This is a genomic window from Paraburkholderia sp., from assembly GCF_035501035.1.
Lineage (GTDB): Bacteria > Pseudomonadota > Gammaproteobacteria > Burkholderiales > Burkholderiaceae > Paraburkholderia.
Genome location: NZ_DATJWR010000069.1, coordinates 1 through 112,965, shown reverse-complemented (window position 1 = coordinate 112,965; position 112,965 = coordinate 1). Strand labels below are relative to the sequence as shown.

The 112,965-nt window shown below is 65.8% G+C and carries 102 protein-coding genes and 3 pseudogenes; 53 read left to right on the top strand and 52 right to left on the bottom strand.

Annotated features, from left to right (window positions below; all coding sequences use genetic code 11):
* Positions 1–294: 294 nt before the first annotated feature.
* From VMJ11_RS04780 to VMJ11_RS04770, 3 genes are all read left to right on the top strand, one after another.
* Complete coding sequence (locus VMJ11_RS04780; RefSeq protein WP_325617411.1) at positions 295–948, top strand: dienelactone hydrolase family protein; 654 nt, start codon at positions 295–297, stop codon at positions 946–948.
* 115 nt (positions 949–1,063) lie between these two features.
* On the top strand, positions 1,064–1,777 hold the full coding sequence (locus tag VMJ11_RS04775) for a phosphoribosyltransferase (RefSeq protein ID WP_325617409.1): 714 nt from the start codon (positions 1,064–1,066) through the stop codon (positions 1,775–1,777).
* 99 nt (positions 1,778–1,876) lie between these two features.
* Positions 1,877–3,199, top strand: a complete 1,323-nt coding sequence (locus VMJ11_RS04770) for an erythromycin esterase family protein (RefSeq protein ID WP_325617407.1) — start codon at positions 1,877–1,879, stop codon at positions 3,197–3,199.
* A 25-nt stretch (positions 3,200–3,224) separates the two neighbouring features.
* On the opposite strand, the gene VMJ11_RS04765 is transcribed toward VMJ11_RS04770, so the two are convergent.
* The 3 genes and pseudogenes from VMJ11_RS04765 to groEL all read right to left on the bottom strand — a co-directional run.
* Positions 3,225–3,806 (bottom strand): hypothetical protein, encoded by a 582-nt coding sequence (locus VMJ11_RS04765; protein ID WP_325617405.1) that lies wholly within the window; start codon positions 3,804–3,806, stop codon positions 3,225–3,227.
* A 96-nt stretch (positions 3,807–3,902) separates the two neighbouring features.
* Positions 3,903–4,040, bottom strand: a complete 138-nt coding sequence (locus VMJ11_RS04760) for a hypothetical protein (protein ID WP_325617491.1) — start codon at positions 4,038–4,040, stop codon at positions 3,903–3,905.
* A 38-nt stretch (positions 4,041–4,078) separates the two neighbouring features.
* Positions 4,079–4,264: pseudogene (gene groEL, locus VMJ11_RS04755) on the bottom strand (chaperonin GroEL); the annotation flags it as partial.
* Between the two features lie 202 nt (positions 4,265–4,466).
* Here groEL and VMJ11_RS04750 point away from each other — a divergent pair.
* The gene (locus VMJ11_RS04750) at positions 4,467–5,615 is read left to right on the top strand and encodes a CapA family protein (protein WP_325617404.1); all 1,149 of its coding nucleotides are present in this window, start codon (positions 4,467–4,469) and stop codon (positions 5,613–5,615) included.
* Between the two features lie 93 nt (positions 5,616–5,708).
* Here VMJ11_RS04750 and VMJ11_RS04745 read toward each other — a convergent pair whose 3' ends face one another.
* The 7 genes from VMJ11_RS04745 to VMJ11_RS04715 form a co-directional block, all read right to left on the bottom strand.
* Positions 5,709–6,428, bottom strand: coding sequence for a Bax inhibitor-1/YccA family protein (locus tag VMJ11_RS04745; protein ID WP_325617402.1), 720 nt, complete (start codon positions 6,426–6,428; stop codon positions 5,709–5,711).
* 34 nt (positions 6,429–6,462) lie between these two features.
* Entirely contained in the window at positions 6,463–7,020 is a 558-nt protein-coding gene (locus tag VMJ11_RS04740; protein ID WP_325617400.1) for a hypothetical protein, read from the bottom strand.
* Positions 7,021–7,155: 135 nt separating this feature from the next.
* Entirely contained in the window at positions 7,156–7,926 is a 771-nt protein-coding gene (locus tag VMJ11_RS04735) for a hypothetical protein (RefSeq protein ID WP_325617398.1), read from the bottom strand.
* 140 nt (positions 7,927–8,066) lie between these two features.
* A complete protein-coding gene (locus VMJ11_RS04730; RefSeq protein WP_325617396.1) occupies positions 8,067–8,906 on the bottom strand; it encodes a universal stress protein in 840 nt (279 codons plus the stop codon).
* A 108-nt stretch (positions 8,907–9,014) separates the two neighbouring features.
* Positions 9,015–11,261 (bottom strand): putrescine-ornithine antiporter, encoded by a 2,247-nt coding sequence (gene potE / locus VMJ11_RS04725; protein ID WP_325617394.1) that lies wholly within the window; start codon positions 11,259–11,261, stop codon positions 9,015–9,017.
* A gap of 90 nt (positions 11,262–11,351) precedes the next feature.
* Positions 11,352–13,079, bottom strand: coding sequence for a SulP family inorganic anion transporter (locus tag VMJ11_RS04720; RefSeq protein WP_325617392.1), 1,728 nt, complete (start codon positions 13,077–13,079; stop codon positions 11,352–11,354).
* Positions 13,076–14,062: an NAD(P)-binding protein gene (locus VMJ11_RS04715; protein WP_325617390.1), complete on the bottom strand. Its 987-nt coding sequence runs from the start codon at positions 14,060–14,062 to the stop codon at positions 13,076–13,078. The genes VMJ11_RS04720 and VMJ11_RS04715 overlap by 4 nt, the downstream gene beginning before the upstream one ends.
* Positions 14,063–14,532: 470 nt before the next feature.
* On the opposite strand from VMJ11_RS04715, the gene VMJ11_RS04710 reads away from it, so the two are divergent.
* The 4 genes from VMJ11_RS04710 to VMJ11_RS04695 all read left to right on the top strand — a co-directional run bounded on the left by VMJ11_RS04710 (position 14,533) and on the right by VMJ11_RS04695 (position 19,327).
* On the top strand, positions 14,533–15,813 hold the full coding sequence (locus VMJ11_RS04710; protein WP_325617388.1) for a PAS domain-containing sensor histidine kinase: 1,281 nt from the start codon (positions 14,533–14,535) through the stop codon (positions 15,811–15,813).
* Positions 15,814–15,889: 76 nt separating this feature from the next.
* Positions 15,890–17,311 carry a DUF2252 domain-containing protein gene (locus VMJ11_RS04705; protein ID WP_325617386.1) on the top strand — a complete coding sequence of 474 codons (1,422 nt, stop codon included), beginning with the start codon at positions 15,890–15,892 and terminating at the stop codon, positions 17,309–17,311.
* Positions 17,312–17,330: 19 nt separating this feature from the next.
* A complete protein-coding gene (locus tag VMJ11_RS04700; protein WP_325617384.1) occupies positions 17,331–18,362 on the top strand; it encodes a hypothetical protein in 1,032 nt (343 codons plus the stop codon).
* Between the two features lie 122 nt (positions 18,363–18,484).
* Positions 18,485–19,327 carry a potassium channel family protein gene (locus VMJ11_RS04695; protein ID WP_325617382.1) on the top strand — a complete coding sequence of 281 codons (843 nt, stop codon included), beginning with the start codon at positions 18,485–18,487 and terminating at the stop codon, positions 19,325–19,327.
* 81 nt (positions 19,328–19,408) lie between these two features.
* Here VMJ11_RS04695 and VMJ11_RS04690 read toward each other — a convergent pair whose 3' ends face one another.
* Both VMJ11_RS04690 and VMJ11_RS04685 read right to left on the bottom strand, forming a co-directional pair.
* Positions 19,409–20,200 carry a 3-hydroxybutyrate dehydrogenase gene (locus VMJ11_RS04690; RefSeq protein WP_325617380.1) on the bottom strand — a complete coding sequence of 264 codons (792 nt, stop codon included), beginning with the start codon at positions 20,198–20,200 and terminating at the stop codon, positions 19,409–19,411.
* Positions 20,201–20,227: 27 nt separating this feature from the next.
* Complete coding sequence (locus VMJ11_RS04685; protein WP_325617378.1) at positions 20,228–21,628, bottom strand: GntP family permease; 1,401 nt, start codon at positions 21,626–21,628, stop codon at positions 20,228–20,230.
* A 370-nt stretch (positions 21,629–21,998) separates the two neighbouring features.
* Between VMJ11_RS04685 and VMJ11_RS04680 the strand changes: the two genes are divergently transcribed.
* The 9 genes from VMJ11_RS04680 to VMJ11_RS04640 all read left to right on the top strand — a co-directional run bounded on the left by VMJ11_RS04680 (position 21,999) and on the right by VMJ11_RS04640 (position 32,542).
* On the top strand, positions 21,999–23,474 hold the full coding sequence (locus VMJ11_RS04680; protein WP_325617376.1) for a sigma-54 interaction domain-containing protein: 1,476 nt from the start codon (positions 21,999–22,001) through the stop codon (positions 23,472–23,474).
* Between the two features lie 259 nt (positions 23,475–23,733).
* Positions 23,734–25,551, top strand: a complete 1,818-nt coding sequence (locus VMJ11_RS04675) for a PHA/PHB synthase family protein (protein ID WP_325617374.1) — start codon at positions 23,734–23,736, stop codon at positions 25,549–25,551.
* A 100-nt stretch (positions 25,552–25,651) separates the two neighbouring features.
* Positions 25,652–27,394 (top strand): ABC transporter permease, encoded by a 1,743-nt coding sequence (locus VMJ11_RS04670; protein ID WP_325617372.1) that lies wholly within the window; start codon positions 25,652–25,654, stop codon positions 27,392–27,394.
* Positions 27,395–27,443: 49 nt separating this feature from the next.
* Positions 27,444–28,760, top strand: a complete 1,317-nt coding sequence (locus VMJ11_RS04665) for a nitrate/sulfonate/bicarbonate ABC transporter ATP-binding protein (RefSeq protein ID WP_325617490.1) — start codon at positions 27,444–27,446, stop codon at positions 28,758–28,760.
* A gap of 140 nt (positions 28,761–28,900) precedes the next feature.
* Entirely contained in the window at positions 28,901–29,938 is a 1,038-nt protein-coding gene (locus VMJ11_RS04660) for a zinc-dependent alcohol dehydrogenase family protein (RefSeq protein ID WP_325617370.1), read from the top strand.
* Positions 29,939–29,944: 6 nt separating this feature from the next.
* Positions 29,945–30,961: an LOG family protein gene (locus tag VMJ11_RS04655; protein ID WP_325617368.1), complete on the top strand. Its 1,017-nt coding sequence runs from the start codon at positions 29,945–29,947 to the stop codon at positions 30,959–30,961.
* Complete coding sequence (locus VMJ11_RS04650) at positions 30,945–31,418, top strand: hypothetical protein (RefSeq protein WP_325617366.1); 474 nt, start codon at positions 30,945–30,947, stop codon at positions 31,416–31,418. The genes VMJ11_RS04655 and VMJ11_RS04650 overlap by 17 nt, the downstream gene beginning before the upstream one ends.
* 35 nt (positions 31,419–31,453) lie before the next feature.
* Positions 31,454–31,762 carry a DUF1488 domain-containing protein gene (locus VMJ11_RS04645; RefSeq protein ID WP_325617364.1) on the top strand — a complete coding sequence of 103 codons (309 nt, stop codon included), beginning with the start codon at positions 31,454–31,456 and terminating at the stop codon, positions 31,760–31,762.
* A gap of 90 nt (positions 31,763–31,852) precedes the next feature.
* The gene (locus tag VMJ11_RS04640; protein WP_325617362.1) at positions 31,853–32,542 is read left to right on the top strand and encodes a CBS domain-containing protein; all 690 of its coding nucleotides are present in this window, start codon (positions 31,853–31,855) and stop codon (positions 32,540–32,542) included.
* Positions 32,543–32,782: 240 nt separating this feature from the next.
* Here the strand turns inward: VMJ11_RS04640 and VMJ11_RS04635 are convergent, their stop codons facing one another.
* Both VMJ11_RS04635 and VMJ11_RS04630 read right to left on the bottom strand, forming a co-directional pair.
* Positions 32,783–33,283, bottom strand: coding sequence for a universal stress protein (locus tag VMJ11_RS04635; RefSeq protein ID WP_325617360.1), 501 nt, complete (start codon positions 33,281–33,283; stop codon positions 32,783–32,785).
* 51 nt (positions 33,284–33,334) lie between these two features.
* On the bottom strand, positions 33,335–34,174 hold the full coding sequence (locus tag VMJ11_RS04630; RefSeq protein ID WP_325617358.1) for a universal stress protein: 840 nt from the start codon (positions 34,172–34,174) through the stop codon (positions 33,335–33,337).
* A 321-nt stretch (positions 34,175–34,495) separates the two neighbouring features.
* Here VMJ11_RS04630 and VMJ11_RS04625 point away from each other — a divergent pair, with 321 nt between their 5' ends.
* From VMJ11_RS04625 to VMJ11_RS04605, 5 genes are all read left to right on the top strand, one after another.
* On the top strand, positions 34,496–34,930 hold the full coding sequence (locus VMJ11_RS04625; protein WP_325617356.1) for an Hsp20/alpha crystallin family protein: 435 nt from the start codon (positions 34,496–34,498) through the stop codon (positions 34,928–34,930).
* Between the two features lie 175 nt (positions 34,931–35,105).
* Positions 35,106–35,939: a universal stress protein gene (locus VMJ11_RS04620; RefSeq protein ID WP_325617354.1), complete on the top strand. Its 834-nt coding sequence runs from the start codon at positions 35,106–35,108 to the stop codon at positions 35,937–35,939.
* A gap of 68 nt (positions 35,940–36,007) precedes the next feature.
* Positions 36,008–37,105: a universal stress protein gene (locus VMJ11_RS04615; RefSeq protein ID WP_325617352.1), complete on the top strand. Its 1,098-nt coding sequence runs from the start codon at positions 36,008–36,010 to the stop codon at positions 37,103–37,105.
* A 59-nt stretch (positions 37,106–37,164) separates the two neighbouring features.
* Positions 37,165–37,404: a UDP-glucose 4-epimerase gene (locus tag VMJ11_RS04610; protein WP_325617350.1), complete on the top strand. Its 240-nt coding sequence runs from the start codon at positions 37,165–37,167 to the stop codon at positions 37,402–37,404.
* 69 nt (positions 37,405–37,473) lie between these two features.
* Positions 37,474–37,824, top strand: a complete 351-nt coding sequence (locus tag VMJ11_RS04605) for a hypothetical protein (protein ID WP_325617489.1) — start codon at positions 37,474–37,476, stop codon at positions 37,822–37,824.
* Positions 37,825–37,874: 50 nt separating this feature from the next.
* Here VMJ11_RS04605 and VMJ11_RS04600 read toward each other — a convergent pair whose 3' ends face one another.
* The 7 genes from VMJ11_RS04600 to VMJ11_RS04570 all read right to left on the bottom strand — a co-directional run bounded on the left by VMJ11_RS04600 (position 37,875) and on the right by VMJ11_RS04570 (position 44,702).
* A complete protein-coding gene (locus tag VMJ11_RS04600; protein WP_325617348.1) occupies positions 37,875–38,243 on the bottom strand; it encodes a DUF3564 family protein in 369 nt (122 codons plus the stop codon).
* Positions 38,244–38,272: 29 nt separating this feature from the next.
* On the bottom strand, positions 38,273–38,632 hold the full coding sequence (locus VMJ11_RS04595; protein WP_325617488.1) for a c-type cytochrome: 360 nt from the start codon (positions 38,630–38,632) through the stop codon (positions 38,273–38,275).
* Between the two features lie 321 nt (positions 38,633–38,953).
* Positions 38,954–39,742, bottom strand: a complete 789-nt coding sequence (locus VMJ11_RS04590; RefSeq protein WP_325617346.1) for a helix-turn-helix domain-containing protein — start codon at positions 39,740–39,742, stop codon at positions 38,954–38,956.
* A 13-nt stretch (positions 39,743–39,755) separates the two neighbouring features.
* Entirely contained in the window at positions 39,756–40,163 is a 408-nt protein-coding gene (locus VMJ11_RS04585) for a response regulator (RefSeq protein WP_325617344.1), read from the bottom strand.
* Positions 40,164–40,294: 131 nt separating this feature from the next.
* Positions 40,295–40,948: a response regulator transcription factor gene (locus VMJ11_RS04580; protein ID WP_325617342.1), complete on the bottom strand. Its 654-nt coding sequence runs from the start codon at positions 40,946–40,948 to the stop codon at positions 40,295–40,297.
* Positions 40,945–43,032 carry a PAS domain S-box protein gene (locus VMJ11_RS04575; RefSeq protein WP_325617340.1) on the bottom strand — a complete coding sequence of 696 codons (2,088 nt, stop codon included), beginning with the start codon at positions 43,030–43,032 and terminating at the stop codon, positions 40,945–40,947. The genes VMJ11_RS04580 and VMJ11_RS04575 overlap by 4 nt, the downstream gene beginning before the upstream one ends.
* 245 nt (positions 43,033–43,277) lie before the next feature.
* Positions 43,278–44,702, bottom strand: coding sequence for an MBL fold metallo-hydrolase (locus VMJ11_RS04570; protein ID WP_325617338.1), 1,425 nt, complete (start codon positions 44,700–44,702; stop codon positions 43,278–43,280).
* A gap of 205 nt (positions 44,703–44,907) precedes the next feature.
* Between VMJ11_RS04570 and VMJ11_RS04565 the strand changes: the two genes are divergently transcribed.
* On the top strand, positions 44,908–45,369 hold the full coding sequence (locus VMJ11_RS04565; RefSeq protein WP_325617336.1) for a hypothetical protein: 462 nt from the start codon (positions 44,908–44,910) through the stop codon (positions 45,367–45,369).
* Between the two features lie 49 nt (positions 45,370–45,418).
* Here the strand turns inward: VMJ11_RS04565 and VMJ11_RS04560 are convergent, their stop codons facing one another.
* The 4 genes from VMJ11_RS04560 to VMJ11_RS04545 all read right to left on the bottom strand — a co-directional run bounded on the left by VMJ11_RS04560 (position 45,419) and on the right by VMJ11_RS04545 (position 49,508).
* Positions 45,419–46,543 carry a PAS domain S-box protein gene (locus VMJ11_RS04560; RefSeq protein WP_325617334.1) on the bottom strand — a complete coding sequence of 375 codons (1,125 nt, stop codon included), beginning with the start codon at positions 46,541–46,543 and terminating at the stop codon, positions 45,419–45,421.
* Between the two features lie 175 nt (positions 46,544–46,718).
* Complete coding sequence (locus VMJ11_RS04555) at positions 46,719–47,744, bottom strand: Acg family FMN-binding oxidoreductase (protein WP_325617332.1); 1,026 nt, start codon at positions 47,742–47,744, stop codon at positions 46,719–46,721.
* Between the two features lie 83 nt (positions 47,745–47,827).
* Entirely contained in the window at positions 47,828–48,634 is an 807-nt protein-coding gene (locus VMJ11_RS04550) for a universal stress protein (protein ID WP_325617330.1), read from the bottom strand.
* Positions 48,635–48,689: 55 nt separating this feature from the next.
* Positions 48,690–49,508, bottom strand: a complete 819-nt coding sequence (locus VMJ11_RS04545) for a universal stress protein (protein ID WP_325617328.1) — start codon at positions 49,506–49,508, stop codon at positions 48,690–48,692.
* A gap of 240 nt (positions 49,509–49,748) precedes the next feature.
* On the opposite strand from VMJ11_RS04545, the gene VMJ11_RS04540 reads away from it, so the two are divergent.
* Positions 49,749–50,495, top strand: coding sequence for a beta-ketoacyl-ACP reductase (locus VMJ11_RS04540; protein ID WP_325617326.1), 747 nt, complete (start codon positions 49,749–49,751; stop codon positions 50,493–50,495).
* A gap of 23 nt (positions 50,496–50,518) precedes the next feature.
* Here the strand turns inward: VMJ11_RS04540 and VMJ11_RS04535 are convergent, their stop codons facing one another.
* Positions 50,519–50,746: a hypothetical protein gene (locus tag VMJ11_RS04535; RefSeq protein WP_325617324.1), complete on the bottom strand. Its 228-nt coding sequence runs from the start codon at positions 50,744–50,746 to the stop codon at positions 50,519–50,521.
* Between the two features lie 142 nt (positions 50,747–50,888).
* Between VMJ11_RS04535 and VMJ11_RS04530 the strand changes: the two genes are divergently transcribed.
* On the top strand, positions 50,889–51,830 hold the full coding sequence (locus tag VMJ11_RS04530) for a 1-phosphofructokinase family hexose kinase (RefSeq protein ID WP_325617487.1): 942 nt from the start codon (positions 50,889–50,891) through the stop codon (positions 51,828–51,830).
* A 48-nt stretch (positions 51,831–51,878) separates the two neighbouring features.
* Here VMJ11_RS04530 and VMJ11_RS04525 read toward each other — a convergent pair whose 3' ends face one another.
* Positions 51,879–52,721, bottom strand: a complete 843-nt coding sequence (locus VMJ11_RS04525) for a universal stress protein (RefSeq protein ID WP_325617322.1) — start codon at positions 52,719–52,721, stop codon at positions 51,879–51,881.
* Between the two features lie 200 nt (positions 52,722–52,921).
* On the opposite strand from VMJ11_RS04525, the gene VMJ11_RS04520 reads away from it, so the two are divergent.
* The 6 genes from VMJ11_RS04520 (at position 52,922) to ftsH (ending at position 60,125) form a co-directional block, all read left to right on the top strand.
* Positions 52,922–54,058, top strand: coding sequence for an ABC transporter permease (locus VMJ11_RS04520; RefSeq protein WP_325617486.1), 1,137 nt, complete (start codon positions 52,922–52,924; stop codon positions 54,056–54,058).
* Positions 54,059–54,062: 4 nt separating this feature from the next.
* A complete protein-coding gene (locus VMJ11_RS04515) occupies positions 54,063–54,764 on the top strand; it encodes an ABC transporter ATP-binding protein (RefSeq protein ID WP_325617320.1) in 702 nt (233 codons plus the stop codon).
* A complete protein-coding gene (locus VMJ11_RS04510) occupies positions 54,761–55,846 on the top strand; it encodes an HlyD family secretion protein (RefSeq protein WP_325617318.1) in 1,086 nt (361 codons plus the stop codon). Before VMJ11_RS04515 ends, VMJ11_RS04510 begins: the two co-directional genes overlap by 4 nt.
* Positions 55,847–55,949: 103 nt before the next feature.
* Positions 55,950–57,389 (top strand): efflux transporter outer membrane subunit, encoded by a 1,440-nt coding sequence (locus VMJ11_RS04505; protein ID WP_325617316.1) that lies wholly within the window; start codon positions 55,950–55,952, stop codon positions 57,387–57,389.
* A 142-nt stretch (positions 57,390–57,531) separates the two neighbouring features.
* Positions 57,532–57,984: a universal stress protein gene (locus VMJ11_RS04500; RefSeq protein ID WP_325617314.1), complete on the top strand. Its 453-nt coding sequence runs from the start codon at positions 57,532–57,534 to the stop codon at positions 57,982–57,984.
* Between the two features lie 212 nt (positions 57,985–58,196).
* Entirely contained in the window at positions 58,197–60,125 is a 1,929-nt protein-coding gene (ftsH, locus tag VMJ11_RS04495; protein ID WP_325617312.1) for an ATP-dependent zinc metalloprotease FtsH, read from the top strand.
* A 5-nt stretch (positions 60,126–60,130) separates the two neighbouring features.
* Here ftsH and VMJ11_RS04490 read toward each other — a convergent pair whose 3' ends face one another.
* The 6 genes from VMJ11_RS04490 to acs form a co-directional block, all read right to left on the bottom strand.
* Entirely contained in the window at positions 60,131–61,351 is a 1,221-nt protein-coding gene (locus tag VMJ11_RS04490; protein ID WP_325617310.1) for a sigma-70 family RNA polymerase sigma factor, read from the bottom strand.
* A 155-nt stretch (positions 61,352–61,506) separates the two neighbouring features.
* Complete coding sequence (locus tag VMJ11_RS04485; protein WP_325617308.1) at positions 61,507–61,887, bottom strand: hypothetical protein; 381 nt, start codon at positions 61,885–61,887, stop codon at positions 61,507–61,509.
* A gap of 109 nt (positions 61,888–61,996) precedes the next feature.
* Entirely contained in the window at positions 61,997–62,437 is a 441-nt protein-coding gene (locus VMJ11_RS04480; protein WP_325617306.1) for a hypothetical protein, read from the bottom strand.
* Positions 62,438–62,574: 137 nt separating this feature from the next.
* Positions 62,575–63,225, bottom strand: a complete 651-nt coding sequence (locus VMJ11_RS04475; protein ID WP_325617304.1) for a nitroreductase family protein — start codon at positions 63,223–63,225, stop codon at positions 62,575–62,577.
* 140 nt (positions 63,226–63,365) lie between these two features.
* A complete protein-coding gene (locus VMJ11_RS04470) occupies positions 63,366–63,962 on the bottom strand; it encodes an acetate uptake transporter (protein WP_325617302.1) in 597 nt (198 codons plus the stop codon).
* 37 nt (positions 63,963–63,999) lie between these two features.
* Complete coding sequence (acs, locus tag VMJ11_RS04465; RefSeq protein ID WP_325617300.1) at positions 64,000–65,976, bottom strand: acetate--CoA ligase; 1,977 nt, start codon at positions 65,974–65,976, stop codon at positions 64,000–64,002.
* A gap of 260 nt (positions 65,977–66,236) precedes the next feature.
* Between acs and VMJ11_RS04460 the strand changes: the two genes are divergently transcribed.
* Entirely contained in the window at positions 66,237–66,773 is a 537-nt protein-coding gene (locus tag VMJ11_RS04460) for a universal stress protein (RefSeq protein WP_325617298.1), read from the top strand.
* Positions 66,774–66,807: 34 nt separating this feature from the next.
* Here VMJ11_RS04460 and VMJ11_RS04455 read toward each other — a convergent pair whose 3' ends face one another.
* The 3 genes from VMJ11_RS04455 to VMJ11_RS04445 form a co-directional block, all read right to left on the bottom strand.
* Positions 66,808–68,082, bottom strand: a complete 1,275-nt coding sequence (locus VMJ11_RS04455; RefSeq protein WP_325617296.1) for a cation:proton antiporter — start codon at positions 68,080–68,082, stop codon at positions 66,808–66,810.
* A 284-nt stretch (positions 68,083–68,366) separates the two neighbouring features.
* Positions 68,367–68,753, bottom strand: coding sequence for a DUF3175 domain-containing protein (locus VMJ11_RS04450; protein WP_325617294.1), 387 nt, complete (start codon positions 68,751–68,753; stop codon positions 68,367–68,369).
* A 161-nt stretch (positions 68,754–68,914) separates the two neighbouring features.
* Positions 68,915–69,757, bottom strand: a complete 843-nt coding sequence (locus VMJ11_RS04445; protein ID WP_325617292.1) for an alpha/beta hydrolase — start codon at positions 69,755–69,757, stop codon at positions 68,915–68,917.
* Positions 69,758–70,112: 355 nt separating this feature from the next.
* Between VMJ11_RS04445 and VMJ11_RS04440 the strand changes: the two genes are divergently transcribed.
* Positions 70,113–71,234, top strand: a complete 1,122-nt coding sequence (locus VMJ11_RS04440) for an FUSC family protein (RefSeq protein ID WP_325617290.1) — start codon at positions 70,113–70,115, stop codon at positions 71,232–71,234.
* Between the two features lie 68 nt (positions 71,235–71,302).
* Here the strand turns inward: VMJ11_RS04440 and prpR are convergent, their stop codons facing one another.
* Positions 71,303–73,270 (bottom strand): propionate catabolism operon regulatory protein PrpR, encoded by a 1,968-nt coding sequence (gene prpR / locus VMJ11_RS04435; protein ID WP_325617288.1) that lies wholly within the window; start codon positions 73,268–73,270, stop codon positions 71,303–71,305.
* Positions 73,271–73,468: 198 nt separating this feature from the next.
* On the opposite strand from prpR, the gene VMJ11_RS04430 reads away from it, so the two are divergent.
* Positions 73,469–74,353: an oxaloacetate decarboxylase gene (locus tag VMJ11_RS04430; protein ID WP_325617286.1), complete on the top strand. Its 885-nt coding sequence runs from the start codon at positions 73,469–73,471 to the stop codon at positions 74,351–74,353.
* A 42-nt stretch (positions 74,354–74,395) separates the two neighbouring features.
* On the opposite strand, the gene VMJ11_RS04425 is transcribed toward VMJ11_RS04430, so the two are convergent.
* Positions 74,396–75,382 (bottom strand): bifunctional helix-turn-helix transcriptional regulator/GNAT family N-acetyltransferase, encoded by a 987-nt coding sequence (locus tag VMJ11_RS04425; RefSeq protein WP_325617284.1) that lies wholly within the window; start codon positions 75,380–75,382, stop codon positions 74,396–74,398.
* Positions 75,383–75,499: 117 nt separating this feature from the next.
* Between VMJ11_RS04425 and VMJ11_RS04420 the strand changes: the two are divergent.
* Together VMJ11_RS04420 and VMJ11_RS04415 are read left to right on the top strand one after the other, a co-directional pair.
* A pseudogene (locus tag VMJ11_RS04420) lies at positions 75,500–76,252 on the top strand (KUP/HAK/KT family potassium transporter); the annotation flags it as partial.
* Between the two features lie 160 nt (positions 76,253–76,412).
* Positions 76,413–76,835, top strand: coding sequence for a KUP/HAK/KT family potassium transporter (locus tag VMJ11_RS04415; RefSeq protein WP_414694296.1), 423 nt, complete (start codon positions 76,413–76,415; stop codon positions 76,833–76,835).
* Between the two features lie 36 nt (positions 76,836–76,871).
* Here the strand turns inward: VMJ11_RS04415 and VMJ11_RS04410 are convergent, their stop codons facing one another.
* Positions 76,872–77,426, bottom strand: a complete 555-nt coding sequence (locus VMJ11_RS04410) for a type 1 glutamine amidotransferase domain-containing protein (protein WP_325617279.1) — start codon at positions 77,424–77,426, stop codon at positions 76,872–76,874.
* Between the two features lie 219 nt (positions 77,427–77,645).
* Between VMJ11_RS04410 and VMJ11_RS04405 the strand changes: the two genes are divergently transcribed.
* The gene (locus VMJ11_RS04405; RefSeq protein ID WP_325617277.1) at positions 77,646–77,999 is read left to right on the top strand and encodes a hypothetical protein; all 354 of its coding nucleotides are present in this window, start codon (positions 77,646–77,648) and stop codon (positions 77,997–77,999) included.
* A gap of 214 nt (positions 78,000–78,213) precedes the next feature.
* Here VMJ11_RS04405 and VMJ11_RS04400 read toward each other — a convergent pair whose 3' ends face one another.
* The 3 genes from VMJ11_RS04400 to VMJ11_RS04390 all read right to left on the bottom strand — a co-directional run bounded on the left by VMJ11_RS04400 (position 78,214) and on the right by VMJ11_RS04390 (position 81,929).
* Positions 78,214–79,428, bottom strand: a complete 1,215-nt coding sequence (locus VMJ11_RS04400; protein WP_325617275.1) for a mechanosensitive ion channel family protein — start codon at positions 79,426–79,428, stop codon at positions 78,214–78,216.
* Between the two features lie 448 nt (positions 79,429–79,876).
* Positions 79,877–81,070, bottom strand: a complete 1,194-nt coding sequence (locus VMJ11_RS04395; RefSeq protein ID WP_414694295.1) for a M20 aminoacylase family protein — start codon at positions 81,068–81,070, stop codon at positions 79,877–79,879.
* A gap of 139 nt (positions 81,071–81,209) precedes the next feature.
* Positions 81,210–81,929, bottom strand: coding sequence for a GntR family transcriptional regulator (locus VMJ11_RS04390; RefSeq protein ID WP_325617271.1), 720 nt, complete (start codon positions 81,927–81,929; stop codon positions 81,210–81,212).
* A 160-nt stretch (positions 81,930–82,089) separates the two neighbouring features.
* Here VMJ11_RS04390 and VMJ11_RS04385 point away from each other — a divergent pair, with 160 nt between their 5' ends.
* The 3 genes from VMJ11_RS04385 (at position 82,090) to VMJ11_RS04375 (ending at position 87,771) form a co-directional block, all read left to right on the top strand.
* Positions 82,090–83,307 (top strand): pyridoxal-phosphate-dependent aminotransferase family protein, encoded by a 1,218-nt coding sequence (locus VMJ11_RS04385; RefSeq protein ID WP_325617269.1) that lies wholly within the window; start codon positions 82,090–82,092, stop codon positions 83,305–83,307.
* 132 nt (positions 83,308–83,439) lie between these two features.
* Positions 83,440–84,726 carry an MFS transporter gene (locus VMJ11_RS04380; protein ID WP_325617267.1) on the top strand — a complete coding sequence of 429 codons (1,287 nt, stop codon included), beginning with the start codon at positions 83,440–83,442 and terminating at the stop codon, positions 84,724–84,726.
* Positions 84,727–84,732: 6 nt separating this feature from the next.
* Positions 84,733–87,771: an FAD-binding and (Fe-S)-binding domain-containing protein gene (locus VMJ11_RS04375; protein WP_325617265.1), complete on the top strand. Its 3,039-nt coding sequence runs from the start codon at positions 84,733–84,735 to the stop codon at positions 87,769–87,771.
* Positions 87,772–87,856: 85 nt separating this feature from the next.
* Here VMJ11_RS04375 and VMJ11_RS04370 read toward each other — a convergent pair whose 3' ends face one another.
* Genes VMJ11_RS04370 through VMJ11_RS04360 form a run of 3 tightly spaced genes read right to left on the bottom strand, consistent with a single transcriptional unit; the run spans position 87,857 to position 91,711 of the window.
* The gene (locus tag VMJ11_RS04370; RefSeq protein WP_325617263.1) at positions 87,857–88,927 is read right to left on the bottom strand and encodes a serine hydrolase domain-containing protein; all 1,071 of its coding nucleotides are present in this window, start codon (positions 88,925–88,927) and stop codon (positions 87,857–87,859) included.
* Positions 88,928–88,968: 41 nt separating this feature from the next.
* The gene (locus tag VMJ11_RS04365; protein ID WP_325617261.1) at positions 88,969–90,279 is read right to left on the bottom strand and encodes an MFS transporter; all 1,311 of its coding nucleotides are present in this window, start codon (positions 90,277–90,279) and stop codon (positions 88,969–88,971) included.
* Between the two features lie 10 nt (positions 90,280–90,289).
* A complete protein-coding gene (locus tag VMJ11_RS04360; RefSeq protein ID WP_325617259.1) occupies positions 90,290–91,711 on the bottom strand; it encodes a M20 family metallopeptidase in 1,422 nt (473 codons plus the stop codon).
* Between the two features lie 131 nt (positions 91,712–91,842).
* Between VMJ11_RS04360 and VMJ11_RS04355 the strand changes: the two genes are divergently transcribed.
* Positions 91,843–92,751: a LysR family transcriptional regulator gene (locus VMJ11_RS04355; RefSeq protein ID WP_325617257.1), complete on the top strand. Its 909-nt coding sequence runs from the start codon at positions 91,843–91,845 to the stop codon at positions 92,749–92,751.
* A gap of 32 nt (positions 92,752–92,783) precedes the next feature.
* On the opposite strand, the gene VMJ11_RS04350 is transcribed toward VMJ11_RS04355, so the two are convergent.
* The 3 genes from VMJ11_RS04350 to VMJ11_RS04340 form a co-directional block, all read right to left on the bottom strand.
* Positions 92,784–94,073 carry a type II toxin-antitoxin system HipA family toxin gene (locus VMJ11_RS04350; protein WP_325617484.1) on the bottom strand — a complete coding sequence of 430 codons (1,290 nt, stop codon included), beginning with the start codon at positions 94,071–94,073 and terminating at the stop codon, positions 92,784–92,786.
* A 38-nt stretch (positions 94,074–94,111) separates the two neighbouring features.
* Positions 94,112–94,510: a helix-turn-helix transcriptional regulator gene (locus VMJ11_RS04345; RefSeq protein WP_325617255.1), complete on the bottom strand. Its 399-nt coding sequence runs from the start codon at positions 94,508–94,510 to the stop codon at positions 94,112–94,114.
* Between the two features lie 315 nt (positions 94,511–94,825).
* The gene (locus VMJ11_RS04340) at positions 94,826–96,133 is read right to left on the bottom strand and encodes an MFS transporter (RefSeq protein WP_414694299.1); all 1,308 of its coding nucleotides are present in this window, start codon (positions 96,131–96,133) and stop codon (positions 94,826–94,828) included.
* 188 nt (positions 96,134–96,321) lie between these two features.
* On the opposite strand from VMJ11_RS04340, the gene VMJ11_RS04335 reads away from it, so the two are divergent.
* The 5 genes from VMJ11_RS04335 (at position 96,322) to VMJ11_RS04315 (ending at position 101,131) form a co-directional block, all read left to right on the top strand.
* A complete protein-coding gene (locus VMJ11_RS04335; protein WP_325617251.1) occupies positions 96,322–97,152 on the top strand; it encodes a FadR/GntR family transcriptional regulator in 831 nt (276 codons plus the stop codon).
* A gap of 120 nt (positions 97,153–97,272) precedes the next feature.
* A complete protein-coding gene (gene denD / locus VMJ11_RS04330; protein WP_325617249.1) occupies positions 97,273–98,250 on the top strand; it encodes a D-erythronate dehydrogenase in 978 nt (325 codons plus the stop codon).
* 63 nt (positions 98,251–98,313) lie between these two features.
* Positions 98,314–99,612: a 3-oxo-tetronate kinase gene (otnK, locus tag VMJ11_RS04325; RefSeq protein WP_325617247.1), complete on the top strand. Its 1,299-nt coding sequence runs from the start codon at positions 98,314–98,316 to the stop codon at positions 99,610–99,612.
* Positions 99,609–100,271: an aldolase gene (locus tag VMJ11_RS04320; protein ID WP_325617246.1), complete on the top strand. Its 663-nt coding sequence runs from the start codon at positions 99,609–99,611 to the stop codon at positions 100,269–100,271. The genes otnK and VMJ11_RS04320 overlap by 4 nt, the downstream gene beginning before the upstream one ends.
* Positions 100,272–100,339: 68 nt before the next feature.
* The gene (locus VMJ11_RS04315) at positions 100,340–101,131 is read left to right on the top strand and encodes a hydroxypyruvate isomerase family protein (RefSeq protein ID WP_325617244.1); all 792 of its coding nucleotides are present in this window, start codon (positions 100,340–100,342) and stop codon (positions 101,129–101,131) included.
* Positions 101,132–101,219: 88 nt separating this feature from the next.
* Here VMJ11_RS04315 and VMJ11_RS04310 read toward each other — a convergent pair whose 3' ends face one another.
* A complete protein-coding gene (locus tag VMJ11_RS04310; RefSeq protein ID WP_325617243.1) occupies positions 101,220–102,053 on the bottom strand; it encodes an NAD(P)-dependent oxidoreductase in 834 nt (277 codons plus the stop codon).
* Positions 102,054–102,209: 156 nt separating this feature from the next.
* Between VMJ11_RS04310 and VMJ11_RS04305 the strand changes: the two genes are divergently transcribed.
* Both VMJ11_RS04305 and VMJ11_RS04300 read left to right on the top strand, forming a co-directional pair.
* Positions 102,210–103,202, top strand: a complete 993-nt coding sequence (locus VMJ11_RS04305; protein WP_325617241.1) for a LacI family DNA-binding transcriptional regulator — start codon at positions 102,210–102,212, stop codon at positions 103,200–103,202.
* A gap of 329 nt (positions 103,203–103,531) precedes the next feature.
* Positions 103,532–104,524 (top strand): TRAP transporter substrate-binding protein, encoded by a 993-nt coding sequence (locus tag VMJ11_RS04300; RefSeq protein WP_325617239.1) that lies wholly within the window; start codon positions 103,532–103,534, stop codon positions 104,522–104,524.
* Positions 104,525–104,638: 114 nt separating this feature from the next.
* Here the strand turns inward: VMJ11_RS04300 and VMJ11_RS04295 are convergent.
* Positions 104,639–105,181 (bottom strand): annotated as a pseudogene (locus VMJ11_RS04295) (zinc-dependent alcohol dehydrogenase family protein); the annotation flags it as partial.
* On the opposite strand from VMJ11_RS04295, the gene VMJ11_RS04290 reads away from it, so the two are divergent.
* Positions 105,150–106,004 carry a LysR family transcriptional regulator gene (locus VMJ11_RS04290; protein WP_325617237.1) on the top strand — a complete coding sequence of 285 codons (855 nt, stop codon included), beginning with the start codon at positions 105,150–105,152 and terminating at the stop codon, positions 106,002–106,004. The pseudogene VMJ11_RS04295 and the gene VMJ11_RS04290 overlap by 32 nt on opposite strands.
* A 151-nt stretch (positions 106,005–106,155) precedes the next feature.
* Here VMJ11_RS04290 and VMJ11_RS04285 read toward each other — a convergent pair whose 3' ends face one another.
* A complete protein-coding gene (locus VMJ11_RS04285; protein WP_325617235.1) occupies positions 106,156–107,667 on the bottom strand; it encodes a CoA-acylating methylmalonate-semialdehyde dehydrogenase in 1,512 nt (503 codons plus the stop codon).
* Positions 107,668–107,852: 185 nt separating this feature from the next.
* Here VMJ11_RS04285 and VMJ11_RS04280 point away from each other — a divergent pair, with 185 nt between their 5' ends.
* Both VMJ11_RS04280 and VMJ11_RS04275 read left to right on the top strand, forming a co-directional pair.
* Positions 107,853–108,794, top strand: coding sequence for a LysR family transcriptional regulator (locus VMJ11_RS04280; protein WP_325617233.1), 942 nt, complete (start codon positions 107,853–107,855; stop codon positions 108,792–108,794).
* Positions 108,795–108,830: 36 nt separating this feature from the next.
* The gene (locus tag VMJ11_RS04275) at positions 108,831–110,030 is read left to right on the top strand and encodes a phytanoyl-CoA dioxygenase family protein (protein WP_325617231.1); all 1,200 of its coding nucleotides are present in this window, start codon (positions 108,831–108,833) and stop codon (positions 110,028–110,030) included.
* A gap of 107 nt (positions 110,031–110,137) precedes the next feature.
* On the opposite strand, the gene VMJ11_RS04270 is transcribed toward VMJ11_RS04275, so the two are convergent.
* A complete protein-coding gene (locus VMJ11_RS04270; RefSeq protein ID WP_325617229.1) occupies positions 110,138–111,559 on the bottom strand; it encodes a PLP-dependent aminotransferase family protein in 1,422 nt (473 codons plus the stop codon).
* 425 nt (positions 111,560–111,984) lie between these two features.
* On the opposite strand from VMJ11_RS04270, the gene VMJ11_RS04265 reads away from it, so the two are divergent.
* Positions 111,985–112,188: a DUF2970 domain-containing protein gene (locus tag VMJ11_RS04265; RefSeq protein ID WP_325617482.1), complete on the top strand. Its 204-nt coding sequence runs from the start codon at positions 111,985–111,987 to the stop codon at positions 112,186–112,188.
* A gap of 442 nt (positions 112,189–112,630) precedes the next feature.
* Positions 112,631–112,965 (top strand): aminotransferase class V-fold PLP-dependent enzyme (locus VMJ11_RS04260; RefSeq protein WP_325617227.1); only part of this gene is annotated, 335 nt, incomplete at its 3' end.

Genomic DNA, 112,965 nt, shown 5'->3' with positions numbered 1-112,965 from the left:
GACGAACAGCGGCGCATGATCTGCATCAAGCAGGGCCGCGCGGACAAGGTGCGGGAAGCGGGATGGTCTTGCGGTCCAGGCGCAGGCGTATCGAGGGCTTTCTGCTGCGGCGCATGGACCGTCACATGTGCAATTTGTCTGCGCTGGGCAGTTGATCGAAATCAATGGTCAGCGCGGCGCAGACACGATGATCCAGGCAAGGGACGTCGCGCCGTGCAGGACGCAATGGAACCAGCGGAAGGCTAGCGTGCGCGGCGCCCGCTGACGCGCGGTTGCCGCCCCCAGGAGAGACAGATGCATACATTGCAGGTGGATATTCCCGTCGATTACGTGAACCTTGGCGGGATTCTGGAGATGCCGGATGGCGCGCGCGCCGTGGTGGTGTTCGTGCACGGCAGCGGCAGCAGCCGCTTCAGCCCGCGAAACCGGCAGGTGGCGGCAGGCTTGCAGCGCGCGGGCTTTGCGACGCTGCTGTTCGACTTGCTGACGGCGGAAGAGCAGCGGCACGACAACGTCGACGCCACCTACCGCTTCAACATCGCGCTGCTGGCGCGCCGGCTCGGCGCGACGCTTGGGTGGCTGCGGGAAAGGGCCGATGTCGGAGCGCTGCCGGTGGGGCTCTTCGGCGCGAGCACAGGCGCCGCGGCCGCGCTCGTTGCGGCAGCGGAGATGGCCACCGTGGGCGCGATCGTCTCAAGAGGCGGGCGGCCGGACCTGGCCCGTGCAGATCTTGCTTTGGTGCACGTGCCAACGCTGCTGATCGTGGGCGAACTCGACACCGAGGTCATCCGCCTGAACGAGAAGGCCGCCGCGCAACTGAGCTGCGAGCATCGCATCGAAATCGTGCCTGGCGCGACGCATCTGTTCGAGGAGCCCGGTGCGCTCGAAGAAGTGACGCGCCTCGCCGCCGGCTGGTTCGGACGCTGGCTGGGCGCGGCCTCGTCCTGAACGCCGGCCACCTGCGGGGTGGGCCGCCGCTATGCCGCGTGCCGATCCGGGCACCGCGTTCGAGTTTCACGTGCATCGCCGCGACCGGCGATGCATCGCTTACAGGACATCGACCATGAGTGACGCATTTCGGAATCGCGCCGACGCGGGCAAGCAGCTCGCGGCGGCATTGGAGCGCTACGCCGGCCGCAAGGACCTCGTGGTGCTGGCGCTGCCGCGCGGCGGCGTGCCGGTTGGCTATGAAGTGGCGAGCGTTTTGCGCTGCCCGCTCGACTTGCTCCTCGTGCGCAAGCTCGGCGCGCCGCACAACGCCGAACTGGCGATGGGAGCCATTGCGACAGGCGACGCCCTGTATCTGAACGATTCGGTGCTGCGCGCGCTCCATGTGAGCGAGCAGCAGGTTGCGGATGCCATCGCGCGCGAACGCATCGAGCTGAATCGGCGCGAGTTGGCCTACCGGGGGCAGCAGCCGCCTGCGGTGGTCGAGGGAAAGACCGTCATCGTGGTGGACGACGGCATTGCGACAGGCTCGACGATGCACGCGGCGCTCAGCGCGCTGCGCAACCGTCGCCCGAAGCAGATCGTGGTCGCCGTGCCGGTGTGCCCGGCAGGGATCGAAGCGCGTTTCGAGTCGGTCGCGGACGACTTCGTCTACGTGATGCAGCCCGACTGGTTCATGGGCATCGGGCAGTTCTACGTGGACTTCGCACAAACGAGCGACGACGAGGTGCGAGCCTGCCTGGCCGCCGCACAGACTTTCCAGCAGACGACCCCACCCGGCGATGGCGGCGGCGCGCGCACCGCTTCGCCCGAGGGCGGGCCGGTTTGATCGGCAGGCCTGCTGGCGCGTTGCACTCGATCGCGAGACCGCGCGCCTCGCGGTCCTCTCGCCGTGCCACTTTCGTACAGAGCATGGAGGCGTTTCATCATGCAGCCGTCGAAAACCCCATTTTTGGCCGTTCGCACGCTTGGCCAGCGTCTGAGCGGGGATGATACGGACTACGATGCACTTCTGGAGAGGGTGCGTAACCGCGATCTGGTCCTGCTCGGCGAGGCCACGCACGGCACCGCCGAGTTTTACCGCATGCGCGCGCAAATCACGCTGCGCCTCATCACCGAGTGCGGCTTCGACACCGTCGCCATAGAAGGCGACTGGCCCGACGCGTGGCGCGTCAACCGCTTCGTTCAAGGCGAGGGCGCCGACGACGCCACCTCCGCGCTCGACGACTTCGAGCGCTTCCCCATGTGGATGTGGCGCAATCGCGAGATGCGCGACTTCATTGCGGCGCTGCGCGAGCTCAACGCGACGCGAACGAGCCAGCAGCGGGTTGGCGTCTATGGCCTCGATCTCTACAGCCTCTATCGCTCCGCGGACGCGGTGATCCGCTATCTCGACGCCGTGGACCCGCAAGAGGCCGCACTGGCGCGCGAGCGCTACGCGGCGCTGGACCATGTGCGCGAGCCGCAGGTTTATGGCTATGCGGCGGCGCTCGGCGCGCGGCCAGCCGCGCAGGCCGGCGCGGTGCGACAGCTTCTGCAACTGCGCGCCGACGAATTCGACTACCTCTCGCGTGACGGCACCGAAGCGCTCGACGCACAGTTTTTCGCTGAGCAGAACGCCCAGGTGGTGGTCAACGCCGAAGCCTACTATCGCGGCATGTTCAGCAGCCGGCTGAACACATGGAATTTGCGCGATGCCCACATGGCCAACACGCTATTCGCGCTGGCCCGCTACCGCGTGCGCCGTGGCGGCAGCGGCAAGGTGGTCGTCTGGGCGCATAACTCGCATCTTGGCGATGCCCGCGCAACCGAGTCGCGCCTGCGCGGCGAGTGGAACCTGGGGCAGATCGTGCGCGAGAGTGCGCAGCACCGCGCGTTGCTGGTCGGCTTCACGACTTACACCGGGCATGTGTCCGCGGCTTCGCACTGGGATGGCGAGGTCGAGCAGAAGTGGGTGCGCCCCGCGCTGCACGGGAGCTGGGAGCATCTGTTCCACACCACGGGCTACGACCGCTTCTTCTTGCCCATGCGGGATGACACCGCGCGCACGCTCGACGAACCCCTGCTCGAGCGGGCGATCGGCGTGCTGTATCTTCCGCAGACGGAGCGGCAGAGCCACTACTTCGAAGCCGAACTCGCCTTGCAGTTCGACGCGCTCTTTCATCTCGACGAAACCAGTGCGCTCGAGCCGCTGGAGCCGGCCGCAGGCTGGCACCGGCGCGAGGGCAGCGCCGAGGCGCCTCTCGTATGAGCCGGCCCAGTCGCGCCGCGCCTCTTCATTCAAACTCAGGAAGGTACTGCTCATTCTCGCGCCTGGCGCCGCGCGCCGGCGAGAGCCCTTCCACGCTCTCCGAAGTCCGGTCCATCTCGTCCTTGTCACGCTCGATGTCGCGAGCCGGCGCAGCGGCGGCCCCGGCGCCCGATACATCGGCGCTGGTTCGAGCGGGCTTGATTGCGCGGTCGTGCTTGCGTCGGCTCACACGCGGGCGGGCAGCCGGTTGCAGCCCGAACCAGGGGACCTCCGCGCGCAGGCCGGTGGCGTAGGCGTGCCAGCCGCGCAGATTCAGATTGAACAGCCCGTCGCGTACCGGCACGGCGAACGTGCCGTGGTCCAGCTTTTCGTCGAGCAGCGCTTCGGGCCAGCAGCAGAATGCCCGCAGCGCATGCGCGATGAAATCATCCACGCTCAAGGCCGGCGAAACATGCTCGAGCAGGATCTCGTCTTCGAGTATCGGATTCAGTTCGATGAGCTCGCCGATAGTCTCGGCCTTCGAGCGCGTTTCGAGAATGCGGGCAAGCAATTGCAGCGTGCGTCCCAGGTGAAGCAGCAACGCGCGTCGTTCGAATGCGTCTTTCATGATGGTTCCTTGGTCGCCAATCTGTTCCGGCAGCCTGTGCCCGCCGTTTGCATACATGCCTGCATGCCGCTATTGCGAACACGCATGCACGCGGAGTTACTCGATTTGTTCGTACCCCGTACTGTCTTGCCGCGCGATCATGCAGTCTGTCGTGAGCAGCAAGGAAGCAATGGACACCGCGTTCTGCAACGCCGTGCGCGTGACCTTCAACGGATCCACGATGCCGGCCGCCATCATGTCGCCGAACGTGCCGCTTGCCGCGTCATAGCCGGAACCGCCACGGAGCCGGCCACGACCACGCCCGAGTTCGCGATGAGCGGTGTGCCGCTGCGGCGTTCGACGATCACGTTGCGGCCACCCGGACCGAGCGTGACCTTCACGGCCTCGGCGAGCGCGTTGACGCCGTCGAGAAGGCGCTGGCGGGCTGCCTGATGGAATACGAGGGTCTTGCCGATCACAATGGGCCTCGCTGGTCGTGAGCGATGGGAGCATGCAGGCAGCCTTATGCGCGCCCTAGCCATGCGTTTCTTATTCCATAACACCGCGGCGGCGAGCGATTGACCTGTATCAACGGCGCGGCAAAGGGGGCATTCAGTATGAAATCTCCGCGCCGATCCATCTCCAGTGCGGGCGAGGCAAAGCTAACGGGAGAGGTAATCGATGGTGGGCGAAGAATCTGGGGGCGGCGCTGCGGCCCGCATGCAGCGCGTGTGCCTTTTCCTTTGCGGCGATGTCATGACAGGGCGCGGGATCGACCAGATCCTGGCCCATGCGGGTAGGGCGCAACTGTTCGAGCCCTACGTCCGCTCGGCAACGGACTATGTGAAGCTTGCGGAGCGCGCCACGGGAAAGCTGCCCTCACCAGCCGCTTTCGCGTACCCCTGGGGCGACGCGCTCGCGGTGCTCGCCCAGCGCCAGCCGCATGCGCGCATCGTCAATCTCGAGACGGCGGTGACAACCAGCGACGCGCACTGCCCCGACAAGTCCATCCACTATCGTATGCATCCGGCCAATCTGGCGTGCCTGACCGAAGCGGGCATCGACTGCTGCGTGCTGGCGAACAACCACGTCCTCGACTGGGGGCGCACAGGTCTGGACGAGACGCTGAGATCGCTGCACGACGCGGGAATTGGCACCGCCGGCGCCGGACGCAACGCCGCGCAAGCGGGCGCGCCCGCAATCGTCGATATCGCCGGGCAAGGCAGGGTGCTCGTGTATGCATACGGGAGCGAGACGGCCGGGGTGCCGCAAGCGTGGGCGGCCAGTGCGCGGCAAGCTGGCATCAACTTTCTGCCTGATATTTCGAGGCAGAGCGCCGACGGCATCGCAAGCGATGTCGCCCGAGGGCGGATCGCAGGCGACGTCGTCGTTATCTCGCTGCACTGGGGCGGCAACTGGGGCTTCGACGTCTCGCGCGCAGAGCGCGCGTTTGCACAGCGCCTCATCGATGCGGGCGCTGCAGACGTCGTTCACGGGCATTCGTCGCATCACATTCGCGGCATCGAGATCTATCGCGGCAAGCCGGTGCTCTACGGCTGCGGCGATTTTCTGAACGACTATGAGGGCATTCCGGGGCACGAAAACTATCGGCCCGATCTCACGCTCATGTATTTCCCGGTCGTGAATCCGGCAAGCGGCGCGCTCGTGGAATTCACGGCCGTGCCGATGCAGATCCGTCATTTTCGCGTGGTGCACGCGCCGGACGAGGGCGCAGCGTGGCTGCATGCAACGCTCTCGCGGGAAAGCGCGGGCTATGGCGTGGAGGTGGTACGTGACGAGCGCACGAACACGTTCACGCTGCGGTGGTAAAGGCCGGATCCTTGCGCGCGGCTGCCGTTTCAGGGAGAGGGAGTCCGCAAAAGGATCGTCGATTGCCGCCGCGATTTGCTCGAAACGCATCGGCTAGCGGCGGCGGTTGCCCAGCAGGCGCAGCAACAGGAGAAAGATGTTGAGAAAGTCGAGATAGAGGGCGAGGGCGCCCATGATCGCCTTCCTGCCGGCGATGACGTCATCCTCTCCTTCAACATAGATTTGCCTGATGCGCTGCGTATCGTATGCAGTCAGGCCCGTGAATACGAGCACGCCGATCACGGAAACGGTGAGTTGCAAGGCCGTCGAAGCGAGGAACAGGTTCACGAGCCCTGCGATCAGGATACCGACGAGCCCCATGAAGAGGAAAGAGCCGAAGCGCGAGAGGTCCGCTCGTGTCGTGTAGCCATAGAGGCTCGTTGCGCCATAGGTGGCCGCGCTGATGATGAATACACGTGCGATGCTCTCATCCGTATAGACGAGAAAGATCCCGGAAAGCGAAAGGCCGACCAGCGCGGCGTAGACCCAGAAAGCGGCTTGCGCCGCGGCTGGGCTCATGCGCTCGATGCGCCAGCTCAGCATCACGACCAGGGCGAGCGGTGCGAGCAGAACAACCCAGAAGATCGGCGTTGCCGCTATCGATGCATAGAATCCGCTCGTCGCCCCGGCATAGGCGATGAGGCCAGTCAGCACGAGCCCAGTGGCCATGTAGTTGTAGACGCGCAGCATGTAATGCCGCAGGCCCGAATCGCCTTCTTCGAGTCTGTGCTGCACTCCGCCCGCACCGGTGCGCCCGGCAAAATCGTTTTCCATGTTCAATCCTTTCGCGCGAAACAACCCGACGGATTCAGCGTAGCGGCTCACCGTCCCGGAGAATCTGCACGGCGGTCGCCTCGACGTAATCGACACGCACGCTGTCGCCTTCCTTGAGTCCGTCGAGCAATCTATCCGAAGACGCCTGCAACACCACCGTGCCCGTTGGGCCGCGCAACGTGAGCAGGCGGCTTTCGCGATCGACCTTGACGACGGTCGTCACCGCTTCGACGCGGTACATGGACAGTGAGGACCGCAATGACGCGCCTGTCGTGAAGCCTTTATCCACGCGTTCGCGCACGCCGCTCGAAGCGGATTTGTCGGCGCGCAGCAGGAGCGCCTGGCTGAACGTGACGGCGACGGTGTCGCCGAGCTGCAGTTTGCTGACGTCGCCAACGCTTCGATCGACCAGCACGTCGTACGATTCGTCGTTGTCGTCGAGCAGCGTGATGCTGTTGCGGCCAGTGTCGATGGCGATAACGAACGCTTTCGCGTGCTTGACACGCTTGCCCGAAAACTGGTCCACGGACGCCGCGTTCGCGCTCGTAGAGGCGTCGTCGGCGGGTGCAGCCTGGATCGATGCCGCGCCCATTGCGAGCCCTGCTACGCCAAGAAGAAGACCGCATCGCCATCCGCGTTTCATTGTTGCCCCCTCTGTCTTTTCTGGAAGCCGTTCGAGTGCCGTCGCGACGCCGGGCCGCTGGGAAAGCCTGCCGCGCACGCCTGATTAGCTGGCCCTGGCATGACGCTTCAGTCGGGCGCCGCGTCCCAGGCCGTGCAACGGGTAATGGACCCGCGCATGCGCAAGCGGCTGCGCGGGATTCGCTGCCATGACCGGCAGGAGGGCGGCACTTCGGGCTCCGAATGACGAAAGCGCGTGCCGGGCCGCGGATGGTTGCCACAGTCGCTGCGTACTCGTGCTTGCCGAGCCGGCGGCTACGGGCCGCCAGGGCAACTGCAGGTGTCCATCGAACACGAGCCTGCCCGGCTGTAGCCGCAAGTGGTCGCGCGAGGTAACCTGCTTCACGAGCCCGACCAGATCGACGGCGCGCAGCAGGCGCGCGGCGTTGAGGCGGCCGCATGCGAGGGGCGGGAGATCCGCGCCCGCCGGCAGCGCGTGGCAGACCTCGATATGGCAGACGCCGCCGGGTTCGTTCAGCGTCATCAGCACGTCGTAGAGCCTGTGGTGGCGTCGGCCGGCGCGATAGCGAAAGCAGAATTTCGTGGTTTCCTCATGGCCGGTGGTGGCTATGACCTTGGGTATGGCGGGGGCGTTTCGCACAATCGAGGCTCCGGTAAACGCAAAGGTGCCGAAGTTTTGGGCGCTTCGACGGCTGATGTCATTCGACCGCCGGGGGGAGTCGGAGCGCTTGACCTGCATCAATTCATCGGCCGCCGGCGCGTGAATTATCGGCTCGAGGGGACGGGAGTGGACCGGCGGCATCGCCAACGGCATGACGTTGCTCGGGCTGCGAGCCGCCATCCGGTTGATGGCCACGGCTGTTGTGCTGCTCGCCTCCCCATTCGCCGACGTGGTCGCGCGCCGTCGTGGACAGACAAGCCAGTGGGAATCATCGGGCCACGCCTTGGTACGCCAGGTTGCGGGCGTTCAAGGTGGGCTGCGCGCCCCTGGCCCATTCAATGCGACATCAACACTGGCAGTTGCATCGAAGAAAGAATCGAGCGCGAGACCCCGCCCCATACGAACTCGTGAAATCTCGCGTGGCCATAAGCGCCCGCGACGAGCAGGTCATATCCCCCTTCGGCCGCATATTTGAGCAGGGCTTCGCCTGTCGATACAGTCGCGGGGCGCTCGAAACGGCAGATGTTCACCGGGGTCGCAACGTGCCGGTTGAGCATCGCCGCAACATCGGCGCACGATGATTCGGCAGGCCCCGGCGTGGGCGCCGTGCAGATGGCCGCGACCGCGACTTGCTCCGCGCGCGCGATAAAGGGAATCGCGTCACGGATGGCACGGGCCGACTCGCGGCTGCCGTTCCAGCCGATCAGCACGCGCTCGCCGACCGTCTCGAACCGGCTGGTTTCCGGTACCAACAGAACGGGGCCGCCGGCGCCCAGCACGATGGTTTCCAGAAAATTGTCGGCCACATAGGACTCCGGGTCTTTCGGCCTGGCTGGCCCAAGGATCACGAGGTCGGCGGCTCGCGCGCGCTGCATGACCGCCGTAAGGGGATAGCCGTCCGGCGCAGCCCAAACGCCCTGCACCTGCGCGCGAGACAGTTCCGACTGAAACAGCCGTTCGACCACAGCGCGCTTTTCCGAGAGGAATTTACGGTGGGCCTCGTAATAGTCGGATGCGCCCGCCATGGCGTAGAACCCCACTGGATGCGGATCGAACATGGCAAACACGGCGTCCAGATGCGCGTCGAACTTGTGGGCGAGCTTCAGTGCGATCCCGAGCCGCGTATGGGCGCCTGCACTCGTGTCGAGGTGGACCATCACGGTCTTGTAGGTCATCGTGAATCTCCAGTCGCAGCTCAAGGTCGGCGACAATCAGTTGCCCAATGATGGGTGCCGTGCCGGTAACTATCGGCATCGAAAAAAATAATTCGGCATACGAAATAATCATTCAGGCAGCGCGGCCCAGCGAAAGAACGTGCTGGAATCCGCATCGAGTTTCCCGAACCACTTTTCGTACACGGCGGCGAATTCCGGCGAGCCATACAGACGGCTGAGCGTGCGGTCCACGAGCAGGCGCAGGTCGTCGTCGTCACGCGACATGCCTATCGCCACGGAAACCCGCGTAAAACGCCGGTCGAGAACGATCAGGTCGTTCGCCGCCGGACTGTCGTGCGCTGCGGCAGAGAGCAGGGCGCGATCCGCGAAGAAAACATTCGTGTGGCGGTCAATGACCTTCTCCACACCCGCCTGTAGCGAAGCGACTGGAACCACCGTCGCGGAAATCGAGAGGTCGTTGAGCTTGCCGGCAAGCCAGCGCTGCGCAGGCGAATCCGTCACGACCGAAACCGTCTGCCGCGTCAGCAGTTCCGCAGGCGACGCGCGCCACATGGGGTGAGAAGGGGGCTTCCCAGAGAGAATCTCACGCAGCCCCGCAGGCGCATCCGTGCGCAGAAGCGCGCCGATACCGCCCGGATAGACCGGGATGGAGAACGACATGCTCTGCCGGTTCGCGAGCGTATCGAGTGCGCCGCACACGAGGTCGACCCGCCGTTCGCCCAGTGCGCGCGCGTCTTCGCCGGGGGAGAGGGGGATCCACTGGACTTTGAGCGTGGCGAGCCCCGTCTCGCTCTTGATTTGTTGCGCGATCTTCTGGCACAACGCCACCGTATAGCCTGTCACTTGCCCGGCAGGGTCCTGAAAGGCGTACGGACGCGCATTGTTGAGGTAGCCCAAGCGGATATTGCCCGCTTGCTTGATTCGCAGGAGCGTTCCTCCCGGCGTCTGCACCTGCGCGTGCACCGGATGCGGCATGAGCGCCGAAAGCGCGATGATGCCGATGACCATCGCCGCGGCCGCCGAGTCCGCAGCGGTGCGCCGCGTGGAAGCCGGCGAGCCGGCGCGAGTGGCCGCGAAGCCATAGATTGCGTAGCCAATCGCCATGACCAGCATGCCGCCCATCACGGCATCCTTGCCCGACGCGTAGATCGCATAGACGGAGTACGCCAGCGCCACGACCGTCACGCCCGCATTGAGCCGGTACTTCGCCAGCGGCGTGCCCGCGTTGCGCATCATCACGAAAAGCGCCGAAAGCGAAATCACATACGGAATCACGTTGGTGACGACGGCAAGATTGACGAGCGCCGCGAACTGTTCGCTCAGATTCGGCGAGATCGTGGACAAGGCCATCAACGACTGGACGATTCCCATGATCACCATGCCCGCAACAGGCGCCCCCGAACGGTTCACCCTGCCGAAAACAGCGGGGAACATGTGGCTATCGGAAGCGTCCCTGGCCGTTTGCGCCAGCGTGAACTGCCAGCCGAGCAAGGAACCGACGCACGCCACGGCGGCGAGACCCATGACGATGGAACCGACGGCGGGACTGAACATCTGGGCAAAGGCGAGGCCGAACGGTCCGGTCGATCTGGCAAGCACCGCATTCGGCACGATGCCCTGAATTACGGCAGTGGAGAGAATGTAGACAATCGCCGCGCCCAGGGTGCCGAACATGCACGCCAACGGAACATCGCGCTTGGGGTTTTCGACGGCGGACGAGTTCTGCACCGCTGATTCCATGCCGAGAAACGCCCAAAGCGTGAGCGCGATGCTCGAGCCCATGCCCTCCGTGAGGCGCAGGCCCTTCGGGTTCCATGCGGCGGCGAAGGTTTCGCCGTGAAACCAGAACCAGCCTGCAACCGAGATGAAGCCCACGGGCAGGATGACGCCCCAAACCGTGATCGAACCGATGCGCCCTGTTATTTTGGGGCCGCCGAAGTTTGCCGCCGTGGTGATCCACAGAAGGCCGATCACGCCAAGACAGGTTGCGATTGGGGAAGCGATCAGCACCGGGAAGAATGCGGCGAGATAGCCAAGGGCGGAACTCGCGACCGCCACGTTGGCGATGGCGATGGAGAGGAAGTAGAGGAAGAAGACCTGAAAATAGCCGTCCTTGCCGTAAGCATCTTCGGCGTAGGCGGCCATGCCACCGGCGCGCTGATTGAGCAGCCCGGCCTCCGCGAAGCCATAGGCAATGGCGAGCGACCCGATAGCCGTGACGATCCACGACAACAACGAAATCGCGCCAACCTGCGCCATGTTGGCGGGCAGCATGATGATGCCCGATCCCATCATGTTAACGGTGACGATGAACGTCAGTTGTACTACGTTCATCTTCCTTGGTTGATCGGTCATGATGATCCTCCTGCTGGCGTCGCTGTGCTCCGGCGTACGCCTCGAACCTTCGATCGCGGTTCCTGCCCCGGCAATGCCCGCGTGACGGGTCTACGGCGTGGCGGCCACTTTCTCGCCTGGCGCTGGGCTCGCGTCGCGAAGCGCCTCGACGGCGGCGTCGACCGTCGGGAAGACGAGCTCGCGATCGCTCACGTGCCCGAGCGCGCGATACCGTTCTAAACTACCGACCACGCCCTCCGGAGTCGCGACGGAGGCGAAGCCAATGCCTCGTCGTATCAGTTCATCGCGCAGCTGAAGCAGTGTCATGCCCGCCGTATAGTCGATGTTGCTGATCTGCGAAGCGTCGACGACGATCCATCGCGGCGGCGGCTGCGTGTGTTCCGCGAGCTTCAGGATTTCGTCCATGAAGCGCCCGGCATTCGCGAAGAACAGATCCGCCTCGAAGCGATACACGATGATGCCAGGCGCTGCGAACAGATTGGGCGCCACGTCGTGCGGCGCCCAGTTCCCGGTTTCGCCGCGCGTGAGCACACGCGTGCGCAGCCGGTAGCTGTGACGCGTGTTGTCGATGATCGAGAGGAGCACCGCGGCGATGATGCCGTGCATCACGTCGACGAAGACCACCACGCCGGCGGTGATCAGGGCTACGAAGAATTCATCGCGCTGCACCTTGAGGAGTTCGCCCATGCCCTTCACGTCGATCAGCTTCACGCCGATCATGAACACGATGGCCGACAGCACGGCCGTGGGCAGATAACCGAGCGGCTTCGTCAGGAAGAGAAGCACCAGCAGCACGATAGCGGCCGTGGTCAGATGGGTTATCTGGGTGCGGCCGCCGGCGTCGTCCACCATTTCCGTCTTGGTCGGGCTGCCGTTGACGACGAACGTGCCGGTAAGCGCAGCGGCCACATTCGAGGCCGCAAGGCCGACCAGGTCCGTATTGTCGTCGCCGCGCTCGTTGTAGCGGTTGGCATAAGCCCGGGCTGTCGCGGCGCTCTGCGCGATGATCACGATGAAGCACGAGAGGGCCGTGGCCAGCACGCCGTCCATATCGGCAAAATGGATTGGCGGAAGCGAGAAGGAGGGCAGGCCGCCCGGCACTTCGCCAATCACGCTGATCCCCCGCTGGGCAAAATCGAGCATTGCGCTCGCAGCGATGGCGCCAATCACGGCGATGAGCGCGCCGGGCGCTCGCGGCGCGAAGCGCTTGCAGCCCATGATGATGGCAAGCACGATGGCGGAAAGCGCTGCCGTTGCGTAGCTTACGCCGCCAAGGCGCTGGAACACGGAAACCACCTGGAGAATGGGGCCATGCCCCTGTTTCGCGAGTCCCACCAGCCCGGCTAGCTCGCCTGCCGCGACCTGTACCCCGACGCCGGTCAGGAATCCTATCAAGGCGCTGCGCGAAAGGAAATCGGCGAGAAAGCCAAGCCGGAAGACTCGCGCGAGCACGAGCAGCACGGCAACGGCAAGCGCGACAGTGGACGTCAACCCGATATATTCCTTCGTGCCGAGGGCGGCGACCGTCACCAGGCTGCCCGCGAGAATCGCAGCCGTTGCGGAGTCCGCTGCGACGACCAGATGTCGTGAGGCGCCGAAGAGGGCGAATGCAATGAGCGGCAGCAGGATCGTATAGAGCCCGGTAACCGCAGGCGTGCCCGCAATCTTCGTATAACCCATGACCTCTGGAATGCCCAGCGCGGCCAGCGTGATGCCCGCGACGATGTCATGCGGCAACTGTGCGCGGGAGATGGGAAAGACGCCCTGCAGGAAAGGCAGGCGATGGCCGGTGCCTTCAGGCGGGATGGTTGTCTTCATGATGCGGCCTCCACGTGAGCGCAGAGTTTTTCGACTAGTGCGTTGGCGAGGATCTCGTCGCCGATGATGACCTCGGTGGCGCCGGCATTTTCCAGCAGCGTCTTTCTCAAGCTGTTCTCGCCGGGGACGATGACCGGCAGCGACCGGTTCAGCGACTTCGTCAACAGCGTGATGGCCAGATTGGCGTCGCCGTCAGGGGCCGTCGCAAGGAGTGCCTTTGCGCTGTCGAGACGCGCGCGCCGCAGTGCATCGTCGAATACGTCAGGGGAACTGAGGATGACCAGATGTCCGTTTTCCGCGGCCTTGTCGGCGAGCGCCGCGTCGGCTACGAGCACCAATACGGTTTCACCGGCGTCGCGAAGCTTTGCGCTGATGCGTTGCCCCAGCGACCGGTAGCCCACAACCACGATATGCCCGGCAAGCCGCTCGAATTGATGTTCCATGGCCCGGTTCTCCCTGTATGCCAACACGTCGTCGCCGGACAGGATCCCTGTCAACTTCGATATCGCAAACGCGGCAACGAACATCGTCACGAACATCGCGCCGAGCATGAAAATCTTCTGGCGCTCGTCGAAGTCGGAAAAGTCGCCTAGCGTCGTCGTCAGATTGGCGGCGTCCCATAGCGCGTTGAACAGTCGCGTATGAAACGCGGCATGGGACTGGTCCAGAAACATGAGCCCGGTGGTGGCAGCAGCGAGCAGCAACACGAGCAGCGCAACGGCGTGCCGCGCGCGGCGCCGCCATTCACGCACTCGAACCGCACCGAGCCGCGGTTCATTGACACGGTAGATCCACATGGAAGGCGCCCTTTCCAGAATCGATGGTTGATTTGGCGTGCTACGCGATATCGACGGAGATGCGCCCGTCACGGCGACGACAACGCCGACGTGGCTCCATGGGGGCGAACGCGTGCGCGCGGCGGCATGAATCCAGCGGGTCAATAAACGTTGACGTCCCACTTTCGTGCGCCGGCTGGTCGACATCCAGCGGGTCTGCGGGGCTGAAATCGTGAGGCCTCTGTGAAGGCTAGGGCCGCCGCCGCAGATCCGATTGACATAGGTCAAGCCACGCTGGACGGCAGGCGACCTTGAAACTAATCAGGACCCCTTTATTTATGGAGGCGGGTCGGACGGGGTTGGGGAAAACGCGATGGGCAATTCACCGTGTGCACGCGCGGGCAATCGTATACATCAGACCTCAGCGCCATTTCATGAAGCACGCATTGAAAATCGCTCGTGAGGGAACTGTGATCCAGGTCAATCAACCGGGATTTCTCTTCGTTACTGTCTACGCAGAGAGCGGATCGCGAGCGCCCGAAGCTTGGGGCCAGGTGCGCCCGGGCAGTCGATGCGGCTAGCCAGCGAAAGGTCGTGGCGCGTGCGCGGGATTGCTCATACGTTAAGCGAGAAGCCTCTGCCCATGCTGGAACAGGGCGGCCAATGCGGAGGCAACGGTGATCAAGGTACACGCGGGTAACGGCAAGCTCAATCTCGACCGCTCCATGGCAACGCAGGCAGTTGGCAGCACTATCTCGTGGTTCAACAGGATTGCGGCGCGTGGTTCGCGCTACACCGAGGCATTGACGAAGCCGCAACCCGTTGATGCGAAGTTGCGCGTCGCCGAAGGCGAGGTGCGAAGCCTTCACGGTGTTCTCGAAGTCATGCCGGCGGCTGCGCTCGTGCTCGACGACAGGGCAAGCATTGCGTGGGCAAACGGCAGAGCGACGCAAGTGCTGGGCTATGCGCTGGACGAACTCGTTGGCATGCCTGTCGAGCGCATGCTGCTGCCTTCGCGCGGGAACGATCGGCCGGTTTCCTTCGCTAACCTGATGAACGCCGAAGACATTTCGCGAAGTGTCACGGGCCATGCCGTCGCACGCACGAAAGGCGGTGCGGATATCGACGTTCGCGTGACGGCTTCGCCGTCGGTGGGGCCGGGACCGGTGGCGCGGTTCGTGATCGTCGTCGAACCGGATAAGGCAGGCCTGGCAGTCTCGGCGCCGCACGAGAACGAACAGCGGCGTTTGCATCGGCAAAGCGCATCGGAAGTGGGCGACATGGCTGCTGCGCTTGCGCATGAAATCGACCAGCCGCTCACGGCCATTCTCAGCAATGCCCAGGCGGCGCAGCGCTTTCTTGCCCAGAACCCTCCGGCTCTCGACGACCTGCAAGAGTTGCTCGCCGAAGTTGTCGCCGATAGCGCGCGAGCCCACGCGATCATTCGAACGATGCGTCAATCGGCGCGACGCGAACCGCCCGAGACCAGCACGATCGACACGAGCAGCCTCGTGCGCGGCGCGGTGCGTCTCGTGCGCCGCGAGACCCAGGCGGCCGGCGCGGCCATCACCGCAAGCATCGAGGACCCCCTGCCGCCACTGCGCGGGGATGCCGTTCACCTGCAGCAGGTCCTCGTCAATCTTCTGTTGAATGCCCTCGACGCCGTGCACGAGTGCGACGCCGAGGACCGCGAGGTTGGCGTCATCGTCACTGCCACGGCGGATCGGGGCAAGGTGTGCATCGCCATTCGCGACCGCGGGTGCGGCGTCGATGCCGATCAGTTCGCCACGTTGTTCAAGCCATTCGTGACCTCGAAGCCCGAAGGGCTCGGGCTGGGTCTTTCGATCAGCCGCACCATCGTCATGGCGCACGGCGGCCGGCTATGGGCCGAGCGCAATGCCGATCGAGGATTGACCTTCCATATCGAACTTCCGGCGCAGGGTGCGAGCGGACAATGAACGCGTGACGTTCTACAAGGTATGGTCTGGTGCGCACAAGCGCTTCCAGGGAGGAGACGGGAAAGGAGCAGACATCATGGACAAAGCTGTTTCACGCAAGACACCGCACGACAGGCACGACACGCCAGCGCCGTACCACACGCCGGACGAAAGGGCGGTGCAGGGGAGGCTCATTCGCGACTCGGTACCTCGTTCGTCGCAGGCGGGATGGAAGCCTCCCGTCTCGCGCCGCGACGTGATCGAGGTGCTCGAGGAGTCCAATGCCGGCCGTTTGCCGCGCTTGATACCGATACGCTTCGGCCGAATGTCGGCGTCGCCGTTTGCATTCTTTCGAGGCGCGGCCGCCGTGATGGCGGCGGATCTCGCCACCACGCCCACGAGCGGCTTGCGCGTGCAGGCGTGTGGCGACGCGCACCTGATGAACTTCGGCGGCTTTGCCACACCAGAGCGCAATGTGATCTTCGATATCAACGATCTGGATGAAACGCTGCCCGCCCCGTTCGAATGGGATCTGAAACGGCTTGCGGCGAGCGCCGTGATCGCGGCGCAGCATCTCGAGCTTCCCTACAGCGATACCTTGCGCCTCACCCGGGATCTCGTGCGGCAATACCGCGAGCGCATGCACGACTACGCCTATATGCGTGCACTGGACGTTTGGTACGATCGCATCGATCTGCAAAAGTATCAGGACAAGTCGGGCGATCCGGATGTCATGGAGAGCCTGCGCAAGCGTATCTCGCAGCGAATCGAAGCGGAGCGCCGCAAGACCGTGCCTGAATATCTTTATCCCAAGCTCGTCACCGAGCAGGGCAGACAGCCGCGAATCAAGGACGAGTTGCCGCTCATCTTCCACCCCGACGCGGATCTCGCTCCGGGCCTCGAGTCTGGCTATGCGAAGGCGATCCAATCGTATCGCGAGAGCCTCGCCGAGCATGTGCGGGTGCTGTTCGACCGGTTTCATCTGGTCGACCTCGCGCTCAAGGTCGTAGGGGTGGGCAGCGTCGGCACGATGTGCGGTGTGGGTCTCTTCATGGCCTCCGACAACGACCCGCTGTTCCTGCAGGTCAAGGAAGCAAGAGCTTCGGTGCTCGAACCGTATGCGGGGAAGAGTTTGTACGCGAACCACGGTCAACGCGTGATTGAGGGGCAGCGCATCATGCAGGCAGCGAGCGACGTGTTTCTCGGTTGGAGTCGCGGGGAGAACGAGCGCGACTTCTATGCCAGGCAGCTTCGCGACATGAAAATGTCTGTCATTCTCGAGGCGCTCGATGCGGGATTGCTACGGCAATACGTGCGCATGTGCGCACATGCGCTCGCGCGCGCGCATGCGCGTTCGGGCGACGCGGCGATGATCGCCGGATATCTGGGCTCGGGCGACACTTTCGACGACGCGATCACAGAGTTTGCGACGGAATACAGCTCACAGAACCGACAGGACTATCGCGAACTTATCAGGGCGATCCGCGAAGGCCGGATTGAAGCGATAACCGAGGACTGAGCCTGGTGGAGCCACGGTCATGGGCATACTGAGCTGGCTGAAACGCCGCAGGCAAGCGCCGGAGGCGGACGCCGCGATCGATAGCGCGCAGGTGCGCGAAGGGCTCGAGCGGGTCGTCAGGCTGAGCCCCCAGTTGCGCCTCGCGGCAGGGTACGAACGGCGCCTCTTGCACGGCGTGCGCGTTTCGCTGCGCTATCTGGACGAGTTGATCGGCGAGTTGCCGCCAGCGTGCGAAGCCAGCGGTAAGGCCTGGTCGACGGATGCCTGGATTCACGCATTCTTTGCCGCGCCGGACGAGGTGGCGCAGGCGTTGAGCCGCTCGGAAGATTTGCGTCGATTTTTCCACGAGCATCCCGGCGCGGACGAGGCCTTTGCGGTGCTGGGCATGGCGATGGAGGAGCGCCGCACGCTGGGCGCGCAGCAGCATGGCGAGATGGTGCGCACGGACGCAGTGCGCGCGACCCTCAGCTTCAGCGACTACCAGGTGCGCATGTGCGGGCTCACCGAAACGGAGCTGCGGCGCGAAATCGAGCTGCGCATGCTGGAGCAGCTCGCCCTGGAGGGCATATCGCGCATGGCGGGCTCTGCCGCGCGGCGCGACGCGCTCGAGCAGGAACGCGCGCTCCTGAAGACCCGGCTGCAACTGCTCGAACGGCAGGGTGTTGGCCTTGGCGAGGTGGTGGGCGGCGAGGCGACGGTCGACGCCGCGGGACGGGAGAGGCTGAAGGCGCAGATCGCGGAAAACGCACGGCATCTCGCGAAGCTGGGCATGCGCAGCGAAGCGCTGCAACAGGAACTCGAGCAGATCGGCGAGGTGCTGGACAATCCCGCTGCGCACATGGACGTGACGGTGCGGCATGTGCGGCTCGATGCGATGAACGTGATCGTCGATGACAGTTCGCCGACACCGGCGCATACGATCGATTTGCGCGTGGCGCGCATTCCGGCACTTTCCGGCCGCTTGCGGGCCTTCGCGCTCGTGCGGTTTGCGCGCCGCGATTTGCTGCCTGTGCCGAGCGTGCTGGATCAGGCGAGCCGCCCGCTCATCTGACGCTCGCACGAGACGGGTAACGCATGCGCGGCCCACGCGCTGCGTCGCTTCGATGGCGGCGGCCGCGCAGCCGGCATGGCATGGCGCGGTCGACGAGACTTGCATCACGACGGATACGGCAAATGAATCTCGGTTGGCACAAGGCTTGGCTTCGCGGCGTCGATTCGCATGACGGGGCCGCTGCACTGCACGCATGGGCGCACGCCCGTTGGGTTTTGCTTGCGGGCTGCCTCATCGCGATTCCTGCCTTCTATCTCGAGTTGCTCGCAACAACGAGCACGATGCTGCTCACCGCGAGAGCGCTATACGGCGGCATGGCCGTGGCCTGCGCGGGTGCCGTTGCGCACACCGCCTGGGCGAGCCGAAAACCCGCGCGCTACCTGGACCGCAATGCGTACGACGTGGCGATCGCTTGTGGCGCGCTGGTCAGCATGTTGGGCGGCGGGAATCCCTGGTCTTCGCTCGAATGGGTGCTCAGACTCGCGTTCATGGGGATGATCGCCCTGCGAATCGTCGTTGCGCTGCGTGCGTATTTCGAGCAAAACCGGCTCGTCGTGCTGCCGCTCGCGGGTGTGGTCATCCTGCTGCTCGGCGGCGCGGGGTTCTACGCACTGGAGCCGAGAGTGCACAGCTACGCCGATGGGCTCTGGCTCGCATTCGAAAGCAGCGCCACGGTCGGCTATGGCGACTTCGCGCCGACGACGCCCGCTTCGCGCATTTTCGCGGTGTTCGTCGTGCTGCTCGGCTACGGCATGCTTTCACTGGTGTTTGCCGGCCTCGCCGCATGGTTCATCGGCAAGGAAGAACGGCGGCTCAGCCGCGAGATGCATCGGGACATCAAGGCGCTGCACGCGGAAATCGCCTCGCTGCATCACGAGCTCGAGGGGCTGCGCGATGCGCTGGGGGCGAGGCACGGGGCTGCGCAGAGCGCCGGCGCCACGGCTCAGCCGATCAGGCCGCGTTGAGCGCGCGACGCGACGCGTGACGGGCGATGGCTACGCTCCCCGTTCGAACGGAGCGCGAAGCCATCGCCACGCAGGCGTGCTTTACTGGGCCACCCAGCCGCCGTCGACCTTGATCTCGGCGCCGCGCATTTCGCTTGCCGCCTGCGAGCACAGAAACACCGCCACGCCGCCAATCTGCTCGACGCTCGCGAACCGCGCGGACGGCTGCTTTTCGCCGAGCAGCCGCTCGGTCGCGGCTTCATTGGAGATCGATTCCCGCCGCGCCAGATCGTCGATCTGCGCCTGAACGAGCGGCGTCAGCACCCAGCCCGGGCAGATGGCGTTGACGGTCACGCCGCTGCGCGCGGTTTCCAGTGCGGCCACCTTCGTGAGTCCGATCACGCCGTGCTTCGCGGCCACGTAGGCGGACTTGCCGACCGAGCCGATCAGGCCGTGAACCGAAGCGATGTTGATCACGCGCCCCCAGCCCGCCTCGCGCATGATGGGCAGCGCGAAGCGCATGGCGTGAAACGTCGCGCTCAGATTGACCGCGATGATCTGGTCCCAGCGATCCGGCGGAAAGTGCTCGATGCTTTCCACGTGCTGGATTCCCGCGTTGTTCACGAGAATGTCGAGGCCGCCGAAGCGCTGGACCGCGCAGGCGGTCATGGCCTCGATCTCGTCCGGGCGGCTCATGTCCGCGCCGTGATGGACGGCTTGCACGCCGAGGGCTTCGATTTGCGCAAGTGCGGCCTGCGCGTCGCCGAAGCCGTTGAGCACGAGGTTCGCGCCGGCTTGCGCCAGCGCCGTCGCGATGCCGAGGCCGATGCCGCTGGTCGAGCCGGTGACCACGGCGGTTTTTCCCGCGAGCGGGAGCGTGGGTGACTGTTGCATGGGTGAGGTCGCCTTGACGTGTGCCGGTCAGACGAGACCGGTGAGATAGAACACGGCGATCACGAAGAAGACGGCGAGCGTCTTGATGATGGTCACCGCGAAGATGTCGCGATACGACTCGCGATGCGTGAGTCCCGTAACGGCGAGCAGCGTGATGACGGCGCCGTTGTGCGGGAGCGTATCCATGCCGCCGCTCGCCATGGCCACGACGCGATGCAGCACCTCCATCGGAATGTGCATGGCCTGCGCCGTCTTGATGAACGTATCGGACATCGCCGCGAGCGCGATGCTCATGCCGCCCGACGCGGAGCCCGTGATGCCCGCGAGCGTCGAGACAGAAACGGCGGCGTTCACGAGCGGGTTGGGGATGGCCTTGAGTGCGTTGCCGACCACGAGAAAGCCGGGCAACGCCGAGATCACGCCGCCGAAGCCATATTCGGACGCCGTGTTGAGCGTGGCGAGCAGCGCGCCGCCAACGGCGGCTTTGGTGCCCACGGCAAAGCGCTCTTTCACGCGGTTGAAGGCTGTCACGAGGACGAGCAGGATGCCGAGCAGCAGCGCGCCTTGCACGGCCCAGATTGCGACAACGCCCTTCACGGCCACGGTGACCGGGGCGTGGAGGCCGGGCAGCAAGTCGGGCGCGATGGTGAAGCTATCGCCGTACCACTGCGGAATCCACTTAGTCAGCATGAAGTTGGCGACGCCAACCAGCACGAGCGGGGCAATCGCCAGCGCCGGATGCGGCAGATTGCCGGTCTCCACGCGCTCCGGCTCATTCACGAGCGACGTGCCATAGCCTTCGCCCTTGGCCATCGCGCTGCGACGGCGCCATTCGAGGTACGTGAGGCCCACCACGACGATGAAGAGCGACCCGATCACGCCGAGCGTGGGCGCGGCCCAGGCGGTGGTCTTGAAGAACGTCGTGGGGATGATGTTCTGGATCTGCGGCGTGCCGGGCAGCGAGTCCATGGTGAACGTGAACGCGCCGAGCGCGATGGCGCCGGGCATCAGCCGCTTCGGAATGTTGCTCTGGCGGTAGAGTTCGGCGGCGAACGGATAGACCGCGAACACGACGACGAACAGCGACACGCCGCCATACGTGAGCAACGCGCAGACGGCCACGATCACGGCATTGGCGCGCGAGCGTCCGATGTAGCGGATGGCGGCCGCCACGATGGCCTCGGAAAAGCCGGACAGCTCGATCACCTTGCCGAAGACGGCGCCAAGCAGGAAGACTGGGAAGTAGAGCTTCACGAAGCCGACCATCTTGTCCATGAAGATGCCCGAGAAAACCGGGGCGACAGCGGCGGGATCGATGAGCAGAACGGCGCCTAGCGCGGCAACCGGTGCGAAGAGAATGACGCTGTAGCCGCGGTAGGCCACGAGCATCAGGAACGCCAGGGCGGCGATCACAATCACAAAGGACATCTTGTCTCCAGTTGGTCTGTGTGTGCACGCATGTTTTGAGTGTCGTAACGCGTGCGGCTCGCGCGAGATTTCACGCGATGGCGCGAATAAGCATGAAGCATGCCAATGTCGTCTTCGCCTTGCGTGAAGCGGTTTGTCCAGACTTTCGATGGGAGCGGTTCCAGCGCGGCGCGGGAGAAACGGCTAGACTCGCGCGGCCGCGTCCCGGAAATGAGACGGCGGCTGGGCTGGTCGGTTGCTATTGACCCTGTGGGTCCTGAAAGACGGGCGTCCCCGAAATGACGGACGCGTTCCCACTTTTGAGATAATGCGTCTCGCCAATGAGAATTCGCGCCACAAGGCGGCTCTTGCTCACACAAAGAACGGACGAATGGAACTTGAAAGCACCGCGCTATTGGCGGACTACGACTACGTGAAAAGACTGGCGATGCAAACGCTGTTCGCCACACTCGAAAACTTCAGCGAAGGGACGGTGATCGTCGACCGCAACGCGCGAGTCGTCTGGATCAATCAGCACTACGCCGCGCGCTTCGGCTACGACGATCCGCAGGCGGCCATCGGGCTCGACTGCGAAGCCGTGATTCCGAACAGCATGATGCGCGAGGTCGTGCAGGGCGGCGAGCCGATCCTGCTCGATATCCTCGAGACCGACCGCGATCCGATCGTCGTGACGCGTCTGCCGATCAAGGACGACGTTGGGCAAACGATAGGCGCCGTGGGTTTCGTTCTGTTCAACGAGATCAAGGGCCTCTCGCCGCTCTTCAGCCAGTACGCGCGCCTGCGCGCCGAGCTGATCAGCACGCGGCAGTCGCTCGCGCAGGTGCGCCGCGCGAAGTACAGCTTCGCGAGCCTCATAGGCACGAGCGCGGTGAGCCTCGAAGTCAAGCGCCAGGCGCGCCGCGCCGCGCGACTCGCTTCGCCGGTGCTGCTGCTCGGCGAAACCGGCACGGGCAAGGAACTGCTCGCGCATGCGATACATGGCGCATCCGGCCGGGCCGACGGCCCGCTCGTGACGGTCAACGTCGCCGCGATCCCCGACACCCTGCTCGAACTGGAGTTCTTCGGCGCCGAGGCAGGCGCCTACACGGGCGCCGACCGCAATGGCCGTATCGGCAAGTTCGAGCTGGCCAATGGCGGCACGCTATTCCTCGACGAAATCGGCGACATGCCGCTGGCGCTGCAGGGCAAGCTGCTGCGCGTACTGCAGGAGCAGGAGTTCGAACCGCTGGGCACGAACCGGATCGTGCGTGTGGACGTGCGCATCGTCGCCGCGACGTCGGCTGATCTGCCGGAGCTCGTGGCGCAGGGCAAATTCCGCGCCGATCTCTACTACCGGCTCAACGTGCTGACGATACGCGTGCCCCCGCTGCGGGAACGGCTCGCCGACATCGAGGCGATGGCGTACGCGATGCTCGACAAGCTTTCCGTCGAGAGCGGAGCGGGTCATCTCGAACTGGACCGCGAAGCGCTGGCGCTGTTGTGCTCGTACGCGTGGCCCGGCAATGTGCGCGAATTGCGCAACACGCTCGAGCGTGCGGTGCTGCTCTCGGAGGGTGAGCGCATCGATGCCAGCTCGCTGGCACGCTTCATCGGCGACGGCAAAGGCGAATGGCGCGCCGGCGGCAGCGGGCAAGCGCCGACGCGCGAGAGAGAGGCACACGCGCCTGCCCTTGCCGGCGCGGGCCAGGCCGCGAACTACGATGAGGCGATGCGCGACTTCGAACGACGCTTCCTGAGCGACGCCTTGCGCGCGGCCGACGGGCACGTCGCGCAAGCCGCCGAACGCATCGGCATGGCGCGTGCCACGCTTTACCGCAGAATCGCCGCGCTCGGCATCGAAATTTGACGCGGCATACGTGGCGAGTCCCGAGGCGTGGCACCCGGCAGAATCGCGAGGCTCGGGGATGAGGATCGCGCCGCACGCGCCGACGCCCTATCGCACCGCGGTGGGCGAGGCGCATCCGGCCCTCCCGACCGGGTAGGCACGGCCCCGCACGCTTGACGCAGATCAATGGTGCCCGCGCGCCGCCAACGCACAGTGATGCGGTTGCCGCCGCGCGCCATCTGGCGCACGAAAGGCGTATCGAACAAAGAGCGCGCCCATCATGACCGATTCTGCCGTCAGCGTAGCCGGGACTTTGCATGCGAGCCGGGCACCTCATGAAGCGCCTGTGCGCGTCGCGGCGCGCGGGCGGCCGGCCAGCACGCCCGCCGATCAGTGGAACCGGGCGGCCCATGCGGAGTTAGCCGCGATGACGTTCGGCTTGTCGCCGCTGTCGCTTGCGCTCTCCGCGTTCGACTGGGGCGCGCACCTCGCGGTCGCGCCCGGAAAATGCTTCGACCTGGCCACGCACGCGTGGCTGGCGGCGAGCGGGTTCCCCTCGGCGCCGCACCATTCCGGCGACGGAGCCGACGATGCCGACAAAGGCGGAACGGCCGTGTACGCCGGGCATGCCGACCCTCGATTCATGGCCGCCGCGTGGTCGAACTGGCCATTTCGCGCCTATCGCGACGCGTTTCTGGCGGTCGAGCGCTGGTGGCGCGAAGCGACGCGCGGCGTTCCCGGCGTCGAGCGGCACCACGAGGAACTGGTTGGCTTCGCGGCGCGCCAGTGGCTCGATGCGTGCTCGCCCGGCAACTTCGTCGCGACCAATCCGGTCGTGCTGCAGGCCACGCTGCGCAGCGGCGGCGCGAACCTCGTTGCGGGCCTGCGCAACTGGCTCGACGACGCGAACGCCATGGCCGGCACCATGCGCGGCGCCCACGCGCACGTGGCGCAGCCCTGGCTGCCCGGGCGCGACGTTGCCGTGACGCCGGGCCGCGTCGTCTGGCGCAACGCGCTGTGCGAATTGCTGCAGTACACGCCCACGACGCCCAACGTCGCGCGAGAGCCGATCCTGATCGTGCCGTCGTGGATCATGAAGTACTACATCCTGGACCTGCAGCCGCACGACTCGCTGATCCGCTTTCTGGTCGAATCGGGCTACACGGTGTTCGCTGTGTCCTGGCGCAACCCCGGCCCCGAGGCACGCGATCTCGGCCTCGACGACTACCTGCGCGAGGGCTTGTTCGCGGCGCTCGAAGCGGTGCGCTCGCGCTGCGGCGAGGCGGTCCACGCGGTTGGCTATTGCCTGGGCGGCACGCTCCTCGCAATCGGCGCGGCGGCGCTGGCGCGCGGCGGCCGGCAAGACAGGCTGCGCTCCGTCACGCTGCTCGCCGCCCTCACCGATTTCAGCGAGCCCGGCGAACTCGGGTTGTTCATCGACGCCAGCGAACTCGCCGCGCTCGATGCGCTGATGTGGCGACAGGGCTACCTGGACGGCGCGCAGATGTCGGCGGCGTTCCAGCTGCTCAATGCGCGCGACCTGATCTGGTCGCGCATGATGAGCGAGTATCTGCTTGGCCGGCGCACGAAGCCGAACGACCTGATGTCGTGGAACGCCGACACCACGCGCATGCCATACCGCATGCACACCGAGTACCTCACCCAACTCTTTCTCGACAACGATCTCGCCGCCGGCCGCTATTGCGTCGATGGCCGGCCCATTGCGCTGTCGGACATCGAAGCGCCGATGTTCGTCGTCGGGACCGAGCGCGATCACGTCTCGCCGTGGCGCTCGGTCTACAAGCTGCATCTGCTCACGCACAACGCGCTCACGTTCGTGCTCACGGCGGGGGGCCACAATGCGGGCATCGTGTCCGAGCCCGGTCATGAGGATCGCTACTTCCGGTGCGCGACGCGCGAGCCCGGCGCGCCCTACCGCAGCCGCGATGAATTCATGAGCGACACGCCCGTGACCGACGGCTCCTGGTGGATCTGCTGGCGCGACTGGCTGCGCGGGCGCTCGACGGGCGACGTGCCGGCGCGCACGCCGGAAAGCGGGCTCGGGCCGGCGCCCGGCGAATACGTGCTCGAAACCTGAAATCGTCGCGGCACTCGGGCATGCGCGGCATGCGGTAAGGAATCCGAAACCAGCGACTGGCCTATGCGAGGTGTCGCCGTCAGGGGAGCGGGGGAACGCAGTGGAACACCATGCCGAAGTATTGAGAGGACTGCGGTGGTACCCGCGAATGCCGGGCTGGCGCGACGTGGCGGCCGTGGTTCTGGTGTTCGGCGTGATCGTGTTGCTGGGCGAGGGCGCACGCCAGATGACGGGGCCGCTGGCGGGCGGCCACGGACCGGCCATCTCGCTCTCGCCCGCGGCGCTGCCCGGCTATACGCTGCGCACCGTGCTGCGCATGCTGATCGCGCTCGTCGCCTCGTTCGTCTTCACCTTCACGTATGCGACGCTCGCGGCGAAGAGCCGGCGCGCGGAGCGCATTCTGATTCCGCTGCTCGACGTGCTGCAGTCGGTGCCGATACTCGGCTACCTCTCGTTCACCGTGGTGTTCTTCATGTCGCTGTTTCCGGGCAACGTGCTCGGCGCCGAACTCGCCTCGATCTTCGCGATCTTCACGAGCCAGGCGTGGAACATGGCGTTCAGCTTCTATCAGGCGCTGCGCACCGTGCCCACCGATCTCGACGAGGCGAGCCGCAGCTTCCGCCTCTCGGGCTGGCAGCGTTTCTGGCGGCTCGAAGTGCCGTTCGCGATGCCGGGGCTCATCTGGAACGCGATGATGTCGATGTCGGGCGGCTGGTTCTTCGTGGTGGCTTCGGAAGCCATCTCGGTGGGCGACGTGCAGGTGGCGCTGCCCGGTGTGGGGTCGTGGGTGGCGCAAGCGATCAAGACGCGCGATCTGGCGGCGGTGGGCTGGGCGATAGTCGCCATGAGCGTGGCGATCGTGCTGTACGACCAGTTGCTGTTTCGCCCGCTGGTGGCCTGGGCCGACCGCTTTCGCTATGGCGACGTCGCCGCGCAGGCGTGCCCGCGCAGCTGGCTGCTCGATCTCTTTCATCGTTCGCCGTGGATGCAGCACGCGTGCCGCCCGGCTGGCGTGGCGCTCACGCGCGCCGCGCATCTGCGGCTGTCGCCCGGCGCGCATGGGCGCGGTTACGAATGGGCAAGCCGCCCATTCTCGCGGCGCGCGGGTGACGCGCTCTGGATCGCGTTATGCGCCGCGTGCCTGACCGGTGCGACCGTGGCCGTGTTGCGCTTCGCCGCGCCGGCGCTCGCCTGGGCCGACGTAGCGAACGCGGCAAGCAACGGCTTGCTCACGCTGCTGCGCGTCGCGGTGCTGATCGTGCTCGCCTCCGTGATCTGGGTGCCGGTGGGCGTGACGGTGGGGCTGCGCCCGCGGCTGGCCGCCTGGGTCCAGCCGGGCGCGCAATTTCTGGCTGCGTTCCCCGCCAATCTGCTGTTTCCCGTCGTGGCATTCTCTATCCTGCGCTTCAGGCTCGACCCGGACATCTGGCTATGCCCGCTGATGATCCTCGGCACGCAGTGGTACATCCTCTTCAACGTGATAGCGGGCGCCTCGGCGTTGCCGACCGATTTGCACGAGGCGGCCACGAGCCTGCGGCTGCGGTGGCGCGCGCGGTGGCTGCGGGTGCTGCTGCCGGGCATCTTCCCGTATTACGTGACCGGGGCGATCACGGCGAGCGGCGGCGCGTGGAACGCGAGCATCGTGGCCGAAACCGTCAGCTGGGGCACGACGAACCTGAGCGCAGGCGGCCTTGGCGCGTATATCGCGCAGATGACCGCGCGCGGAGACTACCCGCGCATCGCGCTCGGCATTGCCGTCATGTCGATCATGGTCGTCGGCGCCAACCGGCTGATATGGCGGCCCCTCTACGCGTTCGCCGAACGCCGCACGCGGCTCGCCTGAGTCCTTTGCCATGGAGCGCACCTCAATGCCAGGTCTCGCACAGCCCGCAATGACGCCCGATGGCACGAAGCAGCCTGGCCTCACCGCGCCGGCGCCGGTACTGGAACTCGACCAGGTGGGCATATCGTTCGCGCGGTCCTCCGGCGAGCCATTGCCCGTGCTCGACGATATCGATGTGGCGTTGCGCGAGGGCGAAATCCTCGGCCTGCTCGGGCGCTCGGGTTCGGGCAAGTCGACGCTGCTGCGCGTGGCGGCTGGCCTCGTGCGTCCCACGGCGGGCCGCGCGCTGTACCGCGGCGCGCCGCTCGAAGGCCCGGCCGAAGGCATCGCCGTGGTGTTCCAGACCTTTGCGCTCTACCCGTGGCTCACGGTGCTCGCCAACGTCGAGCTGGGGCTCGACGCATCGGGGCTCAAGCCCGACGCGGTGCGCGCTCGCGCGATGTCCGCCATCGAGATGATCGGGCTGGACGGCTTCGAATCTGCGTTTCCGCGCGAACTCTCCGGCGGCATGCGCCAGCGCGTGGGCTTCGCGCGCGCGCTCGTCAGCGGGCCGAAACTGCTGCTCATGGACGAGCCGTTTTCGGCGCTCGACGTGCTGACCGCCGAAACGCTGCGCAGCGACTTTCTCGACCTGTGGGCCCAGCGGCAGACGGCGATCGAGGCCGTGCTCATGGTCACGCACAACATCGAGGAGGCGGTCCTGATGTGCGATCGCATCCACGTGCTGGGCGGCCATCCGGGGCATGTCGTGGCGACGCTGAAGGTGCCGCTGGCGCGCCCGCGCAACCGGCTCGACCCGGCTTTTCGCGCCATCGTCGACACGCTTTATGGAATCCTCACCGCGCGCCTCGCCGAATCCGCCGGCGGCGCGGGCACGGCGCGCGGCGCATTCGGGCTGCGGCTGCCGGCGGTCTCCAGCCATCGTCTCGTGGGATTCATCGGCGCGCTCGCGGCGGCCGCGCACGAGGGCCACGCGGAACTGGCGGCGCTGGCCGCTACGCTGATGGTCAAGCCCGACGAGCTCTTTCCCGTGGCGGCGGCGCTGCACCTGCTCGCGTTCGCGGAGCTCGAGGAGCGCACGATCAAGCTCACGGCCGCCGGGCGCATGTTCGCGCTCGCCGACGACAGCGAGCGCAAGCGGCTCTTTCGCGAGCACGTGCTGCAGTTCGTGCCGCTCGTCGCCCATATCCGCGAGGTCCTGGACGAGCGGGAAGTGCACCGCGCGCCGCGTGCGCGTTTCGAGCTCGAACTGGAAGACCACCTGCATCGCGCCGATGCCGAAACGACCTTGCGCACCGCGATCGACTGGGGCAGGTACGCGGGCCTCTTCAGCTACGACGACCACTCGCGCACGTTCGGCGACTGAGCCGGCCGGCCGCGCATGGAATTGATCGATGTCAAATGCGCCGCGCCGCCGCCGCTCATCATGAGACCGGCACCGAGTGAGCCGCGCACGCGCAGAGCGGCGCGCGTGCCGGTCCCGCTCCGACATGGGATGGAGGAAACATGAAAGCACTGGTCTATAACGGCCCCGGCAGCCTCGCGGTGGAGACGCGGCCGATGCCCGAATTGCAGGGCCCCGGCGACGCGATCGTCAAGCTCTCGAAGACGACCATTTGCGGCACCGATCTGCATATCCTCAAGGGCGATGTGCCGAGCTGCACGCCAGGGCGCATCCTGGGGCACGAGGGCGTGGGCGTCGTCCATGAGGTCGGCGGCGGCGTGTCGGCGCTCAAGGCCGGCGATCACGTGCTCATCTCATGCATCTCCAGCTGCGGGCAGTGCGATTACTGCCGGCGCGGCATGTACTCGCACTGCAAGACGGGCGGCTGGATTCTCGGCAACCGCATCGACGGCACCCAGGCCGAATACGTGCGCATCCCGCACGCGCAGACGAGCCTTTATCGCATTCCCGCCGGCCTCGACGAGTCGGCGCTCGTGATGCTCTCGGACATCCTGCCCACGGGCTTCGAATGCGGCGTGCTCAACGGCAAGGTCGAGCCCGGCTGCACGGTCGCCATCGTCGGCTCGGGGCCGATCGGGCTCGCGGCGCTCCTGACCGCGCAGTTCTATTCGCCCGCGCAGATCATCATGATCGACCTGGACGCCAACCGTCTGGAATGCGCGAAGCGCTTCGGTGCCACGGCGTGCATCGACCCGCAAGCGGGCGACGCGGCGGATGCCGTGATGAAGCTCACCGAAGGCGTTGGCGTGGACTGCGCCATCGAGGCGGTCGGCGTGCCCGCGACGTTCGAACTGTGCGAGCAGATCGTGGCGCCGGGCGGCATCGTCGCGAATATCGGCGTGCATGGCGTGCCGGCGTCCATCTTTCTCGACAAGCTATGGGACCGTAACGTGGCGATCACGACGCGTCTCGTCGACACCGTCAGCACACCGATGCTGCTCAAGACCGTGTGCGCCGGGCGCATCGATCCGGGCCGTCTGATCACGCATCGCTTCGCGTTCGCCGACGTGCTGAAGGCCTACGAGACGTTCTCGCACGCGGCGAGCACCCAGGCGCTGAAAGTCATCATCGAGATGTGACGTGCCATGAGCAGCCGGGCGCTTTCCACCACGGAACTCCTCGAACGCATCGAGGCTCGCGTGACGCGGCCGCCGCGACGCAAACGGCAACCCAGGCGGCAACCCGGGCAGCAACCGTTGCGCAAGGCGGCGTTGCGGCTGGCGCCGCGCGTGCGCCGGCTGGTCGAAAGCCAGAGCTACGTTCAGGCCGACGAGGATGCGGCGTTTCTGCGGCGTCCGGAAATGTGCGGCGTGCGCCTTCAGCTCGACTACTGGAAAACCGAAGAGCGCCTGCAGCAACTCGGCATTGCGCATACGGTGGTCGTTTATGGCAGCACGCGAGTAACGAGCCCGGCTCGCGCGCGCAAGCGGCTTGCCGCCGCGCGCCGCGAGGCCCAGCTGGCTGGTGCCGGCGCCGAGCAGCAGCGCGAACTGCGCGTGGCCCAGGCGCTGCTACGGCGCAGCATCTATTACGACGTCGCGCGTCAGTTCGGCGCGCTGATCGGGCGTGCGTCGTGTACGAGCAAGCTCCCGCGGCTCACGGTCGTGACGGGCGGCGGTCCCGGCATCATGGAAGCGGCCAACCGTGGCGCGTTCGATGCCGGCGCGCCCACGGTGGGCATGAACATCGCCTTGCCGCGCGAACAGTTTCCCAATCCTTATTTGACGCCGGAGCTGTGTTTCCGCTTTCACTACTTCGCCATTCGCAAGCTGCATTTGCTGGAGCGCGCGAAGGCGGCCGTGTTCTTCCCCGGCGGATACGGAACCTGTGACGAGCTGTTCGAAGTCCTGACGCTTTTGCAGACGGGCAAGATCGCGGCGATTCCCGTCCTGCTCGTGGGGGAGGCCTGGTGGCGCAGTGTGATCGACTTCGACGCAATGGCCGAGGCAGGCATGATCGACCCGCACGATCTCGCGCTCTTTCGCTACTGCGAATCGGCCGAGGACATCTGGGCCGCCATTCGCAACTGGTATGGCGAAGAGGGCTGTGGCAATCCGTCAAGCAGTCTGACGCAAGGAGAGAGAGATGAAGTGGCTCGCTGATTATTTCGCGCAACGCACGCCTACGCTGTGCATTTCGCTCGCGGCATGGCCGCCGCTGCGCCTCGGGCCCGAAGGGCCGGTCGTGCGAGCGCCGCGCTGTTTGCCCTATCCTGGCGCGACGCTGGTCTTCCGGCCGGCTGCGCAACTCACCCATGGCGAGCAGAGTGTCGAGCTGCCGCCGTGCTACGAGATGCGTGCGCCAACGCCCGCGCAAGTGGCGGAATGGTCACGTAAGGACGTAGGCGCGGCCTTCTTTGAATCGGTGAAGATCTTCGCGCCGTCAAGGTTCAATCCCGACTTCCTGGTCACGATCAACGACTCGCTCTCGTTCGTGCCGGTTTTTTCGGCCGACGGCGCACCGGGTTTTGCCGGCAGTTGCATGGCGCGCGCGCCAGCTGGTTCGGATAACTCACCAATGGCGCTGCCGTGGTCGTTCCAGGGCTATATCACGATCTAGCGCATTTACCCGCGCACGCGCGAGGGGGCACAGGCATGGACATCACCTTTCCCGACCGACCGCCGCACTACGACGCCAACCGGCTCAGGTTGACGTTTTCTGCCACGGCCGGCGATCTGCACATCGAATGCGCGATCACGGCCGAGGCGCTCGAAGATCACTTCGGCGCGGCCTCGCTGCGCGAAGCGGATTTGTGCAGCGCATTTCTTGCGCATCGAGCGGCGATCGAAAAGGCGGCGGCCCGCATGATCGAAGCCACGAAGTCCGATGCGGTCACGCTTCACAGCGGCTACTTCCGCATGTACGGCGAAGCGGATGATGCGGGAAAAGACCGCTCCCGGTGAACCCCGTGTGGTTGATTCAAGTCAATGTACGCGCCCTGGCAAACTTTACATTCAGTCTCATCGGGGCGTTGGCCCATAACGGAGGAACTCATGCAAGCATCAGACATCATGACTACGAACGTCATTACCGTGCGCCCCAATGCGTCGGTTTTCGAGGCGGCGACGCTGCTCACCGATCATCACATCAGCGGTATCCCGGTCGTTGCCGACGACGGAGCCGTTATCGGCATCCTCAGCGAGAGCGATCTGCTGCATCGCGTGGAAACGGGAACCGGCAAGCCGCAACGTAGCTGGTTTGGTGAATTCCTCCATTCGACGCGCAAGCTCGCAAGCGAATACCTGAAGGAAAACGCCGTGAAGGTCGGCGACATCATGACGAGCAATGTCGTTTCGATTTCGCCTTCCGCGCAGCTCAGCGAGATCGCCGACCTGCTTGAACGCCTGCATATCAAGCGTGTGCCCGTGATCGATCAGGGCAAGCTCGTGGGCATCGTGAGCCGCGCGAACCTGATACGCGCGCTCGCGAGCACCGTGCAGCCCACCGAGTCGGGGCTCGCTTCGGACGAAGCCATTCAACGCGACGTGCTGCACGCGCTGGACGGTCATCGCTGGGCGATGTCGGCGGAGAATGTCATCGTCAAGGAAGGGGTCGTCCACTTCTGGGGCACGGTGAACTCCGAAGAGGAACGCAAGGCGATTCTCGTTACCGCGGAACGTGTTGCCGGAGTCAAGGGTGTCGAGGACCATCTCGGCTACCCGGTGGTGTTCACGCCGATGTAAAAGAAGGAAGAAGCTCGATATGTAGGCGGCGAAGGCTGGGTACCGGATTGTCCGGTACCCAGCCTTCGCCGATTTCGTTTTTGCCTTTTGCTTATGCGGTGTTTGTTTGCGGGGGAGCTTACGGATAGCGCCCGCCGTGCGCAGCCACATTGCGGGGGCACCTGGATCGCGCGCGGCTATTCACCTGGTCCGTTGTTCACCAGATGTTTGCCGCGCGGTCACATTCAATTCAAGTTCAATTCAAGCGGTAACTTGCGCGCCCTGCTGGGCCGGCTCTTTCTGCGCCGGCGACGCCGCACGCGACGGCACGAGCAGCACGGGGCGGCACGCGCACCGCAGCACGCGCTCGGCCACGCTGCCCAGCACGAGGCGGCGCACGCCGCGGCGCCCGTGCGTGCCCATGACGATCAGATCGGCGTTCCAGTCGTCGGCGGCGTGCTGGATGCATTGCGCCACGTCCTCCGCGGGGAGTTCCACCTCGACCGAGCGGGACGTCCCCTTTACGCCCTGTTGCGCCATGCGTGCCTCGGCGTCAGCACGAATCACGCGGCCTTCCTCGATATACGCATCCCGCACGATCGAGGGGTCGTAGCCAGGCACGTCGTACGCAATGATCGGCAGGTCGATCACGTAGAGAACCTGCAGTTCCGCGCCCGTATCGAGCGCGAGTCTGATCGCAGTGTCGAGGGCGTGCGAGGCAGTCTTGCTGCCGTCGAGGGGGACCAGAATGCGCGAGTACATGGCAGCGTTTCCGTGGAGTTCAGCAGGGTTGGAGAGGCAACGCGCGGTTCGTCAATGCGACATGAGCACCGGCACCGTCATGGAGGCGAGTATCGAACGCGTGACCCCGCCCAGCACGAGTTCCTGGAGTCGCGCGTGGCCATAGGCGCCCATCACGAGCAGATCGTATCCGCCGTCGGCCGCATAGCTGAGCAGCGCGTCGCCTGTGGATTCGGCCGCGTCGCGCTCGAACCGGGTGATGTCGACCGTCGTCGCGCCATGGCGCGCAAGCATGGCGGCCAGGTCGGCGCACGCCGCTTGCGACTCGGCCGGCGTAAAGGTCGTGGATGCCGCCGCGATGGTCACGCGCGCCGCCCGCACGATGAACGGAATGGCGTCGTGCACCGCGCGAGCGGCCTCGCGGCTGCCGTTCCACGCAATGAGCACGTGCTTGCCGACAGACTCGAAGTTGCCGGCGTACGGCATCAACAGCACCGGGCCGCCCGCGCCGAGAAGCACGGTCTCGGGGAACTGCTCCGCAATATAGGACTCCGGATCGTCCTGATCGGTTTGCCCGAGTATCACGAGGTCGGCGGTCCTGCTGCGCTGCATGACCGTAGCAACCGGATCGCCCTCCGGGGCAATCCAGGCGCCATCGACCTGTGCGCGCGCCAGTTCGGCGCGGAACAGCCGCTCGATCGCGCCGCGCTGTTCCATGCGCAGCTTGCGATGCGTGTCGTAATAGTCGGCCGTGCCGGCCATTACGTAAAACTCACGCGGGCGTGGTTCGAACATCGCGAACAGGCCATCCAGATGCGCGTCGAACGTGCGGGCCAGCCGCAGCGCGAGCGAGAGCCGCGCGTTCGCGCGCGCGCTCGTGTCCATGTGCACCATGACGGTCTTGTAGCTCATCGTGTTCTCCAGCGAACGGGGTGGGCGCGCCGCCTTTCGGGGAGCGGAAAGGGGGCGCAGAAAGTGATTCGAGTCTAGAAACGTGGGGCTTGTGGCGTTTGATTTGAGTCAATCATCTCTGCGGAGACGCATCCGGCCCGGACGGATTCCGGAAAAAAGGAGACATTGAGGCAGATCAATCGGAAACCGCCGTGCCTGCATAGATTGAATACGGCGCACGCTGCATGGCGCGGCGTGAACGATGTGTGGGTGACCACCGCTGGTGGCGGCACGATTCATCACAAGGTTCGTGCGCCACGAAGGCCTAAAGGAGGCAAGGCAATGAGCAATCTGACACGTTATGACCCGTTTTCGATGGAGCCGGTTTCGGACCTGTTCCAGGGGCTTTTCCGGCCCATGCGCGGCATGCTGTCCAACGAAGAGAGCGAGCTCTCCGCGATGAAAGTCGACGTCACTGAAAGCGACAAGTCCTACACGGTGAAGGCCGAAATGCCCGGCGTGGACAAGAAGGACATCGACGTGAAAATCGACGGAAACGTGGTTTCGATTCAGGCGAAGGTCGAGCGCAAGACCGAGCAGAAGGAAGGGGAGCGCGTGATCCGCAGGGAGCGTTATAGCGGCTCGTTCGGGCGCACGTTCTCGCTCGCGAGCGATATCGACGAGAGCGGCGCCACCGCGCAGTATCAGGACGGCGTGCTGTCGCTCACGCTGCCGAAGAAGGCACACGCCGAGCAAAAGCGACTTCAGATCCAGTGAGCGCTTGAACTCGTCGAGAGTTGGGGAGGGCGCGTCGAATCCGGGCACGAAAGCCCGGCGCGCGCCATGACGGCGCAGGGGCATGGGCTCCGCGCCTTTTTTTTCGATATATGCACGACTGAGCTTTCGCGCGGCGAAACACGTCGCAGGCACATGCATCAGGGGGAGACACATAATGAAACGACCGACTGCCGCAGCCGCCAGAATGCAGCACCTTGTGCACTATTCACGTCTTTTCGTGCTCTTCACCGGCATGGAGCACGTGGCCTCGCTGCTCGACTGCGTGGCGGGCTGGGCAGCATGCGGGGCGCACGTGCGGCTCGCTGGGCTGGCTCCTGCTGCTTCGGTGGCCGAGACGGACCAGCCGGCCGCCGAGCATTGCTCCAATCGGATCACCCTCGCGGCGACGCTCGACGCGTCCCGCGAAGTGCTGGCACTACGCGGAATCGAGGCGGACTGCGAGGTCCTTGGCACGGGGCCGGACAACGCGGCACGCGGCGCGGCGCTGGTTCGCGCGGTACGCGACTGGAAAGCCGACTTGGCGATTGGCGCGCCGGCAAATCCGGTCACCCTGGCGGGCGAAACCGAGTGTCCAGTGCTCTTGCTGCCCATGCCCACCGCGCGTCACTACCCGGTGCCCCCCCGGCGCATTTTCGTGGCTAGCGATGCAAGCGCGGCATCGGCTTGCGCCGTGCGGGAAGCCGCGAGACTGGCGGCGCCGGATACGGCGGTGCGCGTGGGCTATCTCGCTTGCGACCCGGCGGATGCACAGCATCCCGAGGACTTCGATGCGGCCGTGCTCGAAGCCCAGCACGATGGCGAGACAACGGCGCAAGCGATCATCGAGGCGGCGCTGCAGTGGCGCGCGGACCTGCTGGTGCTGGGCACGCGCGGCGGCCATGCAGGGGGCCGGTGGCGCTTTGCAAGCGTCGCTTCGGAAGTCGCGCAGCGCACGGTGTTGCCGCTGCTCCTCGTGCCGCAGGCCATAAAAGCGCCGACGCTGATGTGATGACACACTCAGGGCGCGGCCGTGCGCTGCGTCGCTGTGGCTTTCGTTCAGTCGAACCGGATACGCACATGGCACCCTCATCGAAACCATTCCAGCGCCTCATTGCTGCCGCCGAGGGCGGAAGCGGCCTCGCCACGCTCGCGGCGTTCGCCTCGCGGCTCGCAAGTCGCGAGGCGCCGATCAAGCTCGTCGAACTCATCGCGGACCCCGCCTCCGTGTTTCCTGCGCTCCACCTGGGGTTGCCGGACTGCGCCGACACGCACGCGGCGATGATGCGCCATGCGGAGTTCGACTTGCGCACCGCCGCGCAGACATTGGCGAGCGACCGGGCGCAACCGGAAGTGCAGCTGCTCGACCTCTCGGTTCTGAACGTCAAGGCGCCGGCCGCCGTCGCACGTGCTGCGCAATCATTCGATGCCGATCTCGTGGCGCTCGCCGCGCACCACCCGGGGCACCACTGGGCCTGCAGGCTCGACCCGGAGGAAGTCGCGTACGCCACGCGCCGCACGTTGCTGTACGTGCCTTCGCAGTTGCTCGCGCTGGATGAGCCTCCTCTGGCGCGCGCGCTGATTGCCGTCGATGGAAGCGCGAGCGCTTACGCCGCGCTCGAACTCGCGCTCGGCTGCCTGCCGCAGGACGTGGAGCTGAAGGTGATTCATGTCGTCGACCGTACGCTACCTGTGGGAGAGCCGCGTCTTTCCCACTTGTTCGAGGCCGACGGCACCCGCGCCCTGGCTCGCGCCGAAGCGCTCGCTGAGGCTCGTCGCTCGCGGCTGTCGCTGACGGCGATCGCGACGCACGACGAACTGGATGACGTTGCCAGCACGATCCTGCGCGAGGCGCGCGCCTGGGGCGCCGATCTTCTCGTCATCGGGTTACAGGGGCGCCGCGTGCGCACACACGCGTTGCCCGGCGCCGTAGCGTCGCACGCATTGCGCGACGCCCTGTGCCCCGTTCTCGTAGTCGCGCCCTCGAATCACGCGACGGACGAGGCCGCGGCGAAAGAGACCTCGCGCGAGGCCACGGCTGGCGGGAAAGCGTCGTCCCGCTTTCGCACCGCGGTGAGCAGGACCGATCAGGTTGACGTGCATCAATTGGCGCCGAAGGTCCGGTTTTATGCTGATTTCACTCGCAGGCCCGGTTGTTCGCCGCGTGGCATGCGGTGACGCGAGCTGGCCCAAGGCATTTGATGTGGACTCACGCCCTCGACAAGGAGACCCGAATCATGACACTCAATGGCCACATCGACTCCGGCGCCTGGAGCGTCCAAGCCGTCACTTCGCCTGGGCCACAAGGCGGGTTTCGCTGCGAGGTGAACGTCTCGCACGGCTCGCAAACGCAGCGCTTCACCCACGCGTTCGCGCACCATCGCGTCTTCGAAAGCGAGCGGGAGGCGGTGCTCGAAGGGCTGCGCGAGGGCATGGTGTGGATCGACCTGAAAATTCGTCACGCGTTCGAACTGTAATCCAGTGCGGTCCACGGCGATGACGAGCCTGTGGGCCGCAACGGCACCGATTTTCGAAGGGGTACCGTGATGGGACTCGGGATGCAAATTGTCTATCTGGGTTTCGCCGGATCCTCTGCCCTCGAGGCGGAAGCCGGGGTTCAGTTGCTGCGGCTCGAACGGTTCAGCAGCGTGCTGTCGAATTGTCATCTCGCCATCGAGCAACTGCACCCGGCCAACCGGCAGCCGGCGTACGACGTTCGTCTCGATCTCGTCTCGCCCTCGCGTGAGCTTTCGCCGCTCGGCCATTGCGAGGGCGAGGACCCCGTGGCAGCCCTGCGCGCGGCGTTCGACGCAGCCGAGCGCCAGCTCAGCGCCAGGGCGCCTTCGGGCGGACGCGACATACCGGGACGGGGCAACGCGCCGCCACCGTTGAGCTAAAGCCGGGCACGGCCGGACGGGGGCAAAGCCCGTCCGTTGGCCATCAGCGCTCAGGCTTCGTCGGCGAAAAGCCCGTCTTCGGGATCGGGCACACTCTCATCGACGCATTGCACATGCCAACGTCCTTCGAGCGGCTCGGCGTTCATGCGCGGGTTCCAGCGCGCGCGGCCGGATTCGCCTTCGAAGGGGCCGACGCTCGCCTGGAGGTCGAGGCCATCGACCGTGCAGACTTCGCGCTGGCCTTCCGACGCCAGCAGGCTCGTGCCTTCCGCCGTGCGGCGGCATTGCCCCCATTCGGGCAGGTTCACGCCGGCATGGCCTTCTCTGGACCACTTCTTCGCTTCGGTGTCGATCCAGATGATCGCGTAGGCAGCGGGGTCGAGGCGGTCGAAACTGTCGAGATGAACGGTGACGCGCATGGCGATGCTCTCCTGGAAGATGTGTGTGACTACTGGCTCAGGACCCACTGAACGAGCGTACGTGCGTCCTCGGCCGAAAGCGGGCCGCCGCGCTCCTCCGGCAGCGGCATGGCCATGTCGCCCCAGTGCGCCTTGCCGCCGCGCCTGAGCTTGTCTTCGAGCAGGATTTGCGCGTTCGGGTTGTCGCGGTAGCGCTCGGCGATCTGGTGGAACGAGGGCGCGAGAAAGGGCGCGTCGGAAGTGTGGCAGAACATGCAGTGCTGCTGATCGACGAGTTCCGTGGGTTCGGGAAGCTGTGCATGCGCAAGCCCTGCGTGCAATGCGAAAGCGCATGTCAGCACGGCATGAACCAGGACGAGGCTTGCACGATCTTGGAAAGACGGAACCATCGGGACGCAGACGACCGGCGTAAGGGGGCGTGGCATCGATCCTCTCCTTGAGTGCGTATTGCGAGCCAAAAGCGCTCAATGAGATTCATGCTGCCATTGGCGCGCCTGGTTCCGTTGATATGTGTCAAGCGGCACGGGATTGCACTCCGCTCGTGTACACGGCGATTGCACTGCGATTACATGGCGATTGCGCGGCGATGCAAAAAAGACGGCGCCGGGTATGGGGCGCCGTCAAACAGACGCGCCTCAGCTACGAGGCGCGCTGTGTCAAAAATATCAGAAACAACCGTGCCGCGCTGTGCGTGCGCCTCGCGTCACACGTCACACGCGCGCGAGGCCCTCCACATCGACGATGCGGATCTGCTTGCCGTTCGGCTCGACGAGCCCTTCGCGCTGAAAGCGCGAGAACATCCGGCTCACGGTTTCGAGCTTCATGCCGAGGAAGCAGCCAATTTCCTCGCGGCTCATCTTCAGGTTGAATTGCGCGCCGGAATAGCCGCGTGCGTGGAAGCGCGCCGCGAGATCGAGCAGGAATGTCGCGAGGCGCTGTTCGGCGGTCATCGTGCCGAGCAGCATCATCAGGCTCGACTCCCGCACGATTTCTCCGCTCATCAGTTGGTAGAGGTAGCGCTGCATGCGACGGCTCTCGCGGCAGAACGTCTCGAGCTGGGCGAAAGGAATGATGCAAACCGTGCTGTCTTCGAGCGCAATCGCGTCGCAGCTGTGCATGCCGGAGCAAACGCCGTCGAGTCCGAGCGGCTCGCCGGGAATCTGGAAGCCCGTGACCTGTTCGCGGCCGTCGCGATGCATGACGACGGTCTTGAACGAGCCGGTGCGCACGGAGTAGAGGCTCTGAAACGTGTCGTGCGCACGAAACAGCGCTTCGCCGCGGTGCACGTTGCGTGTGGTGAGGACCACGGCGTCGAGCTGCAGGAGTTCGGTATACGTGAGGTCCGGCGGCATGCAGACCGCGCGCAGCGAGCAGGTGGAGCAGCGCGTAGCCGGCTGGCGCGGCGCCGCCGCGCGCGCGGCCGGCTGCAGGGGCACGACAGGGCAGCGCGCGGACGGTGGCGTGGACAGTGAGGAATCGCAGGCAGGCTCGGCATACATAATCGTCTCCAAGTCAGCGCGCCGGGGCGGCGCGCTGTTTCACAAGCGCTTCGATGACTTCACAGGCGGCGTCGAATTCAGACGTCTTGTCGAAGAAAAAGTGGGCTCCGGCGCGTTGGCAGGCGGCTCGAAAGGGTGCGCCAGCGTGGTTCGTCAGCACGACCGTCACGACCGAGGGATGCTCGCGTGCAAGCAGGGTGAGCAGTTCGATGCCGCTGCCGCTTGCGAGCCTCAGGTCGACCACCGCGACGTCCGCACCGCTTTCGGCGATGCCGCTCAGGGCGCTGGCCGAATCTTCGGCTTCGCCAATCACGCTCACGTCGGGAATGGCCGAAAGGGCCTCGGCGATCTTCCTGCGCACCGCCGTCGCATCCTCGACGAGGAAGACTTGCAGCGGCTGGCGGACAGGACTGGCTTTCATGTAGCCAGTATTGGCGGCGCCGTCTCAAAAAAATATCGGCGTCGATGGAAAGTGACGTAAGCAGAACGGAAGTCTTGTAGGTGAATTCCTACAGACATGCGGCGATCGGCCGCGGCGTGCGCAAGGCCGGGTTAGGGTTCGTCCGGATCGTCGAGCAGCTTGTGCCGCATGGCGTAGCGCACGAGGGCGGCTTCGTGCGGCATCTGCATTTTTTCGAGGATGCGGACCTTGTAGGTGCTGATGGTCTTCGCGCTCACGCACAGCTCCTGCGCGATTTCGGTGATGGTCTGGCCGGACGCGATACGCCGGAATACCTCGAACTCGCGGTCGGACAGGCGCTGGTGGGGAAGCGTGTCGGCGGGTTCGTTCAGGCTCTGGGCGAAGCGCTCGGCCATCGTCATGCTGATGTAGACCCCGCCGGAGGCGATCTTCGTCACGGCGCTCACGAGCTCCTTGCTCGCGCATTCCTTGGTGAGATAGCCCGAAGCGCCGGCCTTGAAGGCGCGCACCGCATATTGCTGCTCGGCGTGCATGGTCAGCACGAGGATGCGCAGCGCGGGTTTTTCATCCTTGATCTGCTTGACGAGATCGACACCGCTGCGGCCCGGCATCGAGAGATCGAGCACCAGCACGTGGGCGTCGTGCTCGCGCACCAGCGCGAGCGTCGTGGCGCTGTCGCAGCCTTCGCCCACCACCTGGAACTCGATTTCGCGCGCGCTTTCCAGGATGCGGCGCAGACCGTCACGCATGAGCGCATGGTCGTCGGCGAGAATCACCTTGATCATGAAGCGGCCTCTTCGGGTAGCAGGGCATGGAGCGCGAACGTGATCGTCATGGTAAAGCCCTTTCCGGGCGCCGTATCGATCGAAACGTTTCCGTCCAGCATATGGGCGCGCTCGCGAATGCCGAGCAGGCCAAACGGCCTGTCCCGCAAGGCGTCGGGCGGCGTGTCGGTGGGGTCGCCGTCCGCGCCGTGGCCGTCGTCGGCGATGCGCAAGACGCAGCTTGGCCCGCTCACCTTGAGCGACAGCTCGACGAGGCTGGCTTCGGCATGACGGGCGACATTGTTCAGCGCTTCCTGAACGATGCGAAAGAGGATAGAGGCGGCGACGTTGGAGAACACCGTGGCTTCCGCGTCCAGATCGCGCTCCACGACAATGCCATAGCGGTTCGTGAAGTCGTTCGCGAGCCATTCGATGGCCGGCACGAGGCCGAGGTCGTCGAGCATGACCGGCCGCAGGTCCGCCGCGATGCGGCGCAACGACGCCACGGTCGAATCGATCAGGTTGCGCATGCCGGCGAGCCGCGCGGTGGTGTCGAAGCTGGCATCTTGCCCGAGCCGGTGCTCGAGGGCGGACAGGTCGATCTTGAGCGCGGTGAGCTGCTGGCCGAGATCGTCGTGAAGCTCGCGCGCGATGCGGGTCTTTTCGGCCTCGCGCACGTTCTGCAGATTGGCCGACAGTTCGCGCAGCTCTTCGCGGGAGCGCTTGAGCGCTTCCTCCGCGCGCACGCGCTCCGTGACGTCGCGCAGCATGACCGTGAAAAGCTTGCCGGAGCCGTCGCGGATCTGCGAAATCGATGCCTCGATGGGAAACTCCTCGCCATTGGCGCGCAGCCCAAGCAGCACGCGCTGTGGGCGGCCCATCTGGCGCTCGGTGACGCCCGTCACGCCGAACTGCTCGACATGCTGCGTGTGGGCGGCGCGGAACCGCTCGGGAATGAAGCGCGAGAGCGGCGAGCCGATCGCCTCCATGGCGGAAAGGCCGAACACCAGTTCGGCGGCGGGATTGAAGATCACCACGTGCTGGCTTTCGTCGACGGTGATGACCGCTTCCATCGACGAGCGGATGATCCCCATCATGCGGGCTTCGGTGAGTCGCGCGTCGCCGTGGGCCTTCGTGGGCGAGGCGCTCGCGCGCATGAGGCGATGCACGAGAAGCGCAAACGCGGCGGCGGCGAGGGTTCCCGCGAGCAGGACGGCAACGACGCAGGCGGCTGCGCCCATGAGCAGCGGGCTGCCGTCGGCGCTGACGAAGAGGGTGAGCGTCGCGCCGCCGAATTCCAGCGAATCGTTGTGCCGGAACCGGGTGCCGGGCAAAACCTCGTCCTCCTCGCCGCGTGCGCTCGAGTACACGTCCAGTGGCGGCGCTCCCACGCGCACGGCGAGGGTGAGTCCGGGATCAGCGGCGACGAGCGGCTCGAACAGCCGCCGCGCGTCCAGCAAGGCCATGGCGAAACCGACGACTTTGCGCGCATCCCCTTGTGCGTCGGGCGACGCCGCGTACACCGGCAGCCAGAGCTTGAGAAGCGGCGGCTCGGCGGCCAGTGCGGGCACGGCGGCCAGCGCGACATTGCCGGTTTCGGCGGCATAGCGGCGCGCGGCACGCGTCGCGACGGTTTCCACGAGCGCGTTCTCGGGGAGGGTGGTGGTCGGGCCGGCCCATTGCGCGATGGGCGCTGTGGGCGATCCGGCCGCGCCGGCCGCTGTGTAGCCGCGCGACATGTCATACCCGAGCGCAAAGACCGCCGAGTGTGCGCTATCCAGATCGATCGCCGAGACAAAGCGATTCCAGGCCGCGGGATCGGGAGTGGGCGTTTGCGTGAGCAAGGCGCGCGCGCCGCGCAACATGGCTTCGTTGGCGATGAGCGTCTGTTCGAGCGTTGCGCGCAGCGCCGCCGCGCGCCGGGTGAATCGCTGCTCCGCGGCCGCCTGCCACTGCCGTGAGACGAACGTCGCGATAGCGCCGGCGAGCGCGAAAGCGACAATGAACGCCAGCACGGCCGCGACGGCCGGATCGCGCAGCCGCGCGACGAGCGCCGGCCCCGCGCTTCGCCCGACGCGCATACGCGGGTTAGCGCCTGGTCCCATGGCGGAGATCCGGAATGAAACGCTTGCGCGAGGTCGATGCGTAGGCCATTCGCGTGTGAACTACCGATATCAATGTAGGGGGAGCCGACATCCTGCATTACGCGGGATGCAAGCCCATTTTATGAGCCCCATGGCAGCGTATCCCAAAAAGTTTGCGACCGTCCGGCGGGTTTGCGCGAGGCAACGATACGCCGATATGCCGATACACCCATGCGCCCATCCACGACGAGTGCATCGGCGGCCTTTCAGGAGGCCGTGCCGGGCGCCGACGCCGGTTCGCACGGCGGGCACGGATAAGGCCGCACCGTTTCCTGCGCCAGTTCGACCGATTCCCGATGCTCCGGCACGCTGCAATCCCAGTGCAGCGTCTCGGCGATGCGCCGGCGCAAGGCATCGGCCGCGGCGGGGTCGCCATGCGTGATGAACGTATGAATGGGCGGGCACGTCATCTCGGCCAGCCAGCGCAGCGTCTCCTGGTAATCGGCATGCGCGGAGAGCGAGGTGATCGAGGCGACCTCGGCGCGCACGTGCACGTACTCTCCATGCAGCTTGATTGCCGGGGAGTGGGCTTCGAGCGCCGCGCCGCGCGTGCCGGGAGCCTGGTAGCCCACGAGCGCGATGGTGTTGCGCGGGTCGGACGCGTACAGGTGCAGGTGGTGCAGTACGCGGCCTCCCGTGGCCATGCCGCTGCCGGCGATGATGACCATGGGCCCGTTGCGCGAGACGATGGCCTTCGACTCGTCGACGGTGCGCGTCATGACCGCCGCGTGATCGATGGCGTGTAATTGGGAAATCGTCAGCCGATGGTCGCTCATGTGGCGCCGGTAGAGGTCGGTCACGCTGATCGCCATCGGGCTGTCGAGATAGACCGGCACGTTGGCCATGCGGCCCGTTTCCTTCAAATGCGCGATGTAGTAGAGCACTTCCTGCGCGCGCCCTACCGCGAAGCAAGGCATGACCACGAGGCCGCCGCGAGCGAAGGTGCGCGCGAACATCTCGGCCAGTTCGTCCTCGGGGTTGCGGGTGTCGTGCAGGCGGTCGCCATAGGTCGATTCGACGACGAGGTAGTCGGCATGCGCAAGCGGCGCGGGCGCGCGTACGATGGGATCCTCGGGGCGGCCGAGATCGCCCGAAAACGCGATGACCGTGTGCCCGCAGCACAGCACGACGCTGGCTGCGCCAAGGATATGGCCCGCAGGCAGCAGCCGGAAGGTCAGTTGCTCGCCGAGCGCGAGGGGCGCGTCGAACTCCCGGGGTTGGAGGAGCCGCAGTGCGTTTTCCGCGTCCTCCATCGTGTAGAGCGGAAGGGCCGGATGGTGCTTCGAAAAGCCGTGGCGGTTCGCGAACGCCGCGTCCTCTTCCTGGAGCCGGGCGCTGTCGCGCAGCATGACGCCGCACAGATCCGCGGTGCCCGGCGTGCAATACACGGGGCCGTGATAACCGTTGCGCGCGAGGACGGGCAGGTAGCCGCAATGGTCGATGTGGGCATGCGTGAGGATCACCGCGTCGATCGAGTCGGCGGGAAAGGGCAGCGGGTCCCAGTTGCGCAGACGCAGGTTCTTGGTGCCCTGGAACAGCCCACAGTCGATCAGCACCCGCTTGCCTGCCGCTTCCAGCAGGTACCGCGACCCGGTGACAGTCTGCGCCGCGCCCAGAAACGTCAGCTTCATCACGCTCTCCTCGCTTCGCGCGCCACGTGCGCGCCTGATAGCGATTGAAGCGCGCACCGGCACTGTGCATTTGACTTGAATCAGATGAACGGGCATTGATCCCGCCCACTTCGGCTTGAGTTAGATCAATCGAAGCGCGCCCGCTGATTCTTACATTGAAGTCAGCGGCTCGCTTTCGAGAGCCGGTTTTCGGGCAGGGGCAAACATGTCGATCAGGTTGTCCTCTGGCAGGTCACTGGTGCCGATTCTGTCGATTGCATTGCTTGGCGCGTGCGTCACGCACGGCGACGAAAACGACGGTTTCCGCCGTTCGGAGACCGAGCTGGAGGCGTCGCGCGAGCAGAGCGCGATCAAATGCGCCACGCCCGATGCGTGCGTAGAGGCCTGGGGTCGCGCCCGGCTCTTCGTCGAACGGCACTCGCCCACGCCGATCGAGACTTCGACGGACGACACGATCGCGACGCGCATGCCACATGAATTTGGCATTGCGTACTTTTGGGCGGTGCGGCAGATGGCGGCGGACGGAACGACGACGATACGGCTCAAGGGCATGTGCCGCGGCATGTACAGCACCGACAACGGCCCTGGCTGGGCCTATGCGCGCTGCGCCGAGCAGTTGCTCGAGGGGCAGCTGGAATTCGTGCGGGAGGTCGGTGGCGTCAGATGAACTGCGCGCGTGAGCGCGCTTACCCGCGCTTATTCGCGCTTTTCCGCCGTTACCGTGTAACGGGAACGAAGGGGAGATGGATTTCCACCGGCAGGCGCAGCTCCGCCGAAATCGTGACGCCCGCGCCGGGACGGCTCTCGACCGTCAGCGAGCCGCCGAGCTGCAAAACGCGCTCGCGCATGCCGATGAGCCCGAACGCATCGGAACGCGACGCGGCTCGCGGGTCGAAGCCGACTCCGTCGTCGCTGACGCGCAGGCTGCAATGTTTGGCATCGTTCTCCAGCTCGATCGTCACATGGTGCGCGTGGGCGTGGCGCGCGACATTCGTGAGCGCCTCCTGGACGACCCGAAAGAGGGCCGTGGTGGCGAATTCGTCGAGGTCGGGCTCCGAAATGTCCAGTTCGCACTGCACGCTCACGCCGTAACGGCTTTGAAAGTCTTGCGCCAGCCATTCGAGCGCAGCCTGGAGCCCGAGATCGTCGAGCACGGCGGGCCGCAGATCGGCGGCGATGCGCCGTATGGCGACGGCAAGCGCGTCGATTTGCGCGCCGATCTGCGCGACCGCCTCCAGTGCGCCGCGCGTTGGCGCCGGCAACGCATTGGCGAGGTCGGTTTCGTGACTGCCGAGCGCCATTTTCAGCGCTGCGATCTGTTGCCCCAGATCGTCGTGCAGCTCGCGCGCGATGCGCTTCTGTTCGTTCTCGCGCGCCTGCTGCATGAGCGCCGACGCGGCATGAGCCCGCTCGAGCTCTTCGAGTCTGCGTCGCTCGCTCATGTCCCGGGTGATTTTCGCGAAGCCGACGAGCGCATCGTCGTCGTCGCGCACGGCGGTGATGACGACATTCGCCCAGAAGCGGCTGCCGTCCTTGCGCACGCGCCAGCCCTCGTCCTCGACGCGCCCCTGACGCGCCGCAGCCTCGAGCAGGCGCGCGGGCTTGCCCGAAGCGATATCGTCGGGCGTATAGAACACGGAGAAGTGCTGGCCGACGATTTCGTCTGGAGAATAGCCCTTGATCCGCTGCGCGCCGGGATTCCAGCTCGCGATGCGGCCGCCGGGTTCGAGCATGAAAATGGCGTAGTCGCGTACGGCGTCGATCAGAAGGCGATACCGGTGTGCGATGGCGATATCGCTGTCATTGCGTCCTAGCCAGGATTTGGGCCCTGCCGTTTGCATGCGGCACTCCGGATGATTTGCCAGGTTTCCAGGCTTCGGACATAGCCTGGGGAGCGAGGTGTGTCACGCCGATATGTCGCATGGTAGGGCATATTTCGTGCTGCGTTCAGAACTCTTGCAAGCTGGTTTTCTGACGTTTTGCTTATAAAGGAAGCGGGCGACGCGTGCTGGCGATTTACGATACGACCTCGCTTAGCGGGCGGCGCGGAGACTGCGTATCTGGGGTGCCATGCCCGATGCGCAGCAGAATCTGCGGGTAAGCCGATTCGGGCATGCCGAGAAGCGCGCCCAGTTGCGCGCGCAACTCACCCACTTCGATGGGCTGATTCAGATAAGAGGCGCAGAGTCCGTGCGAAGTCAGCACGAGCAGCACGCGCTCCAGCGCCTCGCCGGCCGCGAGCCAGGCCTGGGCGTCGTCGACGCTCGTCGCCAGACACAGCAGCAGGGGCGACCCCGCCGCAAGCTCGCGATGGGTCGCCGCTACGCCGCCGCCGACATCGAACGTGCGAATGGCGGAAGCCACGAGCGGCGTGGCGAAGTCGAGCAGGGAGGGGAGCCCGGCTGAATAGGCGGGCATGCCGTCGCCGGTGCGGCGCGGGTGAATCCACTTCGCCAGCTCGCGACGGAACCTGGGGTCGGCGAACTGGCCCTCATCGGCTTTGGCCACGAGGTCGGCGATCGCCTCGCGCTTGCTCGCCTCGCTTGCGCATGCAACTTCCACGCCCTCGCTGAGCGCCGCTTCGACCAGCTCGCGCTCGACGTCCGCGCCGACTTGCTGCGGGGAAAACGGGTGCCGCGTGGTGACTCTCTGGGAAATGGCGTTGACGAGCGGAGCCAGTTCGGCGCCGACGGGCTGCGCCCGAAGCAGGCGCACGTCGGCGAGCAGGTCGGGATCGAGGCTCGTTGGAAAAAGCGTGATCGCGTAGCCGATGCCGAGGCTCGCGAGCGCCACGCGCAGATTGAAGAGCGCCGCGCCGCAACTGATGATCAGCTCCCGATCGTACGGATCGACGACGGGCAGCGCGCGCAGCCGGTCGGCGCAGAGCAGGATCCTGTCGTGGGTCGCCACGAAACGCCACGGCTGGCTGTTGTGGCTCGACGGGGCAAGCGTGGCGTGGCGCAAGGCGTAACGCAGAGCGTAGTCGTCGAGCTTGTCGACCGCGCTGGGGTGGGCTGAGGACACATCGGGCTTGTCGAGCATGGTGAACTCCCGCCGGGGTAAGGGCACGGCACGGCATAGCGCAGCGCGCCACGGCATGGCGCGGCACGTCGCGCAGGGTGAAATCAGTGCGACATGAGGACCGGAACCGTCATCGCTTCCAGTAGCGTGCGCGTCACGCCGCCGAGCACGCATTCACGCAGGCGCGAATGCGCGTAAGCGCCCGCCACCAGCAGGTCGGCGTGCAAGTCGCTCGCGCGGCTCAACAATGCCACGCCGGTCTGGACGCCCGGATCGCGCGTGCTCTCGTGAAACGAGGCGCGCACCCCGTGCAGGTCGAGCCACGCGGCGGCGTCGATCGCCTCGCTTTCGGCGTGCGCGCGCTTCGCGCGACCATGCGAAGTGATGACTTCGATCGATACGCACTGGGCGCGCTGCAATAGAGGCAGCGCATCGGAGGCGGCGCGCGCCGCTTCGCGGCTGCCATCCCAGGCGATCAGCACGTTTTGCGCGAATTCGGCAAAGGCGCCGGAATGCGGGACCACGATGGCGGGCCGCCCCGAGGTCATCAGCAGATCCGTCACCAGGCCGCCCACGCTCTGCTCGACCCAATCCGGGGCTTCGGGCTGCCCGAGCACGAGCAGGTCGGCGTGGCGCGCGTGCAGCGTGGCGGTCGCGGCGTCGCAAGGTTGCGGCGCGCGCCATTCGACGATCCGGCCCGCGTGCTCCGCGGCGAACAGAAATGCCTCGTGCGTGCGGGCGAGGCGCAGCTCGGGAGTCGGCGCGCCTTCGCTCGCGTGCGTGCGGGCACGCGGCAGGTAAAGCCCGGTCACATGCGCGTCGAACCGTTCTGCCAGCTCGAGCGAGAGCGCAAGGCGCACCGCACATCGTTCCGAGTCGTCCAGGTGGACGAGCAAGCTCTTGTAAAACATGGCGATCTTCCTTGAACCTGAGCCGCCGCGCGCACCGTCCGGGCGCACGATTTGCTCAATGCGACATCAGCACCGGAACCGGCATCGACCCGAGCATGGTTTGCGTGACGCCGCCGAGTACGAGTTCCTTCCAGCGTGTGTGCCCGTATGCCCCCATTACCAGGAGGTCGCTGCCGAGTTTGTCCACGCGGGAAAGCAGGGCGTCGCCAACCGACACCGTCGGGGGCGTGTGCAACTGGGTGACCTCCACGTCGATGCCGTGGCGCGCGAGCACGAGGGCAATATCGGCGCCCGGAATGCGGCCTTCGCGTTCGGTGTTGAGCGTGACGAGCGTGGTATGGGTGGCGAGCCGCATGAAGGGCAGGCCGTCGTACAGGGCGCGCGTGGCGGACTGGCCGGCGTCCCAGGCGATGACCACGCGCTCGCCCACCGTGGGATACGTCCCGACGTAGGGCACCCACAGCACCGGGCGCCCCGCTGCGAGCGTCACGCGGGCCTGCAGACGATTATTGAGGGACGCTTCAGGGTCACGCGGGTCGCTTTGGCCCACCACGATGAGATCCGCGAACGGCGCGAGCGCGAGCAGCTCGTGCTCGGCGTGACGCGCGCCCGTATGCCAGGTGCCTTTGAGTTCCGTTTGCGAGAGGCCGCTCGAGAATTGATGCTCCAGCTCATGACGCCGGTCTTCCCGTGTCCGCGCGCGATACCCCATGTCGAACGTGATCGACCAGGCGCTTTCGTGGTCCGTCGTGACAGGCGCGAAAAGCGCGGTGACATGGGCGCCGTGGTGGCGCGCCACCAGCAACGCGAGATCGAGGCAGGCGCTCGCACGTTCGCTGCCGTCCAGATGAACAAGGATGCTGCGGTACTCCATGATCGGCGCTCCACGATTGAGAAAACCGCGACCAGGTGCTGCGTGCGATCAGTCTAGGATCCGGCGCCTGGGCACGATTGACCTGAATCAACCAGTCGCGGGCGCCTGCGGCATGCGGCGGGCGCGGCTACGATTGACGCATGTCAATTGCGCGCGAAGGCGCGTTCTTATAGTGGAGCGACGTTCCGATCGCGCCGGTGCGTGGCAGCGGCCGATCACCCAACTGTGAGGAGAAGCGAGATGCGCAAGGACCGGATTGCCTTTGTGAGTGGCGCAATGGGAGGGCTTGGCGCCGCGATCAGCCGCAGACTTTTCGACGACGGCATGACCGTCGTCGTTTCGCATTCGGAGCACAACGATCATGTAGCGGCGTGGCTGCACGGCGAGCGCGAAGTGGGCAGAACGTTTCATGCGTTCGCGCTCGACGTGGCCAGCTACGAATCGTGCGAGGAATGCGCGCGAGCGGTGATCGCCGAGTTCGGCGGCATCGATGTCCTTGTCAACAACGCCGGCATCACGCGCGACGCGAGCTTCATGAAGCTCACGAAGCCCGAGTGGGATGCGGTCATGCACACGGATCTCGACAGCATGTTCAATCTCACGAAGCCTTTCCTGCCGGGGATGCTGGAGCGCCGGTTCGGCCGCATCGTGAACGTGGGGTCCGTAAACGGTTCGCGCGGCTCTTTTGGGCAGACGAACTACGCAGCGGCAAAGGCCGGTATTCACGGTTTCACGATGTCGCTCGCGCTCGAAGTCGCCAAACGCGGCGTGACCGTGAACACGGTGTCTCCGGGCTACCTCGCAACCGCAATGGTGGAAGCCGTGCCGCAGGACATCATGGATACGCGCATCCTGCCGCAGATCCCCGTGGGGCGCCTGGGTCGCCCGGAGGAGGTAGCGGGACTCGTCGCCTACCTGTGCTCCGACGACGGCGCGTTCGTGACGGGCGCCAATCTTGCCATCAACGGCGGCATGCACATGCAGTAGGCCGCACGCCGCGCACGCTCCGCTCAGGTCGTCTTGTCCGTGACGATGGCGTCGCGCAGCGCGGCGGCGAAGGCCTGAAACGCATGCAACGAACCCGCCACACTCTGATACTTCTCGCGCCCGATCTGACCGTCGAGCGTGACGAGCATGCCGGCGGTGCGTGCGAGCGCGAGCAGGGTTTCGGGGTCGTCGGCGGCGCCCGCGTTGGGGAGCGTCGCGCCGGTCAGCGAGCGGATTTCGACGGTGGACATGGCAACGCTCCTTGCAACGGACGGGGGGAGGGGTACGCCTTCAGTATGTGATGCGGCGGCCAGCGTTCCAATGAGCGGGCGCTGAAACTGACGTAGGCGTTTTTTCTGATCGTGTAGGCAAATGCCTACTCAGGGGGCGACGGTGGTCGAGATCGTGACGCTCACGCTGAACCCTGCCGTCGATGTTTCGACGGCGGTGGATCGGGTCGTCGATACGCACAAGCTGCGCTGCGACGCCGCGCGCCGCTATCCCGGCGGCGGCGGCCTCAACGTTGCCCGCGTGATTCAGCGGCTCGATGGCCGCGAGCCGAGTTGCCTCGCGCTCTACCTGGCGGGGGGCGCTTCGGGGAATCTGCTCGAACAGATGCTCGCGGCGGAGCGCGTGGCGAGCCGCCGGCTGCGCATTGCGGGCGAGACGCGCGAAAACTTCTCCGTGACCGAGCGCTCGACGGGCCGCGAGTTCCGCTTCGTGCTGCCCGGGCCGCAGATCGGCGCCGAGGAGTGGTCGGGCATGCTCGCCGTGCTCGACGCGCTGATGCCCGCGCCGCGCTATCTCGTGCTGAGCGGCAGCCTGCCGCCCGGATTGCCGCCGAAGGCCTACGCCGACCTGGCCCGTTACGCCAACCATCGCGGCACGCGCGTGGTGCTCGACACCTCGGGCCTGCCGCTCGCGCTCGCACTCGATGCGGGGGTTTATCTCGTGAAGCCCAGCCTTGGCGAGCTGGCGGCCCTGGAGGAAAGACCGCTCGCCGATGAAGCCGCGTGGCTGGCCGCGGCGCGGCGGCTCGTCGAGGACCGGCGCGCGCAGGTCGTTGCGTTGACGCTGGGGGAGCGCGGCGCACTGCTCGTCTCGTCCGAAGAAACGATTCGCGTGAAGGCGCTGCCCGTGCCGGTGTCGAGCGCAACGGGCGCCGGCGACAGCTTCCTTGCGGGGCTGCTCGTCGCGCTGCGCCGTGGCGACCCTCTGAGGGACGCCGCGCGGCTCGCTCAAGCGGCGGCCTCGGCAACCTTGCTCTCCAGCGGCACGGCGCTATGCGATGTGGACGAGGTCAAGCGCCTCTACGCCATCGCGCAAGAGGCTTAGCTGACGCCGCAACGGCCGTCGCCATGTCGCCTTGTTTCCCTGTCGCCGTCAATGTGACAGCAGCACGGGAACCGTCGCCGATTCGAGCAGGGCGCGCGTGACGCCGCCGAGCCACTGTTCCTGCCACTGCGGATGACTGTAGGCCCCCGCCACGACCAGGTCGCAGCCGCTCGTGGCCACCCACGAAAGCAGCGCGTCGGCCGCCGTTTCGTCCGAATCGCTGGTGGCCTCCGCGAAGTCGACGTTCACCGCGTGCCTCGCCAGCATCAGGTCGATTTCCCCGCCTTGCGCCCCCGTCGTAACGCGCCGCAGCGAGTCGGTGCTGCGCACGCGCAGCACCGTCACGCGCCCGGCACGCTCCAGAAACGGCATGGCGTCGCGCACGGCGCGAGCCGCTTCGCGGCTGCCGTCCCACGCTATCGCGATCGAGTTGCCCGCCGGCCGCAAGCCCCCGGCGTACGGCAGCACGAGCACCGGCCTGCCGGAAGTCAGCACCACGCCTTCCAGGAAGCGCTTGCGCAACGCCTGCGAGTCGTCGTCGGGTCCCGTCTGGCCGGCGATCAGCAGGTCGGCGTGACGGCTGCGCCGGATCATGGGCGCTTCGGCGTAGTCGTCGAACGCAATCCATTCGCCGCCCAGGCCCGCGCTGCGCAGCGCATGACGAAACGCCTCTTCGGCCGCGTCGCGCTGGCCGCGCCGCGCATCGAGCCAGTCGTCGTAGTAGTGCGCGCAGCCGGCCACCGAAAAATAGTCCCGCGCCTCGGGTACGAAGGTCGTGAAAAGCCCGATCAGGTGCGCGTCGAGTGTCTTTGCGAGTTCCAGCGAAAAGCTCAGCCGCGCCCCGGCGCGATCGCTCGGGTCGAGGTAGGTGAGCACGGTCTTGTACGGCATGGCAGCGTCTCCTCCGAGGGTTCGAATCCGTCGAGTCCTCCTATTAGTCGCTCCCGCCAGGCTTCATTCATTTGACACACGTCAACAGGATGCAGCTCGCCTGCCCGAGAATCGGCTCACAGCCCCGCCGGTCTCTGGCACGGCAGACGCTGTCATCCATCTCGATACGGGGCCGCGCATCCATGGCTAAATGGTTCGTCATGCCGGGCATCCTGCGGCTCGCGTTCAAGCTGCTCGTGAACGACAGCGCCAAATTCACGGCGCTCCTGATCGGCATTACGTTCGCCGTGTTCCTGATGGTCGAGATGATGTCGATGTTCGCCGGCATCCTCAATCGTTCGTCTTCCACGGTCATCAACGTGGGCGCGAAGATCTGGGTCATGGACCCGGCCGTGCAGACCATTGCGAGCAGCATCGGCATGCCCGACTACGTGCTCGACGCCGTGCGCAGCATCGACGGCGTGAAATACGCGGTGCCGCTGTACTCGGGCGCGGCGCTCGTCAAGCTGCGCGACGGCACTTACCAGGCCACGACGGTCATCGGCCTCGACGACACCACGCTCTATGGCTGGCCGCGAATGAAGCGCGGCCGCATCGAAGACATCTACGCGGAGAACGGCTTCATTGCCGTGCAGGACGCCGAGTTCTACAAGCTCGGCAGCCCCGCGCCCGGCACCGACTTCGAGCTGAACGACCACCGCGCCGTCGTTGTCGGCATCGCCACGGTGGCAAGCAGCGGGCTCTTCGGCACGCCCACGCTCTACACCACGTACAGCCGCGCGATCCAGTACATCCCGTCCACGCGCTACACCACGTCGTACATTCTCGTCGAGCCGAAGTCGGAGGCGGACATCGCGCACATCAAGGCCGTCGTGGCGTCGCTCGGCTATATCGCGTACACGAAGCAGGAGTTCATGCAGCGCATCGCCAACTTCTACAAGTACGAGACGAGCCTCGGCACCAACATCCTGCTGATGACGGTCATCAGCTTCATCGTCGGATTGTCGATTTCGGGGCAGACGTTTTACACCTTCATCCTCGAAAACCTCGAAAAATTCGGCGCGCTCAAGGCGATCGGCGCGAAGCGGCGCGAACTCGTCGCGATGATCCTGTTTCAGGCGGCGTTCACCGCGCTCACGGGCTATGGCCTCGGCGTGGGCCTGTGCGCGGCTTCCATCTCGCTCGCGCGCCTGCGCATCCGCGATTACGCGGCGATGATCACGTACGGCAACCTCGCCCTCGCATTCGCGATGGTGGTGGTGATCGCCGCGCTCTCGAGCTATCTCGGCGTGCGCCGCGTGCTGAGCATCGAGCCGTTCGACATCTTCCGGGGCTGACGCGATGACGGATTCGATCGCCATCGAAGCACGCGCGCTCGACAAATGGTTCGGCGAGGGCGCGGCGCGCACCCATGCGCTGCAGGGCGTGTCGATGCAGGCGCGCTTCGGCGAAATGGTGCTCATCGTCGGGCCCTCGGGCAGCGGCAAGACCACGCTGCTCAGTGTCATCTCCGGCATTCTGCGGCCCGACGGCGGAACCGTTTCGATCGACGGCGTGGACCTCTGGGCGCAGCCCGACGACGGGCTCGCCGACTTCCGGCTCCACCGCATCGGCTTCGTGTTCCAGGACTATCACCTGTTTCCGCGCCTCACCACGGCCGAGAACGTGGCGATTCCCCTGATCCTCAAACGCCGGCCGTGGGATGAAGCGCTGGCCGAAGCGGCGCGCTATCTGGAAGTGGTGGGGCTCGCCGGACGCGCGACGCTGCCGCCCGTGAAGCTTTCCGGCGGCGAGCAGCAGCGCGTGGCGATTGCGCGCGCGATCGTCAGCCAGCCCGACATTCTGGTGCTCGACGAGCCGACCGCTTCGCTCGACGGCGACACGGGGCGCAACATCATCGAGTTCGTCAAGCATCAGGTACTCAATGCGCGCCGCTGCATCGTGATCGTTACGCACGACAGCCGCATCTTCGAATACGCCGACCGCATCCTGCACATGGAGGACGGCAAGCTCAAGGGCATCGACGCGGGAGGCGCGCGATGAAGCACCGCATCCTGTTCGCCGCCGCGGTGGCCGGCTTCATTGCCAGTATCGTTGCCGCGTGGGTGTTCGGCATTCAGCAGGCGCCGCAGCCGCCTGTGTTTCAGCCGGCGGCCAACCCTTACGAGCACGGCGTCTACGCAACGGGGATCGTGGAAAGCGACCAGCCCGCGGGCGCGAACGTCAACATCTACCCGGACGTGGGCGGCGCCGTCACGCGGCTCTACGTGCACGACGGCGACCGCGTGAAGGCCGGCGACGTGCTGCTCACCATCGACGATTCGGTTCAGCGAGCCAGCGCGCAGCAGCTCGCGGCGCAGGCCGATGCCGCGCAGGCGCTGCTCGAAGAGCTGCAGGCGCAGCCGCGGCCGGAAACACGCGATGTCGCGGACGCCCAGGTGAGCGCGGCACAGGCCAGCCTGAAGATGGCCGAGGACACCTACGCGAAGCAGAAAGAGGCATGGGACATCGACCCGAAAGCCGTGAGCCGCGACGTGCTCGACAACGCGGAAAACGGCGTGCGGGTCGCGCGCGCCAATCTGGAGGTCGTCACGCGCCAGGACCGGCTCACGCGCGCGGGCGCGTGGGTGTACGACGTGCGCAACCAGCAGGGCCAGGTCGAAGCGCTGCGCAAGGCTGCAGTTTCCGCCGAAGCCCTGCTCGCCCACTACACGCTGCGCGCGCCGGCCGACGGCGTGGTGCTCGCCGTGAACACGGCGCAGGGCTCCTATCTTTCGCAGCAGGGCGTGTACGACACCTACACGCAGGGCATGGAGCCGGCGATCGTGCTCGGCACGGCACCGGAGCGGCTCGCCGTGCGCTGCTACGTGGACGAGATCCTGATCGCAAGGCTGCCGGAGCCGGCGCGGCTGAAGGCGCGCATGACGGTGCGCGGGGCGAGCATCGACGCCGATCTCGAGTTCGAGCGCATCCAGCCCTACGTGACGCCGAAAATCGAACTCTCCGACCAGCGCACCGAGCGCGTGGACCTGCGCGTGCTGCCGGTCATCTTTCGCGTCGTGCCGAAGGCGGGGCTGCATCTTTATCCTGGGCAGATCGTCGATGTCTACATCTCCGCTCGTTGATCCGGCGCCTGTGCGGGCGCGTGGCGGCTACGATCGCGCCGGCCGGCGCGGTGTGTGCCTCGCGGGCAGCCTATGCGCTCGATCCTGTGCCGTGGTTTGTGCCATGTTGCTCGCGGCTTGCGCGGTCGGACCGGACTTCTCGCGCCCGCCGCCGCCGAAAGTCGACGCGTTCCTGCCTGGCGCAGGCCCGTCCACCTTCACGGCGGCGGGTTCCTCGCAGACGCTCCGGGCGGACGTGAGCGTGCGCGACGACTGGTGGACCCAGTTCGGCAACCGCACGATCGACTCCACGGTGGATGACGCGCTCACCGACAACGCCACGCTCGTACAGGCGCAAGCCTCACTGCGCCACGCCGAGGATGAGCTGCGCGCCGGGGCGGGTATTTTCTATCCTCAGGCCAGCGCCGAAGCGGGCGCGGCGCGTGAACGCTATTCTCCGCTGCATATGGGGTCGCAGGTGGCGCCCTCCGTCTTCAATCTCTTTACGCTTTCCGCCTCGATCAGCTATGCCATCGACCTGTGGGGCGGCAACCGCCGCTACGTGGAAGGCCTCGCGGCCGAGCGCGATGCACAACGCTACGTGCTGGAGGCGGCCTGGCTGACCATCGCGTCGAACGTGGTCAATACGATGATCGCGCGCGCGGCGTGGCGCGACGAAATCGACGCGACGCAGCAGATGATCGAACTCGTGCGCGAACAGGTGCGCATCGCCGAAGTCAGGGCGCACGCGGGCACGGCCTCCTATGAAGCGGTCGTCACGCTGCAGAACGAGCAAGCCACGCTCGAAGCCACCTTGCCGGTGCTCGAGCAAAAGCGCGCGCAGGCCGGCGACCTGCTGGCCTCGCTCACGGGCACGCTGCCCGCCCAGTGGAGCGCGCCCGAGATCTCGCTGCACGATGTCACGCTACCGGCGGATCTGCCGCAAACCGTGCCGTCGCAACTCGTGCGACAGCGGCCCGACGTGCTGCAGTCCGAAGCGCTGTTGCATGCGGCGAGCGCGCAGGTCGGGGTGGCGACGGCGGCGATGTTGCCGAACATCACGCTTTCGGCCGTAGGCGGGCTCTCGGGCGCGTCACCCGCGGCGATCTCGCAGCGCATGGGCCAGTCGTGGAGCCTCGCGGCGGATGTGGCGGCGCCGCTCTTTCAGGGCGGGACGCTGTGGTACGGCCGCAAGGCCGCGCAGGACGCCTACGTGGCCGCGCGCGAGCAATATCGCCAGACCGTGCTCGCGGCCTTCGCCCAGGTCGCCGACGTGCTCTACGCACTCGAATACGACGCGCTTGCGCTCGACGCGCAAACCCGCGCGCTTGCTGCGGCGCAGGAAGCGCTGCGGCTGTTGCGCGCCGACTATCGCGCGGGGACCGTGGATTACCTGCAGATACTGATTGCCGACGGCCAGCTCCACCAGGCACAGATCGCATGGCTGGAAGCCGCGGCGCAGCGGCTGCAGGACACCGTCGCGTTGTACGCCGCGTTGGGCGGCGGCTGGCACGGCGGGCCCGGCGGGCACGACAGCGGCGAGGGCGTGGCGCAAGCCCACTGACAACCGAGTGAGCGGCGAGCGGCGGCCGCTTTGTTACTTGATGCAAATCAATCGCATGTCGCCGCCCGATTCGAAGATAGTCAGGCAAACCCATGCAAACCCGATGCGCACGCGCAGGGTGATGATCCGAGAGGAGGCCGGCATGTACGAAAAGATCCTGGTGGCTTACGACGGCAGCGAAACATCGCGGCGGGCGTTCTCCGAAGCAATACGGTTCGCGAGCATGACGGGCGCGCAACTGTGCATCGTCCACGCGCTCGATATCGTGGCGCCCATGGGCATGGGGGGCACGTACGTGCCGGCCGACATCATCGAAGCGTACCGCGAGGACGCCATGAAGCAGCTAGAGGCAGCTCGCGCCGAAGCCGAAGCGGCCGGCGTGCGCTGCGAAACGGAACTGATCGACGTGCAGAGCATGAACGACAGCGTGGCCGATTGCCTCCAGCGCTGTGCGACGAAGCGGGGCGTGCAACTGGTCGTGCTCGGCACGCATGGCAGGCGCGGGGTCAAACGCGCATTGCTCGGCAGCGTCGCGGAGCAGTTCGTGCGCTCGGCGCTCTGCCCGGTACTGCTCATTCGCGGCTCGGACGAGTGAGGCGAGAAGCGGCGTTTACCGCAGCGTGCGCGCGAGTGGCTCGGGCACCGGAAGAAAGTACGGAATGACACGACGGGAAATATCGTCTGGATGACGAAGCAAAGCCGGCGGCGCGAGGCCGGCATCCGGCACCCGGCGGCCACGGCTATGCAGATGCCACGGCGCAGACGCTCATCCGGGCGTGTCCCTGGCCGAAGAGGAGCGAATTGGGCATGGATAAGAAGTTCGATTCCGGCAGCATCGTGCTGTTCATCGGCCTCTTGATCCTGATCGCCGCGCAGGTGCTAGGCTCCGCACCCGCGGCGCCGACAATCGCCTATAGCGATTTTCAGCACCTGCTCGCCGCACACGAAATCGACAATCTCGTGATCACGCCTACGCGCATCAGCGGCGAGTTGCGCTCGGACGAGGCAAAGGCGACGCTGCCGGCCTCCGACGCCTCCGCTTTCACCACCGACAAGCCGCCTTATCCGTTCACGACGATACGCGTTGCCGACGATACGCTACCCGCGCGTCTGGCCGCTGCCGGCGTGCGCTATCGCGGCGCGCCCGACAGCAACTGGGGCGACCTGCTGCTCGTCTGGATCGCGCCGCTGGTGCTGTTCGTGATCGTGTGGCAAGTGCTGATGCGGCGCGGCGGGGGCATGCACGACTTCATGAGCATCGGCAGGAGCCGCGCGCGGATGTACCTGCAACAGGCGAGCGGCACGACGTTCAACGACATCGCCGGCATCGACGAAGCCAAGAAGGAGCTTCAGCAGATCGTCTCGTTTCTTTGCCATCCTGAACGTTATCGCCGGCTAGGGGGAAAGATCCCCAAAGGCATCCTCATCGTCGGTGCGCCGGGAACCGGCAAGACCTTGCTCGCAAAGGCGCTCGCGGGCGAGGCCGGCGTGCCGTTCTTTTCGATCAGCGGTTCGTCTTTCGTGGAGATGTTCGTGGGCGTGGGCGCGGCGCGCGTGCGCGATCTTTTCGAGCAGGCGCAGCGTCAGGCGCCGTGCATCGTATTCATCGACGAACTCGACGCGCTCGGCAAGGTGCGCGGCGCGAATCCGGTCTCGGGCAACGACGAGCGCGAGCAGACGCTCAATCAGCTGCTCGTCGAGATGGACGGCTTTCAGGCGAACGCCGGCGTGATCCTGCTAGCCGCGACCAACCGGCCCGAGACGCTCGATCCGGCGTTGCTGCGTCCGGGGCGCTTCGACCGTCATATCGCGATCGACCGGCCCGACCTGAACGGCCGTCGGCAGATTCTCTCGGTGCACGCGCGCGGCGTGCCGCTCGCGGAAGACGTCGACCTGGAGGAACTGGCCGCGCGCACCCCCGGCTGCGTGGGCGCGGACCTCGCGAACATCGTGAACGAAGCGGCGCTGCACGCGGCCGAAGCCGACCGCGCCAACGTGTGCATGGCGGACTTCGATGAAGCGATCGACCGGGCGCTGGCGGGCTCCGAGCGCAAGAGCCGGGTTATGAACGCGCAGGAGAAGGTGACCATTGCGTACCACGAGGCGGGGCATGCGCTCGTTGCCCAGAGCCGCGCGCACTGCGACCCGGTCAAGAAGGTGTCGATGATCCCGCGCGGGGTGGCGGCGCTCGGCTACACGCAGCAGGTGCCCACCGAGGACCGCTACGTGCTCAGGCGCAGCGAACTGCTCGATCGCCTGGATGTCCTGATCGGCGGCCGGGTGTCAGAGGAGCTCGTGTTCGGCGACGTCTCCACCGGCGCGGAAAACGACCTCGAGAGGGCTACCGCGATGGCGTGGCACATGGTGGCGCGCTACGGCATGAGCGAGCGGCTCGGCCTTGCGAACTGCGCCGACGACGGCGCCGCGTCGCGCATGGCGATGGGGGCCGAAGGGCCGCATCCGGCGGCGCGCACGGCCCAACTCGTCGACGACGAAGTTCGCCGGCTGCTCAACGAAGCCCATGAGCGCGTGACCCGCACGCTCGCCGAGCAGCGCGAGGCACTCGACCGGATCGCAAAGCGCCTGCTCGAGCGGGAGGTGATCGAGCACGGCGAACTGCTCGCGCTGATTGCGGGGGCTCAGCCTCCGGAAGAAGCGGGCGGGCGCGAGGCGGCTCAGCCCACTACGACCACGCAGGCGCAACTCCCCGCGGCAGACGTTTCACACGCAGCGTAAGCGCATCAGTATTCGCCCTCGAGATAATCATGGGCGGCGCGCGCTCGATTCGACTCGCGTAGCGCATCGAGTGCGCGCTTTTCGATGCGGCGCACCTGTTCACGCGAGACGCCCGTGCTTCTGGAGATTTCCTCGTACGTTTGCGGTTCGCCGCTGCCGATGCCGAAGCGGCGCCGCACGATGTTCGCCTCCGCGGGGGCCATTTCGTCGATCAGGGCCCTCACGATCTCGCGCATGCGGACTTGAGCCACGGTTTCCAGCTGCGTGGGGGCAGTATCGGGAATCAGCTCCATCAGCTCCGTTTCGCCGTCCGGCAGCACGATGTCGAGCGAAGCGGGCTCCACGGGCAGTGAAAGCAGGCTGCGCACCTTGTGCTCAGGCATGCTCGTGGCCTGCGCCAGTTCTTCGAAGGAGGCGTCGCGCCCCATCTGCTGGCGGATGCGTTCGCGCGCGCGCCATACGCGGGAGAACTCGTCGCTCACGTGCACGGGCAGCCGGATCGTGCGCGAGCGTTCGGCCACGGCGCGCGAGACGGCCTGACGGATCCACCACGTCGCATAGGTGGAAAACTTGAAACCGCGCCGATGTTCGAACTTCTCGATCGCGCGCATCAAGCCGATGCTGCCCTCCTGAACGAGATCCGGGAGGTCGATGCCGCGATTCTCGTAGCGCCGGGCAATGGAATGCACGAGCCGCATATTGGCCTCGAACATCTTGCGCGTCGCCGTGCGCAGCCGGCGCCGGGCGGCGTCCATTACGCGCAGTGGCTCGGTCGCTGGCTCGTGCGCCTGCGCCTCGCGGCTGCGCGCGACGTATGCGTCGCAGGCCGCTTCGATGGCGCCGGCGGGCCAGTCGTGGGTTTCGTGCAGGGGGGTTGCCTCTCTACGCTCGCTTGCGCCGGGCGCGTCGAGTTCCTCGGGGCCTGCATGCTGCCCGTCGTCGCCGATGTCGTCGGCCGATGTCCGGCGCGCGCTTGCACGCAGCATTTCGAGGGCCTGAGGGCAGGCCTCGAGCACGCCCAGCAGGTCTTGACGACTCGACTCGATCTCGCGAGACAGATCGATTTCCTGTTCGCGCGACAGGAGCGGAACGGCCATCATGCGCGCGCGAAAAAGGTCGAGCGTATCGTCGGAGACGCGAATGTCCTGCGGCCCCGCATCGAGTTCGAGCATGGGCTCGTTGCGTTGCGTGGGGCTGTGTCTTGGTTGGGGGCGTTTCGTCTTCATGGCGCTGGCGGATCGATCCGCGGACTGATCGCGGGCACCGATTGCCCGCATATTCCGGCGGGCTTCGTTTCACGCATACCGACTCGCTACGGACCGCCTTACGACAGCGATCTTGGGGTGAACGCCCGCGATTCAATGAGCCCAGGCCGGCTTTTTCATGGGGTCGCCGAAGCAGCGGCCGCTTCGAACCACGGCACTTCCGGGGCCAGAGTCGCTGCATAGGACTCCCATCCAAATGCGTAGTCGTCGAAGAGCCACTCTTTTACGGGCGCGGCAAGCGCACTGCGATCGAGCTTCGCTTCCAGCAGGAGATCGGGCCAGCGGCAAAACGCGCGCAGCGCACGGTGCTCCAGTTCGCGAGGCGTCATGGTCTGGGCGACGTGGCAGAGCAAAGGCGCATTGGAGAGCGTCTTGTATTTTCTAACCACCTCTCCGACCGTCTGCACGGCGTGCTCGTGTTCTTTCACGTTTGCGAGCATCTTGAGGACACTGCCGAGCTCCAGCAGCAGCGCCCGGCGTTCGTAGGCGTCGTTCATGATCGATTCCTCCACGACAACATTGCCTTGCCCGACTGTTCTGGTCGCGCCCCGTTTGCGGGCGCAATCGAGCCTCGTGGCCCCGGGCAATCGGTCACGGGCCGAGCGTTCAGCGGGCGGCGTTCGAAGCGAGCGGCACCGTGGGCAGTTCGCCCCAGCCGAGGGGCGCGTACACCATTCCCCCTGCCAGTTCGACCAGCTCCGTGAATCGCTGGAGCGTGACGCCCGCCATGATGTGGATGGTGGGACCGCCGAGATAGCTCTCGGTGCGCAGCCACGGCGCCTGTCTTGCATTGATTTCCTGCACGCTGTGCGGGTGAGCGTGCTCTCCCTCTTCCGGGCCCAGCAGCGGCGCGTCGAAGCCGACCTTGAGGATCTGGTCGGGTTCGTCGGAGTAGGGATCGCCGGCCTCGTGCATATACGGCGCGCGCTCCCAGTGCTCGCCCCATTGCTCGTCGAGCGAGATGCGCGTGAACCAGGCCCAGGGCGGGCGGACGTAGCAAAGCCGATAAACGCTTTGGACGGCGCTCAGATCGACACGTGTAAACATCGTTGTTTCCTTTCCCTGCATTGCGCCGTTACGGCTTGCCGCCGCCTGCGCATCGACACAGCCCATCGGCACGTCCGCTGCCGGCCGGCCAAGGCCGTGTGCCTGTGCGCTGCGGCGCGTCTGGCCAGACTGGCCGGTCACGGGGCCGCGGGCCTGCCCACTGTCTGCGCGAGGAGCGGCACTTCGTCCTCGTTCAGGCGCAGCGCGTCGGCGAGCCGCCTTTGATTGATCCAGCCTCGCACCACGGTGGCGAGCCCTTCCGATGCGCAGTAGAGCGAAACGTTCTGGCAGATCGCGCCCGCTGCCACGGCGGCGAAGAGTTCGCGCTGCTGCTTTGGCGTGTCGAGAACCTGCGAGCCTCGCAGCACGTACACGAGGTCGAGCGGGGCCTTTGCCACGAAGTCCTGGTAGCCGGTCATGTTGCGCGCGTCGGCCACGTGCTTGAGCACGAGATGGTGAAGCGCAGGATCGTAGCGATACACGCCATGCGGGAGCGCGGCGTAGATGTCGATCTCATGGAAGCCGTGTGCGGATGGCGCGGTGTGGCCGCCGGTCTCCGGACGATTGATGCCGTTGGCCGCCCAGAGCAGTTCGCCGATCGTATCGAGCGTCATGGGCGTATCCGCATAGGTGCGCGTGCTTCTGCGCCGGGTAAGGGCCGTCAGCAGAGGCACACCCGCGTCGTGACGAGGTCGGGGCAGAACGATGAAGTCGAGCGCCTCGCCGCTCGCGGGGGCGGGCGGCAAGAGGGGCGCGGGTTCGTAGTCGATACGTTGAAGCTCGGTCATGGTGTGCTCCGGTCGCTCAAATCGCCTGGGCTTCGATGGCTGGCTGGCCTTTGACGAAGCCCCCGGCATCATTGAACCATTGGACGGTACGCGTGTTCGTGTCGATTCCCTGGTTGTCCGATGGAAAGGGGACGCCCGATTCACGCGGCGCGTGCGCCGGCCAGGTCGTCGGCATTCGTGCGGGTCGGCGCGCCGGTGGGCAGCACGCTACGGCCGTGGGTCTCGTTGATGATTTCCGCCGCGGAAAGGTAGAACGCGACGAGGGCGGTGAAGAGCCCAGCGTAGCCGCCCGCATGATGCAGGGCGAGCGAGCCGGTCCATTCGCTCGCGGCGAGCAGGAAGAACGTGACCCATAGCGCTGCGAACAGCAGTTGCAGGACCCGCGAGGCGCGCCAGGTAGCGATCCACATGTAGAACGTGAAAACGCCCCACAGCAGCAGATACCAGCCGACGAAAGCCGGCACGACATGCTCGTGCAAATACATCAGATACAGCGCGAGCGACCACCAGAACGCGCCATAGGCGATGAACGCGGTGGCGCCGAACGTATTGCCCCGCGGGATTTCGATGAGTCCGGCAATGGCCTGCGCGCTGCCGCCGAACGCCAGGGCGCAGGCAAGCACGAGGCCCAGCGATTCGCCGCCGAACCATCCGGCGTTGATCATGCTGAGTAGCCAGGTCGTTAGAGCGAAACCGGCGAGGCCGAGGGCAGCGGGGTTGGGTGCGGAAGTCTTCATGGCGAGTCTCTCTGATCACATTCAAAATCGTTGCCGTTCATGCAGCCTTGCTGAACTGCGCGATGACGCCGGGGTTTTCGACGGTCGAGGTGTCCTGCTCGATGCCTTCGCCCTTTGCGACAGAGCGCAGCAGGCGGCGCACGATCTTGCCGGAGCGCGTTTTGGGCATCGCATCGCCGAAGCGGATTTCACGCGGCTTGGCAATCGGTCCGATCTCGTGGCCGACCCACGCGCGCAAAGCATCGGCAATGCGCTGCGCTTCGTCGTCGACAGGACGCGCGCCTTTGAGCACCACGAAGGCGACGATCGCCTCGCCCGTGGTCGCATCGGGGCGACCTACCACGGCGGCCTCGGCGACCTCCGGATGAGCCGCGAGCGCGGACTCGATCTCCATCGTGCCCATGCGGTGGCCGGAGACGTTGAGGACGTCGTCCACGCGGCCGGTGATCGTGAAATAGCCGGTTTGCGCGTCGCGGATCGCGCCGTCGCCGGCGAGATAGAGCTTGCCGCCCAGTTCGTCAGGAAAGTAGCCGGCGCGATAGCGCGCCGGGTTGCCCCAGATCGTGCGCAGCATCGAAGGCCAGGGCCGCTTGATGACAAGCAGGCCGCCATTGCCGTTGGGCACTTCGTGCCCCGATTCGTCGACGATGGCCGCTTCGATGCCGGGCAGCGGCAGCGTGCACGAGCCCGCCACGAGCGGCGTGACGCCGGGCAGAGGCGCGATCATGTGGCCGCCGGTTTCGGTTTGCCAGAACGTGTCGAGAACGGGGCAGCGGTTTGCGCCCACCTGAGTCGCGAACCAGCGCCACGCCTCCGGGTTGATTGGCTCGCCCACGGTGCCGAGCAGGCGCAGCGAACTCAGGTCATAGCGTGACGGATGCACTGCGGGCTCGTTGTCCGCCGCCTTGATGAGCGAGCGGATGGCCGTGGGCGCGGTATAGAAAATCGATACCTTGTGGCGCTCGATCATCTGCCAGAAGCGGCCTGCGTCCGGCCAGGTCGGTATGCCTTCGAAGATCACCTGCGTGGCGCCCGCCGCGGTCGGGCCGTAGCAGATGTAGCTGTGCCCCGTGATCCAGCCGATGTCGGCCGTGCACCAGAACACGTCCGACGCCCGGATGTCGAAGGTCCACTTCATCGTGAGCGCCGCCCACAGCAAATAGCCGCCGGTGCTGTGCTGCACGCCCTTGGGCGTGCCCGTCGAGCCGGAGGTGTAGAGAATGAAGAGCGGATGCTCGGCGTCGACCCACTCGGGCTCGCATTCGGACGACTGCGCCGCTTCGAGTTCATGCAGCCACACGTCGCGCTGCGCGTGCCAGGGGATCGAGCCGCCCGTGCGGCGATAGACGATCACGGTATGCACGTTCTCGCTGCCGCCCAGCGCGAGTGCTTCGTCCGCGATCGTCTTGAGGGGCAGATGGCGGCCGCCGCGCACCTGCTCGTCGGCAGTGATGAGCACGCATGCGCCGACGTCGACCATGCGTTCGTGCAGCGACCTCGCGGAAAAGCCGCCGAACACGACCGAATGCGGCGCACCGATGCGCGCGCAGGCCTGCATCGCGACGACGCCTTCGATCGACATCGGCAGATAGATCATCACGCGGTCGCCGCGCCGCACGCCGCGCTCGCGCAGCGCGTTCGCGACGCGGCACACGCGTGCGTGCAACTCGCCGTAGGTGAGCGTGGTGAGCGTGCCGTCGTCCGCCTCGAAGATCAGCGCGGTGCGCTCGGCGCCGCCGTTCGCGAGATGGCGGTCGAGGCAGTTGTACGAGGCGTTGAGCAGCCCGTCGTCGAACCACTTGAAGAACGGCGCGTTCGACGCGTCGAGCGTGCGCGTGAACGGACGCTTCCAGTCGAGGTGCTCGCGCGCGAGACGTGACCAGAAGGCGTCGGGGTCGCGGCGCGCTTCGTCGACGAGCGCGCGATAAGCAGGCATGCCGTCGATGGCGGCGCCCTTGAGCAGGGGAATCGGGGATGGGGCGATGCCGGTGGGCGTCGGTTCGGGATGGGACATAGTCTCCTCGCATGCACAATTCGGTGGCGATCACGACATGGCCTGCGTGTCGTGCTGCTCCAGTCTCACGGGACCACCGCCGAGCACGATTGACTCAGATCAAGCAGACTTTGGGTCTAGCGGGTGCCGGCGCTTTCGCGCCTTCCCCCGAATCGCGATCAATTGACCGAAGTCAGTTAACGGGGCGGCGGACTGCATATCCTGGGATTTGGGGCGCGTTGTGTCTCTTCATTCGAAGGGAGCGCGCCATACAAAACCCTGTGATCGTGCTCGCGCATCCCGCGCAGGACAGCTTCGCGAACCCACTGAGCGCCAGCAACGACGCACGAGGAAGCCGACATATGACAATGCCCGTTTACGGAAGGATTCTGCTGGCGGTGGACGGCGGCGCTTCAGCGCGGCGCGCGACGCAGGAAGCCATCACGCTTGCGACACTGGGTGACGCTCACGTGCACGCTGTCTATGTCGTGCACAAATGGGGCCTCGCCCCATACGCTGGCTACTACGATCCCGAAGCGCTCGGCAGGGTACTCAATGAAGACGGGCGCCTCGCACTGGACGAAGCGCGGCGAGCGATGACCGCCCAGCGCGTTGCGTGCTCGGTCGAAATCTGCGAGACCCTTGGGAAATCCGACTCGATCGCGGAATGCCTGCTCCGCTGCGCGAAAATGCACGAAGCCGATGTGATCGTCATCGGCACCCATGGCAGGCACGGCGTGAGCAGGGCGGTGCTGGGCAGCGTTGCCGAGGGGCTTCTTCGCATAGCGTCGCGCCCGGTATTGGTGGTGCGCGGCTAGCGAAGGCAAATCGCGAGCGAAGCCATCTTCCGTATCAGACGCCGCCGGCGCTCGCCTTATCGGCGGCATCGGCAGCATCGGCGGCGGCAGTCTCGTGCTCGGGCGCGCTGTCTCCGAGTGTGGCGATCGCCCGCGTATAGCGGCTGATTGCGGGCAGTGCGGTCAACCCGTGAGCGAAAATGCTCAGCAGGACCGTCGCCATGACGACCAGCTTGATGGTCGGTTCGCCGGGCAGATTCGTTTCGCCTTCGAGATAGACGAGGCCAAGAACGATCGACGCAAGCCCCCTCGGGCCGAACCAGCCCATGAACAGCACGGACGCCGGGCTGAGGTGGGTGCCCCTCAACGCGAGCGCCACGGGAACCATGCGGATCAGCGTGAGACTCAGCACGGCGTAGGCGACGATGGCGAAATCGAACTGCGTCCAGACACGCGTGACGAATAGGCCGAACAGGAAGAAAACAAAGTAGTTGAACAGTTGCCCCCAATCCTCGGTGAACTCGACGCTGTGCTTCCCGACCTCGCTGAAGCCTGCCTGAGCCGCCAGACCGGCCACGAAAGCGGCGATGAACATACTCGCGCCGGTGGCCTCGGAAAGCAGAACGCAGCCAATGGGAAGGGCAACGACGCCGAGTTGCGCGAACGGTTCGGCCATCCATTCCTTGCGGCGAGCCAGACCAAGCAGCCAGCCGCCGAGCAGGCCGACGCCAACTCCGACCAGTGTGCCGTAACCGAGCTGCTCGAGCAGGAAGCGGGTCAGCACCGAACCTCCCGCGGCTGTCTCGCGGACTTCCGCCAACGCGATGAAGAACATCAGGAAAGGCACGGAGAGCCCGTCGTTCAGGCCGGCCTCCACGTTCAGCGCCTGACGAATGCGTCGCGGCACGCGCGGGCTGCTGACGATGGCCTGCCCGAGCCCCGCGTCGGTCGGCGCCAGAATGGCCGCGAGAATACCGGCTTCCCACCACGTGAGCGATCTCACGACGACCATGGCGGCCAGGACGCCCAGCGCGATGGTGAGCAGCATGCCCGTGCTCAGCAGGCGGACGGGCAGGTTGGTCTCGCCTTTGAGCATGTGTGGGCGTACGCGGGAGGCGTCGGTGAATAGCGTCATCACGAGGCCCAGTTCGGCGATCAACAGCAGGTCTTTCCTGTCGAGTGCAAGCTCGTTCAACGCCTCAGGCGAAAACGACATGAGCGCGCCTAGCGCCGTGAACAGGATCGGCGCCGTGATGATGGTCCGTTCGAGACTTCGGGAGATCAGGCTATAGACGAAAACGAGCGCGACGAACGTGGCGATGAGCGTCATCTGTGCGCTCCCTGTGGCGAAGTCGGGCGGGGGCCGCAGCCCGTTGAACATCGACCCCTTGAAACATGACACCGCCAATCGGCGTCGGGCCAATTGATGCAGGTCAATGTCGCCCTTTTGACGGGATTGGCGTGTTCGATGTCGTTGCGATCGTGCCTTTCGTTTCGCCGGGAGAGAAAAAAGGAAGGAATGCCAGGTTAGGCGGATATCTGAGACCTTGCGCCCGGGGTTTGCGATGCACTCGTCTTAACAATGCCTGCTTGAGGCAGACCCGGGTGCAGCGTTCACGGTTTGCGGCCAAACGCTTCCCGCAGCTTTCCCTTGGCCTTCGCGAGCGTCTCGCGGCGAGATTTCGGCAGATTCTTTCCCGCGCGATTGATGTAGAAGTTCAGCATCGACATGGCCGATTGAAACGGCGTGCCTTTGCGCCGCCGGCTGCGCAGCGACGACTCCTTGAGCGAACGGGCAATGGCGTCGGCCGTGCCCGTCTTGAACACGCCCGCTTCCAGGTCCATGGCGTCGCTTGTTTCGCTCACGTGCTGCGACCATCGGTTCTTGGAACGGCTCGCGTTGCCTTTCGTGTGACGTTTGCTCGCGCTCGCATGGGTGTGACGTTGCCGCGCGGGACGGCCGCCCTTGCGCCGCGTGGACGGATGATCGCTCGTGCTCATGATTTCACTCCGTGGAAAATCACTTGAAGAGCAATCGCAGTGCCGCAGGGGTTGCGGCGCTGCGGTGGCACGCAGCGTTTGAATCATGTGGCCCTTGCGAGTGCCGGGCCGGCGAAGCGGATATGGGCGAGGAAAGCGCCATCAGCCGCGTGTTGAAGCGCTCACGGCGCGACCATCCACGCCGTGATCTGTTGCACGACGTCGCTCTCGATGCCATTGAAGCCGTGATACGCCAGCGCTTCGCACGGGTCGCCCCGTGACGCGCCGCCCGAAACGAGCATCAGCTTCGTTTTCGGCGATTGCGTGAGTTTTTGCATGAGCGTATCTGTTTCGGATACCGGACAAAGTCGGCAAGCATCGTCCTTGTTGTGCACCACGAGTACGGGAATCTTGAGTGCTGCGAGATTCATGCTCGTGACCGGGTCGCCGCGCCGGTTGTCGCGAAGGATGGTGGAGGTGAGCACGATGCCGTCCGGGCCGCCGCCATTGGCGAGCGCGATGGCGATGGCGGCGACCGATTGCGTGCCTCGGCTCGTGCCCACGAGCCAGACCGGCACATGGAACTGCTCGCGCAACCATGCAATCACGGCGCGCGCGTCCTCGGCATGCTCTGGCGTGAGGCGAAAGCCGTCGAGGTAGGGCGGCGATTGCCGGTCGCTCGGCGCATCGATCACCGCCACGGCTACGCCGTCATTGACGAACTGCAGCCGCGTGCGCACGAGAAAGTTGTTCTTGCCCCAGCCGAACGTGCCGTTCTTGTCGAGTTGCAGGTCGCCATGGCCGCCGGCATAAAGGATCGCGGCGGCCTTCGGCGCCTCAGGGGCAATGAAGAGAAAACGCTGAGTGACGCCCGGCCGCGTGGGGATGTCGACTACGCCGGGAAGCGTTTGTGCCGGCGCGGGAAAGCCGGCGGCGGTCAACACGAACGCCAGCAGCCACGCGGCAGGCCATCGGAAGGGCGGCGCGGCGAAGCTGAAAAAGGAAAACCGCATGCTCAAGCGCATGGCGCGACTCCTCATCACGATGGCACGCAGGTGCCGATGTGCCGGGGACACTCAGCGTCCAGCAGCAGGACACCGGAAAGCGCAAGCAAGACGTTGAAATTGTTCACGATGGGTTTTCCGCGACGGGTTGGACGCGCATGCGATCGAGGCGAGGAGCGGGAATCGATGATACCTGAGCGCATCGTGACGGCGTGCCGTGACGATGCGGCAACGCTCGGCACGCGCTCGGAGCCACGATCTCGCCGCGCTACGCAAGCCGGGGGCAGAATGCCGAAGTCGCCAATGGAGTTTTGAACTGGCCTTTTAGACTGTAACGGATGAAACGGCTGCGAACGTTGAGCCACGGTGAAACGACATGCGTGACACGTTGATTGTGCACACAGCCCGCGATGCGGTTCTCGCACTGGGTCGCGAGTTCGCTGCATGGAAGCCGTCAACCACGCGCGCGCGCTTCGGTATCCAGGCGATGATTTCCGTCGGCCTTTCGGTTGCGCTTGCCCATGCGCTGAAGCTGCCCGACGTATGGTGGGCGGCCATCAGCGGATTCGCCGTCATGCAGGCGAACTTCGCCTCGTCCGCCGAACGGGCGTTGCACCGCGTGCTGGGGACGGTGCTGGGCGCCGCGGCCGGCGTGCTGCTGGGGCCTGCGTTCGGACAGCAGCCATGGCTGTTCGTGCCGCTTCTCGGCGCGATCACCGCGATCACGGTTTTTCGGGCAAATGCGAGCCGTGCTTCGTATGGATGGGTGCTCGGGGGCGTCACGGCGGTGATGGTGGTCTACGAGGCCCACGAACTGCATACGCTGGGTCCCACCGCCCAGTTCGCGGTGCTGCGAGTGGTCGATGTGAGCGTCGGTGTGGGCGCATGCGTGCTGGTAACGGGTTGCTTTCACGTCGGTGGGCAGCGGCGCCGCGATCCAGCGCCGCCGCCCGATGCCACCCCTGCGGCCCCTCGTGCAGAGCCGCAGCCGTCGCTCGAACGCATGCGCCGGGCGCGCGCGGCAATGGCGGCGCAGGCCGCCGTCGCTGTCGTGATCGTTGCGTCGTTTGCTTACGTGCTGAAGTTGCAGGCTTTGCCGCAGGCACTCGTCACGATTATTGCCGTGCTCATTCTTCCGTCTTCGCAGCTGATGAGCTCCCAAGAGGCGATCGTCGAAAAGATGGTGCATCGGATGATCGGCGCGCTGCTCGCCGGGGCCGTGGGAATCGTGTTGTTGCCGCTCGTGCGCGGCCACGAGATTGCGTATCTGCTTGCGCTTGCGGCGGGCGTGTGGGCAGGCTGCCACGTGCAAACGGGGCAGCAGGGCGCGAGTTATGTCGGGCGCCAGTTCACGATCGCTTTCCTGCTGGTTTTCGTGCAGGATAGCTCGTGGTCAGTCGACCCTCGCGCCGCTGCGGTTCGATTCGCGGGAATCGCGGGCGGCATCTTCGTGCTCGGTTGCGTGATGCTCGTATTGCGCCGTTTATTTCGTTTCTGAAGCTTGGCTACGCGCTCGTCTGCTTGCACTTCTTCAGACGTACCGAGCCGCGCTCTTTAACTTGCCTCTTATACGCCCTTCATCAAGCGCCAAAGCGTAGTCCGGCCTATGCCGAGCGCACGGCTCGCGGCCGCGCGATTGCCGCCGTGCGCCGCGAGCGCCCGCTCGATGTCTTCGCGCGTGACAGGCGTGACTGAGCCGGTATCGCGCTGGACTGCCTCCGGAGCGCGAAGCGGGCGCTGCGGTATTTCGATGATTTCGTCATCACGCGCGAATTCCGGAAATATATCGCACAACGAATCATTCATCGGCGTGGCGCAAGTTTCATCGGCGAGAAAGATGGCGGCGCGCGCGAGCAGGTTCTCCAGCTCGCGAACATTGCCCGGCCACGCATAGCTCGCGAAATGCGGCGCGAACAACGCGAGCACATGCTCGATGGCGGCGGCGCGCAAGCCATAGCGATCGGCCATGCGTTCGAGCAGGTGGCGAGCGAGCGCGGCAATGTCGTCGCGGCGTTCGCGTAGTGGCGGCAACGGAATATGCAGCAGATTGAGCCGGAAATACAGATCGGCCCGGAACGTGCGTTCCTGAACCAGCGCGCGCAGGTCGCGATGGGTGGCGGCGATCACGCGCACGTCGACGGGCGTGGCGCGGCTCGCGCCGAGCTTCATCACCTCGCGCTCCTGGAGCACACGCAACAGGCGGCTTTGCAACGCAGGCGGCATCTCGCCGATCTCGTCGAGGAAGATCGTGCCCGTGTGCGCGATCTCCACGAGCCCAGGCTTGCCGCCGCGCCGCGCGCCCGTGAACGCGCCTTCCTCGTGGCCGAACAGTTCGCTTTCGATGAGCCCCTCCGGCAGCGCCGCGCAGTTGAAGGCGACGAACGGATTGCCGCGCCGCCGGCTCGCGTTATGGATGCCCTGCGCGACGAGCTCCTTGCCGGTGCCGCTCTCGCCGGTGAGGAGCACGGTCGCGTCGTGCGCGGCGCTCATGGCGGCGAGGCGCCGCACGCGCGCCATCGCCGGCGACTCGCCAACCAGGTCGCCCAGCTCGTAGCGCGCCACGAGATGCCGCGGGCGTTGCGTCGTGCGCAGCGACCGGTCGATACGCTGCGCAACGAGCGCGTCCTGCGCGGTCACTACCGCGCCCGAGCGTGCGCCCTGCTCGACGATAGGCACGCAGCTCACGATGAGCGAGCGTCCGCCGATCTGCTCGATGCGCTCGTCGACCGGCGCAGCGCCGCCGGACACTTCGCGCAGCAGCGCGCCCACCGCGCGGATTAACTGGGCGTTCACGTCGTGCGCCCGGTCGAGGCCGAGCAGATCGAGCATCGCCGGGTTGACCGCTTCGAGCTGGCCGGCTTCGTCGAAGGCGGCCACGCCGTCGCGCAGGTGCGCCACGATCGTGTTCAGGCGCACCCGCTTCGACTCTTTCTGGCGGCTCACGCGCGCGAGCTCGACCGAGCGTTCGAACGCCTCGTACACCGCGCCGAGGGAATAGAGGAACACGCTTTCGAGCCCCGCCGCCTGGGCGAGATCGCAGGCCATGCCGGGGCCGATGATGACGCCGCAGCCTTCGGCTGCGAGCGTCGTGACGGCGGCGCGCACTTCGTCGGCAGTTCGATAGGCGCGCTGCGTCAAGCGCAGGTTGAGCCACGCGCCGAGGTCGGCCAGCTCGTGCGAGACGCTTTCGTGCAGGATCAGCCCGATCGGTGCGCCGGGCCACGTGGCGTTCGCGTGGGTGATGGCGGCCAGCACGTCGAAGCCGTTCACCTTCACCATGACGACGGGCACGCTCAGGTTGTCGCGCAGGTACGCGCCATTGGAGCCGGCGGCCAGCACCACGTCCACCGTGCCGGCTTCGATATACGGCTGCAGTGCGGTGACGGCGTCGCCGTAGCCTTCGCGGATGTTGAAAAAGCGCGCTTCGTTGGCATAGCGCGGCGCGACGGTTTCGCAGAGATTGCGCAGCCGGCTGATGCTCACGAGCGCGATGCTCGGGCGGCTGGCGGCTTGGGGCAGGCTGGGCGGCGGCACGGCGGAGTCCTCGGGAGAGTGGAACGAAGAAACGTTCCATGAAACGTTCCAGCGATTGTGGCATGAAACGCCAGATGCGAGGGAAAACGCCTAACCCATTGTTTTATATGGATCAGGCAATGCTCCTGTCGATTGGCATGCTTCGTGCAAAAATCTGATCCATCGCAAACCCAAACCCAACATGACGGAGCCATTGCAATGACGACTTCCACTGCCGAACGCCGCGCCGCTTTTCGCGCGAAGGTCAACGAACGCCGCGGCCTGCTCGTGCCTGGCGCCTTCAACGCCATGAGCGCGCGCGTTATCGAGGACGCCGGCTTCGAAGCCCTCTACCTCACGGGCGCGGGCGTGACCAACATGTCGTTCGGGCTGCCCGACCTCGGTTTCATCGGCCTTTCCGACATTGCCGAGCACACGGCGCGCGTGCGCGATGCGGTCAATCTGCCGCTCATCGTCGACGCCGACACGGGCTTCGGCAACGCCCTGAACGTGCGCCATACCGTGCGCACACTGGAGCGCAGCGGCGCGGACGCGATCCAGTTCGAAGATCAGGTGATGCCGAAGAAGTGCGGTCACTTCGCCAACAAGGAAGTGATCGGCGCGAGCGAGATGGTGGGCAAGATCCGCGCGGCCGTGGATGCGCGCGAGGACGGCAACCTGCTCATCATGGCCCGCACCGACGCGGCAGCGGTACACGGCATCGAAGATGCCATCGCGCGCGGTCACGCGTTCATCGAAGCAGGCGCGGACATCCTGTTCATCGAAGCGACCGAGAAGCTCGAAGACATCGAACGCCTGCCGAAGCTCATCGACGCCCCGCAACTCATCAACATCGTGATTGGCGGCAAGACGCCGGTGCAGTCGCGCGAAGCGCTGGCCGGCCTCGGCTACGCGCTGGTGCTGTACGCGAACGCGGCGCTGCAAGGCGCGGTGGTCGGCATGCAGCGCGCGCTTGGCGCACTGAGCGCGAACGGCCGTCTGGATGAGGACGCGACTATCGTCGCGCCGTTCGCCGAACGCCAGCGCCTCGTGAACAAGCCGTTCTACGACCAGCTCGATCGCGAATACGCTTCGAAGGACTGAACGCGGGCTGTCGCGCGGCCGCTCGACAGGTTCCGCAGGAACTCAGGCCGCGCCGCCCGCGCGCCGCACGAAGCGCTGTTCGGTGACTTTCGTGCCCCACTGATTTCCTTCGGACTCCTCCGCAAGCCGGAAGCCGAACGATTCGTACAGATGGCGCGCGGCGTCGAGGCCCTTGAAGGTCCACAGGTAAGTCTCGGCGTAGTGCGCATCCACGAACTGCATGGCGTGCGCCATCAACTGCCTGCCGATGCCGGTGCCGCGCAACGAGTCGTCCACGATGAACCAGCGCAGGTGCGCCGTGCCCGATGCCCCGCTGCCATGGCCGTCGATGGCAAGCGAAGCCAGGATGCGCTCGCGCTCCACGGCGAGCCACAACGCCTTGCCCTCGGCGGGCAACGTACTGGCAAACTCGGCCAGCTCCGTCGCCACCTTCTTCTCGAAGTAAGCGCCGAAACCCCAGTTCGCGGCGTAGAAGCGCGCGTGCAGGGCGGCGATGTCGCCGATGCAGCCGGGCCGATAACCTTCGACGAGCGTGACGCCCGCCGTTTGCGCGGCGCCGCTTGCCTCGTTGGGATTGTCGTGCGCGAGCGCGTCGGCGTAGAGCGCGAGCGCGCGCACGAGGGCCTGCTGATCGGCCGGCACGAGGCGCCGCAGTGCATTGGACACCTGGTCGGTCGCGAAGCGGTCGATCTTCGCGCGCAGCTTCTGGCCGGCCGCTGTGAGGTGCAGTTCGGACGAGCGCGCGTCCTCGGCGGCGGTTTTGCGTCTGACGAAACCGGCTGCCTCGAGCCGCGCGACCTGGCGGCTCGTGTTCGACTTGTCGAGCCGCAGGATGTCGCCGAGCGCCCTCGCATTGATGCCCGGCTTCGCGCCGATCTCGATGATGGCGTGCACGGCGGAAGGTGCGAGATCGCTGTCCGCGAGCGTCGTGCGCATGAAGCCCAGCTCACGCACGAGCCGCCGCGAGAATTCGCGCAGTTCCAGAATCGTCGTTTCGCGCGGTTGCGCAGGCATGTCGACAAAATCCATGACGGTCTCCATCCGGTCATCCGGTCGCGCGGGTAGGTGGCGTCGGCAAATGGTTGCGTATCGCAACGAATATAGGCGCCGCCACCGGATTGCGCAAGTCCGCAGCGAGACCTCGGCGTGGTGGGCGTCTATCACGTCGTGCGCTATCCGGCGATTCTTGCCGCGCTGTCGCCGCTCTGGGCGGTGCGGCTCGCCTTCGCACATCCGGCGCTCGCGTTCGGCGTGCTCGCCGCCGTGATCCTCGCGTTGACGGGCGCCGAGGCGCTTTACGCCGATATCGGCCATTTCGGCACGCGGGCCATTCGCATGGCTTTCTTCTGCGTCGTGCTGCCTTCGATCGTCGTTGGCTATTTCGGCCACGCCGCGACCATTCTGTTCGAGCCGAAGGGCGCGGACCAGCCGTTCTTTCGCTCGGTGCCGCACTGGGCCCTGATTCCAGCAGTGGGCATTGCCATGCTCGCCACCATCGTCGCTGCGCAGGCCGTAATTTCCGGCGCGTTTTCGATGACGAGCCAGGCCATCGAGCTGGGCTTCCTGCCGCGCATGCGCACGATCGAAACCTCGCGCACGCGGCGCGGCCAGGTCTATGTTCCGGCGGTCAACGCGGGGTTGCTCGCGGCGGTCGTGTTTCTCGTGCTGTTCTTCCGCGGCTCGGAGCGGCTCACGTCGGCCTACGGCCTCGCGGTCGGGCTCACGATGCTGACCACGTCGTTGCAGATGCTGGCCGTATGCCGTGAAGTATGGGGCTGGTCGCGGCTCGCAACGGCGCTCGCGTGCGTGCCGCTCCTGCTCGCGGACGGCATGCTGTTCGCAGCGAATCTGCCCAAGATTCCCACCGGCGGCTGGTTTCCGGTCTCTGTCGGTGCGCTACTGTTCATCACGATGAGCACGTGGAAGCGCGGCAGGGAACTGGAAGTGCGCCACGCCGGGCGCGGCGAATCCCTCGAAGCCTTCGTGCGCGGCGTATGCGCGGACAGCGCAGCGCTCTCGCGTGCCGGGCACGGCCGTTTATCCAGGCAGTGCGCCCGGCATGACACCGGCCGCGCTTGCGAGCGAACTGCGTCACAACCACGTTCTGCACTCGACTGTGATCGTGTTCGCCAATCTCTCGGAGTCCGCGCCACGGGCCGACGAGGAAACGCGCACCGAGGCGCGCGACCTCGGCAACGGTTGCTGGGAGATCGTCGCGCATCACGGCTTTGTCGAGCGGCGCAATCTGCCGCGCCTGCTGGCCTCGCTGGAAGGCCGGCTCGGCCCATGGCGCTTCGACCCCGCGCAGACGACCTTCTATCTGCCGCGCGACGAAGTGCTGCGCAGCCACGCGGAACGCGACGTGAGCCGCTGGCGCACGCGGCTCTTCGCGTTCATGTCGTTTCACTCGGCTTCGAGCGCCGAGTATTACGGCCTCGCGCCCGAGCATATGGTCGAGCTGGGCGTGCAGGTGGCGCTTTGATCGATGCTCCGATCGATATTTACCGTACCGGGCGGGCTACGCCGTAGCCGCCGTAGCCGAAAGCGTGGAGATCAGCTCCGCGTTGAAGGCGGGCAGGTCGTCGGGCTTGCGGCTCGTGATGAAGTTGCCGTCGTGAACCATGGTCTCGTCCACCCACTTGCCGCCCGCGTTACGGATGTCGTCCTGCAGCGACGGCCAGCTCGTCAGCGTGTGCCCCTTGACGATGCCCGCCGACACCGGCAGCCATGCGCCGTGGCATATCACGGCTATCGGCTTGTGCGCGTCGTTGGCCGCACGCACGAAGGCCTGCGCTTGCGGGATCACGCGGATCGCGTCGCTGTTGACCACGCCGCCCGGTAGCACCACGGCGTCGTAGTCGTCGGCGTTCGCCTTGCTGAAGGTGCAGTCGACCTTGACCTTGCTGCCCTTGTCGACGTGCCGGAAGCCCTGGATCTCGCCGCTCTTCTGCGAGATCACGTCGACACGCGCACCCGCTTCTTTCAGCGCGCGCAGCGGCTCGGTAAGTTCGACTTCCTCGAAGCCGTCCATGGCAAGGATTGCGACCTTGCAGTTGTCGAGCATGTTGGCCATTGCAGATTCCTCCTCGGTTGAAACCTCGAAATGCCGGTGGTCGATCCACCGGCGCGCATGCATTGGCAAAACAGCAAGCGGGATGCCGCGCCGTGCGGCCCCATGCCCAATTCGGAATTCGGAGGAGCGGTATGGCGCTTGCGCTAGAAACGATGTGGTGTGGCGTGCTGTGAAGACGTCACGCGGCAGTTTCATCCACTAAACCTCAAGGAGAGCGAAATGAATGGTTCGATCAAGCGATTGTTGGCGGGGGTCGTACTCGCAACCTGTTCCGCGGCGGCGCTGGCGCAGGGCGCGGGTGGTGGGGCAGGCGTGGGCGCGGGCGGCGGCACGGCGGGAGGCGCGGCGGGCATCAACACGGCGCGGCCGCCGGGCAACACCACGGGCAGCGGCTATTCGGATAGCGGCTATGGAGCGCCGGGCACGACAGCTACCGGTGGTGGCATGGGCACGGGTACCGGGGCTGCGCCCGCGCCAGCGCCTCGTCAATCCATGCCGTCGTATAACAATGACAACGGCGGCATGAACAATCAGCCGATGGCGCCGAATGGCGGAATGAACGGGAGTAAGTAGCCGCTGGGCGTTCCGGCCTGAAGGGCCTGAAAGAAGCCGGGCGGAGGACGAAACATGCGTTCGGCCGCACGAAACGTTTGCGCTCTGCGCGTTTCCTGGTCGCGCCTTGTTGTCCGTCTCTTCGAACATCGGGGCGGTGACGAGTGAAATCAGCACGCGGCCGATCGTGGACCATGCAGGCGCTATCTTGTTGCCTGTCGCGTGGGCTGGCAGATTACACCTGTCGCGACGACGCGCGTGGCTCCTGCCAGCAGCGCAAGCCGAACTGCGGCACGAGCCCGTAGGCATGATCGAGCATGTCCGACTGCAGGCTTTCGTACGGCTCCCAGCGCGTTTCGTCGACGTAGAGAAAGATCTCGAGTGCGATGACGGGCTGGCTCGACTGCACCTGCCGGATGACGATCGGCATGTCCTTGCGGACCGCCGGATGATCGCGAAAATACGCGTTCAGATAGAGCCGGTACAGGCCGAGGTTCGTGCGGCGCTGGGTGTCCCCGGGTGAAGCTCGCACAAGGGGCCCTTCAAGATCGTTGCCCAGCTGGACGAGCAGTGCCTCGTCTGGAAAGCGGACGGTGTCGGCATCGAAATGTATCGCATGCCTGACGCGCCGGCCGCCCGACTCGGTCATCCCACGCCAGTTCTTCACGCTGTTCGTAAGCAGAACGTAGCTTGGCAGCATGACGATCGAATTGTCGAAGTTCTGGACTTTGATCGTGTTTAGTGCAATGTCGATCACGGTGCCGTCGGCGACGAAGCCGGGCACTTCAATCCAGTCTCCCACGCGAACCATGTCGTAGACGGTGAGCTGGATGCTGGCCACGAAGCCGAGCAGCGAATCGCGGAAAATGATGATCAGAAGCGCCGTCATTGCGCTCAGGCCGGTGAGGAAGTAGGCCGGCGAGCGTTCCAGCAAAACCGAGATCCCCGCGATCAGCGCAATCACGTAGAGCGCGATGGTTGCGGTCTGCAGAAAGCTCTTGATCGGGCGCTCGCTTGCGGACGGGAAGTGACTGTAGCGCTCACCCACGCTGTCGAGGAGCGCGAGCGCGGCGCGCAGGAGCGTGTACACCATGTAGCATGCCGCGAGCACCGCCAGTGGATGTCCGAGCGCCGCAACCGGCGCGAACGTGATGCCCGAGAGCAGGGGGGCGGACGCATAGAGGATCAAGGCGGGCACGAGCGGCGCGAGCCGATGGAATACCTTGTGGGACTCGGCTGCGCGCAGCCATTTGCGCTGCGGCTGGCGCGCAAGGCGGCCAACGATCATCAGCATGATCGAGCGCGTGACGTAATAGCAGATCGCGCTCGCCAGCAGGATCGCGAGCAGCAAGCCTGCGATGAGCAGCATCGCTACAGGCGTGCTGTCGGTATAAACATGGAAGTGATGCCAGTCCGCTCCACCCTCGAAACGTAGCGCCTTGTCGAACATGGATTCCTCCATTGCCGGTAACCCGTTTCGGCGGACAAGCCCCGTTCAAACCCGTAGTGCAGGACGACGCAGCGGCTCAAGCGCGGCGCCTGTCAGCGGGGGCTCGGTGCGCACGAGGACTGGCTCGGCTAGCGTCTTGTCCGCACGCTAATGTCGCCACGTCGCCTTGACGCGATAAGCGGCATCATACATTTCGTGGTTTGTACGATCCACCGGCATGGCCCGGGTCCTCTTCGCACACCGTTGCCATCACATGTGCTACGTCGGCCGGCGAGGGGGGGGGCGGCTCTCGTTCCGCCGTGCAACTAACTGTCTTTAGCGCGGGTATCCATGACCGCCGCGCGCAACATGCATCATTGCTCCAGGGGACCTTCGACTTCGCAGTGGCAGGCCGGGTGCGCCAGGCGCGGCTTCGTCGCTGCTTTCAGGAGCGACGAAGCCGCAGTGGTCATGCGCGGTCCTTGCTGAGAAAGCGCTCGACCAGACGTGTCCAGAACGCCGCGCCGATCGTCAGGTTCTCGTCGTTGAAATCGTAGCGCGCGTTGTGCAGCATCGGCAGGCCCTCGCCATTGCCAAGGCGTACGAAGCAACCGGGGCGCTGCTGCAGGTAGTACGCGAAGTCCTCGCTGCCGGCAATGGGCGGGAACGGCGAGATGACGTGTTCCGGCCCGACCAGTTCCTCGGCGACCTGGCGCGCGAATTCGGTTTCAGCCTCGCTGTTGATGAGCACCGGATAGCCGCGGATATAGTCGATCTCCACCGTCGCGCCATAGCTTTGCGCCTGCGACTCGGCGAGTGCGCGGATGCGCGCTTCTAGCGTCGCGCGCACCGTGGGCGAGAACGAGCGCACGCTCAATTCCAGTACGGCGTCTTCGGGGATCACGTTCGGCGCGTGGCCCGAGCGGAACGAGCCCACCGTCACGACCGCGGCTTCGTTGGGATCGACGTTGCGCGACACCACCGATTGCAGCGCCATCACGATGCTGCTGCCCACGAGCACCGGGTCGACCGCCAGATGCGGACGCGCCGCATGGCCGCCCCGGCCGTGGATGCGCAGCTTGACGGTATCGCACGCTGCCATCAGCGGCCCGGCGCGGAAGCCGAACGCGCCGACGGGCACACCCGGGTGGTTGTGCAGCCCGAAGATGGCCTCGCACGGAAAGCGTTCGAACAGGCCGTCGGCGATCATGCGCTCGGCGCCGCTGTCCGATCCGGCTTCCTCGGCGGGCTGGAAAATGAGGTGCACGGTGCCGTCGAAGTTGCGCGTCTTCGCGAGCTGACGCGCCGCGCCGAGCAGCACCGTGGTGTGGCCGTCGTGGCCGCACGCGTGCATCTTGCCGTCGTGAACGCTCGCATAGTCGAGGCCGGTCAGCTCCTGGATCGGCAACGCATCCATGTCGGCGCGCACGCCCACCGTACGCGCGCTCGTGCCCGCCTTCAGCGAAGCCACGACGCCGTGTCCGCCAACGTTGCGCGTGACCTCGTAGCCCCAGGCCACGAGCTTTTCCGCGACGAAGCGCGAGGTGTTGGCCTCCTCGTAGGACAGCTCGGGGTGCTTGTGGAGGTGATGACGGATCTCGTCGAGTTCCGATCGGGATTCGGCCAGGTCGGTGACTTCGCAATAGGAGGCGTGCTCACTCACGGGGGATTCCTTTTTGTTTGGACGAGGTGTCAATGAAAGATATAGGGATGCCATGCGCAAGCCGCTCGCGCGGAGTTTCCTCGAATCCGCAACGCACTAGCGCGGCATTACCCGCGCAGCGAATCAGGCGAGCCACCGATCAGTTGCCGGGTTCCTCTTGCGCGTGCGGAACTTCCCCAATCCTCAGCACGGCATCGCGTTTATCGAGCAGGTGCTGGCGCAGGATTGCGGCGAGCCGCTTGCCGTCGCGCGCGTCGAGCGCTTCGAGCATTTCCGCGTGGTCGTGGACCGCGCGGTCCCACTTCGCGGTCTCGAAGTTCGAGCGAAAGCGCAGGGCCTGCAAGCGCCGGTTCACGGCGATATAGGTTTGCCGCAGCGCCGAATTGCGCGCCGCCTCGTTGATCTTGTCGTGAATGGCCTGGTTGCGGCTGTAGTAGCCGGCCAGATCGTTCTGCGCGCGGCAGGCGAGCATCGCATAGTGCAATGCCTTGATCTCGGCGATCTCGGCGGGGGTGATCCTCTCGCAGGCAAGCTCGCCCGAAAACGCTTCGAGCCCGCTCATGAACTCGAAGGTCTCGCGCAGCTCCGCCTCCGACATCTTCGATACCGAAGCGCCGCGGTTCGGCGAAATCTCGATCAGTCCTTCGGCCGCGAGCACTTTCAGCGCCTCGCGCAGCGGCGTGCGCGAGATGCCCAGGGTTTCGCACAGCTCGCGCTCGTTGAGCTTGCGGCCCGGCTCCAGCACGCCTTCCACGATGAACCGGCGCAGATGGTCGACGACGGTGTCGTGCAGTTGCTGGCGAGGAACGGGCGGCAGCTCCGGGCTGATGGCGGCGGGGTTCAGGTTCGGATTTTGCATGCAAAAGGCATTTCGAAGACTTCAGCGCATTCTAACCCAAGGACTGGAACCCGAATATTCGGGCGGATATCGGGTAAACCACGTCGAAATTTGAGATTGAGCGCCGAGGCCGACTGGATTATAGTTTTTTGCATGCAAAATTCAAAACAGGAGCGATTGCATGCTGAAGCTCGATTTCCATCCCGCCGGGCGCCACTTCCTGCAGATTCCGGGGCCGAGCCCGGTGCCGGATCGGATCCTGCACGCCATGAGCTATCCCACCATCGACCACCGCGGGCCTGAGTTCGGCGCGCTCGGGCTCAAGGTGCTGGAGGGCATCAAGAAGATCTTCAAGACGCAGCAGCCGGTCGTGATCTACCCGGCGTCGGGCACTGGCGCATGGGAAGCCGCGCTCACGAACACGCTGAGCCCCGGCGACACGGTACTGATGTACGAAACCGGCCATTTCGCGACGCTTTGGAAGCAGATGGCCGAGCGCCTCGGCCTGAAGCCGGAGTTCCTTGGCCTGCCCGGCGCGGAGGGCTGGCGGCGTGGCGTGCAGGCCGACATGATCGAACTGCGCCTGCGCGAAGACACGCAGCACGCGATCAAGGCGGTCTGCGTCGTCCATAACGAGACCTCGACCGGCGTGACTTCGGACATCGCCGCGGTGCGCCGCGCGATCGATGCCGCGGGCCACCCGGCGCTCCTGCTGGTGGACACGATCTCGGGTCTCGCGAGCGCGGACTACCGGCATGACGAGTGGGGCGTGGACGTGACCGTGTCCGGTTCGCAAAAGGGCCTCATGCTGCCGCCGGGCATCAGCTTCAATGCGGTTTCGGCAAAGGCGCTCGCGGCCAGCGAACGTGCGTTGCTGCCGCGCAGCTTCTGGGGCTGGGCCGAGATCATCGAGATGAACAAGAGCGGCTACTGGCCGTACACGCCGAACACGAACCTGCTGTACGGCCTTTCCGAAGCGCTCGACATGCTGCTCGAGGAAGGTCTCGACAACGTGTTCGCGCGGCATCAACGGCTGGCCGAGGCATGCCGGCTCGCGGTGCGCGCGTGGGGGCTCGAGATCCAGTGCGCCGACCGCGCCGTCTATAGCCCCGTGCTCACGGGCGTGATGATGCCCGCGGGCTTCGATGCGGACGCGGTGCGCAAGATCATCTACGAGCGTTTCGACCTCTCGCTCGGCACGGGCCTCGGCAAAGTGAAGGGCCGCATGTTCCGCATCGGTCATCTTGGCGACTGCAACGACCTCACGTTGCTGGCGGCGCTGGCCGGCTGCGAGATGGGCCTGCGCATTGCGGGCGTGCCGCTTGCTGAGAGCGGCCTGCCAGCCGCGATGACGTACCTCGCCGCGCAGCCGAAGGCGGTGTCGCTCAAGGCCGCCTGACATCGGGCCGATAAGGCGGGGGCGCATGCCGCGCGCGGTGTGCGGCATGCGAGCCAGTTCCTGTGCAGCGCCCATGCCGGACGTCCCTGCGAGAGCGATGCGGCCAATAGAACAAAGCAACGGAGACAGACGATGAGACGTTATCGATTGACGAGCGCGAGCAGCATCGTGCTGATCATGCTCTGCATCATGTACTTCATCACCTACCTCGATCGTGTGAACGTGAGCACGGCTGCGGCGGGCTTTGGCAAGGAGTTCCAGCTGTCGCATACGGAGGTGGGGCTGGTGTTTTCGGCGTTTGCGTATCCGTATCTGCTGTTCCAGGTTATCGGCGGCTGGGTCAGCGACCGCTTCGGCGCGCGCCGCACGCTGATCTTTTGCGGTGCGCTGTGGGGCGTCGCGACGATACTCACGGGCATGGCGGGCGGGCTCGCCGCGCTGCTCGCCGCGCGCCTTCTGCTCGGCTTCGGCGAAGGCGCGACGTTTCCCGCGTCGACCTCGGCCATGTCGCGCTGGGTCGCGAAAGACCAGCGCGGTTTCGCGCAGGGCATCACGCACTCCGCGTCGCGCATCGGCAATGCGGTGGCGCCAGCTCTCGTGGTGCTGGTGATGGCGCGCTACGGCTGGCGCGAGTCGTTCTACGTGTGCGGGGTGCTCAGCCTGCTGTGGGTCGTGGTCTGGGCGTTCACGTTCACCGAGCATCCGAAGGATCACCCGCGCATCACCGAAGCCGAGCTTGCCATCCTGCCGGTGCCGGCCCCGCGCGTGACGGGCCTGCCGTGGATGGCGCTCTTCAGGCGCATGCTGCCGGTCACGATCGTCTACTTCTGCTACGGCTGGACGCTGTGGCTCTTCCTCAGCTGGATTCCCCAATACTTCCTGCACAACTATCACCTGAATCTGCAGAAGTCGGCGATCTTCGCCTCGGTGGTGTTCCTCGCGGGCGTGGTGGGCGACACGCTCGGCGGCCTCGTCACCGACTCGCTCTACAGGCGCACCGGCAACCTCAAGCGCGCGCGCAGCTGGATGGTTTCCGTGTGCATGCTGATCACGCTCATCGTGCTCGTGCCGCTCATGTTCGTGCACAACCCTGTCATTTCGATGGCGTGCCTCGCGGCAGGCTTCTTCTTCGCCGAAATGACGATCGGCCCGATGTGGGCGATTCCGATGGATATCGCACCCGAGTTCTCGGGCACGGCGAGCGGCATGATGAACACGGGGTCGGCGCTGGCGGCGATCATCTCGCCCGTGGTGGGCGGCTTTCTGATCGACCGTTTCGGCAACTGGGATCTGCCCTTTGTCGGCAGCATGGTGCTGATGGGGTGCGGCGTGGTGCTCGCGTTCCGCATGCAGCCCGAGAGCCGCTTCGCCTTGGGCGCGAAGCCCAGCGACACCGCGATCTCACATCAGGGAGCGTGAACGGCAATGGACGGTACGCGCACGTCGGGCATGCTGGTCAAGCCGGTTCATCTGGTTCCCTCGGCTTCGGGCCAGGGGTCGGCGCTCGCGCGGCGCCTGCGCAACGCGCTGCGCGGCGACGTGTATTTCGACGCCGCCAGCCGCGGCCGTTACTCGACCGACGCGTCGATCTACCAGATCGTGCCGATCGGCGTGGTGGTGCCGCGCGATCAGGACGACCTGCGCGCGGCGCTGGAGGTCGCGCGCGTGGAGCACGCGCCGGTGCTGGCGCGCGGTGCGGGAACGAGCCAGTGCGGCCAGACGGTCGGCGAAGCGCTCGTGATCGACACGTCGAAGTGGCTGAACAACATCGTCGATTTCGATGCCGGTGCGCGCACCGTCACCGTCGAGCCCGGCGTCGTGCTCGATCATCTGAACGCCTGGCTCAAGCCGCATGGGCTGTGGTTCCCGGTCGACGTTTCGACCGCGGCGCAATGCACGATTGGCGGCATGGCGGGCAACAATTCGTGCGGCTCGCGCTCGATCGAGTACGGCAACATGGTGCACAACGTGCTCGGCATCGACGCGATTCTTGCGGACGGCAGCGAGGCGCGCTTTCATTCGCTGAAGCTGCCGCACGAAGGCGCGCGGCTCGCGGCGCTCGTTGAAGGCGTGAAGCGGATCGCCACGCGCGAGCGCGCCGAGATTGCGGAGCGCATGCCTAAGGTGTTGCGCCGCGTGGCCGGCTACAACATCGACCTGTTCGACTGCCAGAACCCGCTTGCCTATACCGACGACGGCACGGCGAATCTCGCCCATCTGCTGGTGGGCTCCGAAGGCACGCTTGCGTTCAGCCGGCAAATCACGCTGAAGCTTGCGCCGCTGCCCGCGCACAAGACGCTGGGCGTGGTGAGCTTCCCGACTTTCCGGCAGGCCATGGATTCGGCGCAGCACATCGTCAAGCTGAAGCCGACGGCGGTCGAACTCGTCGATCGCACCATGATCGAACTCGCGCTCGGCAACCCAGGCTTCAAGCCGGTCATCGAAAAGGCGCTGGTCGGCAGGCCCGATGCGATCCTGCTGGTCGAATTCGCGGGCGACGAGCGCGACACGCAGGTGCGCCGCCTCGAAGCGTTGGTGGAGCTGATGGGCGACCTCGGCTTGCCGGACTCGGTCGTGAAGATGGTCGACGCGAACGAGCAGAAAGCGCTTTGGGAGGTGCGCAAGGCAGGTCTGAACATCATGATGAGCATGAAGGGCGACGGCAAGCCCGTGTCGTTCATCGAAGACTGCGCCGTGCCGCTCGAGCATCTCGCCGAGTATACGAGCCGGTTGACCGATATCTTTCACGAGCACGGCACCGAGGGCACGTGGTACGCGCACGCGAGCGTCGGCACGCTGCACGTGCGGCCGATACTCGACATGCGGCGCGACGGCGCGGCGAAGATGCGCGCGATAGCGGAGCAGGCCGCGCAACTCGTGCGCGAGTACAAGGGCGCCTATTCGGGCGAGCACGGCGACGGCCTGTGCCGCGGCGAATGGATTGCCTGGCAGTACGGACCGAAGCTCAATGAAGCGTTCGCGCAGATCAAGCAACTGTTCGATCCCGAGAACCGCTTCAATCCCGACAAGATCGTGCGGCCGCCGAAGATGGACGACGCGAAGCTGTTCCGCTTCGCGCCCGGCTACCGCGAGCGCCCCTTGCGGCCGATGCTCGACTGGTCGGCGTGGGACGTGCTGCGCGATCCGCTGACGGGCGCCGAAACATCGCCCGGCACCGGAGACGACTGGACGGGCGGCCTCGCGAAAGCCGTGGAGATGTGCAACAACAACGGCCACTGCCGCAAGTTCGACGCGGGCACGATGTGCCCGAGCTACCGCGTGACGAAGGACGAGCAGCATGTGACGCGCGGGCGTGCGAATACCTTGCGCCTCGCGATGTCCGGGCAGCTCGGCGACGAAGGCCTCGCGAGCGAGGCGGTGAAGGAAACGCTCGACCTGTGCGTGTCCTGCAAGGGTTGCAAGCGCGACTGCCCGACCGGCGTCGATATGGCGAAGCTGAAGATCGAGGCTCGCGCGGCATGGAGCGCGACGCACGGCGTGGGGCTGCGCGAGAAGATGATTGCGTTCCTGCCACGCTATGCGCGGGGCGCCGCGAAGGCTGGCGGTCTCGCGGCTGCCACTGTGCGCATTCCTTTCGTATCGGCGTGGGCGAAGCGTGTTATCGGCTTCGCGCCGCAGCGCACGCTACCGGTTTTTCGGCGCTCGTTCCTTTCGGAAGTTGCCGCAAGCACCGTAGTGGGCGCGAAGCATGACACAGCGGTGGCGCAGAAAGAAGTGGTGCTGTTCGTCGATACCTTCAACGATAACTTCGAACCGGAGAACGCCTACGCGGCGAAGCGGGTGCTCGAAGCCGCTGGGTATTTCGTGCATTACAACGTGCGTGGCGATGAGCGCCCGCTATGTTGCGGCCGCACGTTCCTCGCAGCTGGGCTCGTCGACGAAGCGAAGCGCGAGGCGCGGCGGCTTCTCGATACGCTGATGCCGTTCGTGGAGCGCGGCGTTTCGATCGTCGGACTCGAGCCCTCGTGCCTGCTCTCGATGCGCGACGAGTTCCTGCAATATGGTTACGGCGAAGAGGCGCGCCAGCTTTCGGCCGCGGCGTTCCTGTTCGAAGAGTTCCTCGTGCGCGAGAAGAGCGAAGGACGGCTCGATCTGCGTCTGCACAAGCTCGCCGCGCCGCGCGCGTGGGTGCACGGTCACTGCCACCAGAAAGCGTTCGATGCGTTCCGGCCAGTGCTCACGGTGCTCGGCTGGATTCCGGGCCTCGAAGTGAAGCCGATCGAATCGTCGTGCTGTGGCATGGCAGGCAGCTTCGGCTACGAAGCAGAGCACTACGAAGCATCGCAGGCGATGGCCGAACTGTCGCTGTTGCCCGCCGTGCGCCAGGCGGATCGCGCGGATCTCGTCGTGGCGGATGGCACGAGCTGCCGCCACCAGATTCACGATGGCGCGAATGCCACGGCGCTGCATGTCGCGCGCGTGCTGGAAATGGCGTTGGCTTGAGGCGGGAGGGACGTCGCCGCATGCCGGACCACGATGGCATGCGGCGACGTTAGCGCGTTATCGGACCAATGCCCGATCGATTGCGCTATCGCGAACACACGGTATCGACGGCGTGCAGCATCTTGCCGAAGAACGCATCCGCGAATTGCGAATCGAGCCAGCGCACGATCAGCGCGATCCTTCTCTCCGGCTCGATCCACATGAACGAGCTGCCCGCGCCGACGCCGAAATAGCTAGACTCCGGCACGCTCGGGAACACGCGTCGCCCCGTATTGAGCCAGACCAGCGAGCCATAGAACGGCGCGAGAGCGCAGGGCGTGCGCATGCGCGCGATCCATTCGCTCGATAGCACGCGGCGGCCCAGGGCCTGGCCGTCGTCGAGCAGCATCTGCGCGACCTTCAACTGATCGTTCGCGCTCACCGACATGCCGCCACCCCAATGCGAGCCGCCGGGCACCGATTGCACGCGCTTGCCGCCGATCTCGGTCCACGCGTCGTCGTAACCGACCCATTGCCAGTTCTCGCTCGCGCCCACGGGCCGCATGATCGCCTCGCGAAACACCTCGGGCAACGGTCGTCCGAACAGATGCAACAGCGCGAGCGACAACTGGTTGATGCGCACGTCGTTGTATTCCCAGTACGTACCGGGCGCTTGCAGCGGACGCAAATCGCCCTTCGTGCCGTTGGGCGGATCGCCGAACGTGACGGCGCGATAGTGATCGGCCTGGTCGGAGAGGCCGAAGCACTTGCCTTGCCATTCGCTCGTCTGTTGCAGCAGGTGCGTCCACGTGACCGCTGCGTTGTGGTCGTCGTCGAAGCCGATGCCCGGCACCCGCACGCGTACGGGCTCGTCGGGATCGGGCAGCAGGCCGCGGTCGTGCGCGACGCCCGCGAGCAGCGCCAGATACGTCTTGGCGATGCTGAAGGTCAGATCGGCGCGATCGGGCTCGCCCCATTGCGCAAGCAGGCGGCCGTCCACGGCTATTGCGCCGGACACGGGCCCGCGATCGTGGATCGGGCCCAGCAGACGGTTCCAGGGCGGCGGGTCGTTCACGTGCACGCCAAACTTGCCGTCGGCGTTGCGATCCCATGCCGATTCGTGATCGACGGAAAACTGAATGGCGTCCTGAAGTTCCTGCGGAAAATCGTGTTGCATGAGTACGTGTTTCCTTTGCGTGTTCTTGCTTGTCGTTCGGTTCAGCGTGCGTTCAGCCGTGCGCGCGCCCAGATCAGCGTGAGCAGGCTCACGACCGCGGCGAGCATGAGCCAGAGGCCCGGTGCGAGATTGTTGCCGGTGGCCGCAATGATCGAGGCGACGGCGAGCGGCGTGAAGCCGCCGAACACCGTGGTGCCGATGTTGTAGGCGAGCGCCATGCCCGTGGTGCGGGTGCGCGTTGGGAAAAAGCCGGCCATCATTGCCGGAATCGGCGCGAAGTAGGTGACCTTGAGCACCGCGATCCACACGACGGCGGCCATCAGCGTGAGCAACGACGGATGGGCGTTCACGAACAGGAACGCCGGGTAGACCGTGAGGAAGAACAGCCCGCCCGCAACGAACATGATGCGCGTGCGCCCCACCTTGTCCGACCAGTGGCCTACGACAGGCGTGAGCACGATGGCGATGAGGCCGGCAACGAGCGTGGCGATGAAGCCCGACGAAGGCGCGAGACCGAGCTGGCGCGCGGCATAGGTCGGCATATAGAGGAGGACGTACTGGGCCGAGGTTGTCAGCACCAGCGCGCCGATCGAGGCGATCACGCCCGCCTTTTGCGTGGCGAGCAGTTCGCGCACGGGCGATTCGGCCTTTTCGATGCGCTCGAATTCGGGCGTCTCGTCGATTCGACTGCGGATATAGAGACCCACAGGGCCGATCAGGACGCCGAACAAAAACGGAAGGCGCCAGCCCCAGCCTTCGAGTTGCGGCTGCGTGAGCGTGCCCATCAGCACCGCGCCGAACAACGAGACGAGCAGCGTGCTCGCGCCCTGGCTCGAGAACTGCCAGCTCGACATGAAACCGCTGCGTTGCGGCGCGTGCTCGATCAGGAAGGCCGTGGAGCTGCCGAACTCGCCGCCCGCCGAAAAGCCCTGCAGCAACCGCGACGCAAAAATGCCGATGGGCGCGAGCAAGCCTATCGTCGCGTAAGTCGGCATCAGCGCGACCATGCCGGTGCCGATCGTCATCATCGCGATGGAGAGCGTGAGCGACGCCTTGCGGCCCTTGCGGTCGCTGTACGAGCCGAGCACGAGCGCGCCGAACGGCCGCGCGAGGTACGAGAGCGCGAACGTGCCAAGCGTGAGCAGCAGCGACGTCGTGGCGTTGTGGACCGGGAAGAAGAGCTTCGAGAGCGTGGACGCGAAATAGCCGTACGCGAGCAGGTCATAGAACTCGAGCGCGTTGCCTATCGACGTGGCGAGGATGAGGCGCGACACACTGCTGGTCGATGCGGCTGGCGTGGCCTCGGGCCAGGGCTCGCTGCCCTGATGTGCGGGAACGGAATCGATGCTCATTGCGACGTCCTCATGCAAGCGTTGCCGCAACATGCGGTGCGGGATTGGATGCGCTGGCCTCTCTGGCGCCGAGGTCCCAGAAGAGACCGGCCATGATGCGCAGTCCGTCGCGCACGACCGGGCCGAGCAGGTGTTCGTTCGGCGCGTGCTGCGAGCAGCCGGGGTACGAATGCGGCACCCACAGCGTGGGCATGCCGAGCACATCGGCGAAGACGTCGTTGGGCAACGTGCCGCCCAGGTTCGGCAGCAGCACGGGCTCTTCGCCCGTCGTCTCGCGCAGCGAGCGCAGCGCCCACTGGACCCAGGCGTTCTCGGGATCGACGCGCGTGGCGGGCGCGCCGCGCTCGACTTCGAGCTCGACCATGCCGAAGCCGTGCGCGTCGAGGTGCGCGCGCACGATGCGTTCGAGGTCCTGCCAGTCGGTGCCGACCACGAAGCGGATCTGCATATACGCGATGGCGTGCGGCGGGATCGCGTTGACCGGCTTGTCGGGGTTGCCGGTGCGGAAGGCGAGCACTTCGAGATTGTTCCAGCCGAACACGCGCTCGGTCGGCGTGAGGCCGGGTTCGCCATAGTCGCGATCGACTTCGGGCTCGCCCGGATTGCCGCCCACGCTGATGTCGGCGAGCGCGCGGCGCACGGACTCCGGAATCGGCGGCGGGCGCAGGCCTTCGACGAGAATCTTGCCGTTCGCATCGACCATCGAGGCGATGGCGCTGGCGAGCACGACGCCCGGATTGCGCAGCAGGCCGCCCCAGTTGCCCGAATGGTGGCCGCCTTCGCGCAGCGTCAGTCCGAGCTTGAAGTTGACGAGGCCGCGCGAGCCGAGAAAGATCGTCGGGCGATGCGCCGAGAGGCGCGGACCGTCGGAGGCGATCAGCACGTCGGCGGCGAGCTCGTCGCGTAGCTGCGTGCATAGCTCGTGCAAGCCCGGCGAGCCGATTTCCTCGCCCGTTTCGAACAGCAGCTTCAGGTTGAAGCCGAGCTTGCCGCCGCGCGCATCGAGCACGGCCTTCAGCGCGGCGAGGTTGATGCTGTGCTGGCCCTTGTTGTCGGCGGTGCCGCGGCCGTACCAGCGCTCCCCGTCGACGGTCACGTCCCACGGCGTGAGGCCCTCGCGCCACTGCGCGTCGTAGCCGCGCACCACGTCGCCGTGGCCGTAGCTGAGCACGGTGGGCAGCGCGTCGTCTTCGTGGCGGTGCGCGATCAGGAAAGGGCCTGCGCCTTTGGCGGGATTGTCGACCACGCGGCAGGTGAAGCCCCATTGGGTCAGGAGCGGCGTGAGCTCGTTGTCCAGATAGCCGCGCAGGCGCTCGCCGCTGTCCGGCTCCTGGCTCTCGGTGCGATACGCCACGCGGCGGCGCAGATCGTCGAGGAAGCGGCCCGAATCGTATTGGCCGGCGGCGGTTTGAATGGCGATGTCACGAGTCAACGGGGTATCTCCATGCCCGAAGGGCGTCAGTCATTGGAATCTTTCAAACCGATCGTGCCGCCGCCGATATTTCTGCACAATTACAATATTTTCGACCTATCGTTGCCGAAACGGCAAAGCGGCCCATCGACATGGACAACACGGCATTACGCTATTTTCTGGAAGTGGCCCGCAGCGGCTCGCTGAGCAAGGCGTCCGAGCGCTTGTTCGTGGCCGTTTCGGCGCTGAGCCGGCAGATCGCCAGGCTCGAGGAGGAGCTGGGCACGCCGCTATTCGAGCGGCGCCCGCGCGGCATGGTGCTGAGCGAGGCGGGGCGTATGCTCGCCGAGCACGCGCGGCGCAGCCTGCTCGAAACGGAGCGCGTGATCGGCGAGATCCGCGGGCTGAACGAGGGTGGCCGCGCGACGATACGCATCGCCAGTTCCGAAGGACTCGCGCCGCATTTTCTGCCGCAGGTGTTCGCGCACTTTCTCAAGACGTATCCGCTCACGCATTTCCAGCTCGACGTGTCGGCGCCCTCCGTGGCGACGCAGCGCGTGCGGGAAGGGACCGCCGATATCGCGCTGTGCTTCAGCCTCGCGCCGGAGAAGGAGATCGCCGTGCACTATTCGCAGCGCGCGCCGGTTTTCGCGCTGATGCGACGCGATCATCCGCTGGCGTCGCGCGAGTCGGTGTCGCTGCGCGACTTGCTGCACTGGCCGATTGCGATGCACAACCAGGGCGTGACGATCCGCCAACTCTTCGACATCTCGTGCAGCCTCGAAGGGCTGATCTTCGAGCCGGTGTTCGTCAGCAACTATCATGTTGCACTGCAAAGTTTCGTACGCCTGAGCGATGCCATCACACTCACCGGCTATCTGACCGTGCGAGGCCGCCTCGATGTGGAGGGGCTGGCCGCCGTGCCGGTCGCGAACCCGGAACTGCATCAGCGCACGCTGCAGATCCAGACGATGGCGGGCCGCACGCTGCCGCAGACGATGCAGGCGTTTCTCGACCTGCTCATGCGCGCGATCGACGACGAGTCCGTCGTCGTCGATTGAATGCGCGCAGGGAATCCGCTCAATGAATGCGCTTATGCAGCGAGCCTTGCGCAGAGCCTGCGCATGCCGGCGAAAACGGCATCGGCTACGTCTTCCGGGAAACCGTCGGGGAGCTGGGCGCTGACCGCTTCGACGACACGCGGCGTTTGCGCGGCGACTTGCGCGAGCATGGCTTCGACCTCGGCCGCGGCGAATCCCACTCGCTGGCCTTGCGCGATCCAGTGGCGCGGGTAGATCTCCTCGACGCGATAGTGCCGGTTGCGGCCGCGCACGGCCATCGCCAGACTGACGCGCTGCGGCGCAATATGATTGCGGCCCCGGCCGATGACCGGGTGCGCGGAAAGCACGTCATAGAGCGGCGTGGCGGCGTACTGGCTGCCGGGTAGCAGGGCGATGCTGTAGTTCTTCGCGTGCCCGTCCGTTGCTGCGAGCAGCCAGAAGACGATTTGCGTGATGAAGAAATGGCGGCGATCGGCCGTGGCTTGCGCGGAGCCGGCCAACACTTCCATGAGCGCTTCGATGCCGGGCCCGCCATCGGCTTCGTACTTGCTCAGGCCGGACGTTCCCGTGGCCTGGCACATATCCTCCTGCGGCAGGCGCACGAGCCATTTGCCGTCGCTGGCGAGCCGCCGGTCGAAGCGCTCGACGACGAGCGCCTTCGCGTCCTCGAAGTGCGCGATCTCGCACGGCGCCACAGGCAAACCGTAGGCCGCGATGATCTTCGTGCACAGCCACTCGTTTTCCACCGAGGTCCGCATGTCGGCGCGCATGTTGCCAACCAGCCCCAGCGGCAGTTTCAGAATGTGCGTGGTTGGCGTGCTGCCCTCGGGAAGCAGCCACTGCCCCCGGTGGCGAAGCAGCGCGGTCTTCTCCTGCGCCCCGGCGATGGAAAGACGCAGGCTGTCCACGGATTCGTGTTCGCCCGCGTGCGGGGTGGCCGTCGTTTCCCGCAGCAATTGCGCAACGTCCGATTCGGCGAGCGGGCGCCCCTTGATGGTTCGCAGGCTGGTGGGTGCTTCTCCCGTGGGGAGAATTTGCAGCGCGCCGACGCAATCGCGGCCGAGCGCGGCGAGCAGCTCGAACGGCGAAGTGCCGCCGGTCTGGTAGCGGGCGGCGATGCGTCTGCGAATGCGGTCGCTGTCCGGCAGCAGATTGTCGAAGTAGTCCGCAACGATCTGGCCGCGGTACGGCTGGTTGCCGGGCGTGAATGGCAGCGAAAGGGAAGGCGGGCGGCCTTGCTCGTCTTCGATCCAGCTATCGAAGTACACGAGGCGCTCGCTGCCGCGCACGCTCTCCCAGTAGCCAACGGGCAGGCCGTTCATCCAGAGGTCGAGCCGGTTCGGAAGACGTGGGCGCGTGCTCACCAGTTTTCCCTCGGCTTGCGGTTAGGGGCGGATTTCTGCGGCGGTTCAGCGGCGGCTGGCGTTGCGCGACGAGGCTTACGGACAGCCGATGGCGCCGTTGCGCTCGACATTTTGGCCGCGGCTGCGGGCGTTTTGGCCGGACGGGCCGGGGCTTTTGCAACGACCGGCGATGCCTGCGCTTCAGGCGCCCCGAGCTTGATTTCGACGTCGAACAGCCTCAACACACGAAAGAGCCGCTCGACGCTCGCCGTTTCCGGGTTCGCCTCGAACGCGGCGTAACTTTGCTGAGAGATGCCGAGCCGCTGGGCGACAGCTTCCTGGGTGAGGCCGGCCTTTTTCCGGAAGCCGAGGAGAATGGGGCGCAACTGGCTCAGGGTTTTGACGGGGTAGTCCACGGGATCTCCGGGCGGCGAGGCGCATGGCGTAGGTGAATACAGTCTATACATTGTAAAGCAAGAATACAAACTACAGACTGTAAATTGGAAATACAGCCTTAAGGCTGTATGAAGGCGCGCGCAGCGCCAGGGAATGGGACGAGGTTCCCTTTATAGTATCGCAACTAACGGCCAAGCGCCGCAGAGCCCCGCACAGCCGCTTCGCGGCCAGAACGGCTTGCCGTCAGGATGTCAGCCACGCATGCACAAACGCACGCGGGGAATGAAGCCATCGGCCTCATTCCCCGCGTGCTACACCTCAAAGGGTTTGGGAGATCAGCGATTCACGACACGAGCCGGCACGAGGAACGTCAGCAGCGCGCCGAGAATGAGCGCTCCCGCCATCGTGTAGAGGCCGGTATTGGTGCTATGCGTGAGATCCTTCATGAAGCCGATGAAGTACGGCCCCGCGAAGCCCGCGAGATTGCCCACGGAGTTGATGAGCGCGATGCCGGCGGCCGCGGCGGACCCGCCGAGAAACGCAGTGGGCAGGCTCCAGAACATCGGCAGGGTGGAGAGGGCGCCCGCTGCGGCGATCGTGAGGCCGATCATCGCGAGAACGGGCTGGCCGCCGAACATCGCCGATGCGATCAAGCCCACACCGCCGAGCACCGAAACGAAAGCCAGGTGCCAGCGGCGCTCGCGCCGCCGGTCGGCGCTGCGCGAGGCGAGCGCCATGGTGACGACGGCGGCCGCATAGGGAATGGTGGTCAGCAGGCCGATCGTGAGCGGATCCTTGACGCCCGTCGAGGCGATCAGCGTCGGCAGCCAGAAGCCCACGGTGTAGAACCCGCAGATCAGGCAGAAGTAGATCGTCGTGAGCAACCAAACGCGGCCGTTGGTGAAGACTTCGCGCAGCGAGTGCTCCGCCTTGTGCGCGGAATCGGCGGCGATTTGCTCCTCTAGCAGCGCGCGTTCTTCCGCGTTGAGCCACTTTGCCTTCTTGATGCCATCGGTCAGCACGACGAAGGCGGCGATGCCGACAACGATCGAAGGGAGCCCTTCGACGAAGAAGAGCCACTGCCAGCCCGCGTAGCCCATCGCGCCGCTCAACGCATGCAGCAGATAACCCGAGAGCGGCCCGCCGATGAGCCCCGATACGGGCACCGCCATGGCAAAAGCGGCGAACATCTTGCCGCGCCGGTGCGAGGGGTACCAGTACGAGAGGTAGAGAATCACGCCGGGATAGAAGCCCGCTTCGGCGAGGCCCAGCAAAAAACGCATCACGTAGAAGGCCGTCGGCGTGGTCACGAAGGCCATGCCCGAGGAAATGATGCCCCACGTGATCATGATGCGCGCCATCCACAGCCGCGCACCGACGCGATGCAGGATGATGTTGCTGGGAATTTCGACGAGGAAGTACGCGATGAAGAAGATGCCGGCGCCGAGGCCGTAGACCGTGTCCGAGAAGTGCAGGTCGGAAGACATCTGCAGCTTCGCGAAGCCCACGTTCACGCGGTCCAGATACGCGACGAGGTAGCACAGCATCAGAAACGGCACGATGCGCCGTGTGACTTTGGCGTAGGTACGCGCCTCGAACGCGTCCTTCTCGCCTGCTTCGATGATCCCGACCGACTCTTGCAGCACGGTTGTCTCCTTGGGTCACGCGCGATCAAGCGCACGCATTTGACATGCGTCCGCTAATTCGCGCAAATTTGTATGATGAGCATACGTAATATCTTTTGCTGGTTGGATGTTAGGTTAAAAGGCGGTAAGGTGTCAACGCGTCCCCAATCAACGTCGTTTTCGGGCCTTTGCCGAAGCTCACACACATGAACACACCTACATCCACGCCGCCGCGGGCGGTCGCGTTCGAGGCACCCAACATCACGAGTGCGGGCACGCTCGCGGACCGCGTCACCGCGGTCCTGCTCGAAAAGATCAAAAGCGGCGATTTCCCGCCGGGCGCGCGCCTGCCGACCGAGCAGATCATCTGCGAGCGCTTCGGCGTGAGCCGCACCGTGGTTCGCGAAGCGATCTCGCGGCTCAAATCGGAAGGGCTCGTCGAGGTGCGGCAGGGCAGCGGCATGGTCGTGCGCGAGGCGAGCCGTGCGGCCACGTTCCGGCTGCCCGTCGAGGTCAACGATTCGGTCGAGGCGGTCCTGCGCGTGACGGAGTTGCGCCGCGGCATCGAAGCCGAAGCGGCAGCACTGGCCGCCGAGCGGCGCACGCGCACGCAGCTCGCCGACATCAAGCGGGCGCTCACCGCGCTCGAAGCGGCCGCGAAGCAGCAGCGCGACGGCGTGGACGAGGACCAGGCATTTCACATGGCTATCTCGCATGCCACCGGCAACCCGCTCTATCCGCCGATGCTCGAATACCTCGGCCAGTTCGTGCACGCGGCGATTCTCGTCACGCGCACCAACGAAGCGCAGCGCCCCGAACTCTCCGAGCAGGTGCGCGCCGAGCACAAGGCGATCTATGACGCGATTGCCGCCCAGGATCCGGTTGCCGCGCGCCAGGCCGTCATCACGCACATCGATAATGCCGGCGCCCGCATTCAGGCGGCCGGCCCGGCGTTCTGGGCCGGCCAGGGCAGCGCCGTCGCCCAGCCGCTGCTCGAAGAAGGCAAGCGCGTGGCGCGCAAGCGGACGGTGCGTTAGCGCGTAAAGGGCGGTGAGGGAATGGCACGGCGCACTTGCGCGTTTCGCTAAAAGGTAAGATCATCATACAACTTTTAGCGGAAATGTCCGCCGCCATCCCGTAGAACGAAGGAGACGACGATGGAAATCGTGGTGACCGGCGCCGCCGGCTTTCTGGGCCAACGCCTGATACGCACGCTGCTCGCACGCGGCGAGCTCGCGGGCCCAGACGGCCGCGCGCAGCGCATCGAAAAAATTCGCGCGTTCGACGTGGTCGCGCTACAGGGCATCGACGACGCGCGCGTCGAAGTGCTCACCGGCGACATTAGCGACGCGGCGCAGGTCGAAGCCCTGATCGGCCCTCGAACCGCGAGCGTGTTTCATCTCGCGGCAATCGTCTCGGGCCAGGCCGAACAGGAGTTCGAGCTTGGCATGAGCATCAACTTCGACGCAACGCGCCTGCTTTTCGAGCGCATTCGCGTACTGCAAACGCGCGCGCGTTTCGTGATGACGAGCTCGGTGGCCGTGTTCGGCGGCGCGCTGCCGGCCACTGTCGAAGACACGCACGTCTGGTCGCCGAAGAGTTCCTACGGCACGCAGAAGGCGCTCGCCGACCTGCTGCTTGCCGACTATAGCCGGCGGGGCTACCTCGACGGCCGCAGCCTGCGCATGCCGACCGTCGTGGTGCGCCCCGGCAAGCCCAACCGTGCGGCATCGAGCTTCGCGAGCGGCATCATCCGCGAGCCGATCAACGGCGTGGAGGCGGTTTGCCCCGTCGCGCCCGAAACGCTGCTGTGGCTCATGTCGCCGGACCGCGCCGTCGAGAACCTCGTGCACGGCCATGAATTGCCCGCCGAGCGCCTGGACGAAGGTCGCGTCATCAACATGCCGGGGCTCTCGGTCACCGTGAGCGAAATGCTCGCGTCGCTGCGCCGTATCGCGGGCGACGCCGTAGCCGAGCGCGTGCGCTTCGAGCGCGATCCGGCGATCGAGAAGATCGTCAACTCGTGGCCCGGCAATTTCTCCGCGCCGTACGCACGCTCGCTCGGCTTCGTCTTCGATGCGAACTTCGACGACGTGGTGCGCGCCTTCATCGAGCGCGACGCACTCGTTCGCTGACACGTCGCGATGCGGCGGCGCGCGCCTCGCGCGCCGCGCTCGCGCAACCGGATTTCCCTCGACATGCGTTCATCTCCCGTCCTGCTCGGCTGTATTGCCGACGATTTCACTGGCGCGACCGATCTCGCGAACATGCTGGTTCGCGGCGGCATGCGTACCGTTCAGACCATCGGCGTACCCAGCGCACCGCTAGACACGCCCGCGCAGGCCGTGGTCGTCGCGCTGAAGTCGCGCACGGTGCCGCGCGACGAAGCCATTGCAGAATCGCTCGCCGCGCTCGAATGGCTGCGCTCGCTCGGCTGTCGCCAGTTCTATTTCAAGTACTGCTCAACATTCGATTCCACCGACGAGGGCAACATCGGCCCCGTCGCGGACGCGCTGATGCGCGCGCTCGGCACGTCGTTCGCGGTGGCCTGCCCGGCGTTTCCGGAGAGCGGCCGCACTGTCTATCGCGGCCATCTGTTCGTGGGCGACGTGCCGCTCAACGAGTCGGGCATGCAGAACCATCCGCTCACGCCGATGACCGATGCGAACCTCGTGCGCACGCTGCAGCGCCAAACGCCTTCGAAGGTCGGCTTGCTACGCTACGACGCGATCCAGCAAGGCGTGCCGGCGCTCGAGCAGGCACGCGAGCAACTGGTCGCCCAGGGCGTGCGCCTTGCCATCGCCGACGCGATATCGGACGCCGATCTGCACACGCTCGGGCAAGCCTGCGCGAACGATCTGCTCGTAACAGGCGGATCGGGCCTCGCGCAGGGCCTGCCCGCGAACTTCGCGCGTGCAGGGCTGCTCGACGAGGCAAGCGTCGCGCAGCAGCTTCCGGCTGTGCATGGGCACGCCGCCGTGCTCGCAGGCAGCTGCTCGCGCGCCACTCAGGGCCAGGTTGCGCATTGGCGCGAGCGCGGCAGGCCCGCGTTCCGCATCGAACCGCTCGCGCTCGCCGCGAACGCGCAAGGCGTGGTCGATGCTGCACTCACCTTCGCACGGGAGCGCATCGAAAGCGAGCCGGTGCTGATCTACGCAACGAGCGCGCCGGACGAAGTCGCGCAGGCGCAGCAGGCGCTCGGCACGGCCGCTTCGGGCGCGCTCGTCGAAGCGGCGCTCGCGAGCGTGGCGCGGGGCCTCGAGGAAATGGGCGTGCGGCGCTTCGTCGTCGCGGGCGGGGAGACCTCGGGGTCGGTCGTGAACGCGCTCGGCGTGACCTCGCTTGCGATCGGGCCGCAAATCGACCCCGGCGTGCCCTGGACCGTTTCCGATGGCGCGCGCCATGCGCTCGCGCTCAAGTCCGGCAACTTCGGCACGGTCGACTTCTTCGAAAAGGCGCTCGCGCAGTGCGACAGCATCATGGAGCCGGCGCAATGAGCACGATCCTTCCTGCCGACCACGCTGCCGAGAATCGCGCGCGCGAGGAGATCGCGCGCATCGGCGCCGATCTCTATGCGCGCCGCTATACCGTCGGATCGGCGGGCAACATCAGCGCGCGGCTGCGCGACGGCTGGCTCATCACGCCGACCGATGCGTGCCTCGGCCACCTCGATCCGGCAGCGATCGCGAAGGTCGATGCCAGCGGCCAGTGGGTGAGCGGCGACAAGCCGTCGAAAACCCTCGCGCTGCATCGCAACGTCTACGAAGTGAACCCGTCGATGAACGGCGTGGTGCACACGCATTCCACGCACCTGGTCGCGCTGACGCTCGCGGGCGTGTGGCACCCCGAAGACGTATTGCCGCCGATCACGCCGTACTACGTGATGAAGGTCGGCCACGTGCCACTCGTCGCGTACCGGCGGCCCGGCGACCCGGAGGTGGCCGCACGTATCCGCGCACTCGCGAACGACGTGCGCGGCGTTCTGCTGGAGCGGCTTGGGCCCGTGGTGTGGGGCGAGAGCGTCTCGCAGGCAGCCTGGGCGCTCGAAGAGCTCGAAGAAACCGCACGCTTGTGGCTCATGACGACGCCGCGACCCGCGCCGCTCACTGAGGCGCAGATCGACGAACTGCGTGCGACGTTCAACGCGAAGTGGTGAGCGCTTCATCCGCGCGCCGCGCGGATCGAGTGCCAGCCACCGATCGCCTTCTATTCAGGAGACCTTATATGTTGCGTTTTTCCGCCAATCTCTCGACGCTTTTCCAGGAGTTGCCGCTCGCCGCGCGTTTCGAAGCGGCGGCGCGCGCCGGCTTCGATGCTGTCGAGCTGTGGTTCCCGTATGAAATTCCGGCGGCGCAGATGCGCGAACTACTCGCAGCGCACGGGCTGCGCTGCGTGGGCATCAACTCGCCCGCGGGCGACGTCCAGCGCGGCGACTGGGGGCTGGCCGCCGACCCGACACGTCGCGCCGAGTTCGAAGCGAGCGTCGAGCAGGCTTTCGACTATGCAGCGGCGATCGGCTGCCCGAGCGTGCACGTGATGGCCGGCCAGATCGAGGCCGGCGCACCGCGGCAACCCGCTTGGGACCACTATGTGCAATGCCTTGGCGCGGCGGCGGACCTTGCGGCCGCGCGCGGGCTGGTGGTGATGATCGAACCGCTCAACGCGCTCGACCGCCCGCGCTATCTGCTCAACACGCAGGCTCAGGCGCTGGAGATTCTGGCCACGCTGAACCGGCCGAACCTCAAGATCATGCTCGACCTTTATCACGTGCAGCGCGGCGAAGGAAACCTGATCGAGCGGATGCGCGCCTCGCTGCCGCATGCGGCGCACGTGCAGATCGCCGACAATCCCGGCCGCCATGAGCCGGGCACGGGCGAGATCCGCTTCGAGAGCGTGTTCGCCGAGATCGAGCGTAGCGGGTACGCCGGGTTGATCGGCTGCGAATACTTGCCGTCTGGCGCGAGTGCGGAGAGCTTTGGCTGGCTCGAACCGTTCAGGACCGCACAGCCTGCTTGAGCCTGGCGGCGCGACGCCATAAACGGTAGTCGCGCCTTGCTAAAAGTACGATCAAGGCCGGGCAGGCAGGGGCGGTGTCACGCGCGCCTCATTGCCCCGCGCCCTGCATCGGCTCTCCAAGCACGAACGGGCCGCCCTGAAACTGGTGCGCCGGGTCGGCAAGACCGGCGTTCGGTGCGCTCGCGGGGAAACGGTCGGCGAACGCCGCCGAACTGTCGCGCGGCCGGAAGCCCAGGAACCCGGCTTTGGTGTTGTTCCACCAGCTCGCGGGATTGTCCGACACGCCGTAGACGATCGCGTGGCCCACGCGGTTGGTGAAAAGCGAGCAGCGCACGAGTTCGATGAAGTCGCGATAGCTCAGAAACGTGACCAGCATGCGCGCATTTTTCGGTTCCTCGAACGACGATCCGATGCGCAGGCACACCGTTTCTATGCCGAAGCGGTCGTAGTAGTAGCGCGACAGCGATTCACCGAAGCACTTCGTCACGCCATACAGACTATCCGGCCGGTGCGGGGCATCGGCATCGAGCACGCTCGTGACAGGATGAAAGCCCGTGACGTGATTGGAGCTGGCAAAGACGATGCGCTTCACGCCATGCTTGCGCGCGGCCTCGTAGAGGTTGTACGTCCCGCGAATATTGGCTTCGAGTAGATCGTCGAACGGCGCATCGACGGAAATGCCACCCAGGTGCACGATTGCATCGACGCCTTCCACCATCTGCATGACCGCCTCGCGATCCGACAGGTCGACGAGGCGCGCTTCCTCGTGCGCCGCCGCCTCACCCAGCGCCGTGATGTCGCTCACGCGCACGGCGTCGGCCCACTCTGCGAGCGCGCCGCGCAATTGACGGCCCAGGTTGCCGCCCGCGCCGGTAAGAAGAAGGCGACCGAATGGCTTGCCGGAAAGGGAGGTTTGGGTCATCGGGACTTCCTGGAAAATATTTGGAAAACGTTTTCCAAATATAGCCATCGGTAATTGCAACGTCAATGGCGGAATACGTGCGCCGATGCGAGTGGTTTACCCGTGGCGGTTTCTGCGACAATGCTCGCCGTCGATTCCGTAAAGCGTTGCCATCCTATGAAAAGTGGTTCCCCGACGATTCGTGATGTCGCCGCCATGGCCGGCGTCTCGGTCGCGACGGTATCGAAATACGTGAACGGCACGCAACGTTTTTCGCCGGCCGTAGAGGCGAAGCTGAAAGATGCCGTCGAGTCGCTCGGCTACCGCTCCAATCCGCTCGCGCGCTCGATGATCACGGGGCGCACGCGGACCATCGGCGTTGCCATCCTCGACATCACCAACCCGCATTTCACCAAAGTGGTCAAGGGGGCGAACCGCGTTGCGCTCCAGCATGACTACACGTTGCTCCTTGTGGATACGGAAGAGAACCCGGCGCGCGAGCGCTCGGTCATCGAGGCGCTCGCGCCGCGGGTCGATGGGCTCATCATCAGTTCGCGCGCTTCGGAAGAGATGGCGCAATGGATGCTGGAACTGGACAAGCCGGTCGTCATGCTCAGGAGCGTGCGCGGGCTCGCGATTCCCAACGTGGGCTTCGACAACCGGCTCGCCACTTACATGCTGGCGCGCCATCTGTTGAATCTCGGGCATCGGCACATCGCCTACCTGGGGTTCGGCGCGGCGAGCATCAACGACGAGCGCATTGCCGGCGCGCGCGCGGCGCTCGCCGAAGCGGGCCTTGCGCTCGATGTCCATGACACGCACGCACCAACCGCGCAGGCAGGCGAGCAGGCCTGTTCGCGCGTGATGCTGGGCCCGGACCGCCCGCAAGCGGTGATCTGCTACAACGACCTGATTGCGCTTGGCTTCATGAAGGAGGCAAAGTCGCTCGGCTTTCGCTTGCCGCAGGATGTTTCCGTGGCCGGCATCGACAACGCACTGTATGGCGAATACGTCGAACCGAGCCTGACCACCATCGACGCGCAAAGCGAAACCATGGGCGAGCTCGCGATGCAAAAGCTCATCGACGCGCTCGCGGGCAAAGAGGACGCCGGCAACATCGTGCTCGAACCGCGCCTCATTGCCCGCGATTCGACAGTCGCCCGAGCCTGAACGTCTGATCGCCATGCTTCCTGCCTCTTGGCCGCGCCTCTTCGGGCGGCGGCCTGGTCACGCATGCTTGCTAGAGGCGCGTGCGCAGTGGCGCCGATTCGCGTAACTACCTACTAGCCAATCTGGAGGCAAGCGATTAAATTTAGGAAAACGTTTTCCAATCTCATTATCAATGCGAGCGCAACGACCACAGCGCCCGGGGACGGCTTACTGACAACGCTGTCTTCGTCGCGCAGCAGGATTTCCGTGGGCGCGGGCGTCATCCATCGGTTCTGACACACCTGAGCGGCCAAGGCTCAAGCACGCATCTTCAAATCTGGGGGCAAGCGATGAAAAAGACCTTTCGCAATTCACGTACTGCAATGACCGTTCTGGCGGCCGCGCTGGCGCTTGCCGCGGGAGGCGCGCACGCACGCGTGTTCCGCTGCGCCGACGTTCACAGCGATACCTTCCCCACCAACATGGCGGTCAAGTACATGGGTGAGGAGATTTCGAAGGCGACGAACGGTAAGGACTCCATCAAAGTGTTCGGCAATAGCGCACTTGGTTCGGAGAACGATACGATCGATCAGGTCCGTATCGGCGCGCTCGACATGGCGCGGGCCAATGGCGCGGCGTTCAACGAGATCGTGCCGGAATCAATGATTCCGTCACTGCCGTTTCTCTTCCGCGACATCGATCATTTCCGCAAGGTGATGTACGGCCCGGAAGGACAGAAGATTCTCGATGCGTTCAAGGCCAAGGGGATGATCGCGCTCACGTTCTATGAGAGCGGCGCGCGTTCGATCTACGCGAAGCGCCCGATCAAGTCGCCGGCCGACATGAAGGGCTTGAAGGTGCGCGTGCAGCCTTCCGATCTCATGGTCGACGAAATCAGGGCGATGGGCGGCACGCCAACGCCGATGCCGTTCGCCGAAGTCTATACGGGCCTGAAGACAGGGCTCGTCGATGCGGCTGAAAACAACCTGCCGTCATACGAAGAAACCAAGCATTTCGAAGTCGCGCCGGTGTACTCGGAAACGGACCACGCCATGACGCCGGAAGTGCTCGTGTTCTCGAAGAAGATATGGGACACGCTTACGCCGCAGGAGCAGGAGGCCATCAAGAAGGCGGCGGACGATTCGGTGCCTTACTACGTGAAGCTCTGGACCGCGCGCGAAGATTCCGCGGGCAAGACGGTGGAGAAGGGCGGCGCGACCATCGTTCCGGCCGGGCAGGTCGATCGTGCGGCCTTCGTGAAGGCCATGCAGCCGGTCTGGGCGAAGTACGAAAAGACCCCCGAAATGAAGCAGATCGTCGACGAAATCCAGGCGGTTCGATAACGTGCGCAACTCCGCGCCCTGGCCGGGCGCGGAGTTGCAAACACATTGCATGCCCCTCTGCTGTCGCCGCTTCGGCGCTGCGGCGCCTCCCGCGTGCGCGCAGCGCCTGGCCCATCAGGCCACGCGAATCACCACCTTCCCGAAGTGCTTGCCCGCTGCGAGCCAGGCATAAGCCTCGGGCGCTTCCTCGAAGCGGAACACGCGATCCACCACGGGCCGGATCTGCTGCGCCTCGACGAAACGCGCGACGTCATCGAGCATCGCGCGGCTACCGACCATGATGCCGTGCAGCCGCTTGAAGCCGCCGATCACGGGGAGCAGTGCGAGTTCGGGGCCTGCAAAACTCGTCACGCCGCCAATGATCGGAACGAACCCGCCCATTTTCGCGGCGGCCACCGAGCGCGGCAGCGTATCGCGTCTGCCGACCTCAACGACGATATCCGCCCCTTCGCCGCCGGTGAGCCGCAGCACCTCGTTCTGCCATTCGGGTTGCGCGCGGTAGTTGATCGTCTCGTTGGCGCCGAGCGCGCGGGCGCGCTCGAGCTTCTCGTCGCTCGACGAAGTAATGATCGTCCGCAACCCGGCTGCATGCGCGAGCTGCAATGCCCAGATCGACACGCCACCGGTGCCGAGCAGCGCCACGGTCGCGCCGGGCTGCGCGCGGCTCGAGCAGCGGCTGGGCGTGCGTCTGTTGCAGCGGACCACGCGCAGCCTCAGCCTCACCGACGAAGGCCACGCGTACTACGAGCAGTGCCGCCGCGTGCTGGGCGAGCTGAGCGCGGTTGAGGCCGCGCTCGACCATGGCCAGCGCGAGCCCTCGGGGCGGCTGCGCATCACCGCTCCCGTGCTGTTCGGGCGCCAGTGCGTCGCGCCCGTGGTCCGGCGGCTCGTGGAGCAGCATCCGCGGCTGAACGTCGAGCTGTCGTTCAGCGATCGCGTGGCCGATCTCGTCGAGGACGGCTTCGATCTGGCCGTGCGCATCGGCACGCTGCCCGATCACGGCACGCTCGTGGCGCGCAGGCTGGGTGTGCAACGTATGGGCATCTGCGCGTCGCCAGCGTATCTCGCGCGTCACGGCAAGCCGTCGAACGTGGCGGCGCTGGCGTCGCACGTCGGGATCGCCTATGGCCGCACCGGGCAGAGCGTGCCGTGGCGCGTGCGCGGTCCGGATGGCGAAGTGCAGGAGTGCCGGCTCGCGTCGCGGCTGTGGTTCGACGACCTGCTGGCGATCGCCGATGCGGCCGCCGCCGGCGCGGGCCTCGCCTGGCTGCCGTGCTGGCTCATGGGCGCGTATTTGAGTGATGGGCGGCTCGAACTGGTCATGGACAGCAAGAGCGTGCTGGGCGACGAAGCGCACGTGGTGCGGCAGAAGTCTCGGCACGTGCCGTCAAAGGTTCGGGTAGCCGTCGATGCCCTCGTCGCGGACATCTCGCGCATGCTCGACGCTGATCCGAGCCGGGCCTATTCGAAGGAAAGCTGACGAAATTTCATCCGTCCTCTCCTTGAAACGAGTCGATGGGTCGCCGGTCTTCTCCACGACGCGCAAGCACAACGAAAAAGCCCACACGAAGTGGGCTTTGCGCGCTTTGCCGCTGTTGCTTCACGAGTTACTTCATGGGTGACTTCGCGAGTTACTTCGCGACGGGCATCGTGAACTCGGCGCCCTTTTCGGTGCTCTCCGGCCAGCGTTGCATGATCGACTTCTGCTTCGTATAGAAGCGCACACCTTCTTCGCCATAAGCATGCATGTCGCCGAACAGGCTGCGCTTCCAGCCGCCAAAGCCGTGCCATGCCATCGGCACCGGAATCGGCACGTTGATGCCCACCATGCCCACTTCGATCTGGCGGCCGAATTCGCGGGCCATGTTGCCGTCGCGCGTGAAGCAGGCCACGCCATTGCCGAACTCGTGGTCGTTGATCAGCTGCACGGCTTCCGAAAAGTCCTTCACGCGCACGCAGGCGAGCACCGGCCCGAAGATCTCTTCCTTGTAGATGCGCATCTCGGGCGTGACGTTGTCGAACAGCGTGCCGCCGGTGAAGAAGCCGTCTTCATGGCCGGGCACCTTCAGGCCGCGTCCGTCGACCACGAGCGTCGCGCCTTCTGCCACGCCGCTTGCGATATAACCTTCGATGCGCTCCAGCGCCTGGCGCGTGACGATCGGGCCCATCTCCGCGTCGGGCTCCATGCCGTTCTTCACCTTGAGTGCGCGTGCGCGCTCGGCGAGGCGCGGCACGATCTTGTCGGCCACGTCGCCCACCAGCACCGCCACCGAGATCGCCATGCAGCGCTCGCCCGCCGAACCGTAGCCCGCGCCGATCAGCGCATCCACGGCCTGGTCGAGGTCGGCGTCGGGCATCACGACCATGTGGTTCTTCGCGCCGCCGAGCGCCTGGACACGCTTGCCGTGCTTCGCGCCGGTCTCGTAGATGTAGTTCGCGATAGGCGTGGAGCCGACGAAGCTCACGGCCTTCACATCGCGATGCGCGAGCAGGGCGTCGACCACGACCTTGTCGCCCTGCACGACATTGAACACGCCGTCGGGCAAGCCGGCTTCCTTGAGCAGACGCGCCATGAAGAGCGACGCCGAAGGATCGCGCTCGCTCGGCTTGAGCACGAAAGTGCAACCCGCGGCCAGCGCGACCGGGAACATCCAGCACGGCACCATGCAGGGGAAGTTGAACGGCGTGATGCCGGCCACCACGCCCAGCGGCTGACGCACGGTCCAGTTGTCCATGCCCGTGGAAACCTGCTCGGTATAGTCACCTTTGAGCAGTTGCGGAATGCCGCACGCAAATTCGATTACGTCGATGCCGCGCGCGACTTCGCCCTGCGCGTCGGCGAACACCTTGCCGTGCTCGGCCGTGATGATGGCCGCGAGTTCGTCCTTGTGGCGGTTCATCAGTTCGAGAAAACGCAGCATGATGCGCGCGCGGCGGATAGGCGGCGTGTCGCGCCAGGCCGGGAACACGGCTTTCGCGCTCGCCACGGCGGCGTCCACGTCGGCGGCTTCACCCAGCACGAGGCGGCGCGCGACGGCGCCGGTCGCCGGATTGAAGACCGCCTGCGTGCGGTCGCCCGCGCCGCGCTCGGCTTTGCCGCCGATGAAGTGGATCACGTCTGCGGAATCGGTATAGGCCTGCATGTCATCTCCTGGTCAGCTGTGTACGTGACGCCCAGTGTACGAAGCCCGCAGGGGCCCGCAAAGGCTCTGGCGCTGAATTGATTGTTCTCGATTGTGAACAATCCGCCGTGTAGACCGTGAAAGATGCGCGAGCGCCGTGCTAGTATCGGCGCACGGATCACGAGGTTGACGCGGACTTTTCATCGATGGATACGCAGCGAGTCGAGGCACTCTGGACACATTTGCACTGGCTGAATGTGCTCGCCGCGCAGGGCAGCTACACGGCCGCCGCAGCGCGTCTGGGCGTGAGCAAGGCGGCCATGAGCCAGCGCATCGCCGAGCTGGAGCGCGTGGCGGGCGTGCCTCTGGTGCAGCGCACCACGCGCAGCGTGCGCTTCACGGAAGCAGGGCGGCGGCTCGTGGAGGACACGCGCGCGGAGTTCGAGCGCATCGCCGCGAGCTTCGCGAGCGTGCGCGAGATGGCCGACGTCGCGCGCGGCACGGTGCGTGTGACCGCGCCCGTCGCGTTCGCGCGCCAGCAACTGGTACCGCGTCTCGCCGAGTTTTCGCGGGCTCATCCCGAGGTGCGCGTGCAACTCGAGCTTTCCGACCGGCTCACCTCGATTGCCAGCGAGGGGTTCGATCTCGCGATTCGCCATAGTGCGCAGGTGCCCGAAACGCACGTGGCGTGGAAGCTCTGCGATACGCGCTCGGTGATCGTCGCCACCCGTGCTTACCTCAAGCAGCGCGGCACGCCGCAAACGCCCGCCGATCTCGCGCAGCACGACTGCCTGTTCTATCCGCGCACGCTCGGGGCGGCCGTGTGGTCGTTCGAGAAGACGGGCCGCCGCGCGGACGGCCCGCGTGAGAGCGTGAGCGTGAACGGCCCGTTCTCGGCGAATAATAGCGAGGCGTTGCGCGACGCCGCGCTGGAACATCTGGGCATTGCGCTGCTGCCCGATTTCAGCGCGCAGGCCGCGTTGCAGGCGGGCAAGCTCGTCGTGCTGCTGCCCAACTGGCGACCGGTGGGCGCGTACGCTTCGCAGTTGCACGTGGTGCGGCCGTACGGGGCACAAGTGCCGCGCGCGGTGAAGCGTTTTGCGGAGTTCCTGCGGCAAACCTTCAAGGATGGCTTCCCGCTGGAGTGAGCTTTCCGGTTCTCAAGGAAATTCGGAGGCAGGCACATGGATCAGGACGAGGCACGCGCAGCGGAATTGGGGCGGCAATGGTATCGCGAGCGCGAGTGCTCGCTGGACGCGTTCGTGAACCAGTTGCACGGTGACGGCAGCCCGTTGCGTTTTGCAGCCGATGTGAGGCAACGCATTCCCGTATACGACTGCCGGCAGCTGGAGGCCATACTCCACGACGCGCCCCAACTAGCGCAGTTACAGGCCGAATGGGCGCACGTGCTGCGCGACGGCGCTGGCGTGCTGGTGCTCGAACACGCATACGCGGATACGCGGCCCGTGGACGAAGCGACGGCCGTGTTCGAGGCCATCATCCGCGCGGAGCGGGAGCGGGGCTCGACCGGCGCGGACCATTTCGCGCAGGCCGGTGCGAACGACCGCATCTGGAACGCGCAGCAGAAGCTTTGCCTCCAGGCGCCGGCCGTATTCGTCGACTACTTCGCGAATCTGCCGTTGATGGCCGTGTGCGAGGCGTGGCTCGGCCCGTGCTATCAAATGACTTCACAGGTCAACGTCGTGCGGCCGGGAGGCGCGGCTCAGCAGGCGCATCGTGATTATCACCTGGGATTCCTGACGGTTGAAGAGGCCGAATGCTATCCGGCGCATGTGCACCGGCTTTCCCCGTATCTCACGCTCCAGGGCGCGGTGGCGCACAGCGACATGCCGGTCGAGAGCGGACCGACCCGGCTCTTGCCTTACTCGCAGCGCTATGCCGAGGGCTACCTCGCATGGCGGCGCGCCGATTTCCGCGAGTATTTCGAGTCGCATTTCGTGCAATTGCCGCTTGCCAGAGGCGACGCCGTATTCTTCAATCCCGCGCTCTTTCATGCGGCCGGTACGAACCAGACTGCCAGCGTCCAGCGCATGGCGAATCTGCTGCAGGTTTCATCGGCAATGGGGCGCGCGATGGAAACGCTCGACCGCGCACGCATGTGCGAAGCGATTTATCCCGTGCTGCGCGAGCAGTGGGCAGAAGGTCGGCTCAGCGAAGCCGCCTTGCTTGCCGCAATCGCGTCGTGCGCGGAGGGCTACCCGTTTCCCACCAATCTCGACCGCGACCCGCCTGTGGGCGGACTCGCGCCTCAAAGCCAGCAGGCGCTCATGCAGCGCGCGCTTCGCGAGGACTGGGCGCCGGCCAGATTCACCGAGGCGCTGGGCCAGCATGGCTCGCGGCGCGACCCGGCAGACAAGTCCTGACGCGGCGTGCCGCTCTCGGCACCCCAAGCCGCCCCAAGCGCCCCAAGCCACCTCAAGCAGCAGATGACGTGTAAAAAAGCGCAGCCGATGCTGCATGCACGCATCGTTCAGGATCGCGCCCGCACGTCGGGATGGGCGAGCAGTTCTGCGAGCGTGCGGATCGCCTCGTCGATGCGCGGCGACCACGGGTGGCCATAATTCAGCCTGATGCAATTCTCGAATGCGTGGGACGCAGAGAACAGCGGGCCGGGCGCCACGCTGATCCCGCGTTCGATGGCGAGGCGATGCAGCGCCATGGCGTCGATGGGCTCGCGGAACGTGAGCCAGAGAAAATAGCCGCCTTCAGGGCGCGTGTATTGCGTGCCTTCCGGTAGCCAGCGGCGGATCGCTTCGATCATCGCGTCGCGCTGGTGCTGCATGGCGAGGCGGATCTTCTTCAGGTGGCGCTCGTAGCCGCCGTGCTCCAGGTAGTCGGCAATGCCGGCCTGCACGGGGATGCTCGCCGAAATGGTCGTCATGAGCTTCAGGCGCTGCACGCGCGCGGCGAAACGCCCCGCGCTCGCCCAGCCGACGCGGTAGCCCGGCGCGAGGTTCTTCGAAAACGAGCCGCAATGCATGACGAGGCCGTGCCGGTCGAAGGCCATGGCCGGCGGCGGATAGTTCGGCGCGTAGTGCAACTCGCCGTATACATCGTCTTCGATGAGCGGGACCTCGTGTTTCGCGAGCAGTTCGACGAGCGCCTCTTTCTTCGCCGCCGACAACGTGACGCCCGTGGGGTTCTGGAAGTTCGTCATGAACCAGCAGGCGCGGATGGGGTGCCTGTCGAGCGCTTGTGCCAGCGCTTCGAGGTCGAGTCCCGTGGCCGTGTCCACGGGAATTTCGACGGCGCGCAGGCCGAGCCGCTCGATCGCCTGAAGGGCGGCGTAGAAACCCGGCGATTCGACGGCGACGATGTCGCCGGGCTGAGTGACCGCCATCAGGCAAAGATTGAGTGCTTCGAGCGCGCCGTTGGTGACGATGATGTCCTCGGCCGGCTGCGAGATGCCCACGCGCATGTAGCGCAGCGCGATCTGCCGCCTCAGGCTTTCGTTGCCAGGCGGCAGGTCGACGACGGTGCTCCACGGGCTCACGCTGCGCGCGGCCTGCCCCAGCGATTTGGCGAGGCGCGATAGCGGGAAGAGCAAAGGCGAAGGGAAGGCGGAGCCGAGCGGCACGATACCGGGCCGTTTGGCGGCGTCGAGCACCGAGAAGACGAGCTCGCTGATATCGACGGTTGCGGATTCGCCCATTGTGGCGCGCGATGCGGCGCCGGCGGGCTTCGAGGGCGGCGCGACATAGTAGCCCGAGCGTTCCTCGGCGCGTACCAGGCCCCACTGTTCGAGCAGATAGTAAGCACGCGTCGCGGTGGACTGGCTTACGCCGTGCTGCGCGATGATTTGCCGCAGTGACGGCATGCGGGAGCCGGGCGCGACGTTGCCGGACCGAATCTCGGCCGCCATGCTTTGCGCCAGGAGTTCGTAGCGTGTCATGCGCTTTCGTTCTTCGGATGACGTTATGGGGGGCTTATGCCGCGAGGCGGTTCGATTTTCGTATGTCTCGACGGCCTTGAGAAGCGACTGCTGCGGTGTTTTTTTCGCCGCCTGCTGCTGTACGGTGGCTTCGTAGGGGCGGATCATTGCACCCAGCGCGCATCGAAGTCCGGGTCTGTTCTCCCGGGATGCGTCGGGATTACTGCGCGAGTGCCTGGATCATCACCTAAACCCGCAGAGCTTGCGGCTCTTATTGCCTGTAGCGTGGCAAGCATTTGGCCCCGGCACGCGAGTGCCGGGGCATTTTTCATGTCTGCAAATAAACGTACCGGCTGCATCCGTCAAATAGTCCGCAACTGCTGCTTTTCCCGTCCTCGGGGAAGTTTGAACATGAGCCCATGTAATCGAGTGAAACGGAGGAAATGATGGAACTCATCCGCATGGTACGGCTTGTTCTCTGGAGCTTCTTCGGCGTGCGCAAGAGCGCGGACCACGAGGCCGACTTCGCCAACGTGAACTTCAGTTGGCTGCCGTTCGTGGCAGTAGGGCTGGCCGCGCTCATCGGCGCCTGCATTTGGGGCGTGGTGATGCTGGTCGCGCACTCCACGGGCACAGCGCAGGGGTTTTGATGGGGTGGCTGCGCTCGCGGCGAACTGGCAGGCGAGCGCTGCTGCGGCCCTTCTGCTATGTCGACATGCGTTTGCGGCTGTACATGCCTTGTCAGCTTGCGCCAGCGAGGTAGCGACGGCGACGCCAGACGTGCCGTCATAAACCGTGCGGCCAACGCTGTAGCGAATATCGTATCCGCGCGGTCTCCTTCGAAGCATTTCGATTCCTCTGATCGTTTCTACTCTCCGGCTCACGGCAGCGCGCTGACGAGTCCGGTCGCCCTTGTTGGCATTGCGGCTGCTGAAAGCCGCCAGAAATCTGCGTTCTGCGAACTGACGCCTGTTCCACCCTTTTTTCGCGGCCATGCCGTGGCTGGCGTGTTGCTAATCTGTCGTCACTCGCCGCAACGTCGCGCACCGGGCAATCCGTGAATGCGGCAGGCGTCTTTTCGCACGACGATCGATGAAGTCAAACACCCTGAATTTCTCCGGCGGCCCCGGCGCGCTGCCGGCCGTGGTGCTCGAACAGACGCGCGACGCGATCGTCGCGCTGCCCGATACCGGTCTTTCGGTGCTGGGCATGAGTCATCGCTCGGAGTGGTTCCTCTCGATCCTGGACGAAGCGGAGCAGAACATCCGCGCGTTGCTCGGCTTGCCTGACCGCTATGCGGTGACTTTTCTCCAGGGCGGCAGCAGCCTGCTGTTCGCGACGATACCGATGAACTTCGCGACCCGCGTCTGGGCGCCGCCCGCCTATGTGAATTCGGGCTACTGGAGCCAACGCGCGAGCGCCGAAGC

Coding starts and splice junctions, on each gene's coding strand:
- VMJ11_RS04780 (WP_325617411.1), top strand. CDS start 295: ATGCATACATTGCAGGTGGATATTCCCGTCGATTACGTGAACCTTGGC.
- VMJ11_RS04775 (WP_325617409.1), top strand. CDS start 1,064: ATGAGTGACGCATTTCGGAATCGCGCCGACGCGGGCAAGCAGCTCGCG.
- VMJ11_RS04770 (WP_325617407.1), top strand. CDS start 1,877: ATGCAGCCGTCGAAAACCCCATTTTTGGCCGTTCGCACGCTTGGCCAG.
- VMJ11_RS04765 (WP_325617405.1), bottom strand. CDS start 3,806: ATGAAAGACGCATTCGAACGACGCGCGTTGCTGCTTCACCTGGGACGC.
- VMJ11_RS04760 (WP_325617491.1), bottom strand. CDS start 4,040: ATGGCGGCCGGCATCGTGGATCCGTTGAAGGTCACGCGCACGGCGTTG.
- VMJ11_RS04750 (WP_325617404.1), top strand. CDS start 4,467: ATGGTGGGCGAAGAATCTGGGGGCGGCGCTGCGGCCCGCATGCAGCGC.
- VMJ11_RS04745 (WP_325617402.1), bottom strand. CDS start 6,428: ATGGAAAACGATTTTGCCGGGCGCACCGGTGCGGGCGGAGTGCAGCAC.
- VMJ11_RS04740 (WP_325617400.1), bottom strand. CDS start 7,020: ATGGGCGCGGCATCGATCCAGGCTGCACCCGCCGACGACGCCTCTACG.
- VMJ11_RS04730 (WP_325617396.1), bottom strand. CDS start 8,906: ATGACCTACAAGACCGTGATGGTCCACCTCGACACGAGTGCAGGCGCC.
- potE (WP_325617394.1), bottom strand. CDS start 11,261: ATGACCGATCAACCAAGGAAGATGAACGTAGTACAACTGACGTTCATC.
- VMJ11_RS04720 (WP_325617392.1), bottom strand. CDS start 13,079: ATGAAGACAACCATCCCGCCTGAAGGCACCGGCCATCGCCTGCCTTTC.
- VMJ11_RS04715 (WP_325617390.1), bottom strand. CDS start 14,062: ATGTCGACCAGCCGGCGCACGAAAGTGGGACGTCAACGTTTATTGACC.
- VMJ11_RS04705 (WP_325617386.1), top strand. CDS start 15,890: ATGGACAAAGCTGTTTCACGCAAGACACCGCACGACAGGCACGACACG.
- VMJ11_RS04700 (WP_325617384.1), top strand. CDS start 17,331: ATGGGCATACTGAGCTGGCTGAAACGCCGCAGGCAAGCGCCGGAGGCG.
- VMJ11_RS04695 (WP_325617382.1), top strand. CDS start 18,485: ATGAATCTCGGTTGGCACAAGGCTTGGCTTCGCGGCGTCGATTCGCAT.
- VMJ11_RS04690 (WP_325617380.1), bottom strand. CDS start 20,200: ATGCAACAGTCACCCACGCTCCCGCTCGCGGGAAAAACCGCCGTGGTC.
- VMJ11_RS04685 (WP_325617378.1), bottom strand. CDS start 21,628: ATGTCCTTTGTGATTGTGATCGCCGCCCTGGCGTTCCTGATGCTCGTG.
- VMJ11_RS04680 (WP_325617376.1), top strand. CDS start 21,999: ATGGAACTTGAAAGCACCGCGCTATTGGCGGACTACGACTACGTGAAA.
- VMJ11_RS04675 (WP_325617374.1), top strand. CDS start 23,734: ATGACCGATTCTGCCGTCAGCGTAGCCGGGACTTTGCATGCGAGCCGG.
- VMJ11_RS04665 (WP_325617490.1), top strand. CDS start 27,444: ATGACGCCCGATGGCACGAAGCAGCCTGGCCTCACCGCGCCGGCGCCG.
- VMJ11_RS04660 (WP_325617370.1), top strand. CDS start 28,901: ATGAAAGCACTGGTCTATAACGGCCCCGGCAGCCTCGCGGTGGAGACG.
- VMJ11_RS04655 (WP_325617368.1), top strand. CDS start 29,945: ATGAGCAGCCGGGCGCTTTCCACCACGGAACTCCTCGAACGCATCGAG.
- VMJ11_RS04650 (WP_325617366.1), top strand. CDS start 30,945: ATGAAGTGGCTCGCTGATTATTTCGCGCAACGCACGCCTACGCTGTGC.
- VMJ11_RS04645 (WP_325617364.1), top strand. CDS start 31,454: ATGGACATCACCTTTCCCGACCGACCGCCGCACTACGACGCCAACCGG.
- VMJ11_RS04640 (WP_325617362.1), top strand. CDS start 31,853: ATGCAAGCATCAGACATCATGACTACGAACGTCATTACCGTGCGCCCC.
- VMJ11_RS04635 (WP_325617360.1), bottom strand. CDS start 33,283: ATGTACTCGCGCATTCTGGTCCCCCTCGACGGCAGCAAGACTGCCTCG.
- VMJ11_RS04630 (WP_325617358.1), bottom strand. CDS start 34,174: ATGAGCTACAAGACCGTCATGGTGCACATGGACACGAGCGCGCGCGCG.
- VMJ11_RS04625 (WP_325617356.1), top strand. CDS start 34,496: ATGAGCAATCTGACACGTTATGACCCGTTTTCGATGGAGCCGGTTTCG.
- VMJ11_RS04620 (WP_325617354.1), top strand. CDS start 35,106: ATGAAACGACCGACTGCCGCAGCCGCCAGAATGCAGCACCTTGTGCAC.
- VMJ11_RS04615 (WP_325617352.1), top strand. CDS start 36,008: ATGGCACCCTCATCGAAACCATTCCAGCGCCTCATTGCTGCCGCCGAG.
- VMJ11_RS04610 (WP_325617350.1), top strand. CDS start 37,165: ATGACACTCAATGGCCACATCGACTCCGGCGCCTGGAGCGTCCAAGCC.
- VMJ11_RS04605 (WP_325617489.1), top strand. CDS start 37,474: ATGGGACTCGGGATGCAAATTGTCTATCTGGGTTTCGCCGGATCCTCT.
- VMJ11_RS04600 (WP_325617348.1), bottom strand. CDS start 38,243: ATGCGCGTCACCGTTCATCTCGACAGTTTCGACCGCCTCGACCCCGCT.
- VMJ11_RS04595 (WP_325617488.1), bottom strand. CDS start 38,632: ATGGTTCCGTCTTTCCAAGATCGTGCAAGCCTCGTCCTGGTTCATGCC.
- VMJ11_RS04590 (WP_325617346.1), bottom strand. CDS start 39,742: ATGTATGCCGAGCCTGCCTGCGATTCCTCACTGTCCACGCCACCGTCC.
- VMJ11_RS04585 (WP_325617344.1), bottom strand. CDS start 40,163: ATGAAAGCCAGTCCTGTCCGCCAGCCGCTGCAAGTCTTCCTCGTCGAG.
- VMJ11_RS04580 (WP_325617342.1), bottom strand. CDS start 40,948: ATGATCAAGGTGATTCTCGCCGACGACCATGCGCTCATGCGTGACGGT.
- VMJ11_RS04575 (WP_325617340.1), bottom strand. CDS start 43,032: ATGGGACCAGGCGCTAACCCGCGTATGCGCGTCGGGCGAAGCGCGGGG.
- VMJ11_RS04570 (WP_325617338.1), bottom strand. CDS start 44,702: ATGAAGCTGACGTTTCTGGGCGCGGCGCAGACTGTCACCGGGTCGCGG.
- VMJ11_RS04565 (WP_325617336.1), top strand. CDS start 44,908: ATGTCGATCAGGTTGTCCTCTGGCAGGTCACTGGTGCCGATTCTGTCG.
- VMJ11_RS04560 (WP_325617334.1), bottom strand. CDS start 46,543: ATGCAAACGGCAGGGCCCAAATCCTGGCTAGGACGCAATGACAGCGAT.
- VMJ11_RS04555 (WP_325617332.1), bottom strand. CDS start 47,744: ATGCTCGACAAGCCCGATGTGTCCTCAGCCCACCCCAGCGCGGTCGAC.
- VMJ11_RS04550 (WP_325617330.1), bottom strand. CDS start 48,634: ATGTTTTACAAGAGCTTGCTCGTCCACCTGGACGACTCGGAACGATGT.
- VMJ11_RS04545 (WP_325617328.1), bottom strand. CDS start 49,508: ATGGAGTACCGCAGCATCCTTGTTCATCTGGACGGCAGCGAACGTGCG.
- VMJ11_RS04540 (WP_325617326.1), top strand. CDS start 49,749: ATGCGCAAGGACCGGATTGCCTTTGTGAGTGGCGCAATGGGAGGGCTT.
- VMJ11_RS04535 (WP_325617324.1), bottom strand. CDS start 50,746: ATGTCCACCGTCGAAATCCGCTCGCTGACCGGCGCGACGCTCCCCAAC.
- VMJ11_RS04525 (WP_325617322.1), bottom strand. CDS start 52,721: ATGCCGTACAAGACCGTGCTCACCTACCTCGACCCGAGCGATCGCGCC.
- VMJ11_RS04520 (WP_325617486.1), top strand. CDS start 52,922: ATGCCGGGCATCCTGCGGCTCGCGTTCAAGCTGCTCGTGAACGACAGC.
- VMJ11_RS04515 (WP_325617320.1), top strand. CDS start 54,063: ATGACGGATTCGATCGCCATCGAAGCACGCGCGCTCGACAAATGGTTC.
- VMJ11_RS04510 (WP_325617318.1), top strand. CDS start 54,761: ATGAAGCACCGCATCCTGTTCGCCGCCGCGGTGGCCGGCTTCATTGCC.
- VMJ11_RS04505 (WP_325617316.1), top strand. CDS start 55,950: ATGTTGCTCGCGGCTTGCGCGGTCGGACCGGACTTCTCGCGCCCGCCG.
- VMJ11_RS04500 (WP_325617314.1), top strand. CDS start 57,532: ATGTACGAAAAGATCCTGGTGGCTTACGACGGCAGCGAAACATCGCGG.
- ftsH (WP_325617312.1), top strand. CDS start 58,197: ATGGATAAGAAGTTCGATTCCGGCAGCATCGTGCTGTTCATCGGCCTC.
- VMJ11_RS04490 (WP_325617310.1), bottom strand. CDS start 61,351: ATGAAGACGAAACGCCCCCAACCAAGACACAGCCCCACGCAACGCAAC.
- VMJ11_RS04485 (WP_325617308.1), bottom strand. CDS start 61,887: ATGAACGACGCCTACGAACGCCGGGCGCTGCTGCTGGAGCTCGGCAGT.
- VMJ11_RS04480 (WP_325617306.1), bottom strand. CDS start 62,437: ATGTTTACACGTGTCGATCTGAGCGCCGTCCAAAGCGTTTATCGGCTT.
- VMJ11_RS04475 (WP_325617304.1), bottom strand. CDS start 63,225: ATGACCGAGCTTCAACGTATCGACTACGAACCCGCGCCCCTCTTGCCG.
- VMJ11_RS04470 (WP_325617302.1), bottom strand. CDS start 63,962: ATGAAGACTTCCGCACCCAACCCCGCTGCCCTCGGCCTCGCCGGTTTC.
- acs (WP_325617300.1), bottom strand. CDS start 65,976: ATGTCCCATCCCGAACCGACGCCCACCGGCATCGCCCCATCCCCGATT.
- VMJ11_RS04455 (WP_325617296.1), bottom strand. CDS start 68,082: ATGACGCTCATCGCCACGTTCGTCGCGCTCGTTTTCGTCTATAGCCTG.
- VMJ11_RS04450 (WP_325617294.1), bottom strand. CDS start 68,753: ATGAGCACGAGCGATCATCCGTCCACGCGGCGCAAGGGCGGCCGTCCC.
- VMJ11_RS04445 (WP_325617292.1), bottom strand. CDS start 69,757: ATGCGCTTGAGCATGCGGTTTTCCTTTTTCAGCTTCGCCGCGCCGCCC.
- VMJ11_RS04440 (WP_325617290.1), top strand. CDS start 70,113: ATGCGTGACACGTTGATTGTGCACACAGCCCGCGATGCGGTTCTCGCA.
- VMJ11_RS04430 (WP_325617286.1), top strand. CDS start 73,469: ATGACGACTTCCACTGCCGAACGCCGCGCCGCTTTTCGCGCGAAGGTC.
- VMJ11_RS04425 (WP_325617284.1), bottom strand. CDS start 75,382: ATGGATTTTGTCGACATGCCTGCGCAACCGCGCGAAACGACGATTCTG.
- VMJ11_RS04415 (WP_414694296.1), top strand. CDS start 76,413: ATGACACCGGCCGCGCTTGCGAGCGAACTGCGTCACAACCACGTTCTG.
- VMJ11_RS04410 (WP_325617279.1), bottom strand. CDS start 77,426: ATGGCCAACATGCTCGACAACTGCAAGGTCGCAATCCTTGCCATGGAC.
- VMJ11_RS04405 (WP_325617277.1), top strand. CDS start 77,646: ATGAATGGTTCGATCAAGCGATTGTTGGCGGGGGTCGTACTCGCAACC.
- VMJ11_RS04400 (WP_325617275.1), bottom strand. CDS start 79,428: ATGTTCGACAAGGCGCTACGTTTCGAGGGTGGAGCGGACTGGCATCAC.
- VMJ11_RS04390 (WP_325617271.1), bottom strand. CDS start 81,929: ATGCAAAATCCGAACCTGAACCCCGCCGCCATCAGCCCGGAGCTGCCG.
- VMJ11_RS04385 (WP_325617269.1), top strand. CDS start 82,090: ATGCTGAAGCTCGATTTCCATCCCGCCGGGCGCCACTTCCTGCAGATT.
- VMJ11_RS04380 (WP_325617267.1), top strand. CDS start 83,440: ATGAGACGTTATCGATTGACGAGCGCGAGCAGCATCGTGCTGATCATG.
- VMJ11_RS04375 (WP_325617265.1), top strand. CDS start 84,733: ATGGACGGTACGCGCACGTCGGGCATGCTGGTCAAGCCGGTTCATCTG.
- VMJ11_RS04370 (WP_325617263.1), bottom strand. CDS start 88,927: ATGCAACACGATTTTCCGCAGGAACTTCAGGACGCCATTCAGTTTTCC.
- VMJ11_RS04365 (WP_325617261.1), bottom strand. CDS start 90,279: ATGAGCATCGATTCCGTTCCCGCACATCAGGGCAGCGAGCCCTGGCCC.
- VMJ11_RS04355 (WP_325617257.1), top strand. CDS start 91,843: ATGGACAACACGGCATTACGCTATTTTCTGGAAGTGGCCCGCAGCGGC.
- VMJ11_RS04350 (WP_325617484.1), bottom strand. CDS start 94,073: ATGAACGGCCTGCCCGTTGGCTACTGGGAGAGCGTGCGCGGCAGCGAG.
- VMJ11_RS04335 (WP_325617251.1), top strand. CDS start 96,322: ATGAACACACCTACATCCACGCCGCCGCGGGCGGTCGCGTTCGAGGCA.
- denD (WP_325617249.1), top strand. CDS start 97,273: ATGGAAATCGTGGTGACCGGCGCCGCCGGCTTTCTGGGCCAACGCCTG.
- otnK (WP_325617247.1), top strand. CDS start 98,314: ATGCGTTCATCTCCCGTCCTGCTCGGCTGTATTGCCGACGATTTCACT.
- VMJ11_RS04320 (WP_325617246.1), top strand. CDS start 99,609: ATGAGCACGATCCTTCCTGCCGACCACGCTGCCGAGAATCGCGCGCGC.
- VMJ11_RS04315 (WP_325617244.1), top strand. CDS start 100,340: ATGTTGCGTTTTTCCGCCAATCTCTCGACGCTTTTCCAGGAGTTGCCG.
- VMJ11_RS04310 (WP_325617243.1), bottom strand. CDS start 102,053: ATGACCCAAACCTCCCTTTCCGGCAAGCCATTCGGTCGCCTTCTTCTT.
- VMJ11_RS04305 (WP_325617241.1), top strand. CDS start 102,210: ATGAAAAGTGGTTCCCCGACGATTCGTGATGTCGCCGCCATGGCCGGC.
- VMJ11_RS04300 (WP_325617239.1), top strand. CDS start 103,532: ATGAAAAAGACCTTTCGCAATTCACGTACTGCAATGACCGTTCTGGCG.
- VMJ11_RS04285 (WP_325617235.1), bottom strand. CDS start 107,667: ATGCAGGCCTATACCGATTCCGCAGACGTGATCCACTTCATCGGCGGC.
- VMJ11_RS04280 (WP_325617233.1), top strand. CDS start 107,853: ATGGATACGCAGCGAGTCGAGGCACTCTGGACACATTTGCACTGGCTG.
- VMJ11_RS04275 (WP_325617231.1), top strand. CDS start 108,831: ATGGATCAGGACGAGGCACGCGCAGCGGAATTGGGGCGGCAATGGTAT.
- VMJ11_RS04270 (WP_325617229.1), bottom strand. CDS start 111,559: ATGACACGCTACGAACTCCTGGCGCAAAGCATGGCGGCCGAGATTCGG.
- VMJ11_RS04265 (WP_325617482.1), top strand. CDS start 111,985: ATGGAACTCATCCGCATGGTACGGCTTGTTCTCTGGAGCTTCTTCGGC.